Source organism: Janthinobacterium sp. GW821-FHT03C08 (assembly GCF_059420905.1).
Genome location: NZ_JBWKUP010000001.1, coordinates 1 through 114507 on the forward strand (window position 1 = coordinate 1; position 114507 = coordinate 114507).

At 64.2% G+C, this 114507-nt stretch carries 102 protein-coding genes, 1 tRNA gene and 1 other RNA gene (1 of these 104 only partly in view); 47 read left to right on the top strand and 57 right to left on the bottom strand.

Annotated elements, in window-relative coordinates; all coding sequences use genetic code 11:
• The first annotated feature begins 276 nt into the window (after positions 1–276).
• From AC07VL_RS00005 to AC07VL_RS00015, 3 genes are read left to right on the top strand one after another with little or no spacing between them, the layout of a single operon-like run.
• A complete protein-coding gene (locus tag AC07VL_RS00005) occupies positions 277–882 on the top strand; it encodes an NUDIX hydrolase (RefSeq protein WP_494804048.1) in 606 nt (201 codons plus the stop codon).
• 12 nt (positions 883–894) lie between these two features.
• Positions 895–1611: a leucyl/phenylalanyl-tRNA--protein transferase gene (gene aat, locus AC07VL_RS00010; RefSeq protein ID WP_494804049.1), complete on the top strand. Its 717-nt coding sequence runs from the start codon at positions 895–897 to the stop codon at positions 1609–1611.
• A gap of 60 nt (positions 1612–1671) precedes the next feature.
• Complete coding sequence (locus AC07VL_RS00015) at positions 1672–2394, top strand: arginyltransferase (RefSeq protein ID WP_494804050.1); 723 nt, start codon at positions 1672–1674, stop codon at positions 2392–2394.
• A 75-nt stretch (positions 2395–2469) separates the two neighbouring features.
• Here the strand turns inward: AC07VL_RS00015 and AC07VL_RS00020 are convergent, their stop codons facing one another.
• Positions 2470–5781 carry a S41 family peptidase gene (locus AC07VL_RS00020; RefSeq protein ID WP_494804051.1) on the bottom strand — a complete coding sequence of 1104 codons (3312 nt, stop codon included), beginning with the start codon at positions 5779–5781 and terminating at the stop codon, positions 2470–2472.
• 183 nt (positions 5782–5964) lie between these two features.
• On the opposite strand from AC07VL_RS00020, the gene AC07VL_RS00025 reads away from it, so the two are divergent.
• The 3 genes from AC07VL_RS00025 (at position 5965) to AC07VL_RS00035 (ending at position 10769) form a co-directional block, all read left to right on the top strand.
• Positions 5965–7014 carry a quinone-dependent dihydroorotate dehydrogenase gene (locus AC07VL_RS00025; RefSeq protein WP_494804052.1) on the top strand — a complete coding sequence of 350 codons (1050 nt, stop codon included), beginning with the start codon at positions 5965–5967 and terminating at the stop codon, positions 7012–7014.
• Entirely contained in the window at positions 7014–8060 is a 1047-nt protein-coding gene (locus AC07VL_RS00030) for an aldo/keto reductase (RefSeq protein ID WP_494804439.1), read from the top strand. The genes AC07VL_RS00025 and AC07VL_RS00030 overlap by 1 nt, the downstream gene beginning before the upstream one ends.
• Positions 8061–8357: 297 nt before the next feature.
• Positions 8358–10769, top strand: coding sequence for a TonB-dependent receptor plug domain-containing protein (locus tag AC07VL_RS00035; RefSeq protein ID WP_494804053.1), 2412 nt, complete (start codon positions 8358–8360; stop codon positions 10767–10769).
• 78 nt (positions 10770–10847) lie between these two features.
• Here AC07VL_RS00035 and AC07VL_RS00040 read toward each other — a convergent pair whose 3' ends face one another.
• Both AC07VL_RS00040 and AC07VL_RS00045 read right to left on the bottom strand, forming a co-directional pair.
• Positions 10848–11405: a PEP-CTERM sorting domain-containing protein gene (locus AC07VL_RS00040; protein ID WP_494804054.1), complete on the bottom strand. Its 558-nt coding sequence runs from the start codon at positions 11403–11405 to the stop codon at positions 10848–10850.
• A 260-nt stretch (positions 11406–11665) separates the two neighbouring features.
• The gene (locus AC07VL_RS00045) at positions 11666–12502 is read right to left on the bottom strand and encodes an aldo/keto reductase (RefSeq protein ID WP_494804055.1); all 837 of its coding nucleotides are present in this window, start codon (positions 12500–12502) and stop codon (positions 11666–11668) included.
• A gap of 111 nt (positions 12503–12613) precedes the next feature.
• On the opposite strand from AC07VL_RS00045, the gene AC07VL_RS00050 reads away from it, so the two are divergent.
• Entirely contained in the window at positions 12614–13225 is a 612-nt protein-coding gene (locus AC07VL_RS00050) for a DUF2185 domain-containing protein (RefSeq protein WP_494804056.1), read from the top strand.
• Positions 13222–13581, top strand: coding sequence for an MmcQ/YjbR family DNA-binding protein (locus tag AC07VL_RS00055; RefSeq protein WP_494804057.1), 360 nt, complete (start codon positions 13222–13224; stop codon positions 13579–13581). The genes AC07VL_RS00050 and AC07VL_RS00055 overlap by 4 nt, the downstream gene beginning before the upstream one ends.
• Here the strand turns inward: AC07VL_RS00055 and AC07VL_RS00060 are convergent.
• The 8 genes from AC07VL_RS00060 to AC07VL_RS00095 form a co-directional block, all read right to left on the bottom strand.
• Positions 13578–14510, bottom strand: coding sequence for a CysB family HTH-type transcriptional regulator (locus AC07VL_RS00060; RefSeq protein WP_494804058.1), 933 nt, complete (start codon positions 14508–14510; stop codon positions 13578–13580). The two genes, AC07VL_RS00055 and AC07VL_RS00060, sit on opposite strands and share 4 nt — an antisense overlap.
• Before the next feature lie 12 nt (positions 14511–14522).
• Positions 14523–15593: a sulfate/molybdate ABC transporter ATP-binding protein gene (locus AC07VL_RS00065; protein ID WP_494804059.1), complete on the bottom strand. Its 1071-nt coding sequence runs from the start codon at positions 15591–15593 to the stop codon at positions 14523–14525.
• A gap of 2 nt (positions 15594–15595) precedes the next feature.
• Positions 15596–16522, bottom strand: a complete 927-nt coding sequence (cysW, locus tag AC07VL_RS00070) for a sulfate ABC transporter permease subunit CysW (RefSeq protein ID WP_494804060.1) — start codon at positions 16520–16522, stop codon at positions 15596–15598.
• Positions 16522–17388: a sulfate ABC transporter permease subunit CysT gene (gene cysT, locus AC07VL_RS00075; protein WP_494804061.1), complete on the bottom strand. Its 867-nt coding sequence runs from the start codon at positions 17386–17388 to the stop codon at positions 16522–16524. Before cysT ends, cysW begins: the two co-directional genes overlap by 1 nt.
• A 175-nt stretch (positions 17389–17563) precedes the next feature.
• On the bottom strand, positions 17564–18202 hold the full coding sequence (locus AC07VL_RS00080) for a peroxiredoxin (RefSeq protein ID WP_290608117.1): 639 nt from the start codon (positions 18200–18202) through the stop codon (positions 17564–17566).
• Between the two features lie 51 nt (positions 18203–18253).
• The gene (locus AC07VL_RS00085; protein WP_494804062.1) at positions 18254–18820 is read right to left on the bottom strand and encodes an RBBP9/YdeN family alpha/beta hydrolase; all 567 of its coding nucleotides are present in this window, start codon (positions 18818–18820) and stop codon (positions 18254–18256) included.
• Between the two features lie 44 nt (positions 18821–18864).
• Positions 18865–19869 (bottom strand): sulfate ABC transporter substrate-binding protein, encoded by a 1005-nt coding sequence (locus AC07VL_RS00090; RefSeq protein ID WP_494804063.1) that lies wholly within the window; start codon positions 19867–19869, stop codon positions 18865–18867.
• Positions 19870–19999: 130 nt separating this feature from the next.
• Positions 20000–20383 carry a diacylglycerol kinase gene (locus AC07VL_RS00095; RefSeq protein WP_494804064.1) on the bottom strand — a complete coding sequence of 128 codons (384 nt, stop codon included), beginning with the start codon at positions 20381–20383 and terminating at the stop codon, positions 20000–20002.
• A gap of 154 nt (positions 20384–20537) precedes the next feature.
• Here AC07VL_RS00095 and AC07VL_RS00100 point away from each other — a divergent pair, with 154 nt between their 5' ends.
• Positions 20538–21317, top strand: a complete 780-nt coding sequence (locus AC07VL_RS00100) for an IclR family transcriptional regulator (RefSeq protein ID WP_034785179.1) — start codon at positions 20538–20540, stop codon at positions 21315–21317.
• 153 nt (positions 21318–21470) lie between these two features.
• Here the strand turns inward: AC07VL_RS00100 and pbpG are convergent, their stop codons facing one another.
• The 3 genes from pbpG to AC07VL_RS00115 form a co-directional block, all read right to left on the bottom strand.
• The gene (pbpG, locus tag AC07VL_RS00105) at positions 21471–22544 is read right to left on the bottom strand and encodes a D-alanyl-D-alanine endopeptidase (RefSeq protein ID WP_494804065.1); all 1074 of its coding nucleotides are present in this window, start codon (positions 22542–22544) and stop codon (positions 21471–21473) included.
• A 177-nt stretch (positions 22545–22721) separates the two neighbouring features.
• Entirely contained in the window at positions 22722–23441 is a 720-nt protein-coding gene (locus AC07VL_RS00110; RefSeq protein WP_494804066.1) for a nitroreductase, read from the bottom strand.
• 24 nt (positions 23442–23465) lie between these two features.
• Positions 23466–24383, bottom strand: coding sequence for a DMT family transporter (locus tag AC07VL_RS00115; protein WP_494804067.1), 918 nt, complete (start codon positions 24381–24383; stop codon positions 23466–23468).
• Positions 24384–24733: 350 nt separating this feature from the next.
• Between AC07VL_RS00115 and AC07VL_RS00120 the strand changes: the two genes are divergently transcribed.
• Positions 24734–25300 (top strand): phasin family protein, encoded by a 567-nt coding sequence (locus AC07VL_RS00120; RefSeq protein ID WP_494804068.1) that lies wholly within the window; start codon positions 24734–24736, stop codon positions 25298–25300.
• A gap of 124 nt (positions 25301–25424) precedes the next feature.
• Here AC07VL_RS00120 and AC07VL_RS00125 read toward each other — a convergent pair whose 3' ends face one another.
• From AC07VL_RS00125 to AC07VL_RS00155, 7 genes are all read right to left on the bottom strand, one after another.
• Entirely contained in the window at positions 25425–26144 is a 720-nt protein-coding gene (locus AC07VL_RS00125; protein ID WP_290608134.1) for an ABC transporter ATP-binding protein, read from the bottom strand.
• Positions 26141–26914, bottom strand: coding sequence for an ABC transporter ATP-binding protein (locus AC07VL_RS00130; protein ID WP_494804069.1), 774 nt, complete (start codon positions 26912–26914; stop codon positions 26141–26143). Before AC07VL_RS00130 ends, AC07VL_RS00125 begins: the two co-directional genes overlap by 4 nt.
• Positions 26915–26933: 19 nt before the next feature.
• Entirely contained in the window at positions 26934–28151 is a 1218-nt protein-coding gene (locus tag AC07VL_RS00135) for an ABC transporter permease subunit (RefSeq protein ID WP_494804070.1), read from the bottom strand.
• Positions 28152–28173: 22 nt separating this feature from the next.
• Complete coding sequence (locus AC07VL_RS00140; protein WP_290608140.1) at positions 28174–29103, bottom strand: branched-chain amino acid ABC transporter permease; 930 nt, start codon at positions 29101–29103, stop codon at positions 28174–28176.
• A gap of 301 nt (positions 29104–29404) precedes the next feature.
• Positions 29405–30352, bottom strand: a complete 948-nt coding sequence (gene ispH / locus AC07VL_RS00145; protein WP_494804071.1) for a 4-hydroxy-3-methylbut-2-enyl diphosphate reductase — start codon at positions 30350–30352, stop codon at positions 29405–29407.
• Between the two features lie 13 nt (positions 30353–30365).
• A complete protein-coding gene (locus AC07VL_RS00150) occupies positions 30366–30821 on the bottom strand; it encodes an FKBP-type peptidyl-prolyl cis-trans isomerase (RefSeq protein WP_034785165.1) in 456 nt (151 codons plus the stop codon).
• Positions 30822–30978: 157 nt separating this feature from the next.
• Positions 30979–32205, bottom strand: coding sequence for a hypothetical protein (locus AC07VL_RS00155; protein WP_494804072.1), 1227 nt, complete (start codon positions 32203–32205; stop codon positions 30979–30981).
• A 322-nt stretch (positions 32206–32527) separates the two neighbouring features.
• On the opposite strand from AC07VL_RS00155, the gene radC reads away from it, so the two are divergent.
• The 3 genes from radC (at position 32528) to rpmG (ending at position 33876) form a co-directional block, all read left to right on the top strand.
• Positions 32528–33202, top strand: a complete 675-nt coding sequence (gene radC, locus AC07VL_RS00160; RefSeq protein ID WP_494804073.1) for a RadC family protein — start codon at positions 32528–32530, stop codon at positions 33200–33202.
• Positions 33203–33449: 247 nt separating this feature from the next.
• Positions 33450–33686 carry a 50S ribosomal protein L28 gene (rpmB, locus tag AC07VL_RS00165; protein ID WP_010400928.1) on the top strand — a complete coding sequence of 79 codons (237 nt, stop codon included), beginning with the start codon at positions 33450–33452 and terminating at the stop codon, positions 33684–33686.
• A 22-nt stretch (positions 33687–33708) separates the two neighbouring features.
• On the top strand, positions 33709–33876 hold the full coding sequence (gene rpmG, locus AC07VL_RS00170; RefSeq protein WP_010400929.1) for a 50S ribosomal protein L33: 168 nt from the start codon (positions 33709–33711) through the stop codon (positions 33874–33876).
• Between the two features lie 138 nt (positions 33877–34014).
• On the opposite strand, the gene AC07VL_RS00175 is transcribed toward rpmG, so the two are convergent.
• The 5 genes from AC07VL_RS00175 to AC07VL_RS00195 all read right to left on the bottom strand — a co-directional run bounded on the left by AC07VL_RS00175 (position 34015) and on the right by AC07VL_RS00195 (position 39339).
• On the bottom strand, positions 34015–35184 hold the full coding sequence (locus AC07VL_RS00175) for a DesA family fatty acid desaturase (RefSeq protein WP_494804074.1): 1170 nt from the start codon (positions 35182–35184) through the stop codon (positions 34015–34017).
• 172 nt (positions 35185–35356) lie between these two features.
• Complete coding sequence (locus AC07VL_RS00180) at positions 35357–36715, bottom strand: mechanosensitive ion channel family protein (RefSeq protein ID WP_494804075.1); 1359 nt, start codon at positions 36713–36715, stop codon at positions 35357–35359.
• 119 nt (positions 36716–36834) lie between these two features.
• Positions 36835–38154 carry an RsmB/NOP family class I SAM-dependent RNA methyltransferase gene (locus AC07VL_RS00185; protein ID WP_494804076.1) on the bottom strand — a complete coding sequence of 440 codons (1320 nt, stop codon included), beginning with the start codon at positions 38152–38154 and terminating at the stop codon, positions 36835–36837.
• A gap of 21 nt (positions 38155–38175) precedes the next feature.
• Positions 38176–38784: a phosphoribosylglycinamide formyltransferase gene (purN, locus tag AC07VL_RS00190; protein WP_494804077.1), complete on the bottom strand. Its 609-nt coding sequence runs from the start codon at positions 38782–38784 to the stop codon at positions 38176–38178.
• Positions 38785–38940: 156 nt separating this feature from the next.
• Complete coding sequence (locus tag AC07VL_RS00195) at positions 38941–39339, bottom strand: barstar family protein (protein WP_086146799.1); 399 nt, start codon at positions 39337–39339, stop codon at positions 38941–38943.
• 401 nt (positions 39340–39740) lie between these two features.
• Between AC07VL_RS00195 and AC07VL_RS00200 the strand changes: the two genes are divergently transcribed.
• The 5 genes from AC07VL_RS00200 to AC07VL_RS00220 all read left to right on the top strand — a co-directional run bounded on the left by AC07VL_RS00200 (position 39741) and on the right by AC07VL_RS00220 (position 43652).
• The gene (locus AC07VL_RS00200) at positions 39741–40253 is read left to right on the top strand and encodes a glycine zipper 2TM domain-containing protein (RefSeq protein WP_076568209.1); all 513 of its coding nucleotides are present in this window, start codon (positions 39741–39743) and stop codon (positions 40251–40253) included.
• A gap of 165 nt (positions 40254–40418) precedes the next feature.
• On the top strand, positions 40419–41207 hold the full coding sequence (locus AC07VL_RS00205; protein ID WP_494804078.1) for a spermine/spermidine synthase domain-containing protein: 789 nt from the start codon (positions 40419–40421) through the stop codon (positions 41205–41207).
• A gap of 46 nt (positions 41208–41253) precedes the next feature.
• Entirely contained in the window at positions 41254–43005 is a 1752-nt protein-coding gene (locus AC07VL_RS00210; protein ID WP_494804079.1) for a GspE/PulE family protein, read from the top strand.
• Positions 43006–43073: 68 nt separating this feature from the next.
• Positions 43074–43149, top strand: a tRNA-Lys gene (locus AC07VL_RS00215).
• A 104-nt stretch (positions 43150–43253) separates the two neighbouring features.
• Complete coding sequence (locus AC07VL_RS00220; RefSeq protein ID WP_494804080.1) at positions 43254–43652, top strand: hypothetical protein; 399 nt, start codon at positions 43254–43256, stop codon at positions 43650–43652.
• Between the two features lie 3 nt (positions 43653–43655).
• On the opposite strand, the gene AC07VL_RS00225 is transcribed toward AC07VL_RS00220, so the two are convergent.
• On the bottom strand, positions 43656–44159 hold the full coding sequence (locus AC07VL_RS00225) for a hypothetical protein (protein ID WP_494804081.1): 504 nt from the start codon (positions 44157–44159) through the stop codon (positions 43656–43658).
• A 3-nt stretch (positions 44160–44162) separates the two neighbouring features.
• Complete coding sequence (locus tag AC07VL_RS00230) at positions 44163–45209, bottom strand: lysozyme inhibitor LprI family protein (protein ID WP_494804082.1); 1047 nt, start codon at positions 45207–45209, stop codon at positions 44163–44165.
• Positions 45210–45384: 175 nt separating this feature from the next.
• On the opposite strand from AC07VL_RS00230, the gene AC07VL_RS00235 reads away from it, so the two are divergent.
• Positions 45385–47532 carry a dipeptidyl-peptidase 5 gene (locus AC07VL_RS00235; RefSeq protein ID WP_494804083.1) on the top strand — a complete coding sequence of 716 codons (2148 nt, stop codon included), beginning with the start codon at positions 45385–45387 and terminating at the stop codon, positions 47530–47532.
• Between the two features lie 148 nt (positions 47533–47680).
• On the opposite strand, the gene AC07VL_RS00240 is transcribed toward AC07VL_RS00235, so the two are convergent.
• The 5 genes from AC07VL_RS00240 to AC07VL_RS00260 all read right to left on the bottom strand — a co-directional run bounded on the left by AC07VL_RS00240 (position 47681) and on the right by AC07VL_RS00260 (position 53378).
• Positions 47681–48973 carry an MFS transporter gene (locus AC07VL_RS00240; RefSeq protein WP_494804084.1) on the bottom strand — a complete coding sequence of 431 codons (1293 nt, stop codon included), beginning with the start codon at positions 48971–48973 and terminating at the stop codon, positions 47681–47683.
• 277 nt (positions 48974–49250) lie between these two features.
• Complete coding sequence (locus AC07VL_RS00245; RefSeq protein ID WP_494804085.1) at positions 49251–49982, bottom strand: BON domain-containing protein; 732 nt, start codon at positions 49980–49982, stop codon at positions 49251–49253.
• A 105-nt stretch (positions 49983–50087) separates the two neighbouring features.
• Positions 50088–50792 carry a hypothetical protein gene (locus tag AC07VL_RS00250; protein WP_494804086.1) on the bottom strand — a complete coding sequence of 235 codons (705 nt, stop codon included), beginning with the start codon at positions 50790–50792 and terminating at the stop codon, positions 50088–50090.
• Between the two features lie 151 nt (positions 50793–50943).
• On the bottom strand, positions 50944–52668 hold the full coding sequence (locus tag AC07VL_RS00255) for a dipeptidyl-peptidase 3 family protein (protein ID WP_494804087.1): 1725 nt from the start codon (positions 52666–52668) through the stop codon (positions 50944–50946).
• Positions 52669–52778: 110 nt separating this feature from the next.
• Positions 52779–53378: a short chain dehydrogenase gene (locus AC07VL_RS00260; RefSeq protein WP_494804088.1), complete on the bottom strand. Its 600-nt coding sequence runs from the start codon at positions 53376–53378 to the stop codon at positions 52779–52781.
• Between the two features lie 112 nt (positions 53379–53490).
• On the opposite strand from AC07VL_RS00260, the gene AC07VL_RS00265 reads away from it, so the two are divergent.
• A complete protein-coding gene (locus AC07VL_RS00265; protein WP_494804089.1) occupies positions 53491–54408 on the top strand; it encodes a LysR family transcriptional regulator in 918 nt (305 codons plus the stop codon).
• 9 nt (positions 54409–54417) lie between these two features.
• Here the strand turns inward: AC07VL_RS00265 and AC07VL_RS00270 are convergent, their stop codons facing one another.
• From AC07VL_RS00270 to AC07VL_RS00280, 3 genes are read right to left on the bottom strand one after another with little or no spacing between them, the layout of a single operon-like run.
• Positions 54418–55896: an efflux transporter outer membrane subunit gene (locus tag AC07VL_RS00270; protein WP_494804090.1), complete on the bottom strand. Its 1479-nt coding sequence runs from the start codon at positions 55894–55896 to the stop codon at positions 54418–54420.
• 50 nt (positions 55897–55946) lie between these two features.
• Entirely contained in the window at positions 55947–57545 is a 1599-nt protein-coding gene (locus AC07VL_RS00275) for a DHA2 family efflux MFS transporter permease subunit (protein WP_494804091.1), read from the bottom strand.
• Positions 57546–57551: 6 nt separating this feature from the next.
• A complete protein-coding gene (locus tag AC07VL_RS00280; protein ID WP_494804092.1) occupies positions 57552–58766 on the bottom strand; it encodes an HlyD family secretion protein in 1215 nt (404 codons plus the stop codon).
• A gap of 145 nt (positions 58767–58911) precedes the next feature.
• Between AC07VL_RS00280 and AC07VL_RS00285 the strand changes: the two genes are divergently transcribed.
• Positions 58912–59643 carry a TetR/AcrR family transcriptional regulator gene (locus AC07VL_RS00285; RefSeq protein WP_494804093.1) on the top strand — a complete coding sequence of 244 codons (732 nt, stop codon included), beginning with the start codon at positions 58912–58914 and terminating at the stop codon, positions 59641–59643.
• A gap of 6 nt (positions 59644–59649) precedes the next feature.
• On the opposite strand, the gene AC07VL_RS00290 is transcribed toward AC07VL_RS00285, so the two are convergent.
• The 4 genes from AC07VL_RS00290 to aceE form a co-directional block, all read right to left on the bottom strand.
• Entirely contained in the window at positions 59650–60834 is a 1185-nt protein-coding gene (locus tag AC07VL_RS00290) for a hypothetical protein (protein WP_494804094.1), read from the bottom strand.
• A 603-nt stretch (positions 60835–61437) separates the two neighbouring features.
• Positions 61438–63210, bottom strand: coding sequence for a dihydrolipoyl dehydrogenase (lpdA, locus tag AC07VL_RS00295; protein ID WP_494804095.1), 1773 nt, complete (start codon positions 63208–63210; stop codon positions 61438–61440).
• 10 nt (positions 63211–63220) lie between these two features.
• Positions 63221–64885, bottom strand: a complete 1665-nt coding sequence (aceF, locus tag AC07VL_RS00300; protein ID WP_494804096.1) for a dihydrolipoyllysine-residue acetyltransferase — start codon at positions 64883–64885, stop codon at positions 63221–63223.
• A 94-nt stretch (positions 64886–64979) separates the two neighbouring features.
• The gene (aceE, locus tag AC07VL_RS00305) at positions 64980–67676 is read right to left on the bottom strand and encodes a pyruvate dehydrogenase (acetyl-transferring), homodimeric type (protein ID WP_494804097.1); all 2697 of its coding nucleotides are present in this window, start codon (positions 67674–67676) and stop codon (positions 64980–64982) included.
• A 164-nt stretch (positions 67677–67840) separates the two neighbouring features.
• Between aceE and AC07VL_RS00310 the strand changes: the two genes are divergently transcribed.
• The 6 genes from AC07VL_RS00310 to AC07VL_RS00335 all read left to right on the top strand — a co-directional run bounded on the left by AC07VL_RS00310 (position 67841) and on the right by AC07VL_RS00335 (position 73711).
• Entirely contained in the window at positions 67841–68386 is a 546-nt protein-coding gene (locus tag AC07VL_RS00310; RefSeq protein ID WP_494804098.1) for a hypothetical protein, read from the top strand.
• A gap of 87 nt (positions 68387–68473) precedes the next feature.
• On the top strand, positions 68474–69319 hold the full coding sequence (gene folD, locus AC07VL_RS00315) for a bifunctional methylenetetrahydrofolate dehydrogenase/methenyltetrahydrofolate cyclohydrolase FolD (protein WP_494804099.1): 846 nt from the start codon (positions 68474–68476) through the stop codon (positions 69317–69319).
• A 47-nt stretch (positions 69320–69366) separates the two neighbouring features.
• Positions 69367–71436, top strand: a complete 2070-nt coding sequence (locus AC07VL_RS00320; RefSeq protein WP_494804100.1) for a M3 family metallopeptidase — start codon at positions 69367–69369, stop codon at positions 71434–71436.
• 8 nt (positions 71437–71444) lie between these two features.
• Positions 71445–71882 carry a DNA polymerase III subunit chi gene (locus AC07VL_RS00325; RefSeq protein ID WP_494804101.1) on the top strand — a complete coding sequence of 146 codons (438 nt, stop codon included), beginning with the start codon at positions 71445–71447 and terminating at the stop codon, positions 71880–71882.
• Positions 71879–72259 carry a DUF2486 family protein gene (locus AC07VL_RS00330; protein ID WP_494804102.1) on the top strand — a complete coding sequence of 127 codons (381 nt, stop codon included), beginning with the start codon at positions 71879–71881 and terminating at the stop codon, positions 72257–72259. Before AC07VL_RS00325 ends, AC07VL_RS00330 begins: the two co-directional genes overlap by 4 nt.
• 309 nt (positions 72260–72568) lie before the next feature.
• Complete coding sequence (locus tag AC07VL_RS00335) at positions 72569–73711, top strand: branched-chain amino acid ABC transporter substrate-binding protein (RefSeq protein ID WP_290601486.1); 1143 nt, start codon at positions 72569–72571, stop codon at positions 73709–73711.
• Here AC07VL_RS00335 and AC07VL_RS00340 read toward each other — a convergent pair.
• A complete protein-coding gene (locus AC07VL_RS00340; RefSeq protein WP_494804103.1) occupies positions 73704–74606 on the bottom strand; it encodes a LysR family transcriptional regulator in 903 nt (300 codons plus the stop codon). The genes AC07VL_RS00335 and AC07VL_RS00340 overlap by 8 nt on opposite strands.
• Positions 74607–74697: 91 nt before the next feature.
• On the opposite strand from AC07VL_RS00340, the gene AC07VL_RS00345 reads away from it, so the two are divergent.
• On the top strand, positions 74698–75717 hold the full coding sequence (locus AC07VL_RS00345; RefSeq protein ID WP_494804440.1) for an NAD-dependent epimerase/dehydratase family protein: 1020 nt from the start codon (positions 74698–74700) through the stop codon (positions 75715–75717).
• 29 nt (positions 75718–75746) lie between these two features.
• On the opposite strand, the gene AC07VL_RS00350 is transcribed toward AC07VL_RS00345, so the two are convergent.
• Both AC07VL_RS00350 and ilvD read right to left on the bottom strand, forming a co-directional pair.
• Entirely contained in the window at positions 75747–76058 is a 312-nt protein-coding gene (locus AC07VL_RS00350) for a c-type cytochrome (RefSeq protein WP_290601489.1), read from the bottom strand.
• Between the two features lie 220 nt (positions 76059–76278).
• Complete coding sequence (gene ilvD, locus AC07VL_RS00355) at positions 76279–78150, bottom strand: dihydroxy-acid dehydratase (protein WP_494804104.1); 1872 nt, start codon at positions 78148–78150, stop codon at positions 76279–76281.
• A 173-nt stretch (positions 78151–78323) separates the two neighbouring features.
• On the opposite strand from ilvD, the gene AC07VL_RS00360 reads away from it, so the two are divergent.
• Both AC07VL_RS00360 and lgt read left to right on the top strand, forming a co-directional pair.
• Positions 78324–79235 (top strand): LysR family transcriptional regulator, encoded by a 912-nt coding sequence (locus tag AC07VL_RS00360; protein ID WP_494804105.1) that lies wholly within the window; start codon positions 78324–78326, stop codon positions 79233–79235.
• Positions 79236–79314: 79 nt separating this feature from the next.
• Positions 79315–80139 (top strand): prolipoprotein diacylglyceryl transferase, encoded by an 825-nt coding sequence (gene lgt / locus AC07VL_RS00365; RefSeq protein ID WP_494804106.1) that lies wholly within the window; start codon positions 79315–79317, stop codon positions 80137–80139.
• A gap of 7 nt (positions 80140–80146) precedes the next feature.
• Here the strand turns inward: lgt and AC07VL_RS00370 are convergent, their stop codons facing one another.
• From AC07VL_RS00370 to AC07VL_RS00390, 5 genes are all read right to left on the bottom strand, one after another.
• On the bottom strand, positions 80147–80611 hold the full coding sequence (locus AC07VL_RS00370; RefSeq protein WP_494804107.1) for an EVE domain-containing protein: 465 nt from the start codon (positions 80609–80611) through the stop codon (positions 80147–80149).
• Between the two features lie 87 nt (positions 80612–80698).
• Positions 80699–80876, bottom strand: a non-coding RNA gene (gene ssrS, locus AC07VL_RS00375) — 6S RNA.
• 54 nt (positions 80877–80930) lie between these two features.
• A complete protein-coding gene (locus AC07VL_RS00380; RefSeq protein WP_071322260.1) occupies positions 80931–81242 on the bottom strand; it encodes a cell division protein ZapA in 312 nt (103 codons plus the stop codon).
• A complete protein-coding gene (locus AC07VL_RS00385) occupies positions 81242–81505 on the bottom strand; it encodes a DUF904 domain-containing protein (RefSeq protein WP_290601682.1) in 264 nt (87 codons plus the stop codon). The genes AC07VL_RS00380 and AC07VL_RS00385 overlap by 1 nt, the downstream gene beginning before the upstream one ends.
• A gap of 156 nt (positions 81506–81661) precedes the next feature.
• The gene (locus AC07VL_RS00390) at positions 81662–82408 is read right to left on the bottom strand and encodes a hypothetical protein (protein ID WP_494804108.1); all 747 of its coding nucleotides are present in this window, start codon (positions 82406–82408) and stop codon (positions 81662–81664) included.
• 534 nt (positions 82409–82942) lie between these two features.
• Between AC07VL_RS00390 and groES the strand changes: the two genes are divergently transcribed.
• From groES to AC07VL_RS00405, 3 genes are all read left to right on the top strand, one after another.
• The gene (groES, locus tag AC07VL_RS00395; protein ID WP_010400979.1) at positions 82943–83233 is read left to right on the top strand and encodes a co-chaperone GroES; all 291 of its coding nucleotides are present in this window, start codon (positions 82943–82945) and stop codon (positions 83231–83233) included.
• Positions 83234–83283: 50 nt separating this feature from the next.
• A complete protein-coding gene (gene groL, locus AC07VL_RS00400) occupies positions 83284–84933 on the top strand; it encodes a chaperonin GroEL (RefSeq protein ID WP_494804109.1) in 1650 nt (549 codons plus the stop codon).
• Positions 84934–85118: 185 nt separating this feature from the next.
• The gene (locus tag AC07VL_RS00405; protein ID WP_494804110.1) at positions 85119–85634 is read left to right on the top strand and encodes a hypothetical protein; all 516 of its coding nucleotides are present in this window, start codon (positions 85119–85121) and stop codon (positions 85632–85634) included.
• A gap of 6 nt (positions 85635–85640) precedes the next feature.
• Here AC07VL_RS00405 and AC07VL_RS00410 read toward each other — a convergent pair whose 3' ends face one another.
• Positions 85641–86885: an MFS transporter gene (locus AC07VL_RS00410; RefSeq protein ID WP_494804111.1), complete on the bottom strand. Its 1245-nt coding sequence runs from the start codon at positions 86883–86885 to the stop codon at positions 85641–85643.
• Complete coding sequence (locus AC07VL_RS00415) at positions 86882–87412, bottom strand: PadR family transcriptional regulator (protein WP_494804112.1); 531 nt, start codon at positions 87410–87412, stop codon at positions 86882–86884. Before AC07VL_RS00415 ends, AC07VL_RS00410 begins: the two co-directional genes overlap by 4 nt.
• Positions 87413–87511: 99 nt before the next feature.
• Here AC07VL_RS00415 and AC07VL_RS00420 point away from each other — a divergent pair, with 99 nt between their 5' ends.
• Both AC07VL_RS00420 and AC07VL_RS00425 read left to right on the top strand, forming a co-directional pair.
• Entirely contained in the window at positions 87512–88069 is a 558-nt protein-coding gene (locus AC07VL_RS00420; RefSeq protein WP_494804113.1) for a GNAT family N-acetyltransferase, read from the top strand.
• Positions 88070–88186: 117 nt separating this feature from the next.
• Positions 88187–89719, top strand: a complete 1533-nt coding sequence (locus AC07VL_RS00425) for a POT-type proton-dependent oligopeptide transporter (RefSeq protein ID WP_494804114.1) — start codon at positions 88187–88189, stop codon at positions 89717–89719.
• Between the two features lie 53 nt (positions 89720–89772).
• Here the strand turns inward: AC07VL_RS00425 and AC07VL_RS00430 are convergent, their stop codons facing one another.
• Positions 89773–91416: an alpha-D-glucose phosphate-specific phosphoglucomutase gene (locus AC07VL_RS00430; RefSeq protein ID WP_494804115.1), complete on the bottom strand. Its 1644-nt coding sequence runs from the start codon at positions 91414–91416 to the stop codon at positions 89773–89775.
• A gap of 122 nt (positions 91417–91538) precedes the next feature.
• On the opposite strand from AC07VL_RS00430, the gene AC07VL_RS00435 reads away from it, so the two are divergent.
• The 8 genes from AC07VL_RS00435 (at position 91539) to AC07VL_RS00470 (ending at position 100835) form a co-directional block, all read left to right on the top strand.
• On the top strand, positions 91539–92117 hold the full coding sequence (locus AC07VL_RS00435) for a sigma-70 family RNA polymerase sigma factor (protein WP_494804116.1): 579 nt from the start codon (positions 91539–91541) through the stop codon (positions 92115–92117).
• An 8-nt stretch (positions 92118–92125) separates the two neighbouring features.
• Positions 92126–93214 carry a FecR family protein gene (locus tag AC07VL_RS00440; RefSeq protein WP_494804117.1) on the top strand — a complete coding sequence of 363 codons (1089 nt, stop codon included), beginning with the start codon at positions 92126–92128 and terminating at the stop codon, positions 93212–93214.
• Positions 93215–93299: 85 nt separating this feature from the next.
• Complete coding sequence (locus AC07VL_RS00445; protein WP_494804118.1) at positions 93300–95723, top strand: TonB-dependent siderophore receptor; 2424 nt, start codon at positions 93300–93302, stop codon at positions 95721–95723.
• Positions 95724–96014: 291 nt separating this feature from the next.
• Positions 96015–98276, top strand: a complete 2262-nt coding sequence (locus AC07VL_RS00450; RefSeq protein ID WP_494804119.1) for a TonB-dependent siderophore receptor — start codon at positions 96015–96017, stop codon at positions 98274–98276.
• A 75-nt stretch (positions 98277–98351) separates the two neighbouring features.
• A complete protein-coding gene (locus AC07VL_RS00455; protein ID WP_494804120.1) occupies positions 98352–98495 on the top strand; it encodes a hypothetical protein in 144 nt (47 codons plus the stop codon).
• 2 nt (positions 98496–98497) lie between these two features.
• Positions 98498–98845: a DUF3649 domain-containing protein gene (locus AC07VL_RS00460; protein WP_494804121.1), complete on the top strand. Its 348-nt coding sequence runs from the start codon at positions 98498–98500 to the stop codon at positions 98843–98845.
• Complete coding sequence (locus tag AC07VL_RS00465) at positions 98842–100470, top strand: PepSY-associated TM helix domain-containing protein (RefSeq protein ID WP_494804122.1); 1629 nt, start codon at positions 98842–98844, stop codon at positions 100468–100470. Before AC07VL_RS00460 ends, AC07VL_RS00465 begins: the two co-directional genes overlap by 4 nt.
• On the top strand, positions 100470–100835 hold the full coding sequence (locus tag AC07VL_RS00470; RefSeq protein ID WP_494804441.1) for a DUF3325 domain-containing protein: 366 nt from the start codon (positions 100470–100472) through the stop codon (positions 100833–100835). Before AC07VL_RS00465 ends, AC07VL_RS00470 begins: the two co-directional genes overlap by 1 nt.
• Here AC07VL_RS00470 and AC07VL_RS00475 read toward each other — a convergent pair.
• The 6 genes from AC07VL_RS00475 to AC07VL_RS00500 all read right to left on the bottom strand — a co-directional run bounded on the left by AC07VL_RS00475 (position 100822) and on the right by AC07VL_RS00500 (position 108617).
• A complete protein-coding gene (locus tag AC07VL_RS00475; protein ID WP_494804123.1) occupies positions 100822–102630 on the bottom strand; it encodes a putative bifunctional diguanylate cyclase/phosphodiesterase in 1809 nt (602 codons plus the stop codon). The two genes, AC07VL_RS00470 and AC07VL_RS00475, sit on opposite strands and share 14 nt — an antisense overlap.
• Before the next feature lie 168 nt (positions 102631–102798).
• On the bottom strand, positions 102799–104427 hold the full coding sequence (locus AC07VL_RS00480; RefSeq protein ID WP_494804124.1) for a methyl-accepting chemotaxis protein: 1629 nt from the start codon (positions 104425–104427) through the stop codon (positions 102799–102801).
• A 226-nt stretch (positions 104428–104653) separates the two neighbouring features.
• Positions 104654–106123, bottom strand: a complete 1470-nt coding sequence (gene xylB, locus AC07VL_RS00485) for a xylulokinase (protein ID WP_494804125.1) — start codon at positions 106121–106123, stop codon at positions 104654–104656.
• 134 nt (positions 106124–106257) lie between these two features.
• The gene (locus tag AC07VL_RS00490) at positions 106258–106791 is read right to left on the bottom strand and encodes a GNAT family N-acetyltransferase (protein ID WP_494804126.1); all 534 of its coding nucleotides are present in this window, start codon (positions 106789–106791) and stop codon (positions 106258–106260) included.
• Positions 106788–107306 (bottom strand): GNAT family N-acetyltransferase, encoded by a 519-nt coding sequence (locus tag AC07VL_RS00495; RefSeq protein WP_494804127.1) that lies wholly within the window; start codon positions 107304–107306, stop codon positions 106788–106790. The genes AC07VL_RS00490 and AC07VL_RS00495 overlap by 4 nt, the downstream gene beginning before the upstream one ends.
• Before the next feature lie 36 nt (positions 107307–107342).
• Positions 107343–108617 carry an amidohydrolase family protein gene (locus tag AC07VL_RS00500; RefSeq protein WP_494804128.1) on the bottom strand — a complete coding sequence of 425 codons (1275 nt, stop codon included), beginning with the start codon at positions 108615–108617 and terminating at the stop codon, positions 107343–107345.
• A gap of 385 nt (positions 108618–109002) precedes the next feature.
• On the opposite strand from AC07VL_RS00500, the gene AC07VL_RS00505 reads away from it, so the two are divergent.
• The 4 genes from AC07VL_RS00505 to AC07VL_RS00520 all read left to right on the top strand — a co-directional run.
• Entirely contained in the window at positions 109003–109866 is an 864-nt protein-coding gene (locus tag AC07VL_RS00505) for a phasin family protein (RefSeq protein ID WP_494804129.1), read from the top strand.
• Between the two features lie 166 nt (positions 109867–110032).
• On the top strand, positions 110033–111784 hold the full coding sequence (locus tag AC07VL_RS00510) for an ABC transporter ATP-binding protein (RefSeq protein ID WP_494804130.1): 1752 nt from the start codon (positions 110033–110035) through the stop codon (positions 111782–111784).
• Positions 111774–113582, top strand: coding sequence for an ABC transporter ATP-binding protein (locus AC07VL_RS00515; protein WP_494804131.1), 1809 nt, complete (start codon positions 111774–111776; stop codon positions 113580–113582). The genes AC07VL_RS00510 and AC07VL_RS00515 overlap by 11 nt, the downstream gene beginning before the upstream one ends.
• A gap of 394 nt (positions 113583–113976) precedes the next feature.
• Positions 113977–114507 carry the 5' end (the start) of a tetratricopeptide repeat-containing diguanylate cyclase gene (locus tag AC07VL_RS00520; protein ID WP_494804442.1) on the top strand. The gene runs 1314 nt beyond the window's last position, so 531 of the gene's 1845 nt are visible here — the first part of the coding sequence; its start codon is at positions 113977–113979; its stop codon lies off the right edge, out of view.

The window sequence follows — 114507 nt, forward strand, 5'->3', positions numbered from 1 at the left end:
ACAGGATTTGAACCTGTGACCTTCGGGTTATGAGCCCGACGAGCTGCCAGACTGCTCCACCCCGCACAAGAATTATAAGGGCAAATGGGTGGCTTAGACAATAGCTATCTCAACTTCCAGTGCAATAGAGCCATTAAATTAAGTAGCACCTTAAAAACGTCGGCTCATTCCCGGCTGGCATTGTGTCCGCCCGTCACGCCACGGCGCATGCAATCGGTGTACAGTAAGCGTTACACTAGCGCCTTACCCGACACCATTCTTACCCTACGCCTGCCCATGAAATTCTGCTCCGAATGCGCCCATCCTGTCAGCCTGTCGATTCCGGAAGGCGACAACCGTCCGCGCTATGTGTGCGCCAACTGCGACGCCATCCATTACCAGAACCCGAAGATGGTGGTCGGCTCCATCCCCGTGTGGGAAGAGGATGGCCAGTTGCAGGTGCTGCTGTGCAAGCGGGCCATCGAGCCCCGCTACGGCTACTGGACCCTGCCGGCCGGCTTCATGGAAAACGATGAAACCACGTCAGACGCGGCCGAGCGCGAAACGGTGGAGGAAGCGGGCGCGCATATCGAGCTGGGTCCCCTGTTTTCGCTGCTCAACGTGCAGCGCGTGCACCAGGTGCACCTGTTCTACCTGGCGCGCCTGCGCGACCTCGATTTCGCGCCCGGCATCGAAAGCCTGGAAGTGCAGCTGTTTACGGAAGCGCAGATACCCTGGGACGACCTGGCCTTCCCCACCATCCGCGCCACCCTGGAACTGTTCTTCGCCGACCGCGTGAAAATCCGCGAAGGCGGCAGCTATGGCTTCCATACGGGCGACATCACGCGTCCGATGGCGCGCCCCGATGCCGCTGCCGATGCCGATGCCGAACACACTGCCTGAGCGCGCCGCCGCATGATTCCCTGGCTCGACATCCACACGCCGTTCCCCGACGTCTCGCGCGCCCTGACCGGCGAAGCGCCCGGCCTGCTGGCGGCCGGCGCCGACCTGTCGCCCGCGCGCCTGCTCGACGCCTACAAGCACGGCATCTTCCCCTGGTTTTCCGAGGGCCAGCCCATCCTGTGGTGGAGCACCGATCCGCGCATGGTGCTGATGACGGACCGCTTCAAGGTGTCCGACAGCCTGGCCAAGGCGATCCGCAAGGTCGAGCGCAGCGCCGCCACGGACGGGCGCTGGCAGCTGCGCTTCGACGGCGACTTCGAGGCCGTCATGCGCGCCTGCGCGGCGCCGCGCAAGGACGGCCCGGGCACGTGGATTTCGGACGAGATCATCGCCGGCTACACGGGCTTGCACGCGCTGGGCTACGCGCACTCGTCGGAATTGTGGCTGGACGGGGAACTGGTGGGCGGCGCCTACGGCGTGTCGATCGGGCGCATGTTCTATGGCGAATCGATGTTCGCCCGCGTCACGGATGGCTCGAAGATCGCGCTGGCGCACCTGGTGCGCTTTTTGCAGGCGCGCGGCGTGGCCATGATTGACTGCCAGCAAGAAACAAAACACCTGGCCTCGCTGGGCGCGGCGCCCATTTCGCGCGCGCGTTTCCTGGCCCACCTGCGCGTCGCCATTGAAGCAGCGCAAATCACCGACTGGCAGGCTGCAACCGCCGCCTAAAAAAGCTATGATATCTCCAGGCAGACTACCCTTGCCGCGGCCAGACCAGACAGGACCAGCATGACGCACCTGAACGAACTACCGTTTGCCACCCTGCAGTTCTACACGACGGCGCCCTACCCGTGTAGCTACCTGGACGACCGCCAGGCCCGCTCGCAGGTGGCCACGCCTTCGCACCTGATCAACAGCGACGTGTATTCGGAACTGGTGCGCAACGGCTTTCGCCGCAGCGGCATTTTTACCTACCGCCCGTATTGCGACGGCTGCCAGGCCTGCATCCCCGTGCGCGTCGTGACGCAATCGTTCACGCCCAACCGCAACCAGCGCCGCGCCTGGAACCGGCACGCCGACCTGCAGGCGGGCGTGGCCACCCTGTCCTTCCTCGACGAACACTACGAACTGTATCTGCGCTACCAGAGCACGCGCCACGCGGGCGGCGGCATGGACCAGGACAGCCGCGACCAGTACGCGCAATTCCTGCTGCAAAGCCGCGTCAACACGCGCCTGGTGGAATTCCGCGATCCGGACGGCACCCTGCGCATGGTCAGCATCATCGACGTGCTGGCCGACGGCCTGTCGTCCGTCTACACCTTCTTCGATCCGGACGTGGCGGGCGCCTCGTACGGCACCTACAACGTGCTGTGGCAGATCGCCCAGGCGCGGGAACTGGGCCTGCCCTACATCTACCTGGGCTACTGGATCGAACAAAGCCCGAAGATGGCGTATAAAATCAACTTCAAGCCGCTGGAAGCGCGCATCAAGGGGCAGTGGGTGGTGATGTAAATAAAACCCGACGGTGAAGGGCCGTGGTCGGCCCCTGAGGGTCCGACCACGGTCTTTGCAATGGGGTTTCCGTTCTTATTTACTCTTGTCCGGGAACGCCGGACGTGCAGGCCGCACGGGCGGATTCTTCGCCAGTTCGGCCTGGATCACTTCGATCGCCTTTTCCAGCTGCGGATCGCGGCCCGCGATGACGTCGGCCGGCGTTTGCTCGACTTCGATATCGGGCGCCACGCCTTCATTTTCCACACCCCAGCCGTTTTCGCGCGTCCAGAAGGCCAGGTTCGGCGCCGTGATGAAACCGCCGTCCATCAGCACGGGGAAGCCGAGGATGCCCACCAGGCCGCCCCACGTCGTCTTGCCGATCAGCGGACCCATGTTGTTCTTGCGGAACATCCACGGCAGCAGGTCGCCGCCCGAGCCGGCCGTCTCGTCGATCAGCATGGCGCGCGGCCCCTGGATCGAGGCGGACGGCGTCTTCATGTCGGCGCCGTAGCGCATGGTCCACCAGGCGATTTCCTTCTTCTGCAGGATCTCGATGTAGTAATCGGCCACGCTGCCGCCGCCATTGAAGCGCTCGTCGACGATGATGGCCTGCTTGTCCGCCTGCGGGAAGAAATAGCGCTTGAAGTAGGTGTGGCCCAGGCCCGCCGTATTGGGCACGTACACGTAGGCCACCTTGCCATTGGTGGCCGCATTGACCTTGCGCATATTGCCTTCGATCCAGTCGCGGTTGCGCAGGGCATCCTCGCTGGGCACGGGCACCACGGTAATGGTGCGCGCGCCCTTGCCGTCGGCCGACGGTCCCACGGTCAGGTCGATGGCCTTGCCGGCCGTGTTCTCGAAGGCGCTGTACAGGTTCGTCGGCGGCGCCAGCGGACGGCTGTCGACGGCCAGCAGGTATTCGCCCGCCTGCACGTTCAGACCCGGCTCCGTCAGCGGCGCGCGCAGTTCCGGGTTCCAGTTCAAGCCGCCGTACACTTTCTTGAAGCGGTAACGGCCGTTGCTCACCTCGTAATCGGCGCCCAGCAAGCCGCCCGGCACCTTCTTGGCATCGATGAAATCATCGCCGCCGCCGCCCCGGTGGTGGCCCACGGCCAGCTCGCTGCACATCCACTGGATCAGCCGGTTCAAGTCGGCGCGGCTGGACAGCTCGGGCAGGAAGACGGCGTACTTGTCGCGCATGGCCTTCCAGTCCACGCCGTGCATGCCCGGGTCATAGAAATAGTCGCGGTTGATGCGCCACACCTCGTTGAAAATCTGCGTCCACTCCGCGCGCGGGTCGGCCTTCACTTCGATGGCATCGACCTTGATCTTGCCTTCGCCGGGCGCCAGCAGCTTGCCCGTGGCGGACCCCATGGCCCAGTTATCCTTGTGGCGATACAACAGCTTCTTGCCATCGGCGGAAACGTCGAAGTCGTCCGCGTCGGCCACCACGGTTTCCGCCTTGCGTTCCTTCAGGTCGAAGCGCTGCAAGGCCTTCTTGCCATCGCTTTCGCGCAGCAGGAAGATCTGCCCGGCGGCGCCCGCCTCCAGCCGGGAGAACTGCGCGGCCGGCAGCGGCAGGTCGACGATGCGCGTGGCGATGCCGTCGAAGTCGATGTGGATGGGCGCCACGGGAGCCACCGTGACTTTCGGGTCGTCGCGCCCCGTCTTCGGATCGATCTTCGGCTCGCTCTTCGCTTCCGTTTCCGCCTTGGCCGTGTCTTTCCTGCTCTCCGCGCCGGCGGCCTTTTCCTCGTCGCTTTCCTTGATCAGGGGCGATGGCAGGTCGCGCCGCAGCACGGCCATCCACACCGTGCGCGTCACCAGGTTGTCCGTGTTCTGCTGCGAGAACCAGTTGTTGCTGGGGCCCGCATTCGTCGAGGCGAAGAAGTACAGGTATTTGCCGCTCTTGTCGAACACGGGCTGGGCCACGTCGGACAGTCCATCGGTGACGGGCATCGACTTGTTCTGCTCGATGGAATAGATGTAGGCGCTGCGCGTGTAGGTGGGCGAATTGAGCGTGTAGGCCAGCCAGCGCGAATCGGGCGCCCACGAGGCGCGCATGCTCTTGTCCACGCCATACATAGGTTCGGTAGCGACCTTCTGCACCTTACCCGTGCCGACGTCGATCACGTACAGGCTCCAGCCATTGTCCGCAAACGCGATCTTTTTGCTGTCGGGCGACCACACGGCGTTGTCATAGAAGCCGCTGCCATTGAGCTTGAACTTGCGCACCGCGCCCTTGCCGTCCTGGGAGCGCACATGCAGCTCGTACTCGCCCGATTCGTCCGAGAAGTACGCGACGGAGCGGCCATCGGGCGACCAGTTGGGCGAGCGCTCGTTGGCGCCCGGCGTCTGCGTCAGGTTGCGCACGTCGCCCTTGTCGGCGGGGATGGTGACGATCTCGCCGCGGTACTCGAACGCCACGCGGGCGCCCGATGGCGAGATCGAAGCGTCGCGGATGTATTTCGCATTCTTCACCCAGCGCGGACGCGACTGCCCCAGGTCGCTGGCCACGCCGATGGTCAGCTTGTGCGCCTGGCCGCTGGCGATGTCGAAAGCGTGCAGGTAGCCGGCCTGCTCGTAGACGATGGTGCCGTTCGCGGCCGACGCGTTGAGCACGGGGAAATCCTTGTGTTGCGTCAACTGGCGCACGGCTTTCGTCTTCACGTCGTAGGCAAACAGGTTGAACTCGCCGTTGCGGTCCGAGCGGAAGTACACGGTATCGCCCAGCCACATGGGGTCGACGTCGTTCGAGCGCGTGGCGGGCTGGGGGATCTTCTCGATGGATTTATTGGCGGAAGAGAACAGCCACAGCCAGGAATTGGTGCCGCCCCGGTAATGCTTCCACTGCTTGAAGGCGGGCATCAGCGGGTTGTAGGCGATGTGCTTGCCATCGGGCGAATACGTGGCGCGCGAGGCGTTCGGGATTTCCAGCTGGGTTTCCACGCCGCCCGCCACGGGCACCGTAAACAGCTTCTGGAAGCGGTTGTTGAAGGCGGCGCGGGGCGAGGTGAACATCACGGCCTGGCCGTCCGGCGTGAACGCTTGCGCCAGATCAACGCCAGGGTGGAAAGTCAGGCGGCGCGGCACGCCGCCCGCCGCCGCGATCACGTACACGTCGACATTGCCATCGATGTTCGCGCTATACGCGATCAGGCTGCCATCGGGCGAAAACACGGGATTGGACTTGTCGCCCAGGTCGGACGTCAGGCGCCGCGCGCCGCCGCCGTCCAGGTTGGACAGCCACAGGTCGCCCGCATAGATGAAGGCGATGTGGCGGCTGGAGACGGCCGGTTCGCTCAGCATGCGGGTGTCCGCGGTATTGGGCAGGGCCAGGGCCGGGTGGCTCAGCAGCAGTGCGCTGGCGGCCGCGATGGCGGTCAGGATGCGTGTCTTTTTCAATCGATGTCTCACTTATGATGTAAGGAAGCAGAGGATGTCAACAGTCGTGGTCGGACTCAATGTTGCTTGAGGCCAATGACAACTATACACCGGCGCCGTTGCGGAACACGGTAAAATACCGGCAATTACATAGCCGGCCGCCAGCCCTTCCCGGCGGCTTGCACACCTACTCAAAGCGCCCCCATGTCTGAAAAACTCCTGTACTCCCTCGCCCGCCCTCTGCTGTTTTCCATGGATGCCGAAGCGGCCCACCATTTCACCCTGCCCGCCCTGAAACGCGCCAGCGCGCTGGGCCTGACGAAGCTGGCCGGCAAGCCGGCGGCGGACCCGCGCACGGTGATGGGCATCACCTTCCCCAACCCGGTCGGCCTGGCCGCCGGCCTGGACAAGGATGGCGCCTACATCGACGCGCTGGCCGACCTGGGCTTCGGCTCCATCGAAGTGGGCACCGTCACGCCGCGCGCGCAGGCGGGCAATCCGCAACCGCGCATGTTCCGCCTGCCGCAGGCGCAGGGCATCATCAACCGCATGGGTTTTAACAATGGCGGCGTGGACGCGTTTGTCGCCAACGTGCAGGCGTCGAAGTTCTACCAGAACCGCGCCGGCGTGCTGGGCCTGAATATCGGCAAGAACGCCGACACGCCCATCGAACGGGCGGCCGACGACTACCTGCTGTGCCTGGAAAAAGTCTACCCCTACGCCAGCTATGTGACGGTAAACATCTCCTCGCCGAACACGAAGAACCTGCGCCAGCTGCAGGGCGCGTCCGAGCTCGACGCCCTGCTGTCGCAATTGAAGGAAGCGCAGGCGCGCCTGGCAGACAAGCACAAGCGCTACGTGCCGCTGGCCCTGAAGATCGCGCCGGACATGGATGGCGAACAGGTGAAAAGCATCGCCGACTCGCTCACGCGCCACCAGATCGACGGCGTCATCGCCACCAACACGACCCTGTCGCGCAGCGCCGTGGAAGGCATGCCGCATGGCGCCGAAGCGGGAGGATTGTCGGGCGCGCCCGTGTTCGAACTGTCGAACACGGTCATCCGCCTGCTGAAGGCGGAACTGGGCGACGCCCTGCCCATCATCGGCGTGGGCGGCATCATGCAGGGCAGCGATGCCGTGGCCAAGTTCGAGGCGGGGGCGCAGCTGGTGCAGCTGTACAGCGGCCTGATCTACGCCGGTCCCGCCCTGATCAAGGATTGCGCGCGCGCCCTGCGCGGCCGGCAAGCGCAATGATCGCCAGGGTCAAGCTGGGCAGCAGCAGCCTGGAAGTGAGCAAAATCTGCCTGGGCACCATGACCTTCGGCGAACAGAACAGCGAAGCCGAGGCGCACAGCCAGCTCGACTACGCGCTGGAGCGGGGCATCAACTTCATCGACACGGCGGAGATGTATCCCGTGATGGCCAGCGCGCAGACGCAGGGCAGCACGGAGCGCTACATTGGCAGCTGGCTGAAGAAAAGCGGCCGGCGCGGCGACATCGTGCTGGCCAGCAAGGTGGCCGGGCCGAACTCGCGCATGCACTGGATACGCAAGGGCAAGACGGACCACGACGCGGTCAACATCCGCGCCGCCGTCGAGGACAGCTTGCGCCGCTTGCAGACGGAGCACATTGACCTGTATCAGCTGCACTGGCCCAGCCGCAACCTGCCCATCTTCGGCGCCAGCGTGTACGACCCGCGCAAGGAGCACGCCTGCGTCGCCATCGAGGACACCCTGGCCGTGCTGGGCAAGCTGGTCGACGAGGGCAAGATCGGCCACATCGGCGTGTCGAACGAATCGTCGTGGGGCGTGTCCGAATGCGTCAAGCAGGCCGAGCTGAAAGGCTTGCCCCGCATCGCGTCCATCCAGAACCTGTACAACCTGACGGCGCGCCATTTCGAGACGAGCCTGCTCGACGAGACCTGCCACCGGGAAAATGTCAGCTTGCTCGCCTACAGCCCCCTGGCCTTCGGCCAGCTGACGGCGAAATACCTCGACGACCCGCAGGCCCAGGGCCGCCTGACGCGCTTCCCGGCCGGCTGGAGTCCCCGCTACGTGCGCCCCGCTACCGTCGAGGCGGCGCGGCAGTACGCGGCACTGGCGCGCGCGCACGGCATGACGCCGGCGCAACTGGCGCTGGCCTGGTGCTATACGCGCTGGTTCGTGGCCGCCACCATCATCGGCGCCACCAGCGTCGAGCAGCTGCGGCAGAATATCGACGCCCACGAGGTCCGCCTGTCGCCGGAACTGGTGGCGGCCGTCGACGCCATCCACGCCAGCCTGCCCAATCCGGGACAGTAGGCGGCGTATCCGCCGGGCGGGGCAAGGCACCGCCCGACGACCAACTCACACCCGCATAGTCGTATTTATACAACAACACGCAATTTACTGCAGTGCAGCATTGCGGCTTTGCCGTGCCCGGTCGTATGCTGGAAACGAGGCCATATGCGTTACGCGCGCCGTTTTGATGTGTATCAGATATTTATTGCATATCGATAGACAGAACTATTCGTAAGCACGCCGTTCGCCCGCTGCTAAGCTGTTTTCGTCAGCGGACCGCCATGGTCCGCGCCTACACTAACCGAAGAGATATTGTCGATGAGTTCAAGCACCGCCCGCTCCCAGATTTCCGCCCTCCCCGTGAAAACCGTCATCGCCGCCAGCCTGGTCGCCTGCTTCAGCCTGCCGATGCAGGCGCAAGCCCAGCAGGAATTGCCCGCCGAAGGCGAACTGCAATCGGTAGTGGTCACGGGCACTTTCGCCAAGAACCGCCGCACCATCGATTCCGAATCGCCGATCGACATCCTCACCTCGCGCGACCTGCAAAGCACGGGCTCGGGCGAGCTGGCCACCGTGCTGAGCCGCCTGCTGCCATCGCTCAACTTTGCCCGCGCCACGGGCGCCGACGCCAGCGACGCCGTGCGTCCGGCCCAGCTGCGCGGCCTGTCGCCCGACCAGACCCTGGTGCTGGTGAACGGCAAGCGCCGCTATACCTCGGCCGTCGTCAACGTCAACGGTTCGCTGGGCCGCGGCTCGGCGCCCGTCGACCTGAACGCCATCCCGCTGGCCGCCATCGACCACGTGGAAGTGCTGCGCGATGGCGCGGCGGCCCAGTACGGCTCCGACGCGATCGCCGGCGTGATCAACATCATCCTGAAAAAAGGCGCGGCCGGCGGCGACGTGGAAGTGGCCTATGCGCAAACGCAAGAGCATGACGGCAAGCAGAAAAGCATCAAGGGTTCGGCCGGCTTCAAGCTGGGCGACGACGGCTGGGTGCGCATCTCGGCGGAAGTGGCCGACCGCGACCCGACCAACCGCGCCGGCGCCGACTTCCGCAATCCCCTGGAACCGCGCTACGGCAAGGTCAACCAGCGCTACGGCGATGCGGAAAGCCAGCCGGCGACGCTGTTCCTCAACAGCGAATACCACATCAACGACAATGTCGACTGGTATGCCTTCGGCAACTACGGCAAGCGCGACACGTCGGCCGCCGCCACCTGGCGCACCGCCTACAATGGCACGGCGCTGCGCACGCCCGTGTACCCGGAAGGCTTCCTGCCGCTGCAAAACAGCACCCTGACGGACCAGTCCATCGTCACGGGCTTGCGCGGCGAAGCGGCCGGCTGGCGCTGGGATGCCAGCCTGAACTACGGCAGCAACAAGTTCGAGCTGGACCTGGACAACACGATCAACCTGTCGATCGGCACCCTGGGCGCGGACAGCCCCACGCATTTCTATGCCGGTTCGCTGAAAAACGAGCAGACCGTGTTCAACCTCGACGCGGCGCGCGAATTCCCTGTCGCCGCCTTCTCCGGTCCCCTGACCGTAGCCGTCGGCGCGGAAGCGCGCCGCGAGAAATACAGCATCGGCGCCGGCGATGAAGCATCGTACATCGGCAGCGGCTCGCAAGGCTTTGCCGGCTTCCGCCCTGCCAACGCGGGCAGCCATTCGCGCCACAATGAATCGATCTATGTGAACCTGGAAGCGGAAGTGACGCACCAGCTGTCCGGCGGCGTGGCCCTGCGCCATGAGCGCTACAGCGATTTCGGCAGCACCACGTCGGCCAAGGGTTCGGCGCGCTACGCCTTCACGGATGCGCTGTCCCTGCGCGGCACCATGTCGAGCGGTTTCCGCGCGCCATCGCTGGCGCAGCAGTACTACACCATCACCACCACCAACTTCCAGGTCATCAACGGCGTCAACACGCCGATCGAAACGGGCACCTTCGCCGTCAACACGCCGCAGGCGCGCGCCCTCGGCGCCCAGGACCTGAAGCCGGAAAAAGCCCGCAACTACAGCCTGGGCCTGCAATTCCAGCCGAACCGCAACTTCACCACCAGCGTCGACGCCTACCGCATCGACATCGACAACCGCATCCTGTTCTCGGCCAACCTGGCGCTGAACGACGCCCTGAAGGCCCAGCTGGCGGCGCAAGGCACGCCCGTGGGCGCGGCGCGCTACTTCACGAATGCCGTCGACACGCGCACGCAAGGCGTGGACATCGTCAGCACCTACCGCATCGATCTGCAGGACAAGGACCGCCTGGACTTCACCGTGGCCTACAATCACAACAAGAGTTCGGTGGAAAAAGTGGCCGACAACCCGGCCATCCTGACGGCCAACAACCTGAAGCTGATCGACCGCCAGACCATCGCGCGCGCCACCGTGGCGTCGCCGAAGGACAAGTTCAGCCTGGCCGCCGACTATGGCTTCGGCATCTGGAACGTGCACGGCCTGGTAACGCGCTACGGCAGCTTCACCGTGCCGCAAAACGATGTCAAGCTGGACCAGACGTATGACCCGCAGTGGGTGCTGGACGTGTCCGGCTCCGTCAAGCTGGGCAAGAACTGGCGCCTGGTGGCCGGCATCGACAATGTCACCAACCGCTACCCGGCGCAAGTGACGAGCGCAGGCAACCTGAACGTCGCCGGTACCCAGCCGTACAGCATCTTCGCGCCGAACGGCTTCAACGGCCGCTATTACTACGCCAAGGCTGGCTACAGCTGGTAAGCGGCAAGCCGCCTGCATGCAAAAAGCCCGGAGACGCGATGCGCCTCCGGGCTTTTTTTTCCTACCTGCGGCGCAGCGTCAGCCGCGGCGGCGGCGCGCCATGAAGCCCAGCATGCCCAGGCCCATCAGCAGCATGCCATAGGTGGCCGGTTCCGGCACGGCCGAGACGGAGCTGAAGGCGCGGAAATTGCTCAGGCCACGCGGCAAGTTGGCGATGCTGAAGAGCGTATTGGCGGCCACGGGGGTGTCCCAGTGGAACAGCAATTCGCCGCGGCCATAATGCACGGCCAGGTAATCAAAGCTGGAATTGACGGTGAAGGAACCGGACTTGCTGCTGGCCAGGTCGCCCTGGCTGGCAAACACGAGGGACCCGGTGCCGCTGGACGGCAGGCCGAACTGCGTATTGAGCAGGGTCGTGATGGCGGCCGCGCTTTGCGCGCCGGGCGGATTGGCGCCGTCATACACCCAGACGCTGGACGCCGCGACAGGGCCGTAGGTGACGCTGTTGCCGCCCACCGTGAAGCCGCTCTTGGCAGGATTGCTGATCTCCACCCAACTGGCCGCCTGGGCCAGCGGCGCCAGGCAAGCCGACACGCCGAGGCACAGTCCGAATACCGCATGTTTCGTCTTATTCATATATTTCCCCTTGATAACCATTCCAATAAAGCAATTATGTTATATTTTTTGTTATTTCTTTGCGACAGGACAAAAGATATCATCGAGGAAATTAAAATGCAATTAAAGAAACATCTTTTACCATTGGCATTTTCAATCGAACCCGGCCGTTTATCGGCCGGGCTGGCTATCACAGGGGCGCGGGAGCATGGCCCGCGCAGCCAGCCGCGCTGGCCAGCCCCCACGCCTGTTGCGAAATCACACAGGTAATCCTGCCGGGACTACAACTCGAGGTTGGTGTCGGGATCGCCGCCCTGCCGGTGCTCGCCGTCGAGCAGCGCCAGCGCCGCCAGGTCTTCCGTATCGAGCGCAAAATCGAAGATGGCCAGGTTTTGCCGCATGCGCGCCGGGTCCTGCGATTTCGGAATCGCCACCAGGCCATGCTGCACGTGCCAGCGCAGCAGGATTTGCGCGGCCGAGCGGCCGTGCTTGCCGGCCAGGCGCGCCACCGTGGCGTCCTGCAGCAAGGCGCCCCGTCCCAGCGGACTCCATGACTCGATGACGATGCCCTGCCGCGCATGCCAGGCGCGCAGCGCCGCCTGGGTGAAGTCCGGGTGCAGCTCGATCTGGTTGACGGCCGGCAACACGCCCGTCTCCGCCTGCAGGCGCTCGATGTGCGCGGGCTGGAAGTTCGATACGCCGATCGAGCGGATGCGTCCCTCCTCGCGCAGGCGGATGAAGGCGCGCCACGTGTCCACGTACAGGCCGCGCATGGGCAGCGGCCAGTGGATCAGGTACAGGTCGAGGTAATCCGTGCCCAGCGCGGCCATGGTGGCATCGAAGGCGCGCAGGGTGCTGTCGTAGCCGTGTTCGCTGCCGCGCAGCTTGCTGGTGATCGCCACCTCGCTGCGCGGCAGGCCGCTGGCGGCGATGCCGCGGCCCACGCCCGTTTCATTGCCATAGCGGGCCGCCGTGTCGATCAGGCGGTAGCCGCAGGCCAGCGCCGCCTGCACGGCCGCCTCGGCCTGCGCATCGTCCAGCGGCCAGGTGCCAAAGCCGATCTGCGCGATGCGCCGGCCATCGTTGAGGGGTAAATGGGGTATCGTTGCGTCCGTCATGCCTGTCCTTGATGAGAGAGAGGGAACGGCCATCATACGGCCTGCGCGCGCGGCGTGCTTTCAGGCGTGCGATCGGCTACCATGGGCTTTCTTTCCCGACGACGGATCACCATGCCCAGCTGGCACCTGGCCGACGCTGCCGAACTGGCAACGCGCCATCCCTACACCTTCTACAAATCGCCGCCCGCGGCCATCGCCCGGGTGCGCCCCGGCGACGTGGTCAAGCTGGTCTTCGCCTTCCACAGCGACGACCTGCAGGCGCCGGGCGCCGAGCGCATGTGGGTGCTGGTCGATACGGTGGAGGCCGGCGGCCAGTTCACGGGCAAGCTCGACAACACGCCCCGCCATATCCGGGATTTGCGGGCGCAGGACCCCATCGCCTTCGCGGCGCGCCACATCATCAACACGCAACACGACGAGGACGATAACCTCGTCAAGCGCTATGCGGGCCTGTGCTTCGTCACGAAGAGAGTACTGGAGGAGGGCGCGCCCGTCGGCTACCTGTACCGCGAGGAGCCGGACAACGCCGACGACAGCGGCTGGCGCTTCACGGCCAACGACGAAAGCGACGACTACATCAACGACAGCGCCAACGTGGTCCTCGTGTCGCTGGGCGCCGTGCTCAGCGTGGATGACCGTTTTATTGCGCTGCTGGACGCACCCGCCGGCGCGGCCTATGCCTTCGACCATAACACCCAACAATTCATGGCGGTTGACGAATGACAAGTGATGAACTGAAAGCCGCTTGCGCGGCCCTGCCCGGCGCGCAAGCCGTACTGTACGGCCCGCCGTCGAACATCCTCGTGTATGAAGTAGCCGGCAAGAAATTTGCCTATTTTAAAACCAGCATGCCCGAACAATGGCGCTTCAGCCTGCGCGCCAGCGCGGAGCGCTTCATCGAACTGACGGACATGCCGGGCGTCAAGCCGGCCCGCTACATGGGCCGCTTCCACTGGGTGACCATCGTCGACGTGGCGCGCTTCCCCGCCGATTACCTGACGGAACTGCTGCAGGATTCCCACGCGCGCGCCGTCGCCAGCCTGACGCGCGCGCAGCGGGCCGCGCTCGCGTCAGCCTAGAGCGAATCTTCGCCCGCCATGGCGCGGTCGATGTCTTCGCGCGTCAGGTCCGGCGCCAGCTGCAGGATGAATTCGTAGGCGTAGGCGCGCAGGTAGGCGCCGCGGCGCACGGCCAGGCGCGTCGTGTTGGTGGCGAACAGGTGCGACGCTTCCACGGCCCGCAGCCCCTTGTCGCGGCCATGATCAAACGCCATCGAGGCGACGATGCCCACGCCCAGGCCCAGCGCCACGTATTGCTTGATGACGTCCGAATCCATGGCCGTCAGGATGATGTCGGTGGCCACGCCCGCCTTGGCGAAGGCGTCGTCGATATGGCCGCGCCCCGTAAAACCCTTGTCATAGGTAATCAGCGGATATTTCGCCAGGTCTTCCAGGCGGATGGGCGAGTGCTCGAGCAGCGGGTGGCCGTCCGGCACGACGATCAGATGGCTCCAGCGGTAGCATGGGAACGACACGAGGTCGGGGAACTGGCTCAGGCCCTCCGTGGCGATGCCGATGTCGGTCTTGCCGGACAGCACCCATTCCGCGATATGTTCGGGCGCGCTTTGCTGTAGCGCAATGCGCACGTCAGGAAAGGCGGCGCGGAAGCTCTGCACCACTTTCGGCAAGGCATAGCGCGCCTGCGTGTGCGTGGCCGCCACGGACAAGGTGCCGCTGGTCTGACCGCTGTATTCGAGGCTGGCCTGCTGCAGGTTTTCCGCCTCGATCAAGAGGCGGTCGACGATCTTCAGGATGCCCTTGCCCGGCTCCGTCAAACCCGTCAACCGCTTGCCGTTGCGTTCGAAAATCACCACGCCCAGCTCGTCCTCGAGTTCGCGGATCTGCCGGCTCACGCCCGGCTGCGACGTGAACAGGGCGTTGGCCACTTCCGTCAGGTTATAGCCGCGGCGGGCCGCTTCGCGGATCGATCGCAGTTGTTGAAAGTTCATGGCTATCCTGTATTAAGTTCGGGTGGGTTCAACAAATACATGGAGGCGTTTCGGACGGACAACTAATGTCTCGCCCTCCTTCAGCTGCAGGTGGCTGAAGCGCTCGTTCGACATCACCGCTTCGATCAGTTCGCTGTTATCGACGCGCTGCAAGTCCAGCTGGGCCAGCGGGCCGATGGCATGCGCGCGGCTCAGCTTTACCACGATGCCTTCCGCGCCCTGCGTGTAGCGGTCGATTTCCAGGTCGTGCGGCCGCACATAGGCCGTGCCCTTGCTGTCGCTCACGCCCGCGTAGTCCGGCACCTCGAAGCTGGCGTCGCCCGTCGCCATCACGCCGTCATGCACGCGGCCATGGAACAGGTTGACGTTGCCCAGGAAACCGTAGACGAAGGGCGAGGCCGGGTGGTTGTAGACTTGCTCGGGGGAACCGAGTTGCTCGACGGTTCCCTTGTTCATCAGCACCACCTGGTCGGCCACTTCCAGCGCCTCTTCCTGGTCATGCGTGACAAAAATGCTGGTCACGTGCAGGTCGTCATGCAGGCGGCGCAGCCAGCGGCGCAATTCCTTGCGCACCTTGGCGTCGAGCGCGCCGAACGGTTCATCGAGCAGCAGCACGCGCGGTTCGACGGCCAGGGCGCGCGCCAGGGCGATGCGCTGGCGTTGTCCGCCCGACAGTTGCGGCGGATAGCGGTCGGCCAGCCAGTCCAGCTGCACCAGCTCCAGCAAATCTTTTACCTTGCGGCGAATCTGGTCTTCCGACGGGCGCTCGCTGTGCGATTTCACGCGCAGGCCAAACGCCACGTTCTCGAATACCGTCATGTGCTTGAACAGCGCATAGTGCTGGAACACGAAACCGACTTGCCGCTCGCGCACGTGGCGGTTCGACGCGTCTTCCGCGTCCAGCAGCACTTGGCCGCTGTCCGGGTGCTCGAGGCCGGCGATGATGCGCAGCAAGGTTGTCTTGCCGCAACCCGACGGACCCAGCAGGGCCGTCAGCTCGCCGGCGGGAAAGTCCAGCGAGATATTGTTCAGGGCGACGAAATCGCCGAAGCGCTTATTGATGTTTTTAACTGCGATGGTCATGATCAGTGCTCCGTGGAACGTAAGGCGGAATCGTCGGCGCTGCTTTCGTTCAAACGCCACTCAATGAAGGCTTTCAGGGCCAGGGTCACCAGTGCCAGCAAGGCCAGCAGGGAGGCGACGGCAAACGCGGCGGCGAAGTTGTACTCGTTGTACAGGATCTCCACCTGCAGCGGCATGGTGTTGGTTTCGCCGCGGATGTGGCCGGAGACCACGGACACGGCGCCGAACTCGCCCATGGCGCGGGCATTGCACAGGATCACGCCATACAGCAAGCCCCACTTGATGTTCGGCAAGGTGACTCTGCGGAAGGTGTTCCAGCCCGAGGCGCCCAGCACGATGGCGGCCTCTTCCTCTTCGCTGCCCTGCGACTGCATCAGGGGGATCAGTTCGCGCGCCACGAAGGGGAAGGTGATGAAGATGGTGGCCAGCACGATGCCGGGCACGGCAAACAGGATCTTGATGTCGTGCGCCTGCAGCCACGGGCCGAACCAGCCCTGGGCGCCGAACATCAGCACGTAAATCAGGCCGGAAATCACGGGCGAGACGGAAAACGGCAAGTCGATCAGGGTCAGCAAAATGCTCTTGCCGCGGAATTCGAACTTGGCGATGCACCAGGACGCGGCCACGCCGAATACGAGGTTCAGCGGCACGGCGATGGCGGCCGTGATCAGGGTCAACTTGATGGCGGAAATCGCGTCCGGGTCGATGATGGCGGCGATATACGCTTCCCAGCCCTTCTTGAACGCTTCCGCGAACACGGCCACCAGGGGCACGATGAGGAAGGCCGTCAGGAACAGCAGGGCGATGGTGATCAGGACCGTGCGCACCCACAATGGTTCGAGCACGACAGGACCGACATTCGGTTCGATGCGGCGCGCTTTTGGCAGCGCATCTTCCGCGTTGGCGACGGCAGTAATATGCGTACTCATTATTTCTTGCCCTTTCCGCGCGTCCACGCTTGCAGCAGGTTAATCGTCAACAGCAGCAGGAAAGACACCACCAGCATCACCACGGCGATGGCCGTGGCGCCTGCGTAATCGTATTGTTCCAGCTTGGTAATAATGAATAGCGGCGTGATTTCCGACACCATGGGCATATTGCCGGCGATAAAGATCACGGAACCGTACTCGCCCGTGGCACGGGCGAAGGCCAGCGCAAAGCCCGTCAGCAAGGAGGGCAAAATGGTGGGGAAGATCACGCGGGTAAATGTCTGCAGGGAATTGGCGCCCAGGCTGGCGGCCGCCTCTTCCAGTTCCTTTTCCGCGTCTTCCAGCACCGGTTGCACGGTGCGCACGACGAAGGGCAAGCCGATGAAGGTCAGCGCCACCACCACGCCCAGCGGCGTGAACGCCACCTTGATGCCCAGCACGCCTTCGATGAACTGGCCGAACCAGCCATTCGACGAATACAGGGCCGTCAGGGTGATGCCGGCCACGGCCGTGGGCAAGGCGAAGGGCAAGTCGACGAGCGCGTCGATGATGCGCTTGCCGGGGAACTTGTAGCGCACCAGCACCCACGCCAGGATGCCGCCGAACACCACGTTCAGCAGGGCGGCGATCAGCGAAGCGCCGAACGTCAGGCGGTACGACGCCATCACGCGGTCGGACGTGACGGCGTGGAAGAAGGCGTCCCATGTCATGGTGAAGGTTTTCAGGAACACCGACGACAGCGGAATGAGAACGATCAGGGCCAGGTAAAAGAGCGTGAAGCCCAGTGACAGCTTAAACCCCGGCATGACCCGAAACGGCGCGCCGCGCGCCTTGATCGGTGCTGCTGATGCTGATACTGCAGACATAGAAACCCCTTCTTATTACATTTTTGAGTTATAGGGTGCAATATTCACATGCAATCGTTATAAAAAGAACTAACCATTTCTCATTTGCTTAGATGGATTTTGCATACTTGGCGGCAGAATCTGCAGGCGAAAAAAAACGCACCGGCGAGGTGCGTTTTTATGAAAGTAGAAACTTTTATTTATTCGGCTGCGGCGTCAACCGGAGATATGGCTTTGCGGCCGTAAAGCCCTTCGGATATTTCTGCTGGATCACGTCCGGATCCTGCACGGTCAATGGAATGATGACGTCGTCGCCATCCTGCCAGTTGCCGGGCGTGGCCACGGTGTAGCCGTCCGTCAGCTGCAGGGCATCGATGACGCGCAGGATTTCATTGAAGTTGCGGCCGGTGCTCAGCGGATACGTGAGGATCAGGCGCACTTTCTTGTTCGGGTCGATGATGAAGACGGAGCGCACGGTGGCAGTGACGGACTGTTCCGGGTGGATCATGTCGTACAGCACGGACACTTTCTTGTCGACATCGGCGATGATGGGGAAGCCCACCACCGTGTTTTGCGTTTCCTCGATGTCCTTGATCCAGCTCTTGTGCGATTCGGCCGCATCGACGGACAGGGCGATGGCCTTCACGTTGCGCTTGTCGAATTCCGGCTTGAGCTTGGCCGTCAGGCCCAGTTCCGTCGTGCACACGGGCGTGAAGTCGGCCGGGTGGGAAAACAGCACCACCCAGGAATTGCCAGCCCACTCGTGGAACTTGAGCGGGCCGATGGAGCTGTCTTGTTCAAAATCGGGGGCGACATCGCCCAGGCGTAAGGTCATCGTGATCTCCTCATCAAATTGGGGTGATAGAACATAGTGCAGTGTAGTGTATCAAGCAGCCTGGCGGTGGCGGCGCTCCCCTTGCGCCAGATCAAACAGCGTCTGTAATTGGGCCTGGCCGTAAATCCAGTCGCCCAGGTTGGACTCCGCGTTGATATGGCCCAGGGCGCCGCCATCAATGTACTTGCAATTCCAGCGCCGCGCCCACTGCGTGGCGTGTTCGGCCGTCATCCACGGGTCCGTCTGGCTGGCGATCAGGATGCCGGGGCAAGGCAAGCGCTTCTGCGGCAAGGCTTGCGCCACGCCAAACTTGTCCGGGTCGGCCGGTCCCACCAGCAGCACGCCGGCCACGCCCTGCGGGTCGCGGGCCAGGCTGTGCGCCGTCGTCAAACAGCCAAAACTGTGGGCAACGATCAGGGTGGGACGGCTGTCCTGGCGCCGCACCCGGTCCAGGCGCGCCGACCAGGTGGCCAGGTCGGGAACGCTCCAGTCATCCTGCTCGACCCGCTCGAACTGCGGATACAGGCGCTGCCAGCGGCTCTGCCAATGCTCGGGTCCGCTGTTATGCAAGCCCGGCACGATCAGTACCCGGTAATCGGAAAAGCTGCGCAGCGCCATGATGGTTCCTTTTAGTAACGGTCTGGCAATCGTGCCATCCGGTATTACTTAGGTTGGTAGATCTGGTCGAAGATGCCGCCGTCGGCAAAGTGCGCCTTCTGTGCCGCCGTCCAGCCGCCCGCCACCTGTTCGATGGTGAACAGGTTGACCTTGGCGAACTGCGACGCGTATTTCTTCGCCGCCTTGTCCGTGGCCGGACGGTAGTAATTCTTGGCGATGATGTCTTGCGCTTCGTCCGTGTACAGGTAGTTCAGGTAAGCCTCGGCCACCTTGCGCGTGCCATGCTTGTCGGCAAACTTGTCGACGACGGCGACGGGCGGCTCGGCCAGGATGCTGACGGACGGCGTGATGATGTCAAACTTGGTCGGGCCCAGTTCCTTGACGGCCAGGTAGGCTTCGTTTTCCCAGGCGATCAGCACGTCGCCGATGCCCCGCTCGACGAAGGTGGTGGTGGCGCCGCGCGCGCCGGAATCGAGCACGGGCACGTTCTTGTACAGTTTGCCGAGGAAATCCTTGGCCTTCGCTTCGCTGCCGCCCGGCTGGCGCAGCGCGTAGCCCCACGCTGCCAGGTGGTTCCAGCGGGCGCCGCCCGAGGTTTTCGGGTTCGGCGTGATCACGGACACGCCCGACTTGATCAGGTCATTCCAGTCCTTGATGCCTTTCGGGTTGCCCTTGCGCACCAGGAAGACGATGGTCGAGGTGTAAGGCGAGCTGTTGTGCGTCAAGCGCTTTTGCCAGTCGGCCGCCAGCAGCTTGTGCTCGGCCAGGGCGTCGATGTCGTAGGCCAGGGCCAACGTCACCACATCGGCTTCCAGGCCGTCGATGACGGCGCGCGCCTGCTTGCCGGAACCGCCGTGCGATTGCTTGATCTTGACGTTGTCGCCCGTCTTGCCTTTCCATTCCTTGGCAAATGCCGTGTTCACATCCTGGTACAGCTCGCGCGTCGGGTCGTACGACACATTGAGCAGGGTGATATCGGCAGCCTGCGCCGTTTGCAGGAGGGCAAACGCGCTGATGGCGGCGGCAATGATGATTTTTTTCGACAGCATCTAAGATCCCCGTGTGGTTGAACTTTCAGAGCCACCAGATTACGGCGCCGCGGCCGCAAAGAGAACGAAGCGTTTCGCCGTTTGATATACATTTTTCGCATATGGACGGCGCGCAACGGGGATAAAGCAGTTAATAAAAGCGGTTGAACAGGACCACGGACCAGGTGGCGAAGGCCAGGATGCAGGTAAGCAGCACGGCGGCGCTGCCGAAGTCCTTGGCATTTTTCGACAGTGGATGGCGCTCCAGCGAGATGCGGTCGACCACGGCTTCCAGCGCCGAGTTGATGAGTTCGACGATCAGCACCAGCAGCAGCACGCCGATCAGCACGAGTTTTTCAAAGGCGGAGATGCGCAGCAGCAAGGCGATGACCGTGCCGACGACGAACAGGCCCAGTTCCTGGCGGAATGCGTGTTCATGGCGCCAGGCCGCCTTCAAGCCGTCCAGCGAGTAAAAAAAGGCAGCAAAAATGCGCTTCAGGCCGCTCTTGCTCTTGAATTCATTTACGGGTTGCATGGTTTTCCAGGGTGAGGCACGGGTGCAGTAAGGCCATTATGACGGCCGACATAGGGATTGTGACAATTTTTTCGCCGATTATCTCGGAACATTTCACTATTTTTTCACATCATGGTATAAAGATGCATGAATACTGCATTGCACCAAATCCATCATGAAAATTGAACCGGTCGCAGCTCCCAAGACGACGATCCAGGTGATCGAGCGCATGGTTGCCCTGCTCGATGCCCTGGCGAAATATTCTGACCCTGTCAGCCTGAAGGAATTGTCCAAGGTATCCGGGCTGCACCCCTCGACGGCACACCGCATCCTCAACGACATGGTGCTGACGCGCTTTGTCGACCGCATCGAACCGGGCACCTACCGCCTGGGCATGCGCCTGCTGGAACTGGGCAATGTGGTGAAAAGCCGCCTCAGCGTGCGCGAAGCGGCGCTGGATTTCATGCGCCAGCTGCACAAGAAAACCCAGCAGACCATCAACCTGTCCGTGCGCCAGGGCGACGAGATCGTCTACATCGACCGCGCCTTTTCCGAGCGCTCGGGCATGCAGGTGGTGCGCGCCATCGGCGGGCGCGGCCCGCTGCACCTGACGTCGACCGGTAAACTGTTCCTGTCCGTGGACGAGCCGAAGGCCATCCGCGCCTACGCCACGCGCACGGGCCTGGCCGGGCACAACAAGAATTCCATCACGGATCTGCAGAAACTCGAACGCGAGCTGAGCCTGGTGCGCGAACGCGGCTATGCGCGCGACAACGAGGAGCTGGAACTGGGCGTGCGCTGCATGGCCGCCGGCATCCGCGACGACTCAGGCAAGCTGATCGCGGGCCTGTCGATCTCGGCGCCGGCCGACCGCCTGCAGGATGAGTGGCTGGTGGACCTGGTGGAAACGGCGAACCAGATTTCCGTCACATTGGGTTATATCCCGCAAGACTGAGAACGCCTGACCAAACCTGCTGCGCGGCGCGCCTTGCGGCCTGCGATGCTCACTGGCTCGGCGCCCCCGCACGGAGTACGGTTGCGCTTCTTAGCCACAAATCACGACCGCTCGCAACGGTGTTGTCAGGCGTCGCGACGACAACTTTCTGCATTAACCACCAGGCAAGCTCATGTTGGATGGTTTCAAGGCTTCCAGCCACTTGCGCATGCGGCCCGCGTCGGCCGTACGCGACTGTTTCCCTTTGGAATCGAGGAAGACCATGATCACGGCCCGTCCTTCGATGACGGCCTGCATCATCAGGCAGCGTCCCGCCTCATTGATGAACCCCGTCTTCTGCAAGCCGATTTCCCAGCCCGGATTGGCCACCAGGTGATTCGTATTGCCGAACTGCATGGGCTGGCCGCTCGCTTCCACGATAGCTTTCGGGTCCGTCGAATACTGGCGCAGCAGCGGCTGCTGGAAGGCGGCCATGGCCAGCTTGCCCAGGTCGCGCGCGCTGGCCACGTTCATTTTCGACAGGCCGCTGGAATCGACGTAATGCGTATCCATCATGCCCAGCTGGCGCGCCTTGCTGTTCATGGCGTCGACGAAGGCGGGCAAGCCGCCCGGATAATTGCGGCCCAGGGCCGAGGCGGCGCGGTTTTCCGAGCTCATCAGGGCGATGTGCAGCATGTTGCCACGTGTTAATTGCGAGCCCACCTTCAGGCGCGAACTGCTGAACTTGGCGCGATCGACGTCGTCGTCCGTGATCGTCAGCACTTCATCCATGTCCTGGCGCGCTTCGACCACCACCAGGCCCGTCATCATCTTGGTGATGGAAGCGATGGGCAGGGCCACGTTGGAATTCTTTTCAAACAGCACTTCCGAATTGGCCTGGTCCAGCACCAGCGCCACGCTGGACTTGAGGTCGAGCGGATCGCGCGTCAGGTTCAGGCCCGCCAGGTCGCCCATGGTGGGCATAGGCGCGGCCATGGGTACGGCCACGCTGCTGACTTTCTGGTAGATGACCTTGCGCTTGCCGCGCACCATGACGACCCGGCGCACGGTCTTTTCGCGCGGCGCGGCCGTCGTGCCCTTGCGCAGCACGACTTTGACTTTCTTGGTTGTGTGTTTCTTGGAGGCTGAGGATTTGCCGTTTGCTTCCTTGGCGTGCACGGCCGCAGCCGGCGCCAGCGCAAACAGCAGGGAAGCCAGGACACCCAGCGCAAGTTTAAACTTAGCCATTCGATAATTCCCCGTGAAGCTGTTGCCTTATTGCAGTGTAGCGAAATGCAGAGTAATCGCAAGCCAATTTAACAGTTAGGACAGTATTTATTGCAGCAATGAAATACAAATCGTTGGTGGCGAGCAAACAAGCCCATCCTTGATTCCCTGTTTACTTGTGCAAATCGCTATAGATAACTAAGTGGCAATGAATTTAACAAAGCCGGCCAGCGGCTCGCGTTCCGTGCTCAGGCGGTTCTCGACCCTGTCCGGGTCGGCATGGCCGAGGGCCATGCCGCACACCACCATTTCGCTGGCGGGCAGGTCCAGTTCCTCGCGGATGATGTCATGGTAATGGATGAAGGCCGCCTGCGGGCAGGTGTCGAGTCCCCGCGCGCGCGCCGCCAGCATGATGTTCTGCAAGAACATGCCGTAGTCGAGCCAGGACCCCTGCTCCAGCACCCGTTCGATGGTGAAGATCAGGCCGACGGGCGCGTCGAAGAACTGGAAATTGCGCCCGTGCTGGGCCGCCATGCCGGCCGTGTCGCCCCGCTGCAGGCCCAGCAGCTGATACAGGTCCAGGCCGATCTTGCGGCGGCGCGCGATGAACGGCGCCGTCCACTGCCGCGGGTAATAGGTGTACGACGCCGTGCGGGCGGGCGCATCGGGCGCCGCCGGCGCCTCGTAGGCATCGAGGATGCGGCGCGACAGGCGCAACCGCGCCTCGCCCGACAGCACATACACTTTCCATGGCTGCATGTTGGCGCCCGAGGGCGCGCGCGCCGCCACTTCCAGGATGCGCGCGATGTCATCCTGCGCCACGGGCGTGGGCAAGAAGGCGCGGATAGAGCGGCGCGACAGGATGGCCGCATCGACGGCTTGCTGCGTCGACGGTGTTTCGAATGCTTGCTTGCTCACTACCCTGCTCTCCTGCTTGTTTCTTTATTTTTTAACCACGAACACCACGCCGACGACGGCCACCAGCATGCCGGCGATGCCCAGCATATTAAATGCTTCGCCAAACATCAGCCAGGCCATGACGGCCGTCGTGGGCGGCGTCAGGTACAGCAGGCCCGTCACTTTCGTGGCGTCGCTGCGGCGGATCAGGGCGAACAGCAGGAAGATGGCGCCGATGGACAGCACGAGCACCGACCACAGCAAGGCGCCGATGAAATTCGCCGTCCATTGCACATTGCTGAACTGCCAATCCAGGCCTTCGTAATACAGGGCGAACGGCAACACCACGACGATGGAGGCGGCAAACTGCACCACCGTGCCGGTGCGCAAGTCGAACTGGGGGCAGTGGCGTTTTTGATACATGGTGCCGGCCGTCATGGACAGCAGGGCAAACACGCACAGCAGCACGCTTTCCACCGTCAGGCCCACGAGGTTGATCTTCGCGTACACGACCAGGGCCACGCCCAGCAGGCCGAAAACCAGGCCCAGCCACTGGCGCGGCCGCACGGATTCGCCGATCAGCGGCGCGGCGCAGGCCGTCAGCACGGGCTGCATGCCGACGATGAGGGCACTCAAGCCCGCCGGCATGCCCAGCTTGATGGCGCACCAGACGCCGGCCAGGTAGCCGGCCTGCATCAGGATGCCGGCCACGGCGATCTGGCGGAACTGTCCCACGGGCCACGGCGCGCGCAACAACAGCACCAGCGGCAGCAGGATCACCAGCACGCCCAGGAAGCGCAGCAGCAGAAAGGTCAGCGGCGGCGCATATGGCAGGCCGAACTTGGCGACGATAAAACCTGTGCTCCATAACAACACGAAGAAAGCGGGCAAGGCCATCGGCGCCAGGGCGGCCAGGAAAGGAGCTTTGCCGCTGGCGCCAGCCGCGGCGGGAAGATTGGACATGGTATCAACTCGGGAAACGGGGTCGGCACCGGGGCGCTGCGCCAGTGCGGGAGGCAAAGTCTAGCATGCTGCGCCGCACCCGTCCCGAAAGGCGGGGAAATAACGGTTGAGGCTTAAACCATTAACACGCAGAAATCAAATATTTCTCTTTAGAAACAATGGTTTTTGATGCAAATCTATTCAATTGTTGCATCGCACAAGATTCGCTTGACTTCATTTTTTTTAACCGTAGAATAGGGTTTGTTGCGTTGCACAATTCTTGTTCAGCTTGAAAAATTTAGATTCACCTGCTTTCCCAAACGGTACACGCAGCATCAAATTAACCAGATTTCGATTTTTTGGAGATTTATATGTTTTCAATTCCTGAGCAGTTTTCGTCCGCTACCAAAGCCAACCTGGAAGCCCAATTCGCCCTGTTCTCGTCGCTGACGGGCAAGGCCTTCGAAGGCATCGAAAAGATCGTCGAACTGAACCTGACCGCTGCCAAGGCAACGCTGGAAGAATCGACGGCCGCCGCCAAGCAATTACTGTCGGCAAAAGACCCACAAGAATTCTTTTCGCTGAGCGCTGCGCAAGCCCAGCCTAGCGCCGAAAAAGCCATCGCCTACGGCCGTCACCTGGCAGCCATCACGTCGGGCACCCAGGCCGAGTTCAGCAAGGCAGCCGAGTCGCAAATCGCTGAAACCAACCGCAAGGTCATCTCGCTGGTGGAAGAAGTGACGAAGAACGCGCCAGCCGGCTCGGAAAACGCCGTCGCCATCCTGAAAACGGCCATCGGCAACGCCAATGCAGGCTACGAGCAATTCTCGAAAACCAGCAAGCAAGCCGTCGAAGCCATCGAAGCGAACCTGGCATCGGCCGTGAACCAGTTCACGCAAGCGGCTGAAAAAGTCGTGCCGCGCGCTGCCGCCAAGTAATTGCCAGCAAGGAGCGCCACGGCGCTCCCGTCTCACCAGCTCCTCCAGGCATCCATCCCGCTTCTCCCCCCACGGATGCCATTATGCCCCGGCCCAGCCGGGGCATTTTTTATGCGCGCTTGCTTTATTCGCCCAGATACGCCGCCTTCACGCGCGGATCGTCGAGCATGTCGGCCGCATTGCCGCCCATGGTCACCAGGCCGGAATCCATCACGTAGCCGCGGTGCGCCGCCTGCAGGGCCAGGCGGGCATTCTGCTCGACGAGCAGGATGGTGATGCCTTCGGACGACACCCTGCGGATGACCTCGAAGATCTTTTCCACCATGATGGGTGACAGGCCCATCGACGGCTCGTCGAGCAGCAGCAGCTTCGGGTGGCACATCAGGGCGCGCGCCATGGCCAGCATCTGCTGCTCGCCGCCCGACAGGGTGCCGGCCATCTGCGCCGCCCGCTCCTTCAGGCGGGGAAAGACGTCGAACCACTTGGCGATATCGTCCTCGACGCCCGCCTTGTCCGTGCGCGTGTAGGCGCCCATCATGAGGTTTTCACGGATCGACATGCGGGTAAACACGCCCCGCCCTTCCGGCACCATGGCCAGCTTCCGTTCCACCAGGTGGAACGATTTCGAGCCCTTCAGCGATTCGCCCAGGTAGCTGATCGTGCCGTCGACCTTGCATGCAGGCAAGGTGCCCGTGATGGCTTTCAACGTCGTCGTCTTGCCGGCGCCGTTCGCGCCGATCAGCGCGATCAGTTCGCCCTCGTTGACTTCCAGGTCGATGCCTTTTACCGCCTTGATGCCGCCGTAGGCCACGTGCAGGCCCGCCACCTTCAATACATTGCTCATGCGTGCGATCCCCCCAGGTAAGCCTCGATGACGGCCGGGTTTTGCTGTATTTCGGCCGGCAAGCCTTCGGCGATGCGCTTGCCATATTCGAGTACCGTGATGCGGTCGCACAGCCCCATCATCAGTTTCACGTCGTGCTCGATCAAGAGCACGGTCTTTCCTTCCGCCTTGATTTTCACCAGCAGCTCGCGCAGGGCCAGCTTTTCCGTCGCGTTCATGCCGGCCGCCGGCTCGTCCAGGGCCAGCAGGGTCGGGTCGGTGGCCAGCGCGCGGGCGATTTCCAGGCGCCGCTGGTCGCCATACGACAGGAAACGGGCCGTGCGGTTGGCGAACTGGGCAATGCCGACGAAATCGAGCAGTTCCATGGCGCGCCGGCGGATGGACGCCTCTTCCTCGCGCGCCGCCTTGTGGCGGAAGATGGCGCCGAACACGCCCTGGTGCGAGCGCACGTGGCGCCCCACCATGACGTTTTCCAGCGCCGTCATGTCGCCGAACAGCCGGATGTTCTGGAAAGTGCGGGCGATGCCCGCCTTGGCCACCTTGTGCGGCGCGGACGGCGAATACGGCTTGCCGGCCAGCTCGAAAGTGCCCGTGTCGGGCTGGTACAGGCCGGTGATGACATTGAAAAACGTCGTCTTGCCGGCGCCGTTCGGCCCGATCAAGCCGTAGATCTGGCCTTGCTTGATGGTAATGCCCACGTCGGTGAGCGCCTGCAGGCCGCCGAAACGCTTGTTCACGCCAGCGATATTGAGAATGATCTGTTCGCTCATGGTCTTCCTCGTCCTCAGGCTAGGCGGACACGACGCCGGTGGATTTGCCCGGCTGGTCGACGTCGTGGTCGGGCCGGTCTTCGTGCTTCGGTGCCGGCCACAAGCCGGCCGGACGGTTGAGCATGATCAACACCATGGCCAGGCCGTACAGCAGCTGGCGCAGCACTTCCGCCTCGATCACCACGTGGCCGAACAGCGCCTGCTGGGCCGGTTCGACCACGTGGCGCAGCACTTCCGGGATCGAGGCGAGGATGACGCCGCCGAGAATCACGCCGGGAATATGCCCGATGCCGCCCAGCACCACCATGGCCAGCACGGCGATCGATTCCGTCAGCGAGAACGATTCCGGCGAGACAAAGCCCTGGAAGGACGCGAACATGGCGCCGGCCACGCCGCCGAACGACGCGCCCATGGAAAAGGCCAGCAATTTCACGTTGCGTGTGTTGATGCCCATGGCCTTGGCGGCGATCTCGTCCTCGCGGATGGCCACCCAGGCGCGGCCCAGGCGCGAATGCTGCAGGCGCTTGGTGACGAACACAACAGCGATGCACAGGAAGAGGAACAAAAAGTAATACGCATTCACGGACGGCATGGAAAAGCCGCCCAGCATCACCGTGCTGTTGCTGCCCGCCTCGCCCGCCAGGTTGACGCCGAAGATGCGGATGGGGTCGATCAAATTGATGCCTTGCGGGCCATTCGTGAAGTTGATCGGATCGTTCAGATTGTTCATGAAGATGCGGATGATCTCGCCAAAGCCCAGGGTCACGATGGCGAGATAGTCGCCGCGCAGTTTGAGCGTGGGCGCGCCCAGCAGGGCGCCGAAAAATCCCGCCACGGCGGCGGCCAGGGGCACGATGGCCCAGATCGACAGATGGATGCCGTTTTCGCGGATTTCCGGCCCCATCAGGTGCACCAGGGACTCGCCCAGCGCGGGATACTGGTTCACCACGGATTCGAGCAGGATGGCGAACTGGGGCGACGCCAGCAGGGCCGTCAGGTAGGCGCCCACGGCATAGAAGGCGATGTAGCCCAGGTCGAGCAGGCCGGCGAAGCCGACGACGATGTTCAAGCCCAGGGCCAGCATGATGTACAGCAAGGCCATGTCGATGATGCGCACCCATGAATTGCCGAACTGCGCGGCAAAAAACGGGAACACCACCAGCAGCGCGGCCAGGCCCAGCATGCCGGCGTAGGCCTTGGTCGGATTTTTCTTAGCGTCGAAATCGAGTAGTGCCATGATTTAATCTCCCAGTATCACATCAGGCACGGTCGGCCACGCGTTCGCCCATGATGCCGGACGGGCGCAGGGTCAGCACGATGATCAGCACGACGAAGGCAAAGATATCCTGGTAGTGGCTGCCCAGGAAGCCGCCCGTGATGTCGCCGATGTAGCCGGCGCCCAGGCTCTCGATAATCCCCAACAAGATACCGCCCAGCATGGCGCCATAGATATTGCCGATGCCGCCCAGCACGGCCGCGCAGAACGCCTTCAGGCCGGGGATGGCGCCCATGGAAAACTGGATGGACGCATAGTTGGCCCCCCACATGACGCCGGCCACGGCCGCCAGCGCCGCGCCGATGGCGAAGGTGGCGACGATGACCTTGTCGGAATCGACGCCCATCAGGCCCGCCACGCGGGGGTTTTCCGCCGTGGCGCGCATGGCGCGGCCCATGCGGGTTTTTTCCACCAGCAAGACCAAGCCCCCCATGGACAGCGCGGCCAGGGCCAGCAGCAGCACTTGCGTCTGTGAAATGACGGCGCCGCCAATATTGATGGGGTCGGTCGACAGCAATTGGGGGAAAGGCAGGGGATTGCGCGTCCAGATCATCATGGCAAAGGTTTGCAGCAGGATGGACACGCCGATGGCGGTAATCAGGGGGGCGAGGCGGGGGGCGTTGCGCAGGCGGCGGTAGGCGACCCGCTCGATGAGGATGTTGACCAGGATACACACGGGAATGGCGCCGAGGATGGCCGTGGCCAGTTTCAAATAGCCGGGCCAGTCCGGCACGTAAATGCCCAGCAGCTTGAGGATGGTCAAGCCCACCATGGCGCCGATCATCAGCACGTCGCCGTGGGCGAAGTTGATCAGGTTCAAGACGCCGTACACCATCGTGTAACCGAGGGCCACCAAGGCATACATGCTGCCCAGCACCAGGCCGTTGATGATTTGCTGGATGAAGGTATCCATGGTCAGATTGCCCTATCAAATCTACATTGTCGGGAACAACTTCCGCCGGAACACATGCCGCTGATACAAAAACGGCACCGGAGGAAAAATTCCTGCAGTGCCATCCCTGGACCGTTCTCACCAGCATGGTGCACGCACTCAAAACGGGCGTGCCCCTGCTTAGTCATAACGACAACATATTCAAGCTTGAGGCAATCATAACGATCTTTTGCAAAAACTAAGCTTGGAATAAATCAATCATTTCCGAATTAAATTCGGTTTTGAGGTCACTATTTCATCGATACCCGGTCGCCCTACCGGCTCAGGCGACGTCTCGCTTGATGCCGTCGAGGCCTTTCGGCATCGGGAAGGTGACGGCTTCCTGCACGCCATCGAGCGGGCGCACGCTCTTCACGCCGCACTCTTTCAGGCGGTCGATGACGGCCTGCACCAGCACCTCGGGCGCCGAGGCGCCGGCCGTCACACCCACGCGCAGCTTGCCTTCCAGCCAGGCCGGGTCGATTTGCGAGGCATTGTCGACCATGTAGGCAGGCGTGCCCATCTTCTCGGCCACTTCGCGCAGGCGGTTCGAATTCGAGCTGTTCGGGCTGCCCACGACGATCACCAGTTCCACCTGCGGCGCCATGAATTTCACGGCTTCCTGGCGGTTGGTGGTGGCGTAGCAGATGTCGCCTTTTTTCGGTTCCGCGATGTTCGGATATTTCTGTTTCAGGGCCTCGATAATGTCGCGAGTGTCGTCAACTGACAACGTTGTCTGCGAGACATAGGCCACGCTGTCGGGATTGACGACCTGCAATTTCGCCACATCATCGAGCGTTTCCACCAGGTGCATGCCCATGTCGGCCTGGCCCATCGTGCCTTCCACCTCGGGGTGGCCATCGTGGCCGATCATGATGATCTCGCGCCCTTCGCGGCGCATCTTGCCCACTTCCATGTGCACCTTGGTGACGAGGGGGCAGGTGGCGTCAAAGATGCTCAGGCCGCGCGCTTCCGCCTCGGCGCGCACGGCTTTCGACACGCCATGGGCGGAAAACACGAGCGTATTGCCGGCCGGTACATCATCGAGGTCATCGATGAAGATGGCGCCCTTGTTGCGCAGGTCGGCCACCACGTAGGCGTTGTGGACGATTTCATGGCGCACGTAGATCGGCGCGCCAAATTGTTGCAAGGCGCGTTCGACGATTTCGATCGCGCGGTCGACGCCGGCGCAAAAACCGCGGGGCTGGGCCAGTAACAGTTCCTTATCCATCGCTACTCCTTCTTTACAGGACCGAGATGAGCTTGACTTCAAAGCGCAGCGGCTGGCCCGCCAGCGGATGATTGAAGTCGAACAGGGCCGAATCGTCGCGCATTTCGCGCAGCACGCCGGCAAAGCGGCCGCCGCCCGGGGCGGCGAAATCGACCAGGTCGCCGATCTTGTAGTCGGCGCCCGGCACGGAGTTTTCGTCCAGGGTGGCGCGCGAGACAGACTGCACCAGCTCGGGATTGCGCTCGCCGAAGCCTTCGCCGGCGGCCAGCTCGAAGGTCTGGTGCGTGCCTTCAGGCAAGCCCAGCAAACGCTGCTCGAGGAACGGCGCCAGCTGGCCCTGTCCCAGCATCAAGGTCGCGGGATTGCCGCTGAAGGTCGTGACAATATCAGTACCGTCAACAGTAGCAAGACGATAATGCAGGGTGAGGTAAGCCGCTTCGGTGACGACTGCTGGTTGCTCGTTGGACATAGTGAGTTTTCAAGTAGCTGATGCAAAACGATATTGTAAGCCACACTGGCCGCGCCTGCCCCATGGCATCGTCAAAGAACGGCGCGTGCGCACACAAGAAGGGGAAAAGGAAGCGGCAGGCGCGTCTGGGCGCCCGCCCGCAGGGATGGGATCAGGATCAGTTGGCGGCAGTCTCGGCCACGTTCGGCAGGCTGTCGAGCAAGGCGGCCACGTCCTGGCGCGTTTCGCTGGAAAAACCCATCTGCGCCGTCACGTTGATCTTGCTATCGGCATCCTGCGTGGCCGCGAAGCTGGCAATGCCCAGCGCGCGCTCGAACAGGATCACCTTCTTGCCGCTGTTCAAATCGGTGGCCGATATCTTGCCCAGCCCGCCTTCCTGCGAGACGAGGATAGGCCGTCCCGGCACATTGAACCAGTTAATGCGCCAGAAATAATGGCTCATATTGCGCGTGCCGTTCGCCTCGTAGGCGCTTTCAAACGAGTCCATCTGCGCGCACTTGGCAACAAAGTAATTTTTTTGCTTGCACGCACTCATCACCTGCACCTGCTTGCTTTCCAGCGAGATATTCACTGGCACCAGGCGGTTGTCCTGGATGTTGAGCAGCGCATAATCCTCTTTCTTGGTCATGCCCACGGTGGCGCCCAGCGACTGCACCGCGCTGAACAGGCCGGCCAGGGAGCCGCCGCCTTGCGTGCCGTTCGAGGTGGGTGTGCGTTCGAGCAGGATGTAGCCCGTATTGGCGATGTCACCATTTTGCAGGGCGGCAATAGAAAACGCTTCCGGCGCGATGATGTTCGTCGTGCCGTTGCCGGGGATATAGCGGAAGCCCGTGTTGTCGCGGGCGATCACGAAGCCGCGCGACGACGGGATCAGGCGGTAGCCATTGAACTTCTTGCCCGTCACCGTGGTGAGCTGCCACAAGGCCCCCTGCTTTTGCGCCGTGGCGATGGTGATCGGCTCGGCACTGGAGAGGGCGCGGCCGGTTTTCAGCACATACTCGCCCGGACTGGTTTCCGCCAGATATGTAAAATCGCCCGACTGGGCATCAAAACCGTAGCTCGTGATCTTGCCTTCCGGATCGATGTAACGCTGGCCATTGATGGCGAAGCCGTCGCGGAAGCGCTCGAACTGCACGCCGTGCGTCAGTACCGGAAACTGCTTGAACGCGGCGGCCAGGTCTGCATCGCTGCGTTGCGGCAGCGCCGTGGCCGGCGCCGCCTGCGGCGCCACGCCCTGCGCCTGCAAGGCACGCCCCATTTGCTGCTGTAACAACATATTCAGCACCTGCTTTTGCTGCTCGGGCGTCAGCGCATCCAGGTTTTGCGCCAGCACGGGCTGTGCAGACATCAAGGTGGCAAAGATCAGGGCGAGGCTTTTTTTCATGAGAGTCGATGGATGAGGAAGGTCAAGGTTGCAGCCCGACGGCACTGCCCGGCATGGCACCAACGGCAGTCACGCAAGCGTGGCCAAATTGGCAATGGGCATTATCATAAGTCATCCATGAGTAAATTGCCAATTGGAAATAAAACACGCTCCATGGCAACTTATACCTGGGCCGTGCCGGTGTGCCCGCGGCAGCGCGCCAGCCGATAGTTAGGTCCATATCAGTACCGCGCGCCGCGCCGTGGCGATAATGCAGTGTAAGGCGGGCGGTGACGGCGCCGGCCATGGCCTGCCCGCATGGCGCGGGACGAAGGAGTGCAGCATGGGTATCAAGGACTGGCCCGCCGGCGAGCGGCCGCGCGAACGCCTGATCGAGGATGGTGCGCAGTCGCTGTCGGACGCGGAATTGCTGGCCGTGTTCCTGCGCACTGGCGTGCGCGGCAAGAGCGCCGTGCAGCTGGCGCGCGATACGGTCGAACACTTCGGCTCCCTGCGCGGCCTGTTCGGCGCCAGTCTCGTGAGTTTTTCCGCCGTGCACGGCATGGGCAGCGCCAAGTTTGCCCAGCTGCAAGCGGTGATGGAACTTGCGCGGCGCGCCATCATCGAGGACTTGCAGGCAGGCCAGGCCCTCAATTCGCCGCACGCCGTGAAAGACTACCTGCGCCTGACCCTGGGCAATCTGGCGCATGAAGCGTTTCACGTGTTGTTTTTGGACGTCAAGAACCGCCTGATCACGACGCAGGAAATGTTTCGCGGCACCCTCACCCACACCAGCGTGTATCCGCGCGAAGTGGTGAAACAGGCGCTGCTGCACAACGCGGCCAGCGTCATGCTGGCCCATAACCACCCGTCCGGCACGCCCGAACCGAGCGAATCGGATTTATTGCTGACGCGCGCGCTGGTGCAAGCGTTGTCGCTGGTGGACGTGCGCATCCTCGACCATTTCGTCGTGGCCGGACGGCAAGTGCATTCCTTCGCGGAACACGGCCAGATCTAGGCCGGGACCGGCCTCACCGCAGTTAACCATGTGTAAACAAGGACATACGTGATGGCGCCGAGATGCTTATCTAACAGTAAACAGCGCTGCTTACCAGTGCCTTCCCCTATGAAGAAGGGGAAAAGTTAAATTGTTAAATTATTTCAATACAACATGACACAATTGTTTTTCGCAAGTCATTGATAAATCGGCTTATTTTGGATATACTCTCGTTTTTCCAATTTGGAATATCTTTAAGGAGTGCGCCATGGCACGTGTTTGCCAAGTCACTGGGAAGAAGCCGATGGTCGGCAACAATGTTTCCCATGCAAACAACAAAACCAAACGTCGTTTTTTGCCTAACTTGCAGAATCGTCGTATTTTTGTTGAATCTGAAAACCGCTGGGTCTCCCTGCGTTTGTCCAACGCCGGTCTGCGCGTCATCGATAAAGTCGGCATCGACGCCGTATTGGTCGATATGCGCGCTCGTGGCGAAAAAGTCTAATTAGCAGAATAAGGGAGCTATCATGGCAAAATCAGGCCGCGACAAAATCAAGTTAGAATCGACCGCCGGTACGGGTCACTTCTACACGACCACCAAAAACAAGCGTACGACGCCTGCGAAAATGGAGATCATGAAATTCGATCCTAAAGCACGCAAGCACGTAACGTACAAAGAAACCAAGATCAAGTAATTGATATTGTGTTCTGTAAAAAGAGCCGCTCCGATGAGCGGTTTTTTTTCGCCCTGATTTTCACCCCGCCGCTCTCCCCTTGTGCCGGGACGAAAAAAAGGCCCCGCATCGCGGAGCCCTGACTGGCAACTGCCCTGCTTAGGCGTAGCTGCGCAGGCGCAAGGAAAAGTCTTGCAGCGACTTGATGCCCGACGCTTCGGCGCGCGTGCACCAGTCTTGCAGCTTGTGCAGCAATTGCTCGCGCGTAAAGTGCGAACGTTCCCAGATGGCGCCCAGTTCCACGCGCATGTGGTGCATGGTTTCCAGTGCCTTGCTATGCTGGAACAATTCCGACAACTGCTCGTGGTGCGCATCGGCCAGCTTGCCCGGTTCGCGCTGCATCAGCTTGCGCGACGATTTCAGGAAGCGCTTTTCCAGCTCCGCCTTGTGCTTCAGGTGTTCCAGCTCTTCCTTCCAGGCATGCTTGATCGATTTCGCGTACTTGGCCATCACGTCGTAACGGTTGGCGATGACGGACTGCAAGGTCTCAAAGTCCGCTTCCATCTTGCCGTGCGAGAACTTCGGTGCCGGCGCCAGCTTTTTCACCTTGGCCAGGCCCAGCATTTCCAGGGCGCGGATGTACGCCCAGCCGATATCGATTTCGTACCATTTCGACGACAGCTTGGCCGAGGTCGCATAGGTATGGTGATTGTTGTGCAACTCTTCGCCACCGATCAGTATGCCGAAAGGAATGATGTTGGTGGCCGCGTCCGCGCAATCGTAGTTGCGATAGCCCCAGTAGTGACCGATGCCGTTGATGATGCCGGCCGCCGTAATCGGGATCCACATCATCTGCACGGCCCACACGGAAATGCCGATCACGCCGAACAGGATGAAATTGATGACGAACAGCGATACCACGCCCAGCCAGCTGTACTTGGTGTACAGGTTGCGCTCGATCCAGTCCGTCGGCGTGCCGTGGCCATATTTCGCCATGGTTTCCATGTTCTTTGATTCAGCGCGGTACAGCTCGGCACCTTCCCAGAAGACTTTCTTGATGCCGCGCGTCACGGGGCTGTGCGGATCTTCTTCCGTATCGCACTTGGCGTGATGCTTGCGGTGGATGGCGGCCCACTCCTTGGTGACCTGGCCCGTCGTCAGCCACAGCCAGAAACGGAAGAAATGGCTGGGAATCGCATGCAATTCCAGCGCCCGGTGCGCCTGGTGGCGGTGCAGGTAAATCGTGACGCTGGCGATGGTGATATGCGTGACCACCATGGTGTACAGGAAAACTTGCCATGCGGACAAATCGGTAATGCCAGTTGCCATGAACTGCAAAACGTCGTGTAAAACGGAACTCAATGTCATTACTACTACTCCAAGTGGACAGGGCATGCGCACGGTCGCTCCAGTCACCCTGGAGGTCCGGCAGAGTTAATTTTAGGCGTGATTGTACGCCCTAATGGGTGCGGTCAGGCAAAAACGGAGGCAGGCAGCGAGGTTAAGGCTGGGTGCCGGATGGCGCGGACTCACCCTCGGCGGCGCTGGCGAGCGGTGCCGGAGGCGTACCCACAATACGCAATTCGCGTTGCGGGAAAGGAACACTGACCTTGTGTTCCTGCAAGGTGCGCCAGATGGCGCGGTTCACGTTCGACTTCACGCCGCCCGTGCCGTTTTCCGGGTCCGCGATCCAGAAACCGATCTGCAGATCCAGGCCGTCGGCGCCGAAACGCACGAGCGTGGCCGATGGCGGCTTGCTTTGCGACACGCGCGGCACTCCGGCCGTGGCCGCTTCCAGCAAGGGGAAGATGGCATCGAGGTCCGTTTCGTAACCGACCGACACGGCCGTCGACAGCCAGACCATGCGATTCGTCAGCGACATGTTCTGCACGCCGCCGGAAATCAGCATTTCATTCGGCACGATGGATTCCACGCCATCGCCGCCCAGTAATACAGTATAGCGCGTATTGATCTGCGTCACCTTGCCCGTGAACTGGCCGACGGTGATCATGTCGCCGATGGTCAGGCTGCGGTCGAGCAGGATGATGAAGCCGGAGACAAAGTTGGCGGCAATCTTTTGCAGGCCAAAGCCCAGCGCCACGCCGAAGGCGCCGCCGAACACGGACAGCACCGTCAGGTCGATGCCCACCAGCGACAGGCTGACCAGCACGGACACGAGGATCAGCACGGCGCGGCCCATGCGCGACAGCACCACGCGCAGCGAGGTGTGCAAACCCTGCATTTTCATCAGGCGCTCGTCGAGCGAGGTGCCGGCCCACATGGCCAGCACCAGCAGCACGGCCACAGAAATAGCGGCTTGCAAGATGGCCGCGACGGACACCTTGTTGCGACCCAGCGGCACGACGATGCCTTCAAGGAAGGCATGCAATTCCGGCCACAGTCCCGTGATGTACAGGGCCATGCCGGCCCATACCACCACCGTGAAGATCTTTTCCAGCAGCAACATGGTGGGGCTGACCTCGCCATGACGGGCGAAGATGCGGCGCAGCACATAAAAGCCGAAGCGCACCAGGGCCATCGAGGTGCACAGGGGAATGGCAATGCTGAGCAGATTCACCGACTGGAACTTGGCCAGGAAGTGCTGCGCAATGCCCAGCAGCATGGCCGCCAGCACGGGCGTCAGGATGCGGATGAAACTGTCCGTGCGCTGCAGGGTCTCCGGGCTGGCCGGCGTGGCTGCCGCTTCGGCCCGCTTGTGCAGGAATTCGCGCAGCTGCCGCACCAGCAGCCAGCTCAGGGCCAGGCAGGCGACGATGGCCAGCGCCTGCCACAGGATGGCCGGTTGGCGGAAATCGTCGACAAAGTCGGTGATCAGGTTCAGCAGCGGGGTTTCAGTCATGGCGGAGGCGGTCCGGAAGGTGGGGCGGAGAGGTACGGATGGGGAATGATCCCGTGCCGCCAGGCGGGCTGGCGGCAGTGCGGCCGCCGCTGCGTGTTGCAGCGGCGGCCGTGACAGGCTTACTCGGCGGCTTCAGCGTCAACGTCGTCGGCCGGTTTTTCATCGGCGTAGACTTTTTTCGGCATGACCTTGCGCTCGAACACGGCGGCGAAGAAGCCGTCCGTCTGGTGCAAGTGCGGCAGCAACTTCAGGTAGTCGCCCATTTCCAGGTCGATCTTCTGCTCGGCCAGCACCTTGTGCATCGGCACCAGGCTGAAGTCGGGGTTGGCGGCCAGGAATTGCTCGGCGATCTGGTCGTTTTCTTCATTCAGGAAACTGCAGGTGGCGTACACCAGGCGGCCGCCGCCCTTGACCAGGCGCGCGGCGCCGGCCAGGATAGCTGCCTGCTTGGCCTGCAGTTCGACGATGGAATTGGGCTGCTGGCGCCATTTCACGTCGGGATTGCGGCGCAGGGTGCCCAGGCCGCTGCATGGGGCATCGACCAGCACGCGGTCGATCTTGCCGGCCAGGCGCTTGATCTTGGCATCGCGCTCATGCGCGATCTGCACCGGATGCACGTTCGACAGGCCGCTGCGGGCCATGCGCGGCTTGAGCTTGGCCAGACGCTTTTCCGACACGTCGAAGGCGTACAAGCGGCCCGTGTTGCGCATCAGCGCGCCCAGCGCCAGGGTCTTGCCGCCCGCGCCGGCACAGAAATCGACCACCATCTCGCCGCGCTTGGCGCCGACGATCTGCGACAGGATCTGGCTGCCTTCGTCCTGCACTTCGATGGCGCCGCTCTGGAACAAGGGCAGGTTTTGCAGCGAAGGCTTCTTGATCACGCGCAAGCCCAGCGGCGCGTAAGGCGTCGGCGTGCTGAGGATGGGCGCTTCGGCCAGGGCCAGCATCACGTCTTCGCGCGTGGCCTTGAGCGAATTGACGCGCAAGTCCAGCGGCGCCGGCGCGTTCAGCGCATCGGCCAGCTTCATGGTTTCCGCTTCGCCGAACTGGGCGATGAGCTTGTCGAACAGCCAGGTCGGCATGTTGGCGCGCATGTTCGCCGGCATCAGGCTGCGGTCGATCTGCGTGATGCGTTCCAGCCATTCCACTTCCTCTTCCGTCAGGCCGCCCAGCGAATCGGCGCCCACCGCTTCGGCCAGGCCGAGGATGGTCAAACGGCGCATGGTCGGGCCGCTGCCCGCTTCAGCGAAGTCCGTGAAGAACGATTTGTTGCGCAGCACGGCATAGATGCCTTCGGCGATGGCGCCCCGTTCGCGCGAACCGAGGCGCGGATGGTCGCGGAAATAGCGCGACAGGGTGGTATCGGCCGGGGCCGTGAAACGTAAAATTTCGCGCAATACTTCTTCAGCATTGGCAAGTATCGCTGGTGGCAATCTCATTGTTATTCTTCCTGTAATATTTTATTGAGGGTCCACGCGGACCTGGCCATGCTCGACCGACAGTTTATCGTCAATGAACAGGCGGATGGCGCGCGGGTAAAGCAGATGTTCCTGTACCAGCACGCGCGCCGATAAGCTGTCTTCCGTGTCGCCCGGCAAGACGGGGACTGTCGCGCTCGCCACGGCGGGGCCATGATCGAGCTCGGCAGTTACGAAATGCACGGTCGCGCCGTGTTCCGTCACGCCCGCCTCGAGCGCCTGGCGGTGCGTCGCCATGCCCGGGAACAGCGGCAGCAGCGACGGGTGGATATTGAGCATGCGCCCTGCGTAGTGTTCCACGAAGGGCGGCGTGAGGATGCGCATGAAACCGGCCAGCACGACCAGGTCGGGGGCAAAGCCGTCGATCACGGCTTGCAGCGCCGCATCGAACTGTTCGCGGCTGGCAAAATCCTTGTTGGCAACGACAGCGGTCGCTATCCCGTGTTCCGCAGCAAAAATCAGTCCCTGGGCATCGGCCCGGTTACTGATGACGGCGGCAATACGGGCAGGCCATTGCTCGGCTTGCGCCGCGCGCACGACCGCTTCCATGTTGCTGCCGCGTCCGGAAATGAGGATAACGATATTTTTCATAGCGCGCATTGTACCCGCTATGACGGTGCGAATCTAGAAAGGCCGGCATTATTGTTGCAGCGCACCATAGTGGCGCGGCGGTCGCGGCCACCAGAGCATGCGGCTCGCCACGCTGGCGCAGCGCTGATTTGACACTACCGCAAAGAGAGTAAGTATTTACTCGAACGAATAGAAGACGCGGAACGGGACTTTTTTCTCGGCCCAGTAGTCGGCCGCATCGCGGAACACGTCCAGCAGGATCTCGCGCGCTTCCTTGTCAAACTTTTGCGTATTGGGCAATTGCTCCAGCACCACCAGGAAGCCCGTCTGCGGACCGGCCTTGAACATGGTGTCCGTCAGGCACAGGCGCAGCGCATCGAAGTTCTTCGCCAGGTTTTTCGGAAACAGGAATGCTTCTGCAATAATGCCGATGACTTGTTGTTTGGTCTGCCCAGCGTTGCAATGCGCATATAAAAAGTGCTGCCCGAGACGGATCGCCTCGTCTTGTAATTCGGTCACGCGAAAGGCACGGATGGACTGGACAAGGTTGGGCGGCACGGTTAGTAACAAACTCATTTTTCCCTCAAATCGACCTGTTATGTATGGATTTTTTCTAGCTGCTCTTCTTATTGCATCCCCGCACGCGGGTCAATGCGCACGCGGTGATTCGATCTGTATCAACTTTTATGCGATTCAGTGCGATTTTATATAAGCCATACGCGTATTAGGGTAACGTGTTGTCCTGCATGAATCAACCCGAATATGATGTCAAACGCAAGATTTGTTACAAACCGCTGGTTTCAAGTCACTTCAACATCTTGTATCGATTGAAAGTGCATGTTACAGACTGTGGGGCAAGGGGCTTGGGCTGTTACATTTTGTTGCCACGCGAAACACAAGTATCGGCCCCGCGGGATTACTATAGCCCCAAGTTGTAAAAAATACCCTGAAAGATTCTCTACATAACGAGGTTAGAAATGAACTTGCAAGCCAAATTGATGATGTCAGCCCTTTGTATCGGTGCTTTGCCACTCGCCCAGGCCGCCGACTTTGAAGATTTCGGCAAGGTCGTGCGCGTCGTGCCGCAGGTGGAACAGATCAATCGTCCACGCCAGGAATGCCGTACGGAATACGTGCAGGTTCAGGCACCGCCGCAGCAGCGCAGCGCGGGCGGCTCCATCGTCGGCGGTATCGCCGGTGCCCTGCTGGGCAGCCAGGTGGGCGGCGGCAATGGCCGCACGGCTGCCGCGGCTGCCGGTGCGATCGCCGGTGCCGTCGTGGGCGACCGCGTCGACAACCAGAACAACTACCAGGGCGGCGTGCAGGAACAGGCCGTCAAGCAGTGCCGCCAGGTCGACCACTGGGAAAGCCGCAACACGGGCTACCAGGTCACCTACGACTACCGCGGCCGCAACTACACGAGCATCATGTCCTACGATCCGGGCGAACGCATCCGTCTGCGCGTGTCCATCGAGCCGGCTCAGCAGTAACGCCTGACACGAGCGGCTGCGCGTCGGCACAGGCGGCCAGCGACGCTACTGCCTGGCGTCGCGACACAGTAATTTAAAATGCCGGCCCCAGTCGTTCTCATGGGGCCGGCATTTTTTATGGCGCCCCGGCGCGGGCTATAATGCGGCACACTTTCAGGCCGCCTTATGCTTATCAAACGAAAATCCATCGAACAAGTCGAATCCTCGCGCCCCGCGCGCAAGCCCCGTTATGCCCCTGTCACCCTGTCGGAGATGGATGGCGTGCGCTATCTGCATTTCGGCACGGAATGGGTGCAGGGCGCCATGCGCATCCGCAAGCCGGACTGGCCGGAACTGGAATACGCGCAGCAGATGATGGCGTGGATGCTGTGGATCGAGCAGCCGCAGCGCCTCGCCCAGCTGGGCCTGGGCACGGCCGCGCTGACCAAGTTCTGCTACCGCCAGTTCCCGCAGGCGCAGGTGGAAGCCATCGAGCTGAACCCGTCCGTCATCGCCATCTGCGCCTCGATGTTCAAGCTGCCGCCCAATGACGAGCGCCTGCACGTGCGCGAAATGGATGCGCTCGACTACGTCAACGACGAAGCCAATCACGGCACCCTGGACGCCCTGCAGGTGGACCTGTACGACGCCACGGCGCGCGGTCCCGTGCTCGACAGCGCCGAATTCTATGCCGCCTGCTGCGCCTGCCTGGCACCGCACGGCATCATTACGGTGAACCTGTTCGGCGACCACCCCAGCTACGCAAAAAACATCAAGGCGATGAAGTTTGCGTTTGAACAGGTGATCTGCCTGCCGGAAGTGCATGATGGGAACGTGGTAGCGATCGCCTTCAAGAGCAAGGTGACGCTCGATGCCGAGGCGCAAGCCGCCCTGCTCGAGCGCGCCAAGCAGATCGTCGCCGACACCAAGCTGCCCGCCAAGAGCTGGGTCAAGGGCATCGTCAGCACCCTGTAAGCGCCGGCACGCCCACGCAGGCCGGTCGCCATGAAAGGCACCGGCTATGCCCGTCTCCCCTCCAGCCGACACGCCGCTGGCACTGCCGCAACTGCTGGCCTGGCTGCAGGAAGACGGCCTGCTCGACGCCGCGCAGGCGGACGCACTGCAGCGCCAGGCCGCCCTGCAGCCGATACCCGCCCTCCATCCGCTGTGCCATATTGCCCACGGCAGCCTCACGCTCGACGCCCTGTGCGCCTGGCTGGCGCAACGTGCCAGCCTGCCGTACATGCGCATCGATCCCCTGCACATCGATTTCAGCCAGGTAGCCGACGTGATGACGGCCGGCTATGCGGCCCGCTTCAACATCCTGCCCGTGGAGTGCACGCTTGACCGCATCGTCATCGCCACGGCCCAGCCGTATGCGCTGGCGTGGCAGGCGCAGCTGGGAAATCTTGCACCCCGCACGCTGCACCTGGCCATCGCCAATCCCGTGCACATCGCCGATGCCATCGCACAATTTTTCAGCCTCGCCAGTGCCGTCAAGGTGGCAAAACTGGCATCCACGCAAGACCTGGCGCTGCGCCAGAATGTCGAGCAGCTGGTGGAGCTGGGGCGCGGCAAGGCAAGCCTCGACGCCAACGACCAGCACGTCGTGCGCATCGTCGACTGGCTGTGGCAATACGCGTTTGCCCAGCGCGCCTCCGACATCCACCTGGAACCGAAGCGCGATGCGGGCCTGGTGCGCCTGCGCATCGACGGCATGCTGCACCAGGCCTACCACGTGCCGCCCGTGGTCCTGCTGGCCATGACAGCGCGCATCAAGTTGCTCGGGCGCATGGACGTGGTGGAAAAGCGCCGCCCGCAGGATGGCCGCATCAAGACGCGCAATGCGCAGGGCCAGGAAATCGAACTGCGCCTGTCGACCTTGCCCACGGCCTTCGGCGAAAAGCTCGTCATGCGCATCTTCGACCCGGAAGTCGCCATCCGCAGCCTAGCGGAGCTGGGCTTTCCGCCTGCCGATGCGCTGCGCTGGCAGCAACTGACGGCGCGCACGCACGGCATCGTGCTTGTGACGGGGCCCACCGGCTCGGGCAAGACCACCACCCTGTACAGCACCCTGAAGGCGCTGGCCGGCAGCAGCGTCAATGTGTGCACGGTGGAAGACCCCATCGAAATGGTGGAACCGGCCTTCAACCAGATGCAGGTGCAGACGCAGGCCGGCCTCGAACTGTCGTTCGCCGATGGCGTGCGGGCGCTGATGCGGCAGGACCCTGACATCATCATGGTGGGCGAGATCCGCGACCTGGCCACGGCCGAGATGGCCATCCAGGCGGCGCTGACGGGCCACCTGGTACTGTCGACCCTGCACACCAACGACGCCCCGTCTTCCGTCATGCGCCTGCTGGAACTGGGCGTGCCCGCCTACCTGCTGGAAGCGTGCCTGGCGGGCGTGCTGGCGCAGCGCCTGCTGCGCTGCCTGTGCCCCGACTGCAAGCGGCCGGACGGCGCGCCGGGCGAGGCGCAATGGCAGGACGTGGCCGGCGGCCAGCTGGCCCGGCCTGGCCAGGTCTATCGTCCCGTCGGCTGCCCGCAATGCCGGCACAGCGGCTACCGGGGCCGGGCCGGCATCTACGAACTGCTGGGCGTGACGGAGGCGTTCGCCCAGCTGATCCGCGCCGGCGCCGACGTGCACGCACTGCGCCGCCAGAGCCTCCTCGACGGCATGACGCCGCTGCGCCTCGCGGGCGCGCGCAAGGTCATCGACGGCACGACCAGCATCGAGGAAGTGCTCAAGCTCACGGCCGCCCTGCATTGAGGCATATTCATTTTCGTGCAGGAATGCTTTGCATTCTTTTTCAACTGATATATAATGCGGCCTCTTTCGGGTCGTTAGCTCAGCTGGTAGAGCAGCGGACTTTTAATCCGTTGGTCGCAGGTTCGAATCCCGCACGGCCTACCACGAATGCGCAGTACTAAAAAGCCAATCCTCCGGGATTGGCTTTTTTCGTTTCCGGCCCCCCCGGTTATACTGGCTCTTCATCCCGCCCGCCCTGAAAGCAACGCATGCAACTTGCCGCCGCCCTCCTCCTGGCCACCGCCGGCCTGTCCGCCCAGGCACAAACACCCATCGTGCTCGACGGCCAGTACAGCGTGCGCACGGATGAAATGAGCGTGCAGATCATCGGCGAGCGCGTCTGCTTCGCGCCCGACAAGGCGCAGTGGGGCCGCCTGCCCCGTCCGGCTGCCGCGCACGATGCGTGGTTCTGCTTTGCCAACGATGGCCAGGCGCGCCGCCTGCTGCGCGTGCCCGCGCGCCAGGCCGACAATTGCGGCTGGCAAGCACACGCCCGCATCGTCATCGATAGCTATCAAACCTATGGGGAACAGGGCGACGGCAACGACATGGCGCGCCTGGTCTCCGTCATCAAGGTGGCGCAGCCGAATGCCATCGCCTGCGAATAAACACTAGTCGAGTTCGTATTCGCGCAGATAGCGCCCGAACAGGTCGCCATCGGCCAGCGGACAGACAAAGCCCGCGCCCCAGTCGGCCAGCAGGAGCTGCTCCTTCAAGGGCAGCAGCAACAGTTGCGGCATGCCATCGCTGCACCACAGGTCGCACACGATGCCGCCCTCGTCCAGGCCGGCAAACAGGGTTTCCGTCGTGCCGGCGCCAAATGCCAGCACATTCTTGCATTCCACGCGGTAGCTGCTGTAGCCCGTATAGACGGCGCCATACGGCGGCAAGTCAGCGGCCAGCGCCAGGCGCAGCTGCTGCGCCGTGATGCCCAGCGCGGCCAGCGGCGACGGCGGCGCGGCGCGCACGTACATCTGCGTCCAGCCGGCGCCGCTGCGGTGCGCGTCGGCGAACGCTTCCTGCTCGCCCATCTGCGCCAGACAGTGCTGCAAATTATCCAGCGGCAAGAGTTCGATCTGGCAAAAATCATCTTCGTGGTAATAGGCCTCTCTCATGGCTCAGTTCCCCAGCAAATCTTGCAGTTGTGCATTGCGCCGCGCCGTCAGCAGGGCGGCCCACGTCTCGCCCGTCACGGATGGATAGCGCACGGCGCCAAAATTCATCCAGGCATCGCGGTACGCCAGCCACAGGCGCTGCGTGGCGCGGATGCCATCCTTGTCCACGGCGCCCGCATGGGTTTGCGCCGGCTTTTTCATGAGCTTGCCATAGATGGCGTTGAGCTCCTTGTCCAGCGCCGCCGCCTGTTCCTTGGACACGGGCGCAGGCAGCTTGCCCGCTTCGTACCCGCGCACATCCTGCGCCAGCAGGTCGAGTTCGGCCGTGCGGGCGGCGATGCTCAGGGCGGCGCGCGCCGTGCCGCTCAAATCCGTTTCATGGGCCCCGCGCGCATCGGCAAACTTGCTGGCCGCCGCCTGCAATTTTTGCAGCGCTGCCTGCGCCACGGCCGGCATGTCCGCACTGACTTTCTCCGTCGCCTGCGCGCGCACACGCTGTTTCTGGCGTGCATCGATGGCGCTGCACACGCCCATCATGTAGCCGCTCGTGATGTCGTCGCACAGGTCGATCAGGCCGCGCCCGCTGGCATTGATCTGTTGCAAGTGTTCGATGCGGCCCTGCATTTCGGCCGGCGCCGCGTCGATGCTGCACGCGTATTTCAGCGCCAGCAGCGGGTCCTTCTGCACGCCCTGCCCATTCTGGTACAGCATCATCAGTACGGCGCTGTTCTGCGTGGCCATCGCGCAATGACGCGCGGGACGCCAGTCGACCGGCTTGGGCGAGGACATACTCTTGGTATCGTAATACAGGTCCGTCGCCTGGCACTGCTGCATGGAAGCAACAGCCGAGGGCGCGGGCAGGTCGGCCGGCGGCGGTGCCGCATCCTTGGCCTTCAGGCAACTGGCATACCAGGCCGTGCTTTCCGCGTGACCCACGCCCATGGCGCTCGTATTCGGGTAGGGCGCGGGCGTGGCCGCGAAGCCGGGGGCGGCCAGCAGCGCGCCCGTCCCCAGCAAGAGCGTTTTCAATAAGGATAGACTAATTTTCATGGTGGGCCGGCGCCAGCGTGAGTAAAGCGGCAAGTTTAACTGATCAGGCATGGCCCACCCGCCCGCCAGGCGTGCGGCGGCCCGGTAAGTAACGGTTCATGGCCTTGGCAGCAGAGGAAACGATGGGCAATAATGTTGCTCGCAGTACTCTTTTTCAATTCTCCGGACCACGCCCATGACCTCACCCCGTCTTCGCCGTTCCCTCGGCTCGCTGCTGATCGCAGCGGCCTGCGCTTCGCTGGCCCACGCCGCCGATACGGCCGCCGCCGCACCTGTTGCCGCTACGCAAGCTGTCACCAAACACGCCATCACGCATGAAGACGTGTGGCTGATGAAACGCGTGGGCGCGCCCGTCGCCAGCCCGGACGGAAAGTGGGCCGTGTTTTCCGTTGTCGACAGCGCCTACGACAACAAGGACCAATGGTCGGACCTGTGGATCAAATCGCTGACCGACGACACCGCCGCACGCCGCCTGACCTATTCCAAGGGCGGCGAAGGCGCCGTAGCCTGGTCGCCGGACAGCCGCCAGCTCGTCTTCGTCGCCAAGCGCGACGGCGATGAGGCGGGCCAGATCTACCGTCTCGACGTGGCCAGCGGCGGCGAAGCGCAGCGCCTGACGTCGCTGACCCTCGGCGCGCGCACGCCGAAATGGAGCCCGGACGGCAAGCAGTTGCTCTTCATCAGCGACATCTATCCAGGCAACAAGACGGAAGCCGACGTCAAGCAGAGCGCGAAAGAGCGCAAGGAGCGCAAATACAGCGCCCGCTCGTATGAAACGACAGCGCCTCGCTATTTCGACAAATGGCTGACCGACAAGCAGGTGCGCCTGTTCGTCGTCGATGCCGAAACTGGCGCAGCCCCGCGCGACATCCTGTCGGGCACGCAACTGGCCGCCCTGCCGGGCTTTGGCGGCGGCCAGGGCGACGAGGGGCAATCGCTGGACGCCATCTGGACGCCCGATGGCAAGGCTGTCGTCTTCAACGCCGCCACCAACCGCGATGCGGCGCAGCGCGAAGCCGTCTACTCCCAGCTGTATCTGCTGCCCGTGGCCGGTGGCGAAGCGCAGCGCTTGACGCAGGACAAGTCCAGCTATGGCAGCCTGAAATTTTCTGCCGACGGCAAGACCCTGTTCGCCCTCAGCGACGCGCAGACGCCAGGCAAGGTGTATGACGTGAAACGCCTGGCCAGCTTTGCCTGGCCCATGAGCAGCCCGGCGCCGACCATCCTGACGGCCAAGCTGGACCGTTCAATTTCCCGCTACGTGCTGCCCGAAGGCGGCAAGCGCGTCATCTTCAGCTATGAATATGCGGGACTGGAAAAGCTGTACTCGATCGACGCCAGGGGCGGCGACGTGCGCGAGGAGCCATCCTTGCCGACGGGCAGCATCGGCTCGCTGAGCAGCGGTGGCAAGTCGCTCGTGGGCGTGTGGGAGTCGTCCATCAATCCGCCTGAAATCTATGCCTTCAACGGCAAGCAGCCGAAACGCCTGACGGCCTTCAACACGGAGAAAGCCAGCAAGATCGACTGGCAGGCGCCCGAGCATTTCTGGTTCACGACGGCCGATGGCCGCCAGATCCACAATATGCTCGTCAAGCCGGCAAACTTCGACCCGAACAAGAAATATCCGCTGTTTACCGTCATCCACGGCGGCGCGGCCAGCATGTGGCGCGACCAGTTCGTGCTGCGCTGGAACTATCATTTGCTGGCCAAGCCCGGCTATGTCGTGCTGCTGACGGACTACAAGGGTTCCACCGGCTACGGCGAGGAATTCGCGCGTTCCATCCAGTTCGACCCGCTGAAAGGCCCGGGCGACGAGATCAACCAGGGCGTCGACGAAGCCATCAAGAAATACCCGTTCATCGACAGCGCGAAACTGGCCGCCGGCGGCGCCAGCTATGGCGGCCACCTGGCCAACTGGCTGCAGGCGACCACCACGCGCTACAAGGCCATCGTCTCGCATGCGGGCGAAATGGACTTGATCATGCAGTGGGGCACCAGCGATGGCGGTTTCGGCCGTGAAACGAATGCAGGCGGCCCCGTCTGGTCGAACCTGCCCGTGTGGCGCGACCAAAGCCCCGTCATGCAAGCTGGCAACCACGAAAAAGGCACGGGTTTCACGACACCGATCCTGATCACCGTGGGCGAGCTCGACTACCGCGTGCCGGCCAACAATGCGCTCATGAACTTTGCCGTGCAGCAGCGCCTGAACGTGCCGGCCAAACTGCTGGTCTTCCCGGACGAAAACCACTGGATTTTGAAGGGCGAGAACAGCCGCTTCTTCTACAGCGAAGTAGAGGGCTGGCTCGCCAAATATCTCAAGTAAGAACACCACAGAACAGTCCATGGCGGCGTTGCATTGCCTGGTCGTACTATTCGTACTGCCTTCGGCAATGCGCCTTGCCCTGAACGTGTTCTGAGGCGTTCTTGGAACATGAAAAAGCCAGGCTCCGCCCATGCGGGCCTGGCTTTTTTCATGCGGGCTGGGCGGCGGGTGCGGCCGCCTTCTGGCGCCGGATCGCCAGCACCAGCAAGGCCGCCAGCAGGCAGGCGGTGCCGGCCGCGAACAGGGCCGGATTGTAGGTCAGCATCAGGGTGCGGATGCGGCCCGCGCCATACGCGGCCACGGCGGCGCCAAGCTGGTGGCCCGCGAAGATCCAGCCGAAGACCATGCCTGCCCGCTCCTTGCCGAAGGTGGCGCCCACCAGTTTGACGGTCGGCGGCACGGTGGCGATCCAGTCCAGGCCGTAGAACATGGCGAACAGGGACAGGCCGTACAGGGTGAATTCCGAGTACGGCAGCCAGAACAGCGACAGCCCCCGCAAGCCGTAATACCAGAACAGCAGCTTGCGGTTGTCATAGCGGTCCGACAGCCAGCCCGACAATATCGTGCCGAACAGGTCGAAGGCGCCCATCATGGCCAGCACGGAGGCGGCCGGCACGGCGGACAGGCCAGAGTCGCCGCACAGCGAGATGAAATGCGTCTGGATCAGGCCATTGGTGCTGAGGCCGCAGATGAAAAAGGTGCCGAACAGTATCCAGAAGGTACGGTTGGCCGCCACGCTGCGCAGGATCAAAAAAGGCGTGGCAAACGTCATCCTTGCCGCGGGAGGCACGCTCAAGGGCATGGCCGGGTCGGCGCCATACGGGCGCAAGGCCACGTCCTGCGGGCGGTTGCGCATGCACAGGAAGGCCAGCACGGCGACGATGGCGCAGCTGGCAAACACGGGCATGACGGCCGTGCGCCAGCCGTAGTGCTCGATCAGCCAGGCGCCCACGGGCAGGAACAGCAGCTGGCCCGTGGCCGAACTGGCCGTCAGCACGCCCACCACCAGGCCACGGTGCGTCTCGAACCAGCGGTTGGCCACCACGGCGCTCAGCACCAGCGCCGTCATGCCCGAGCCCAGGCCCAGCAGGATGCCCCACAAGGCCACCAGCTGCCAGAACTGCGTCATGCGCGTGGCCAGCAGCATGCCGGTGGCGATCAGCCCCAGGGCCACGCAAATGACGTTGCGCAAGCCGAAACGTTCCATGAGGATGGCGGCAAACGGCCCCATCAGCCCAAACAGCACGAAGCGCACGGCCAGGGCCGAGGAAATCTGTTCGGCATCCCAGCCGAACTCGCGGCTCAGCGGCTGCATCAGCGCCCCGGGCAAGCCCAGGGCGGCGGACGAGGTCAATGCAGTGAGGAAAGTGATGGCGACGATGATCCAGGCGAAGTGGATGCCGCGGCGCTCCAGCCATTGTGCGAAGGGATAGGAAAGCATGCTGTCCTCATGAGAAAAAGTGGATGCCGCCAGGCGGCCACGCCACGCGGATGGCGCAGCGGCTGCGGCGGGTTTTCCCCATGTTATATTATGATCGTCATTTATACAATCAAAAAAAACCGGCGCCACGTCGCGCGGCGCGGCGCCGGCCCCCGGTCCCGGTCCCGATCCCGGTCCCGGCTGCATCGTGTGTAAATCGGGGCCAGTCACGGCGTGATCGGCATGCGTCCCACCGGGACGCATGCCCCCCCCCCCCCGGCGGACCCGGCCCCATGGATTATTTCACCTTCAAGCCATTCTTCACGTCCGTCACGCCTTCCACGCCCCGCGCCAGGTCGCCCGCCTTCTTCACTTCAGTTTGCGATGGCACGAAACCGCTGAGCATGACGACGCCGTTCACCGTTTCCACATGCACATCGAGCGCTTTCAAGGTGGAATCCTTGACAAGGTCGGCCTTGATCTTGGTGGTGATGACGGAGTCGGACATGGCCGTCTTGGTGCTGCTGGCCGCATTGCGCGTCACGCAGGCGGCCTTGGCCGTCGCATCCATGGCATCGCAGTTTTCCTTCGTCGCGGCAGGCGGATTCTGCGCCACGTTGGTGCCGGCCCGCGCGCCCGTGTTCGCATCGGCCAGGGCAGCCGTTTTCGCCGCCTTGGCATCGTTCATGCACGTGGTTTTGTCGGCGCCCGTGCGGTCGCCGCACTTGGCCTTGGCCAGGTCGTACTCGGCATTGGCCACGTCCTTGCGCGCCTTAGACAGTTCGCGCGGCGTGTTGCGGTACTGGGCCACGGCATCCGAATCGGCCTTGGCGCGCGCCACCCTGGCTTCTTCCACGCAGACTTTCTTCGCGTTGCCGCTCTGGCTGTCGCAGGCGGCCTTGGCCTGCTTGTAATCGGCGGACGCCTTGTCCGTCAAGCTCTTGTACGAGGCATCCTGCGCATGCGCGGGCGTGGCGGCAAACAGGGCGCTGGCACTGGCGGCCAGCACGAGTGCGATCATTTTGTTCATGATGGTTCCTCTCTGGTTAGTTGATGCCCAGATTAGACCCCTGCCGGACGCAAAGCTCCGTGCGACAGCACACGCTGACCGGCCATCCATGGCGGAATTCATGGTTTATTTGTCGCTGCTCAAGCCCTGCCGCCACAATACTTGCGCCTGTTCAAATGGGGACCCAGGCCCATCGAACACCGCCCCATCGTCCGCCAGCGCCAGCCATGCCTGCGTGGCATGCGAGCCGCCCTGTGCCGCATCGCCGGCACGCACGCCGCGCATCCACGCCAGCACATCCTGGTACTGCCCGGGGTGGCGCCCATGCATCCACGCCAGCGCCACCAGGTCCGCATAGCCTTCCTCGCGGCGCGTTTCGCGCAGCTCCTGTTCCAGCTGTGCCAGCTTGCCCTGCTGCCGGCCCGACGGCTTGCCGGGCCGCTCGACAAAGCCGCGCGGCAAGGCATGCCAGTCGCCTTGCGCATAGCGCTGGCAATGCCCGATTTCATGCGCCGTCATCGCCTCGATCATGGCATCCTGGCGCGCGGGCGCCACGCCATGCAAGACACTCTGCGCCTGGGTATTGCCGCGCAGAGACAGCACCAGCTTGCAGCGCCCTGCGTCGTAGCCCAGCGCCAGCGGCACGGCGCCGGGCGCGTCCTGGGGCTGGACGATAATATCGATCGGCAAACCTTGCGCACGCGCAAACGCGACGACGGGCTGGCCCGCCTGCAGCCAGCGGCTTTCCAGGTCGGTCAGATTCGAGGCAGCCACGGCGGACAAAGGGGGCAGGACGATGAGCAAGCTCATCAATAAGAGCGGTTTCAGCATGGGATAGGCGGGAGGCAAGGACGGCAACCACTGCAGAGTAAGCGGTACGGATATTTCCACAAGGAAAAACAGGCAACTTTTCAGAAAAAAAGACGAAAAAAAACCGGTGCAAGGCACCGGCTTTTCACCTTGACAATCGCCAGGGCCGCGTTTATTTCTTCGCAGCTTGATCCAGCGCGCGCGCCGTGACGAATTCCGGACGGATATCGTTGGGCACGGCCTTCATCTTGTCGAGCGCCACCTGTACTTCAGGACGGATCACCACGTATTTCGTCATCAGGTCTTTCGCGCGCGCATAGTCGCCCGTCGCCTCGATGGTCAAAAATTCGCGGTCCAGGTCGATCACGGCCTGCTTGATCTTGCTGAAATCGACGCCGAACTTGCCGTCGCCCAGCGAGACAAAACCGCCCTTGTCGAGGATGTAGTTCATCTGGATGGCCATGCCACGCGCATGTGAATCCGTCAGGCCGAAATGCAGGGTGCGGAAGCCGGACGCAAGGAAGGTGTTGTACAGCTTGCGCTCGGCCGCCTCGCCCTGGCCCAGGGTGTCGTTGAGCTGCCCCTTGTCCATCATGTAGCGCAACGCGAACAGGCCCGTGATGTCGGCCTTGGCTTCCTCGATGGTGGAATACGCTTCCTTCAAGTCCTGGCGCGGCGTCGATGCCTTGCCGTCGACGGTGGTCGCGTGCGGGCCCAGGCCGTGCATGATTTCATGCGCCAGGATGTGCGTAAAGAAGGAATTGAAATCGACGTCCTGCTGCGCCTCGGGCGTGAGCACCAGCTTCGAGATCGGCGTCAGGGTGGCCTTGAACTTGGCTTCCTGCACGTTTTTCAGCATCACGCGCTTGGAGCCGCGCGCGCTGATGATGCGCTCGTCATTCGGCAAGTTGTAGGCGGCCGTCTGCACGGCCATGTTGCCGTCGCCGGCGCCATACACCTGGTTGACCACCACCATGGGCGCCAGCGCACCCACTTTCGGGTTGCGGTACCGGGCGTCGAGCGGCAGGTTGTCTTCCAGCTCCTGCATGTGCTTGGCGAAGAAGTTCAGCTTCTGCGTCTCGGCCTGGTCGCGGATGTTCACGTAGGCTTCGAACGCGGCCTTGTAGCCGAACAGTTCATCGTTGTACGTTTCATACGGGCCGATGGTGATGTCGACGGGCGCATCGAGGTCCATCCAGGCGAAATCGGAAGGCAGATAGTCGTTGTCGAGGAAAGCCTTGGCGCGCAGGGTGAGGAATTTCTTCAGCGATGCGTTGTCCGTGGCGGCCGCCGCCTCGTCGAGCAGTTTCGCCAATTGCTTCAGCTCCACCTTGTATTCGTCCGAATACTTGACGGTCTGATATTTCCCATCCTTGCCCGCGCGGATGGTCGTGAAGAACCATTGCGCCTGCTGCTTGTCTTCCGGCGACAAGCCATTCATCCACGCTTCCACGCTGGACTTGGTGGCGCCCTGCGGGTAGAAATTGCCCGCTTCCGGCTTGTGCGCGGGAATGGCGATGCCGGCGTAGCTGGCCGGCATGAAGGAGGCGTGGGCGTCGAGCACCGACCATGGCCCCTTGTTGATCCAGAAATAATTCAGACGGGCCTGGCCCAGGGCCGACTTGTCCTTCTTCAAGGCTGCCCACAGCGCTTCGTTGCCGGACCAGCGCTGGCGCAATTGCAGCACGTCGACCAGCTTGGCCGCTTCGACCAGCTTGGCGATGGCCTGGCGGTCGCCCGCGGACAGGTGGGTGGTATCGGCCGTCAGCGCGACGGGCGCATAGCGGGCGCTCATGGCCGTCAATTGGGCGGCGGTGGCCGGCGTGGCGGCCTGTGGCGCGGCGCAGGCGCTGCCGACGGCGGCGGCCATCAGCAGGGGAATCAGGATGTTTTTCATGGGGCCTCGGTTGTGGTTCACAGCAAGCAAGCGCCCCGCGCCATCACGGCGCGGCCGCTTCCTTGTTCAGCCTGCGATTGTCCCACCTGCCCCATGGCATGGCAAGCGGCTTACCAGACCTTGTATACCTGTCCCGTCTGCGCCCCTTCCACGCTGCGGCTATAGGCCAGCGCCACCCTGCTGGCGGCGACCGGCTCGAAGCCGTAGAAAAACGGGCCGTACGCTGCCAGCGATTCTTCCAGCACGGTCGGGCTGACGACATTGATGCGCACGCCGCGCTGCAATTCGATGGCGGCGCCCCGCACGAAGCCTTCCACGGCCGCATTCGTCATGCTGGCGGCCGCGCCGAAGCGGATAGGCTGCTCGGCCACGATGCCGCTGGTGAGCGTGATCGAGCCGCCGTCGTTCAGGTATTCCTGCGCCACCAGGGCCACGTTGACCTGGCCCATGAGTTTGCTCTCCAGGCCGACCTGGAACTGCTCGGGCGTGAACTCGGCCAGGGGGCCGAAATGCAGCTTGCCGGCCGTGACGACGACGGCATCGACCTTGCCGATACGCTTGAACAGGGCGCGCACCTGCGCGATGTCGCCCATGTCAGCCTGGTGCGTGCCGCTGCGGCTACCCACTTCGATGATTTCATGGCGTTGCGCCAGTTGGGCGGCGACGGCCGTGCCGATGGTGCCGCTGGCGCCGATGATGACGATTTTCATGCTGCTTCCTTGTGTGGGTTGAACGATGGAGCCAGTATGCGCCGCTTCCAAAAAGGAATAAATACGCTAGAATTTACAAGATTACTAATCTACAGTTTGCAATCGGGATGCCATGGATAAATTGCGCAGCATGGAGATTTTTGTCGCCGTCGTCGATGCGGGCAGTTTCACGGCCGCCGCCGAGGCGTTCCGGATTTCGCCCGTGATGGTGGGCAAGCACATCAAATACCTGGAAGAGCGGCTGGGCGCGCGGCTGCTGGCGCGCACCACGCGGCGGCAAAGCCTGACGGAAATCGGCCAGCAGTATGCGGAACAGTGCCGCCAGATCCTGGCCAGCATCCATGCGGCGGAACGGGGGGCGGAAGCCATGCGCGCGGCGCCGCGCGGCAAGCTGAAAATCACGGCGCCCGTGTCCTTCGGCAGCGAGTGCATCGCGCCGCTGATGGCCGACTACCTCGATGCGTATCCGGAAGTGAGCCTGGAATTGAACCTGAACGACAGGACGGTGGACCTGGTGGAAGAAGGGTTTGACGCGGCCATCCGCATCGGCAAGCTGGAGGATTCCGCCATGGTGGCGCGCGTGCTGCGGCCGTATGCGATGGTGATCTGCGCCGCGCCCGCCTACCTGGCCAGACACGGCACGCCGCGCACGCCGGCCGACCTGGCCCACCACGAATGCCTGGACTTCATGCAATGGACGCGCCACGTGCGCTGGCGCCTGGCCAGGAGCGGCGACGACGATGGCAGCCCCGTGCGCGAAAGCCGCTTCCGCTCGAACAATGGCCAGGCGCTGCGCGTGGCGGCCCTGCACGGCTTCGGCATCGTCATGCAGGCAGAGATCCTGATGGCTGGCGATATCGCCGCCGGCAGGCTGGTGCCGCTGCTGGCCGACTACGTGCCGGCGCCGCGCCCCATGCACCTCGTGTATGCGCGCGACCGCCAGCCCACGCCGAAGCTGACGACCTTCATCGATTTTCTGCTGGAACGCTACGGGCCGGCGGCGACACCGCCACCGGCCACGCTCACGTAATCGTCGTACTTAGTTGGCCTTTGCTGCGGGTGCCGACGCCAGCTTGGCCAGCTCGCCGTCCGGCTGCCAGCCGGCACCCAGCGAGCGGGCCACGGCGACCGTCGCCAGCAGGCGCTGGGTCTTGATCTGCGCGGCGGCGCGGTCCGCTGCCAGGGAACTGCGCTGCGCATCGGTGACGTCCAGGTAGGTCGAGATGCCCCGCTCGTAACGCGTGCGCGCCACCAGGTAGGCGCGCGCGGCGGCCGCCTGCGACAGCGCCTGGGCATCGCCCTGCAACTGGCGCTGCTCCACGTCGGACAAGGCGTCTTCCACTTCGCGCAAGGCCGTCAGCAGCTTCGTTTCGTGGTTCGCCAAGGCTTCCGCATAGCGCGCCTTGCTCAAGTCCAGGTTGGCCTGGTTGCGGCCACCGTCGAAGATGGGCAGGGACAGGGCCAGCGGGCCAAAGCTGAACTGGCGCGAGCCGCCCTGCGCCAGGTCGCGCAGCTTTTCCGAGGCGTAGCCGAAATTGCCCGTCAATTGCAGCGAGGGATAGAACGCGCCTTCGGCCACGCCCACCTGCGCGTTCGCCACGCGCAGGTTCGCCACGCTGGAGACAAGGTCCGGGCGGTGCGCCAGCAGGCTGGCGGGCAGGCCGACGGGGATGCTGGGCGGCAGCGGCAGGCTGGAAGGCTCGGCGGCCACCGGCAATTGCAGCGCCGACGGCGGCTTGCCCGTCAGGGTGGCCAGGCTGTTTTCCAGCTGGTTGCGCTGGCGCTTGACTTCGTGCAGGTCGGCCTGGGCGTTCGACAGCTCGACTTTCGCGCGCGCCAGGTCCAGCTCATTCGTCAGCCCTGCATTGAAGCGCGCCTCGACCAGGTCGGCCGATTCGCGGCGCGTATCGAGCGCGCCGTTCAGGATGGCCATTTCCGCATCCAGCCCGCGCAGCTGCCAGTAATTGCTGGCCACTTGCGCCGACAGCATCAGCAGCACGCCGTCGCGGTCCGCCTGCGCCGCCAGCGCCTGCGAGTCGGCCGCTTCGACCAGGCGTTTCACGCGGCCCAGCAAGTCCACTTCGTACGACATCGAGGCGCCGATGGAAAAATTGTTGCCGCTGATGGAGCGGTTGCCCAGGGCCAGGCCCTGCGAAGTGTTGGCCGAGGTGCGCGAGTTCGAGATGCCCGTGCTGGCGTCGACGCGCGGACCCTGGTTGGCGCGCGCCGTGCTGCTTTGCGCCAGCGCCTGCAGCAGGCGCTCGCCCGCCGCCTTCACGCTGGGGTTGTCCTGCAGCGCGCTTTGCTCGAGGCGGTCCAGGGTGGCGTCGCCGTAGATGCTCCACCACTGTTTCGGCAACTGCGCGGCATCCGCGGCAGCGGCGCCGTGGCGGAACGATGCGTTGTCGATGCCGGCCACGTTGGCCGGTGCCGTGAAATCCTGGCCCACGGTGCCGCAGGCGGAGAGCGCCACGGCCAGGGAAGCGGCCAGCGCGATTTTCGTCAATACTGTTTGCATGATGATTACCTTCTTGTTCTTGAGGTGCTGCACGTGCGGACTGTGCGCGGTCAATGACCGCCGCCACCGCCGCCGGGGGCTTTGAGTTTGTCGGCCAGCCACAGGGGCACGATGCAGGCCAGCAGGATGGCGCCGATGAGGAAGAAGCCATCGTTGTAGGCCATCACATACGCTTCGCGGCGCACGATGCCGTCGATCGCCTGCAAGGCCTGGTTGCCGGCCGTGACGGCGTCATAGCCCTTGGCCATGAACGAGGACGTCAGCTGGTCGATGCGCAGCTGCGTGGCGCTGGAATACGCATTGATCGCTTCACCCAGGCGCTGCGAGTGGAAGTGCTCGCGCGTGCTCAGGGCCGTGGCCAGCAGGGCGATGCCGATGGAGCCGCCCAGGTTGCGCGTCATGTTGAACAAGCTCGAGGCGGACGGCATGTCCTTCGGCGCGATGCCCTTCATGGCGAAGTTCGACAGGGTCAGCATGACGAAGGGCTGGCCCAGCGCGCGCACCACCTGCGACCACAGCAGCTGGTCGTAGCCGGTGGAGGCGTCCATGTAGGCATTCATCATGCACGAACCGCCGAACAGCAGCAGGCCGAACGAGCACAGGATGCGGTTGTCCACCTTTGATGACAGCTTGGCCACGAAGGGCATGATGAACAACTGCGGCAAGCCCACCCACATGATGACTTCACCGATCTGCATCGGCGAATAGCCGGCGATCTGGCCCAGGAACAGGGGCAGCAAAAAGGCCGAACCATACAGGCCCATGCCCGTCACGGCCGACAGCACGGTGGCAACCAGAAAGTTACGCTGGCCGTACAGGGCCAGGTTGACGAAGGGCTCGGCGCGCGTGGCGCTGGTGACGACCCAGCCCAGGATGCCCACCAGGGCCAGCGCGGCGAAGGTGATGATGAAGCCCGAGTCGAACCAGTCCTTCGAGTTGCCCTCTTCCAGGAAGATGGTCAGGCAGCCCAGGCCCAGGGCCATGAAGAAGATGCCCAGCCAGTCGGCCTTCCAGAACATCTCGAGCTTCATCGGCTCCTTGTCCAGGCCATAGATCATGCCGACGATCAGCAGCACGCCCGGCACCCAGTTGATGTAGAAGATAGACGGCCAGCCATACAGCTCGGACAGGTAGCCGCCCAGGGTCGGGCCCATGGCCGGCGCCAGGGTAGCCGTCAGGCCGAAGATGGCCATGCCGACGGCGCGCTTCGACGGCGGCAGCTTGAGCATCACCAGGGTAAAGGCCATGGGGATCAGGGCGCCCCCCGTAAACCCTTGCAGCATGCGGAAGACGATCATGCTTTCCAGGTTCCAGGCCGTGCCGCACAAGGTGGAGAACAGCAGGAAGAAAGCGGTGGTGCCGATCATGTAGGTGCGCAGTCCGAACACGCGCGCCAGCAGCGCGGTGAGGGGAATGACGATAATTTCCGCCACCAGGTAGGCCGTGGAAATCCACGAACCCTCTTCCTGGGTGGCCGACAGCGAGCCAAGGATATCCTTGAGCGAGGAGTTGGTGATCTGGATGTCGAGCACCGCCATGAAGGCGCCCAGCATGCCGGCAGCGACCGCCAGCCAGGTGCGCCCGGAGACTTTCTCGCTGATCACGGGAAACGCCGGCGTTGCCGCCGGTGTGGTGGAAGGGCTGCTCATGGAAGCTTAGCGAGCGGCAGTCTGCGCGGCTGGAACAGCTGGCGCGGCGGCGTGGCGCGGAGCCTTGTCCTGTGCCTGGGCCGACTCGGGCTGGTTGATTTCCACTTCGGCGATCACCGACATGCCCGGCACCAGGCGGCCATTCATGGCCTTGATGTCTTCCGGCTGGAAGACGATTTTCACGGGCACGCGCTGGACGATCTTGGTGAAGTTGCCGGTGGCGTTATCGGCCGGCAGCAGGGCGAACTGCGCGCCCGATGCAGGAGCGAAGCTGTCCACGGTACCCACCAGTTTCTTGCCCGGCATGGCGTCGATGCTCACGTGCACGCTCTGGCCGCGATGCAGGTCGGCCAGCTGCGTTTCCTTGAAGTTGGCGGTGACCCAGACGTTGTCCTGCACGATGGCCGTCAATTGCTGGCCAGGCTGCACGCGCATGCCCGTTTCCACGTTGCGCTTGCCGATGCGGCCGGCGACGGGCGCCAGGATGCGGTTGTACTGCAGTTGCTGTTCCGCGTCCTTCAACTGCACGCGCAGCACGGCCACTTGCGCCTTGGCCACGTCGCGCGCGGCTTGCGCGGCGCCGATCTGCGCCTTGGCTGCGGAGGCGCTGTCGCGGCGGGCGGCCAGGTCGGCCACGGCGCTCGAGCGGGCCGCGTTGGCCGCGTCCAGTTCCGCCTTCGAGACGGCTTTCATCTGGCTCGTGTACAGCTGGCCATAACGCTCCGCATCCTGTTTCGCGCGCAGCAGCTGCGCATCGGCCTGCGCCACTTGCGCCTGGGCGGCGCTGGCCTGCGCCTGTACTTGGGCGATCTGGGCGTCCGCCTGCAGCACTTGCTGCTCGGCGCTGGCGATCTGCGCGGCGATCTGCTCGGTTTTCACGCGCTGGTCGAACGGGTCGAGTTCGGCGATCACGTCGCCCTCATTCACGATTTGATTGTCGTCAATGAACACCTTGGTGACGACGCCGGAAATGCGCGCCGAGACGGGATGCACGTGACCGGCAACATAGGCGTTTTCCGTTTCCACGAAATAGTGGCTGCGGTACCACATGCGCGCACCGGCGCCCAGGGCGACGAGGACGATCAGGCCGGCGATGATTTTCACGCGGTTGTTCGGTGCGGCGGAGCTGGCAGGTGCGGCGGGCGTGGACGGTGCGGCCGGGGCCGCGGGAGGGACGGCGCTAAGCACTTTTTGTTCTGCTTGGCCAGGCTGGTTCGACATACTGCGCTCCGAAAATGAAATGATATCTGTTCATTATTGGACAAAGAAAAGCCAAAGTCAAGAAATGAAACGATTGCATTTCATTTTAATTTGCACTACAGTGTGAGCCATCACTCACCTTCCAACCTGTAAAGAGACCCCGACCATGCCCGATCCCGGCCTCAGCGACACCATGCCGACCGATAACCATGCCGACAACGGCACCGACAGCACCCAGGAACTGAGCTGCTGCGGCAAGGCGGCCGGCCGCCCGCGCGCGGCCGACATGGAGGCCCGCATGGAAAACCTGCTGCACACGGCCGGCTGCCTGTTTCTGGAAAAAGGGTATGGAAAAGTCAGCCTGGAAATGATCGCCCGGGAAGCCCATGTGGCCGTGCGCACGATCTATGTGAAATTTGGCGGCAAGTCCGGCCTGTTCAATGCCGTGGTGGAACAGCGCCGTTCCGCGTATTTCTCCACCATGCCGGCGCTGGAGACGGACATGCGCCCGCTGGCCACCATCCTGGGCGAATTCGGCTTGCTGTTCGTGCAACTGGTGACCATGCCGGCCGCCATCCGCCTGAACCGCATGGTGGTGGCCGAAGCGGCCACGCACCCGGATCTGGCGGAAACGTTCTACAAGGTGGGACCGGGGCAGACGCGCGAGTTGCTGACCCGCTTCTTCAGCCGGCCCGACATCGCGCCGCTGTTTCGCGCCGAGCTGCCGGCGTCCATGCTGGCGCTGCACCTGCTCAATTGCCTGCTCGGCGATCAGATGTCGCGCCTGCTGTTCCCGCCGCCGGCACAACCGGACGTGGCGCAACTGCGCGTCAAGGTGGCGGCCGGTCTCGATCTGTTCCTGCGCGGCACCCTGCGCCAGCCGCCATCGGCCGGCTAGGACGCATCAGCCAGGGCGGCTGCAGTCCTGCGGCATGGGTGCCGGCGCCGGCGCCGTTTCGCCGCGCTCGCCACCGAGGCCCAATGCGCGCAGGAATGGCTGGGCCGCCGACGCGCCATCAAAACTCAGTGAGGACTCACTGCCGTCGTAACGGTCGGGAGCATAGCGCATCAGGTCGAACGAGGTTTCAAAGCGCTGCGCCAGGAAATAGGTGCGGAAATAATCGAAGGCAAACGCCACCTGGCCATCGGCCTGCAGCAGCAAGCCATGGCGGTACAGGGGCGCCAGCCAGTCCGCGACCGGCAAGCCCCAGCCTTTCACGGCGCAATAATCACTGGTAAAACGTTCGAGCTGCGCCTGCTCCATGAACAGGGTCTTGGCTTCGAACATGACGAACGCCAGTTCGATGAGGAATTCCCGCGCATCGGCCGCGCCGCCAGTGGCAAGCCGCGGCGGCGCCCCCGCCCTGCCCAGCAAGCCATCGAAATAGACAGGCTCACCCGCCAGTTGCGGCAACAGGGTGGCGAACACATATTCCGCATCCATCTGCCCCGTTTCCTGGCCATTTGGCGTGTACAGCACCGACAGGGCAAAGTTCCTGCTGACTTCATCGAATTCGCGCAAGGCCACCGTCCACTGAGTGGCCGGCGCATCGCCATCGGCCGCTGCGGCGCCGAACTCCAGCACGGCATACGCGGCCATCTGGCCATGTGCACCGTACAGGCTGCCAGGATTGCTTTTGAACAAAATTCCCAGCGACTTCATCAGCGAACTGGCGTCGCCCGTATGCTGGTGGCCATGGAAGACGGCGTGGATATTCTTGTAGCGCGCGCGCTGCTCCGCGCCCGCGTGCTCATCGGCGGCAAAGAAGCTGAAGCCGGCGCTGCCCAGCGTCGCGCCGGCAACACCCTGCACGCGGCTGCCCGGCACCAGGTAGAAACGCGCGCCGGGTACGCTGGCGGCCTGCAGCAACGGACGCAAAAAGTATTCGTAGACGTAGACTGGCGTCGTCTCGGCGCAGGCATCGGCTGCCACCAGCTGGCCCGTGAAGAAAATCGCATCGATCTGCCTGCCCGTTGCCAGAATGGCAGCCACATCCTGATACAAGGCGTGCAGCCGCACGGCCTGCTCTTGCTCATCCGCCCGGCGCAAGCGGACATCGGAGATATGGAGGGCGGTAAATTTTTTCATTGTTGCAAAACTTTCACAGTACAGCCGAACTTGACCGGACACTGGCAACGTTCAGGGAAAAATCACACCCCGGGTCAAGCGTGAGCGAAACATGGTTACAGACCTCCATTCTGCCACTTTTTCCATGCGGCAATACTCACCAATTTTCACATGACACCGCCGCGCCACGTTTTACTATCCTGAAGGCAAGGAAAACGAAAAAAACCGCGAACGCGTCCACGTTTTTTGTACTGAAAGTTAATTTCTTGTCAGCGAACAGCGCTTGCGCGGCGGCGGCAAGTCCGTGCACACGCCTTCGTACCACTTCGGCCGTGCTTTTGCCAACCTGCCGATCGATTCACCCAGGGTTGGGTGCGGGTGGCGGCAGATGCCAATAAAACCCCCGCGATCGCTCGCGGGTTTTTAAGTGTGACAAGATACGGCTACAACATCAGCGCTTGGCGGTGGCGGCAAGTCCGTGCACACGCCTTCGTACACTTCGGCCGTGCTTTTGCCAACCTGCCGATCGATTCACCCAGGGTTGGGTGCGGGTGGCGGCAGATGCCAATAAAAAACCCGCGATCGCTCGCGGGTTTTTAAGTGTGACAAGATACGGCTACAACATCAGCGCTTGCGCGGTGGCGGCAAGTCCGTGCACACGCCTTCGTACACTTCGGCGGCCATGCCGATCGACTCGCCCAGGGTCGGGTGAGGATGGATGGTCTTGCCGATATCGGTGCCGTCGCAGCCCATTTCGATGGCCAGGGCGATTTCGCCGATCATGTCGCCCGCATGCGTGCCGACGATGGTGCCGCCGATGATGCGGTGCGTTTCCGCGTCGAACAGCAGCTTGGTGAAGCCTTCGGCGCGGCCGTTGGCCACGGCGCGACCGGAAGCGGCCCACGGGAAGTGGCCCTTCTCGACCTTGATGCCCTTGGCTTTCGCCTCGTCTTCCGTGATGCCGGCCCATGCCACTTCCGGGTCCGTGTAGGCGACCGACGGGATCACCTTGACGTCGAAGTGCGACTTCTGGCCGGCGGCCGCTTCGGCGGCCACGTGGGCTTCATGCACGGCCTTGTGCGCCAGCATCGGCTGGCCCACCAGGTCGCCGATGGCGAAAATGTTGGGCACGTTGGTGCGCATCTGGCTGTCGACGTTGATGAAGCCGCGGTCCGTCACTTGCACGCCGGCCTTGTCGGCGGCGATCTTCTTGCCGTTCGGACTGCGGCCCACGGCGACGAGCACCAGGTCGTAGACTTGCGGCGCCGGTGCCGTGGCACCCGCTTCGGCCGCTTCGAACGTGACCTTGATGCCTTCCGGCAGCGCTTCCACCGCGACCGTCTTGGTCTTGGTCATGATGTTGTCGAAGCGTTTTTCATTGAACTTCTGCCACACCTTGACGGCGTCGCGGTCCGCGCCCTGCATCAGGCCATCCATCATTTCGACCACGTCGATGCGCGCGCCGAAGGTCGAGTAGACAGTCGCCATTTCCAGGCCGATGATGCCGCCGCCGATGACCAGCATGCGTTTCGGGATCTGGCGCAATTCCAGCGCGCCCGTCGAATCGACGATGCGCGGGTCTTCCGGCACGAAGGGCAGCTTCACCACGGACGAACCGGCCGCGATGATGGCCTGCTTGAACTGCACGACTTTTTTCGAGCCGTCGCCAGCCGTCACTTCGATGTGGTTCGCGCTGAGGAACTGGCCCACGCCGGTGACGACTTGCGTCTTGCGCGCCTTGGCCATGCCGGCCAGGCCGCCCGTCATGTTCGAGATGACGCCTTCCTTGTACTTGCGTACCTGGTCGATATCAATGGTCGGCTTGGCAAACGTCACGCCCGTATTCGACATGTGCGCCGTTTCGTCGATGACGGAAGCGACGTGCAGCAGCGCCTTCGACGGGATGCAGCCCACGTTCAGGCACACGCCGCCCAGGGTGGCATAACGTTCGACGATGACCGTCGACATGCCCAGGTCGGCCGCGCGGAACGCCGCCGAATAGCCGCCAGGACCGCCGCCCAGCACCATCATGTCGACGTCGATGTCGACCTGGCCGCTGTAATTGCCGGCCGGGATGGCGGCGACAGGTGCCGCCGGGGCCGCAGCCGGAGCTGCAACTGGTGCAGGAGCGGCCGCAGGAGCGACAGCGGCCGCGCCTTCGGCTGCTTCCACCACCAGCAGCGCGCTGCCTTCGGCGATCTTGTCGCCAACCTTGACTTTCAATTCCTTGACGACGCCGGCGTGGGTCGATGGAATCTCCATGCTGGCCTTGTCCGATTCGACCGTGATTAGGGACTGGTCCACCTTGATGGTGTCGCCCACCTTGACCATCAGTTCGATGACTTCGACTTCCTTGAAGTCGCCGATATTCGGTACTTTTACCTCTACTGTGCTCATCAATCGCTCCTTACAGCAGAATTTTGCGCATGTCGGCCAGGACTTCGCCGAGGTACACGGAGAATCGCGCACCCATCGCGCCATCGACCACGCGGTGGTCGTACGACAGCGACGTGCCCATCATCAAACGCGGCTGGAAGGCCTTGCCATCCCATACCGGCTTGATCGAGGCTTTCGACAAGCCCAGGATGGCCACTTCCGGCGCATTGACGATAGGCGTGAAGTGCGTGCCGCCGATGCCGCCCAGGGACGAGATCGTGAAGCTGGCGCCCTGCATGTCGGCCGGTTTCAGCTTGCCTTCGCGCGCCTGCAGCGACAGTTCCGTCATTTCGCGGGCGATCTGCGAAACCGACTTCTGGTCCGCGCCCTTGATCACGGGGACCACCAGGCCATTCGGCGTGTCGGCCGCGAAGCCGATGTTGTAGTACTGCTTGAGAATCAGGTTCTCGCCCTTGGCATCCAGGGAAGCGTTAAACGCGGGGAACTTCTTCAGCGCGGCGACGGAAGCCTTGATCACAAAGGCGAGCATGGTCAGCTTGGCCGCATCCTTGTTCTTCGCATTGGCCGCGTTGGTGTCGACGCGGAACGCTTCCAGGTCCGTCACGTCCGCTTCGTCGAACTGCGTGACGTGCGGGATCATGACCCAGTTGCGGTGCAAATTCGGACCCGAGATTTTCTTGATGCGCGACAGCGGCAGCAATTCGGTCGCGCCGAACTTGCTGAAGTCCAGCGACGGCCATGGCAGCAAGTCCAGGCCCACGCCGGAACCGCCTTTGGCAGCGGCTGGCGCATTTGGCGCGGCGACGGCGCCCGACATCACGCCCTTGACGAAGTTCTGCACGTCTTCCTGGGTGATGCGGCCCTTCGGACCGGAACCGCCAACCAGCGCCAGTTCCACGCCCAGTTCGCGCGCGAACTTGCGGATCGATGGCGACGCGTGCGCCAGCTTGCCATTCACGGCAGGGGCGGCGGCAGGTGCCGGGGCAGCCGCGGCGACCGGCGCCGAAGCGACGGCGGCGGCAGGTGCGGCGGCAGCTTGCGCTGGCGCGGCGTCTGGGGCGGCAGCGGCAGGAGCGGCAGCGCCACCGGTCGTTTCCACGACCAGCACCAGCGAGCCCTTGGCGACCTTGTCGCCGACCTTGACCTTCAATTCCTTGACGACACCGGCGTGGCTCGATGGGATTTCCATGCTGGCCTTGTCCGATTCGACCGTCAGCAGCGACTGGTCGACCTTGATCGTGTCGCCCACCTTGACCATCAGTTCGATGACTTCGACTTCCTTGAAGTCGCCGATGTCGGGCACGGTCACGTCGACCAGGGCCGGCGCGCCGGCAGGGGCGGCGGGTGCCGGTGCGGCCGCGGGGGCGGCGGCAGGCGCAGGTGCTGCAGCGGCTGGTGCCGGTGCGGCCGCAGGGGCAGCCGTGGCCGACGCGTCGTCCGCCACTTCCAGCAGCAGGACCAGCGAGCCTTCGGCGATCTTGTCGCCCACGTTGACCTTCAATTCCTTGACGACACCGGCGTGGCTCGATGGAATTTCCATGCTGGCCTTGTCCGATTCGACGGTGATGAGGGACTGGTCGACCTTGACCGTGTCGCCTGGCTTGACCATCAGTTCAATGATCTCGACTTCCTTGAAATCGCCGATATCCGGGACTTTGACTTCCACAATGCTCATAGCTTGCTCCGTTATTTTATTTGTCAGATGGACCCGCACACACGCCAGGGCGGCACTTTCGCACCGCCCTGGCATCATCGGGTCCGCACAACGATTACTGGGTCACCGGATTCGGTTTGTTCGCGTCGATGCCGTACTTGGCGATCGCCTGCTCCACCACCGACACGTCGATCTTGCCTTCGTCAGCCAGCGATTTGAGCGCGGCGACGGTGACATAATAACGGTTCACTTCGAAGAACTCGCGCAGCTTGGCGCGGCTGTCCGAGCGGCCAAAGCCATCGGTGCCCAGCACTTTATAAGTGCGGCCCTTCGGCATGAAGGCGCGGATCTGTTCTGCAAACGCGCGCATGTAGTCGGTCGTGGCGACGATCGGGCCGTCGGTATCTTTCAACAGCGACGTCACGTAAGGCACGCGCTGCTCTTTCGACGGGTTGACCATGTTCCAGCGTTCCGCATCCTGGCCATCGCGGGCCACCAGGGTCAGCGACGGCGCCGACCACACGTCCGCAGCCACGCCCCAGTCGTTTTCCAGCAGTTCGGCAGCGAAGATCGATTCACGCAGGATGGTGCCGCAACCGATCAGCTGTACGCGCAGCTTGGCGTCAGCCTTGCCTTCCTGCAGCTTGTACATGCCTTTCAGGATGCCTTCTTCCTGGCCTGGCTTGATGCCTGGCTGGGCGTAGTTTTCGTTCATGATCGTGATGTAGTAGAACACATCTTCCTGGTTGGCGATCATGCGGCGCAGGCCGTCCTGGATGATGACGGCGACTTCATGGCTGAAGGTCGGATCGTACGGCATGCAGGTCGGGATGGTCGCGGCGAAGATATGGCTGTGGCCATCTTCGTGCTGCAAGCCTTCGCCGTTCAGGGTCGTGCGGCCAGCCGTGCCGCCCATCAGGAAGCCGCGGGCGCGCATGTCGGCCGAAGCCCATACCTGGTCGCCGATGCGCTGGAAGCCGAACATCGAGTAGAAGGTGTAGAACGGGATCATGATGCGGTCGTTGGTCGAGTACGACGTCGCCGCGGCGATCCACGAGCTCATGCCGCCCGCTTCGTTGATGCCTTCCTGCAGGATCTGGCCGGCCTTGTCTTCGCGGTAGTACATGACCTGGTCCTTGTCGACCGGCTCGTACAACTGGCCTTTCGGGTTGTAGATGCCGATCTGGCGGAACAGGCCTTCCATGCCGAAGGTACGCGATTCATCGACCAGGATAGGCACGACGCGCTGGCCCAGGTTCGGGTCTTTCAGCAGGGTCGAGATGACGCGCACGAAAGCTTGCGTGGTCGAGATTTCACGGCCTTCAGGCGTCGCTTCCAGCACGTTCTTGAAGGCGTCCAGCGCAGGCACGGGCAGGGTTTCTTCCGCTTTCTGGCGGCGCTGCGGCAGGTAGCCGCCCAGGGCCTTGCGGCGCTCGTGCAGGTAGATCATTTCCGGCGCGTCGTCGGCAGGCTTGAAGAACGGGATATCGGCCAGCTTGTCGTCCGGGATCGGCAGCGAGAAGCGGTCGCGCATTTCGCGGATGGCCTCGTCGTCCAGTTTTTTCGTCTGGTGCGCCGTGTTGCGCGCTTCGCCCGACTTGCCCATGCCGTAGCCCTTGATGGTTTTCACCAGCAGGACGGTAGGCTGGCCCTTGTGTTCCTGGGCGATCTTGAAGGCCGCGTGGATCTTGTGCGGATCGTGGCCGCCACGGGTCAGGCGCCAGATGTCGTCGTCCGTCATGTTGGCAACCATTTCCAGCAGCTTCGGATGCTTGCCGAAGAAGTGCTTGCGCACGTAGGCGCCATCCTTGGCCTTGTAGTTCTGGTATTCGCCGTCGACGGTGTCCATCATCACTTGCTGCAGGATGCCATCCTTGTCCTGTGCCAGCAGGGCGTCCCAGCCCGGGCCCCAGATGACCTTGACGACGTTCCAGCCGGCGCCGCGGAATTCGCCTTCCAGTTCCTGGATGATCTTGGTGTTGCCGCGCACGGGGCCGTCCAGGCGCTGCAGGTTGCAGTTGACCACGATGACCAGGTTGTCGAGCATGTCGCGCGCGGCCAGGCCGATCGCGCCCAGCGATTCCGGCTCGTCCATCTCGCCGTCGCCGCAGAAGGCCCAGACCTTGCGGTTGTCGGTCTTGGCGATGCCGCGTGCGTGCAGGTATTTCAGGAAACGCGCCTGGTAGATCGCCATGTGCGGGCCCAGGCCCATCGACACGGTCGGGAACTGCCAGAAGTCAGGCATCAGCTTCGGATGCGGGTACGAGGACAGGCCCTTGCCGTCGACTTCCTTGCGGAAGTTCAGCATTTGCTCTTCCGTCAGGCGGCCTTCGAGGAAGGCGCGCGCGTAGACGCCGGGCGAGGAGTGGCCCTGGATGTACAGCAGGTCGCCGCCGTGGTCGGCCGTCGGCGCGTGCCAGAAGTGGTTGAAGCCGATGCCCAGCATGTTCGCCAGCGAGGCGAACGAGGACAGGTGGCCGCCCAGGTCGCCGTCGGCGCGGTTGGCCTTGACCACCATGGCCATGGCGTTCCAGCGCATCCACGAGCGCAGGCGCTCTTCGTATTCCAGGTTGCCGGGGCAGTGTGCTTCTTGTTTGGTGGGGATGGTATTGACGTAGGCGGTGGTGCTGGAGAACGGGATCTGGGCGCCGCGGCGGCGGGCCAGGTCCACCAGGCGCTCCATCAGGTAGTGCGCGCGTTCCGGACCTTCATTTTCCAGCACGGCTTCGAGCGCGTCCAGCCACTCCTTGGTTTCCTGCATATCCGGGTCGGTGCCGATCTGTGTCGTTACCTGGTTCAGTTGAGCTGACATCTGTTGAGTCTCCTTTGTGAGCGCCCCACCCCGATTTTCCGGATCGCTGTCGGACGGTATTTCGCTGATTATTTACTATTAAGTCGGTTTAGTGTGGGGATTCTAACAGCGTATTTAGTATTTTTCAAATTACGATATAGCATTTCATATCATGAAATCGCCCTATGAAATTTATGCTGCACTGCCGCAAATTCTGCCTGGAAATTAGGGTGAGCAGAGTGGCAAATAGCGGCGAAACCGGAAAACTTGCATGCCCTGGCCGCCCCTGCTCTACGAGCACATCAGCAAACCGAATTAAAACCCCAGTCGTCCGCACAGGCATATCGGGCCAAGCGGGCCTGAAAAATGTCGAGGGCAAGGCGCGGCGACGCAGACAGTACGCCAGTACGGCAAGGAGCTGCAACGCCGCCATCGGCATTTTCTCAGGCTCGCGTCTCCGGCCCGCTTTTATGCCGGGCCAGACGGGCCTGAAAAATGTCAAGGGCAAGGCGCGGCGACACAGACAGTACGCCAGTACGGCAAGGCGCTGCAACGCCGCCATCGGCATTTTCTCAGGCCCGCGTCTCCGGCCCGCTTTTATGCCGGGCCAGGCGGGCCTGAAAAATGTCAAGGGCAAGGCGCGGCGACACAGACAGTACGCCAGTACGGCAAGGAGCTGCAACGCCGCCATCGGCATTTTCTCAGGCCCGCGTCTCTGGCCCGCTTTTTAACATAACGGCTTGGCGCCAAAACCGCCCCTTTGCGCCGCCCGGCTTTATAATCTGTCTTTTCCTTCCCACACAGCCCCCCCCCCTACCATGCCAGCACAACTGATCGACGGAATCGCCCTCTCCCAAAAACTGCGCAGCGAGATCGCCACGCGCGCCGCCGCCCTCACGGCCAAGGGCACCCAGCCCGGCCTGGCCGTGATCCTCGTCGGCGAAGACCCGGCCAGCCAGGTCTATGTCCGCAACAAGGTCAAGGCTTGCGGCGACGTGGGTTTCCACTCCGTGCTGGAAAAATATGAAGCGGACCTGTCCGAAGCGGACTTGCTGGCACGCATCGCCAGCCTGAACACGGATCCCGCCATCCACGGCATCCTCGTGCAGATGCCCCTGCCCAAGCACATCAACCCGCACAAGGTCATCGAAGCGATCGCCACGACGAAAGACGTGGACGGCTATTCCGTCCTGAGCGCCGGCGAACTGATGACAGGCTTGCCCGGCTTCCGCCCATGCACGCCATATGGCTGCATGAAGCTGATCGAAAGCACGGGCGTGGACTTGCGCGGCAAGCACGCCGTCGTCATCGGCCGCAGCAACACCGTCGGCAAGCCGATGGCCCTGCTGCTCTTGCAAGCAAACGCTACCGTCACCATCTGCCATAGTGCAACCCCGGATCTGGGCCTGTACACGCGCCAGGCGGACGTGGTCGTGGCCGCCGTCGGCCGCCGCAACACCCTGACGGCCGACATGGTCAAGCCAGGCGCCATCGTCATCGACGTGGGCATGAACCGCGACGATGACGGCAAGCTGTGCGGCGACGTGGACTTTGCCAGCGTGAAAGAAATCGCGTCGCACATCACCCCTGTGCCGGGTGGCGTGGGGCCGATGACGATCACCATGTTGCTCATGAATACCGTCGAGGCCGCAGAGCGCGTGTAACAAAACCAGGGCGGCATGACCGCCCCTTTTAATATATGGAACTGACGATGACCACCAACCCCCTGCTTGATTTTTCCGGCCTGCCACGCTTCGACGCGATCACGCACGAGCACGTCACGCCCGCCATCGATACCCTGCTGGAGCAGGCGCGCGCCACGGTGGCGCGCCTCGAAGCGCCCATGGAAGAAGTGAGCTGGGACAATTTCGTCACGCCCCTGGACCAGATAGACGAAACCCTGGGCCGCGCCTGGAGCATCGTCAACCATCTGAACAGCGTGGTCGACACGCCCGAGCTGCGCGCCGCCTACAATACAAACGAATCCAAATTGACGGAATTCTGGACCAAACTGGAGCAGAATACGATCCTCTTCGGCAAATACAAACAGCTTCAGGCCGGCGCCGGCTTTGCCAGCCTGTCGCCCGCGCGCCGGCGCATCGTCGACAATGCCGTGCGCGACTTCCGCCTGGGCGGCGCCGAGTTACCCGAGGACAAGAAAGAGCGCTTTGGCGCCATCCAAGAAGAACACGCGGCCGTCTCGACGCGTTTTTCCGAAAACGTGCTCGACGCCACCAATGACTATAAATTGCTGGTCGAGAACGAAGCCGAGCTCGTCGGCTTGCCCGACGACGTGAAGGCCGCCGCGCGCGCCGCTGCCGAGAAAGCGGGCAAGCCAGGCTATGAATTCTCGCTGCACTTCCCCTCGTATTACCCGATCCTGCAGTTTGCCGACAACCGCGCCCTGCGCGCAACCATCTACCGCGCCAACGCCACCAAGGCGTCGGACCAGGGCGATGTCTTCAGCAAGAAGGACGAGTGGGACAATACGCAGAACATCGTCACCCTGTTGCGCCTGCGCGACGAAGAGGCAAAGCTGCTGGGTTACGCCAATTTCGCCGAAGTCTCGCTCGTCTCCAAGATGGCCACCTCGCCCGCGCAAGTCATCGCCTTCCTGGAAGACCTGGCCAAGCGCGCGCGCCCGTTCGCCGAAAAGGACCTTGCCGAGCTGAAACAATTCGCCAAGGAAGAACTGGGCCTGGACGAGCTGCAGGCGTGGGACGTGCCGTATGCCTCCGAAAAGCTGCAGGAGCGCCGCTACGCGTTCTCGGCCCAGGAAGTGAAGCAATATTTCCCTGAGCATAAGGTGATCGATGGCCTGTTCCGCCAGATCCAGAACCTGTTCGCGGTCGAGATCAAACTGGATACGGCGCCCGTCTGGCATCCGGACGTGCGCTTCTACCGCATCGAGCGCGACGGCCAGCTGGTGGGCCAGTTCTACCTGGACCTGTATGCGCGCGCGGGAAAAAGCGGCGGCGCCTGGATGGACGACGCGCGGGGCCGCCGCGCCGACGCCAGCCACGTGCAGACGCCGATCGCTTATCTGACGTGCAACTTCACGCCGCCGGCCGTGGTCGATGGCCAGGCCCAGCCGGCCCTGTTTACCCACGATGAAGTCATTACCCTGTTCCACGAGTTCGGCCATGGCTTGCACCACATGCTGACGGTGGTCGACGAACTGGGCGTGTCGGGCATCGCCGGCGTCGAATGGGATGCCGTCGAACTGCCGTCGCAATTCATGGAAAATTTCTGCTGGGAATGGGAAGTGCTCGAACACATGACGGCCCATGCCGTCACGGGCGAGCCGCTGCCGCGCGCGCTGTACGACAAGATGCTGGCTGCCAAGAATTTCCAGTCCGGTCTGCAAACCCTGCGCCAGGTGGAGTTCTCCCTGCTCGACATGCATCTGCACTATGACTACGACGCGGCGTCGGGCCAGAGCGTGCAGCAGCTGATCGACGGCGTGCGCGCCAAGTTCGCGCTGATCATCCCGCCCGCCTTCAACCGCTTCCAGAATTCCTTCGGGCATATCTTCTCCGGCGGCTACGCGGCCGGCTACTACAGCTACAAATGGGCCGAGGTGCTGTCCGCCGACGCCTATGCAGCCTTCGAGGAAGCCCGTGCACTGGGACCGGCCGCCACCACGGCGGCGGGCAAGCGTTACCTGGAGGAAATCCTGTCCGTCGGCGGCTCGCGCCCCGCGCTCGAATCGTTCACGGCCTTCCGCGGCCGCGAGCCGTCCATCGACGCCCTGCTGCGCCACAGCGGCATGGCCGCCTGAGGAATGACATGACGCGCGTCGACTTTCATACCAATGTGCCGGACAAGCTGGCCTACGCCTGCCGCCTGGCGCGCAAGGCGTATATGGCCGGCAACAAGGTCGTCGTACTGGCGCAAGATGGCGCCCAGCTTGACGCCCTGAATGGGGCCATGTGGACCATTTCCGCCACGGATTTCCTGCCCCACGTGCCGGCCGGCGACCCGCTGGCGGCGCAAACGCCCATCATCCTGACGGACGACGCGGCGGCCGAGTTGCCGCACCATGACATCCTTGTCAACCTGTCCCATCTGCCGCCAGACAATTACGCGCAATTCCAGCGCGTCTTCGAGATCGTCTCCATGGATGAGCAGGACGCCCAGGCGGGCCGCCAGCGCTTCCTGCACTACCGCCAGCAAAACGTGCAGCCGACCCACTTCGTGGCGGGCAATTCAGCGGGCAAGCCATGAGCCAGCTGCCGTTCGACCAGGGCATCCCCCTGCTGACGGAAGTGCTGCTGGGGCCGGATGTGCCGGAGGCGGCGCCCGTCGCGCCAGCTGCCGCCCCGGCTGCCGTCGAGGAAGCACCGGCGTTGCCGCCGGGCGTGGTGCAACCGGACTGGGACGCCATCGAAGCACGCCTGACCCAGCGCATCCTGCACCAGGTGCAGGGCAAGATCGACCACCTGCTGGAAGAGCGCATCGCCCACGTGCTGCAGACGGCCCTGCAGAATGCCCTGATCGGCATGCGCGGCGCCCTGCGCGAAGACTTGCAGCAATCGCTGGAACAGATCGTGGCGCATGCCGTCAGCCATGAACTGGGACATCTGCATCCGCCAGCACAGTAATCAAGCCACTTTTACCCCTGGCAACGAATTACCGGGGTCGGCCCCTGAGGGTCCGGCCCCGGTCCTTGCCGCTGGCTTAATGCCAGCATTCCTACACCCTTCCCCCTCCCAACGCCATTCTTTGGTGCGCGCGCGCCTGCGAAATCGGTGCATCGCGCCTCACTTTGGTGATTGTTGCGACAAAATGCAAAAAGCCCGAAATGCGGCTTTGCGCCGCCTGTTTTTTGTTGTACCTTTCCTCACACGTACCGCCATTCGAAGCGGTTTTTCACGAGACGCCGCCGTATCTTTATCCATTGGAGAATGTTTATGCTGCTCAAGACCAAAATCCTTCCTCTCGCCGTCGCCCTCGCCTTTGCCGGCCATGCGGGTGCGCAGGAAATCATCAAGATAGGCCATGTCGCCCCGGTCTCTGGCGCCAGCTCCCACCTTGGCAAGGATAACGAGAACGCGGCCAAGATGGCCATCGAGGACTTGAACGCCAAGGGCTTCAAGATCGACGGCAAGCCCGTGAAATTCGTGCTGGTGCCGGAAGACGACGCGGCCGACCCCAAACAGGGCACGGCCGTGGCGCAAAAGCTCGTCGATGCCAAGGTCAACGGCGTCGTCGGCCACCTGAACTCGGGCACGACGATTCCCGCCTCGCGCATTTATTTCAATGCGGGCATTCCGCAGATTTCGCCGGCCGCCACCAACCCCACCTACACGCAGCAAAAATTCAACACGGCCTTCCGCGTCGTGGCTAATGACAACAAGCTGGGGGGAACGTTGGGCGCGTATGCCGTCGGCAAGCTGCAGGCGAAGAAAATCGCCGTCATCGACGACCGCACGGCCTACGGCCAGGGCGTGGCGGAACAGTTCGTCAAGGGCGCGAAGAAAGCCTCGCCATCCGTGCAAATCGTCGGCAAGGAATTTACCAATGCCAATGCGACCGACTTCAATGCCATTTTGACCAGCATCAAGTCGAAAAATCCCGACCTGATCTTCTTCGGCGGCATGGATTCCGTGGGCGGCCCCATGCTGCGCCAGATGAAGGCGCTGGGCATCAAGGCCAAGTTCATGGGCGGCGACGGCCTGTGCACGGAACCGCTGGGCCAGTTGGCCGGCGACGCCGTGGGCGAAGACATGGTCACCTGCGCGGAAGCGGGCGGCGTGACGGGCGCGCAGCAGAAAGGCATGGATGATTTCCGCGCCCGCTACAAGCAGAAATACAATATGGAAGTGCAGCTGTACGCGCCCTACGTCTACGATGCCGTGATGACCATGGCCACCGCCATGGCCGACGCCAAATCGTCGAAACCGTCCGTCTACCTGCCTTATCTGGCCAAGGTGCACTACCAGGGTGTGACGGGTCCGATCTCGTTCGATGCCAACGGCGACATCAAGGATGGCGCGCTGACCCTGTTTACCTATCGTGGCGGCAAGAAGACCAAGATGGAAGTGGTCAAATAAGCGGCTGGCTGGCAACGTAATCGCGTAATCCTTCGACCAGCGCGTCGAAGGTGGCGCGGCAGCGCAGGCTGCCGCGCAAATCCTCATGCATGGTGACCCACGTCTCCATCGGCAGCGAAAACGCCTGCGGCAGCACGCGCCGCAGGGCCGGATCGCGCGCCGCCAGGCCAGACTGGCACACGCCGATGCCGGCGCCCGCGCGGATCAGGGCCAGTTGCGCCAGGTCGCTATTGCAGCGCCAGGCGAAATTTTCCCGCGTAAATCCCTGGAAAGCCGTCCCCGCATTGCGCACGAAGGGACTCGCCTCGTCGTAGCCGATGACGGCGTGGCGCGCCATGCCGTCCAGGTCCAGCGGCGTGCCATGGCGCGCCAGGTAATCGGCGTGCGCGTGCAGGCCCAGTTCGATATTGCCCACCTTGCGCGCCACCAGCTGCTCCTGGCGGGGCCGCAGCATGCGCACGGCGATGTCCGCCTCGCGGCGCAGCAAATCCTGCACCTTGTTGCTCAACACCAATTCCACGACCAGTCCCGGGTGGCGCTCGCGCAGGCGGGCCAGGATCGCCGGCAGCACCTCCACGCCCACCGCCTCGCTGGCCGAGATGCGCACCACGCCGACGACACCCTGCCCCTGGGCGCTGGCTGCACGCTGCATCAGGGCCGCCGTATGCTCCATCGCTTCCGCATGGGGACGCAGCGCCAGGGCCACTTCCGTGGGCAGCAAGCCCAGCTGTGAACGCGTGAACAGGGTCACGCCCAGCGCCTGTTCCAGCGCGGCGACGTGCCGGCCGACAGTGGGCTGCGTGATGGCCAGCGCGCGGGCGGCGCCGGACAGCGAACCGTGCTGCAGCACGGCCAGCAAGGAGCGGTAGTATTCCCAGGCGATGGCGGTAGTCATACATAAATGTATAGCCTGTGGGCGATGTTCGTCAATTCCCAACTAGCCTTGCGCGGCAGATACTGCAGTCATCAACCACAGGGAGGACATGATGGACAACACGAAATCGGTATTGGTACTGGGCGCCACGGGCGGCATCGGCGGCGAGATGGTGCGCCAGCTCCTGGCGGCGGGCTGGCAGGTACGCGCCCTGACGCGGGGCGAGATGCCCTCGCCACGGAGCGATCACATCGAGTGGCTGCGCGGCGATGCGCTGTCGCGCGCGGACGTGCTGGCGGCCGCCAAGGGCTGCGCCGTCATCGTGCACGCCGTCAACCCGCCCGGCTACCGGAACTGGGGCCAGCTGGTGCTGCCCATGCTGGACAACACCATCGCCGCGGCCATCGCCGAGGGCGCCACCGTCGTGCTGCCGGGCACCGTGTACAACTATGGCCCCGACGCCTTCCCCGCAGCGGGGCACTTACTTGCGGAAGACGCGCCGCAGCGCCCGCTGACGCGCAAGGGCGCCATCCGCGTGGAACTGGAAGCACGGCTGGAGCGGGCCAGCACGCAGGGCGCGCGCGTCATCATCGTGCGCGCGGGCGACTTCTTCGGCCCCCGCGCCGGCAATAACTGGCTCTCGCAAGGCCTCGTGAAACCGGGACAGCCCGTGCGCAGCGTGCTGTACCCGGGCGCCCCCGGCATCGGCCACCAGTGGTCCTACCTGCCCGACGTGGCGCGCACCATGCTGCAATTGCTGGCCGTGCGCCGCACCTTGCCGCCGTTTGCGCGCTTTCACATGGCCGGCCACTGGGATCACGACGGCCGCCAGATGACGGGCGCCATCGTCCGCGTGGTGGAGCAGGCGACGGGCGCCCGGCCCGCGCTCAAGTATTTCCCGTGGTGGCTGGTGGCCCTGGCGTCGCCGTTCGTGACGACCATGCGCGAAATGCGCGAGATGCGCTACCTGTGGCAAACGCCCTTGTCCATGGACAATACGCAGCTGCTGGCCGTGCTGGGCCAGGAACCGCACACGCCGCTCGACGAGGCGGTGCGGGCGACATTGGCGGGCATGGGCAATCTGCAAACGGCGGCAGGCAAAAAAAACGCGCCGGGATTGCCGGCGCGCTGATTGCGGTACTGCGGGTCTGTCGGCACAGATTATTTCTGTGCCAGCACCCATTTGACCAGGGTATGGGCTTCCGCCTCGCTCACCTGCGGGTTCGCTGGCATCGGGATCGCACCCCAGGTGCCGGAACCGCCCTTCATGACTTTCGCCGCCAGCTTGGCTTCCGCGTCTTTCTGACCGGCGTACTTGGCAGCGACGTCCTTGAACGCCGGGCCCACCAGTTTCGTGCTTACTGCGTGGCAAGCCATGCAATTCTTGGCTTTTGCCAGGTCCGGATTGGCCAACGCCGCTTGCGAGGCCAGAGCCGACACGGCCAATACACTCACCAACATAAAACGTTTCATTGTCTTTTCTCCAAAGTTACTTCCTGCGGCATTTTACTGTGTTTCCGCAGATGCACCACGAGCCCAGATCAAGCGTTTCAATGTAGTAACGCAATGTGGTCAGAAGGCATACCTATTCTGCCCCATCTGCGCGCGCATGACCATGTTGTTTGTAAGGCGATGTAACGCCAGGCGGCCCCGCGCAGTCAAACGGGGCCGGCCGTCGTACTTATGCAACAAATCAGCGTTTCTGCTTCTTCAGCTGGGAGAGATCGCGCACCGCGCCGCGGTCAGCCGACGTCGTCAGCGCCGCATACGCCTGCAGCGCCTGCGACACGTAGCGCTCGCGGTTGACGGGCAGCCAGGCCGCGTCGCCCTTCGCTTCCATGGCGGCGCGGCGCGCGGCCAGCTCGGCATCCGTGACGCGCAGCTTGATGGTGCGCGCGGGGATGTCGATGTCGATGAAGTCGCCCTCTTCCACCAGGCCGATGGCGCCGCCTTCGGCCGCTTCCGGCGAGGCGTGGCCGATCACCAGGCCCGAGGAGCCGCCCGAGAAGCGCCCGTCCGTGAACAGCGCGCAGGCCTTGCCCAGGCCCTTCGACTTGATGTACGAGGTCGGATACAGCATTTCCTGCATGCCGGGACCGCCTTTCGGGCCTTCGTAGCGGATGATGACGACGTCGCCTTCATGCACGGTATCGGCCAAAATCGCTTCCACAGCGGAATCCTGGCTTTCGAACACGCGCGCCTTGCCCGAGAATTTCAGGATGCTTTCATCCACGCCGGCCGTCTTGACGATGCAGCCCTTTTCCGCCAGGTTACCGTACAGGACGGCCAGGCCGCCATCCTGCGAATAGGCGTGGGCCTTGTCGCGGATGCAGCCCGTGCTGCGGTCCGTGTCGACGGCAGCGAAGCGCTCGGACTGCGAGAACGCCGTCTGCGTCGGCACGCCGCCCGGCGCGGCGCGGAACAGTTCATGCACGGCCGGATCGTCCGTGCACTTGATGTCGTTTTGCGCGATGGCGTCGGCCAGGGTCGGCGCGTGGATCGTCGGCAAAGTCGTGTCGAGCAGGCCGGCGCGCGCCAGTTCGCCCAAAATTCCCACGATGCCGCCGGCGCGGTGCACGTCTTCGATATGGTATTTGTCCGTCATCGGCGCCACCTTGCACAGGCAAGGCACCTTGCGCGAGATGCGGTCGATGTCGGCCATCGTGAATTCCACTTCCGCCTCGTGGGCGGCGGCCAGCAAGTGCAGCACGGTATTCGTCGAGCCGCCCATGGAGACGTCGAGCGCCATGGCGTTTTCAAACGCGGCCTTGGTGGCGATGGAACGGGGCAGCACGGTGTAATCGTCCTGCTCGTAGTGGCGCTTGGCCAGTTCCACGATCAAACGGCCCGCGCGCAGGAACAGCTGCTGGCGGTCCGAGTGCGTGGCCAGAATCGTGCCGTTGCCGGGCAGGGCCAGGCCCAGCGCTTCCGTCAGGCAGTTCATCGAGTTGGCCGTAAACATGCCGGAGCAGGAACCGCAGGTCGGGCAGGCCGAGCGTTCGATTTCCGCCACGTCGGCGTCGGACACCGTGCTGTCGCCCGCCTTGATCATGGCGTCGACCAAATCCAGCTTGATGATCTTCTGCGCGCCGTTGACCACCTTGACGACCTTGCCCGCTTCCATCGGCCCGCCGGAGATGAAGACGACGGGGATGTTGATGCGCATGGCGGCCATCAGCATGCCCGGCGTGATCTTGTCGCAGTTCGAGATGCAGACCATGGCGTCTGCGCAGTGGGCGTTGACCATGTATTCAACGGAGTCGGCGATCAGGTCGCGCGAGGGCAGCGAATACAGCATGCCGCCGTGGCCCATGGCGATGCCGTCATCGACGGCGATGGTGTTGAATTCCTTGGCCACGCCGCCCGCCTTTTCGATTTCACGCGCCACCATCTGCCCCAGGTCCTTCAGGTGCACGTGGCCGGGCACGAACTGGGTGAACGAGTTGACGACGGCGATGATCGGCTTGTCGAAATCGCCATCCTTCATGCCGGTGGCGCGCCACAGGGCGCGGGCGCCAGCCATGTTACGGCCGTGGGTGGTGGTGCGGGAGCGGTATTGCGGCATGATGGGGTCCTTCCAAGGATGATTGATGCCTGGCTGCGCGGGTTTGCAACAAAACCCTGCGTGCAGTGGGGGTACGCCAGATTGCCTTGCGCGCGCGCCACTGTCAAATATATGATGCACGTGTCTGTGATTCATTTTGCATATCACAGCAATCAATCAGCATGGAAACGCCTATGCATCTTGAATTGCGCCAGCTGCGCTATTTCGTCACCGTCGCCGAGGAACTGCACTTCGGCCGCGCCGCCGCGCGCCTGCACATGACGCAGCCGCCCCTGTCGCAGACCATCATGGCCCTGGAAGAACTGCTGGGCGCCCCCCTGTTCCTGCGCACGCGGCGCGAAGTGCAGCTGACGCCGGCAGGCACGGCCCTGCTGCCCGAGGCGCGCCGCCTGCTGGCCCAGGCGCAGGACTTGCCCGCGCTGGTGCAGCGGGCCGCACAGGGCGAGGCGGGACGTTTGAGCCTGGCGTTTGTCTCCTCGGCCGACTACAGCGTGCTGCCGCCCCTGCTGCGCGCTTACCAGACGGCCTATCCGCAGGTGCAGATCCAGTTGCAGGAGGCCACCTCCGACCTGCAGCTCGATGAATTGCTGGCCGGGCGCACGGATGCGGGCCTGCTGATCCCGCCCCTGCCCGAGAAGGCGAAGGGGGAACTCGACTACCTGCCCGTGCTGGCCGAGCCGCTGGTGCTGGCCGCGCCGTCCGGCCTCGACGTATTGACCACGCCGGGCCCCGTGCGGCTGCGCGACGTGCCGCCCCTGCCCCTGATCCTCTTCCCGCGCGCCATCTCGCCCGCCCTGCACGACGCGATACTGGGCGTCTTCCGCGCGGCCGGCATCACACCGCAGATCGGCCAGGAAGCCATCCAGATGCAGACCATCGTCAGCCTCGTCTCGGCTGGCATGGGCATCGCGCTTGTGCCACAATCGGTATCGAATCTGATGCGCCCGGGCGTAGAATACAGGCCGCTGCAGGACGCCACCCCGCTGGTGGAAACGGGCCTGGCCTGGCGCCGCGACAATCCGTCGGCCGTGCTGCAAGGCTTTCTGGCGCTGCTGCGCCAGCAGATAAGCGATGCTGGTCAATAAATTAAGTGGCCGCTAAGGCAAAAAAGCGCTGGCGCCCCCATACTACGCAACCTTGGCTTTAAATAAAGAAAGAAACTCCATGCTGATACACCCGATGCCCAATCCGATAGCCATCCAGATCGGCCCGCTCGCCGTGCACTGGTACGGCCTGATGTACGTGCTGGCCTTTGCCCTGTTCATTATCCTGGGCCGGGTGCGCATCAAGCAGCCGCATATCGCCAGGCTGGGCTGGCAGAAGGAGGATCTCGACGACATGCTGTTCTACGGCATGCTGGGCGTGGTGATCGGCGGACGCCTGGGCGAAGTGCTGTTCTACCGTCCCGAATATTTCATGCACAATCCGCTCGAGATCTTCATGGTCTGGCATGGCGGCATGTCCTTCCATGGCGGCTTCCTCGGCGTCATCCTGGCCATGTACCTGTGGAGCCGCAAGGCGGGCCGCAACCTGTTCGACGTGCTCGACTTCATCGCGCCACTGGTGCCGCTCGGCTACGCAGCCGGCCGCCTGGGCAACTTCATCAATGCCGAACTGCCGGGCCGCATCGCGCCGGAAACCCTGCCGTGGGCCATGCAATGGCCGGGCATTCCGTATCCCGTGCACCCGTCGCCCATCTACCAGATGCTGGTCGATGGCATTTTGGTATTCATCATCCTGTGGCTGTATGCGCGCAAGCAGCGCCCCCGCATGGCCGTGGGCGCCATGTTCACCCTGCTGTACGGCTGCGCGCGCTTCTTCACGGAATACTTCCGCACGCCGGACTGGGAAGTCGTGTGGCTGGGCGTGCCGATCACGTCGGGCCAGATGCTGTCCCTGCCGATGATCGTGGGCGCCATCGTGCTGCTCGTGTGGGCGTACAAGAGCCAGGTGATGGGCACGCCGCCCACCAAGGCGCGCGCGGCCTGAAGGGCGATCAGCCCAGTAGTTTGCTTGTAATCACTTTCCATTGCGCCGGCGTCACCGGCGTGATGGACAGCCGGCTGCCCTTCTTGAGCAGCAGCATGTCTTCCAGTTCCGGCATCTGGCGCATCTCGGACAGGGGCAGCAGCGCCGTCTTCTTCACGCCCCGCACGTCGACGCTGATCCAGCGCGGCTGCTCAGGCGTGGCCTTCGGGTCGAAATACTTTCCCCCCTCTTCAAACTGGCTGTGATCGGGATACGCCGTGCTGGCCACTTCGGCCACGCCCGCCACGCCCGGCTGCGGGCAGCTGGAGTGGTAGAACAGCACGCCGTCGCCCACCTGCATGCCATCGCGCATGAAGTTGCGCGCCTGGTAGTTGCGCACGCCAAACCACGGCAGGGTGTGCCCGGGCGCGGCCATCAGGTCGTCGATGCTCACTTCATCGGGTTCCGATTTCATCAGCCAGTACTGTGTCATTGCATTCCCCAGGTCAGATAGTCAAAGCGACAGGCGTAAAAAAACGGCTGCGCATGCTGATGCTGCAACCGTTTTTTGTACTGCAAATTGGGCCCCGCCTGTGCCGCTATGCCGGCATCCCGAACCAAACGGTTCAAGGTGGTCACGTTAGTTCAATTTCGGGTTCGTCGAACGAGCGACGCTCACTCCCATCAAACAAAATTCGCAACCGATGCGCATAAATGGTTCAAGGAATATATGGCAATCGCGAACACCGCAGGGTAGACGCAAGTTTACTCCTTAGTCCGCGCATCGCAAAGACAAATCGTACCGTGCCCGCCTAAAAAAGGTTTTCCTGGGGCGTCAATGCGCTGTCCAGGACGGTGTGCATGGCCGAGATTTTCTGCTTCACTTCCAGGATGGTCAATTCCGACAGCGGCCCTTGCGGCGACTTCACGGAGAGAAACTCTGCCGCCACGCCCAGGGCGGCCAGCACGGCGATGCGGTCATTGCCCTTGACCTTGCCCGCGTCGCGGATGGCTTTCATCTTGCTGTCGAGATAGATCGCCGCTTCGCGCAGCGCGCGCTCTTCGCCATCGCGGCACACCATGCTGTAGGCCTGGCCCATGATATTGACATCGACACGCGGCATTACGCTTCCTTCCCGTTCTCGGCACTGTAGGCACCGGCTTCCGAGGCGGCTTGCTCCAGGCCAGCCTGCACCAGTTCCGGGATTTTTTCCAGCAAGGCTTCCACCCGCTCCTGCGCCTCGCGCATGCGCTGCACGTACTGCGCATTGTCGGCGGACAGCGCGGCATTGTCCTTGCGCAATTGCGCGTTTTCACGACGCAGCGCATGGGTCATTTCGGCCAGCAGGCCTATTTTGTCGGATAATTCGTTGAATTCGGAAATCATCCCGCCACTATAGGGCGGACGCTCCATGGGCGTCAATCGAATCACGCCGCTGTCACACATATTTACATCAATGCAGGGCAGTTGGCGGACAATACACACTTTTTCCGGCGCTTTTCGCCAAGTGCGCGCATCTGCCGGCGCCGCGATGGCAGCGTGTTACTCGTCGACGTAATCGGGTTCGATATCCAGTCCGCCATAGCGGTTTTCGCAAGAACGGCGCACCAGCGTCTGTTGTCCGCCCTTGCCGTCAAGCACCATCGTCAAGTCGCGGCAAGTCTGGCGGTAGCTGCCAGGCTTGGCGTCCGTCCCCGAGGGCGTCAGGCGCACTGCCAGCGGCGCCGCATTGCCCAGTCCCTTGTTGCTCCACTGGCGGCTCTTGCCATCCTCTTCATCCTTCAGGGTGCGCACGGCCGCCTTCAGCAGCGCGGCCCGCTCCTGCGCATTCAGCGCGGCCACCGTCACGTCCGACAGGAAGGGCGGATACGCGACGGGCGCCGCGTCCTTGCCCTGCACATCCCACTTGCCGCTGCTCTGCGAGCAGGTGCGCCGGCTCAGGTCCTGCGTTTTACCGGCCGCCGTGACGACGAATTTCAGGTCGCGGCACATGTGCGCCTTCAGGCTGTGCTCCGTCATGCCGGAATTGCTGAAGTTATACGTGACCTTCACCAGCACGCCGCTGTCGCCGCCGTTGTCCCACAGGTGCGCTTCCTGGTCGTCATCGTCCTTGTTGAGGTCATTGAACAGGTCGTTCAGCAGCATTTCCTTTTCCAGCGGCGTCAGGGCCGCGACCGTGATCTCGTCGGCGATGGTGCGGGGTTGCGCGGCGGCATTGCCCAGCAGGGCGAAGCCGAGGGTGCAGGCGGCCAGCAGGCGCGGCGCGGAAACGTGGAACAGGGAAGGCATGGCGTTCTTTCTAACGGATAAGGGGATAAGGCGATGTTTGATATGCAATTACAATCATCTTATCAAATTCCATAGCAAAACTCCGTTACCCTTGCGTACAGGAACAGCCCCCTGCCGGCAAGCATGCTAGAGTCAGGTTTACTGCTGACGCCCGGGGACAAGGCTTGTCACAGCGCAAACCTTGTGCGAATGCAGGCTGCACAGTTCTTCCAAGCTTATGTTCCCTTCGAATAAGCCCTTGAAGTTGCCCCCTACCGTCCCTATAATTAGCACTCGTTAGTAGAGAGTGCTAACAAACTCTTTCGTAGCAATCCTCAGGAAATGATGGTGCTTGTCAGGCAACAGCAGGGAACGCTACGCGGCGGGCGACGCCGCGATGCACCACTGCCTGGCGCCAGCGGGCGCACGATGACCGGGGGTTTGCTTGACCGTTGCGGGCCGTTTTCAACGGCGGCCATTGAAAGCACGCCTGGCGCTGTGCCAGGCATGTCTTCATTCAGCAACACTTATCCATTGAACTTTAAGGAGTTTTGTATGAATCTGCGCCCATTGAACGATCGCGTCATCGTCAAACGCCTCGACCAGGAAACCAAGACTGCGTCCGGCCTCATCATTCCTGATGCAGCTGCTGAAAAACCGGATCAAGGCGAAGTCCTTGCCGTAGGCAATGGCAAGATTCTCGACGACGGCAAAGTCCGTCCTCTGGATGTCAAAGTGGGCGACCGCGTCCTGTTCGGCAAGTACGCTGGCCAAACCGTCAAGGTTGACGGCGATGAGCTGCTGGTCATGCGCGAAGAAGACATCATGGCGATCGTCGTCAAGTAATTGTTTCCACGTTTTAGATAACTCATTCCGAAATTTCTGGAGAATTGAACATGGCAGCTAAAGAAGTAGTATTCGGCGACGCAGCGCGCGCCAAGATGGTCGAAGGCGTCAATATCCTCGCCAACGCAGTCAAAGTCACCCTGGGCCCGAAAGGCCGCAACGTGGTCCTGGAGCGCTCGTTCGGCGCCCCTACCGTCACCAAGGATGGTGTATCGGTAGCGAAAGAAGTTGAACTCAAAGACAAGCTCATGAACATGGGCGCGCAAATGGTCAAGGAAGTTGCTTCCCGCACCAGCGACAACGCCGGCGACGGCACCACCACCGCCACCGTGCTGGCACAAGCCATCGTGCGCGAAGGCATGAAGTTCGTTGCCGCCGGCATGAACCCGATGGACCTGAAGCGCGGTATCGACAAGGCCGTTGCCGCCACCGTGGAAGAACTGGCGAAAATCGCCCGTCCTTGCACCACCACCAAGGAAATCGCCCAGGTTGGCGCGATCTCGGCGAACTCGGACTACTCGATCGGCGAGCGTATCGCTGAAGCGATGGAAAAAGTCGGCAAGGAAGGCGTCATCACCGTTGAAGACGGCAAGTCGCTGAACGACGAGCTGGACATCGTGGAAGGCATGCAGTTCGACCGCGGCTACCTGTCGCCTTACTTCATCAACAACCAAGAGAAGCAAGTTGCCGTTCTGGACAGCCCATTCGTGCTGCTGTGCGACAAGAAAATCTCGAACATCCGTGACCTGCTGCCGGTACTGGAACAAGTCGCGAAAGCCGGCCGTCCACTGCTGATCATCGCCGAAGACATCGAAGGCGAAGCGCTGGCGACCCTGGTGGTGAACAACATCCGCGGCATCCTGAAAACCTGCGCAGTGAAAGCACCAGGCTTCGGCGACCGCCGCAAAGCCATGCTGGAAGACATCGCTGTCCTGACGGGCGGCCAGGTGATCGCTGAAGAAGTCGGCCTGACCCTGGAAAAAGTGACCCTGGCCGAACTGGGCCAGGCAAAGCGCATCGAAGTGGGCAAGGAAAACACCATCGTCATCGATGGCGCCGGCGAAGCTGCCTCGATCGAAGCACGCGTGAAACAAGTGCGTGTCCAGATCGAAGAAGCGACCTCGGACTACGACCGTGAAAAACTGCAAGAGCGCGTGGCCAAACTGGCTGGCGGCGTTGCCGTGATCAAGGTTGGCGCAGCCACCGAAGTCGAAATGAAAGAGAAAAAAGCCCGCGTTGAAGATGCACTGCACGCTACCCGCGCTGCCGTGGAAGAAGGCATCGTGCCAGGCGGCGGCGTAGCCCTGCTGCGCGCACGCGCCAACATCGCGATCAAGGGCGACAATCCTGACCAGGACGCCGGCATCAAGATCGTCCTGCGCGCCATGGAAGAGCCACTGCGCATGATCGTGCAAAACGCTGGCGAAGAAGCGTCGGTCGTCGTGGCAGCCGTACTGGCCGGCTCCGGCAACTACGGCTACAACGCTGCCAACGGCACGTATGGCGACATGGTGGAAATGGGCGTCCTGGACCCAGCCAAAGTGACCCGTTCGGCGCTGCAAAACGCCGCTTCGATCGCTTCGCTGATGCTGACGACCGACTGCATGGTCTGCGAAATCGCTGACGACAAGGCAGCCGGCGGCATGGGCGGCGGCATGGGTGGTATGGGCGGCATGGGCGGCATGGACGGCATGATGTAATGTCCTGCGGCCAGTCGCGCAGGCGACGGCGCACCTGGCCGCATACGCCGGGACAGGGCTGGCAGGCCAAAAGCTGCCAGCGCCTTCCCGGCGGCCCCGAAAGCCACCTTCCACGGAAGGTGGCTTTTTTTCGTCTTACTTTTCAGCAATTCCAACGATTGCCCGCCTGCCCGTTTTGCTTTAGCATGGCCGCCATCGTCCACCCTTCCGAAACACCCCATACCATGCCGCCACGCGCCTCTTCCTCCAAAACCGCCATCATCGCCGGCATCCTGGCCGGCTTGCTGGCCGCCGGGCTCGGCGCCTTCTACCTGTATCAGCAGCCCGCCCGGCACGGCGGCAGCGCCCCGGCGGCGAGCAACGGCACGGCCGCCGAGGCAGCCAGCGCGCGCGCCGTCGATGCGCTGATGGCTTTGCCGGAGATCAAGGCCTGGTCGGCGCACATCGAAAAAGCCTCGGGTGGCCGCGCCCATGGCGCCGTGATGGAAACGGCGCCGGAGACGCGCCTCGTCGATGGCGCCGCCTACTATCAGCTGAGCTTTTTTGAAAGCACGCCGGATGCGGCCCACCGCTGGGAAAGCTTCGTCGTCACGCCCGACGGCAAGCGCATCCTCGTCGACGACGTCGTCAGCGGCGAACTGCTGAGCCTGGAGCGCTGGCGCCAGGACAGCGCCCCCATGCAGCGCATCGCCACGCAGTAATTCCCCCTACGCCGGCGCCCCCTGCGGCGCCGCGCCGCGCACGCGCGCCACCCACCACACCGTCAGCAGGGACAAGCCCGCCGCCAGCCAGCCATTCATGCCATAGCCGCTGATGTGACCAGCCGCGTCCGTTTGCAGGGTCAGTCCGCCCAGCCACGCACCCAGACCATTGCCCAGGCTTTGCAGGGCCGAATTGGCGCTGAGGAAAGCGCCCCGCTTGCGCGGCTCCGGTATCGTCGTCAGCAGCGCCTGCAGCGGGATGGTGCGGCCCGACACGAGCACCATGAACAGGGAAAACGCCAGCATCAGCGCCCACAGCGGCAGCTGGGGCAGGTGCGTGACCAGCAGCATGGGTACGATGGAAGCGAGGGCCACCCAGCGGTACACCTGCCGCTTGCCGGCGCGGTCCGCCCAGCGCCCGATGCGCCTGGCCGTCAACAGGGTGGCGCAGCCGCCCGCCAGGTAGACCCAGGTCACGTCGGCCGGCGCCAGGCCCATATTGCCCACCAGCACAGGTGAAATGAAGGGGATCAGCAGCATGCCCGCCGTCATGTTCACCACCGACAAGATGAAGGCGTCCAGGTGGCGCCGCTCCTGGAACAGGGCCAGCAGGTTCGGCAGCACCTGGCGCAGCGGCGTGGCAGCGGCGCCCATGTGCGCCGTCAGCGAGGGCAGCACGCGCGCGGCGCCGAACCAGATCAGGAACGACAGCAGCACCAGCAGGTAGAACGGCGAGGCCCAGCCGAAATGCGCGGCCAGCACCACGCCGATGGGCACGCCGCCCACGGCCGCCATGGCAAACGAGGTCATGACGACGCCGGTGGCCGCGCCGCGCCGCTCGGCGGGAATCACGTCGCCGATGATGGCCATGACGATGGCGCCCAGCACCCCGCCTGTCAGCCCGGCAAAGGCGCGCGACCACAGCAGCACGTGGAAGTTCGGCGCCAGCGCGCAGGCCAGGTTCGACACGGTAAACAGGCAGAACATGGTCAGCAGCAGCTTCTTGCGGTCGAAGCGGTCGACATACGTGGCCGCCAGCAGGCCGGACAGGCCCGCGCACCACGCATACGCGGAAACGGCGCCCGACACGGCGGCCGGGCCGATGCCAAACGCCTGCATCAGCTGCGGCGCCAGCGGCATCATCACCATGAAATCCATGATGACGGTAAATTGCGTGAGCGCAAGCAGCCACAGCATCGCCCGTTCGCGCGCCGGCGTCAGCATGGGCGCTGCTGCTGGCAGGGGCGTCATGCCAGCGCCTCGATGTCGGCGCGCGCCTGGCGCAGGATGGCGCGGATGGCGTCCAGGCGGACGGCGTCCGGCTCGCCTGCGCGCCCGCGCGCGATCACCACGGCCTTCAGCTCGTGCATGAGCTGGCGCAGGTCGTCGCCCGCCTCCCCCGGCGTGCCCACCCTGGCGGCGATGGCATCGACGTAGGCGCGGTTCGCGTCCAGGAAGGCCAGCCCCTCGGGCGTGATGCTGTGCAGCTTCTTCGTGCCGTCGAGGCTGACGGCCACGTAGCCCTGCCCCACGAGGCCGTGCATCAGCGGATAGATGGCGCCGGGACTGGGCGCGTACGCGCCGCCGGCGCGCTGGCCGATGGACTTGATGATGTCGTAGCCATGGCGCGGCTTGTCGGCGATCAGTTGCAGCACCAGATAGCGCAAGGTGCCCGCATCGAACATTTTCGGCCCGCGGGTGCCGGGCGAGCCCGGCGTATCGCCCTGGGCGTGGGCTGCCGCGCGCACCGGGCGCGCGCCGTGCAGGAGGGAAAGCATGATGAGTCCTAAGATATATCGCAATAAGATATATCTTATGATCGAAAACAGTCCAATGCAAGGTTTACTTTCCGGCATCGAAGCCCGATACTCGCCAGCATGCCCGCCACCACCATCCGCCCCCTCGCCCCCGACGACGCTGCCGCCTACCGCGCCCTGCGCCTGGCCGGCATCGCCGAACTGCCGGCGGCGTTCTGCACCACGCATGCGGCGGAAAGCGCCGTGCCCCTGGCACAGATGGCCCAGCGCCTGCGGGCCGCTCCGCACCAAATAATATTTGGCACTTTCGATGGAGCGCAACTGACCGGCATCGCCGGCCTGCGCCGCGAAGCGATCGCCGTCGTGCACGACAAGGCCAGCCTGTGGGGCGTGTACGTGGCGCCGTCCGCGCGCGGCCATGGCGCGGGGCGGCAACTGGTGCAGGCCGCCATCGCGCACGCCTGCGCCATCCCCGAGCTGGCCCGCGTGCGGCTCGCCGTGGCGCCGGACAACCATGCGGCGCTGTCCCTGTATCTGGGCTGCGGTTTCGTGCTGGCCGGCGAGGCCGCGTCCGGCGGCCTGCTGCAACTGCAGTTGACGTTGCCGCGCCCTGCCATCGCAGGACCACGAAATGATGTCTTTATGAAAATCAATACCTTACAAGTCCTTGCGAAATAGCCAGGGGACCGTTTTTTCTGTTGCAAGCAAGCGCAACAGGCCTTAGCATCGCGGCTTACAAAAAATACTTGGGGAGAGCCAATGTCATCGGCCGAGACACACACCGCCACGGGTAAAATGCCCCGGCAAATACCGTACATCATCGCCAACGAAGGCTGCGAACGCTTCAGCTTTTACGGCATGCGCAACATCCTGACGCCTTTCCTCATCAGCACCCTGCTGCTGATGATCCCGATCGACCAGCGCACGGGCGAAGCCAAGCACGTGTTCCACACCTTCGTCATCGGCGTGTATTTCTTCCCGCTGCTGGGCGGCTGGCTGGCCGACCGCTTCTTTGGCAAGTACAACACCATCTTCTGGCTCAGCCTCGTGTATTGCGCCGGCCATGCCTGCCTGGCCATCTTTGAAAACAGCGTCAACGGCTTCTATTTCGGCCTGTTCCTGATCGCCTTCGGCTCAGGTGGCATCAAGCCCCTGGTGGCCTCGTTCGTCGGCGACCAGTTCGACCAGACCAACAAGCACAAGGCCAAGCTGGTGTTCGACCTGTTCTACTGGATCATCAACTTCGGCTCCTTCTTCGCCTCGCTGCTGATGCCGATGTTCCTGCGCGATTACGGCCCGTCGATCGCCTTCGGCATCCCCGGCGTCATGATGCTGGCCGCCACCATCGTCTTCTGGATGGGCGCCAAGAAATACGTGCACGTGCCGCCGGCACCGCCGAATCCCGATTCGTTCACCCGCGTGGCCCGCACCGCCCTGCTGGCCCGCGTCGATGGCGGTTCGCGTCCCGGCCTGTACATGGCGTATGTCGGCGTGATCGGCGCCCTGTATGCGTTCTACAGCATTCCCGAATGGGGCTTCGTGATTTCCGCGTGTACAGCGCTGGTCCTGCTGCTGGCCTTCGGCAGCATCGGCACGGCCATGCAGCTGGAACGCGCGCGCGGCATCCACCCGGACGAAGCAGTCGAAGGCGTGCGCGCCGTGCTGCGCATCCTCGTCATCTTCGCCCTCGTCACGCCGTTCTTCTCGCTGTTCGACCAGAAGGCCTCGACGTGGATCGTGCAGGCCAACACCATGGAAAAACCGAGCTGGTTCCTGCCGGCGCAGATGCAGGCGCTGAACCCGATGCTGGTGATGCTCCTGATCCCGTTCAACAACCTGGTGCTGTACCCGATGCTCAACCGCTTCGGCCTGGAAGCGACGGCCCTGCGCCGCATGACGGCCGGCATCGGCTTTTCCTCGCTGGCGTGGATCGTCATCGGCCTCTTGCAACTGGCGCTCGACAGCGGCAACGCCGTCTCCATCATGTGGCAGATCCTGCCGTACGCCCTGCTGACATTCGGCGAAGTGCTGGTCTCGGCCACGGGCCTGGAGTTTGCGTACAGCCAGGCGCCCGTCTCGATGAAGGGCGCCATCATGAGCTTCTGGAACCTGTCGACCACGGTGGGCAACCTGTGGGTGCTGATCGTCAACCGCAGCGTCATGAACGAAGGCGTGATCGGCAAGATCGCCGAAAGCGGCATCAGCGTGACGGCCTTCCAGATGTTCTTCTTCGCCGCCTTCGCCGCCGTCGCCATGCTGGCCTTCGGCCTGTATGCGAAACGCTACAAAATGGTCGACAACTACCGCAAGACGGCCGTGCCGGCATAAGCGTGATGCCGGTTTGATCTGACGCAAAAAGGGCGCCCCCGGGCGCCCTTTTTTTACGTCGTCACGCTCGGCGCGTCGCGCCCCGTGCGCTCGCGTATCTGCGCCACCTGCTCGGCCACGGCGATCAGTCCCGCCAGCGCTTCCTGGGTCGGGATCGCGTGTTGCGCGACATCGGCTTCGTAGCGCTCCAGGTACAGGCGCAGGGTGGCGCCCTGCGTGCCAGTGCCGGACAGGCGCAGCACGATGCGCGCGCCGTCCGTCATGATGATGCGGATGCCCTGCTGCGTCGCCACGGAACCGTCGACGGGGTCCGTGTAGCTGAAATCGTCCGCCAGCGCCACCGTGTAGCCGTCGAACTGCCGGCCCGGCAAGCCGGCCAGCTGGCCGCGCACGGCTTCCATCAACTGCTGCGCGCCGGCGCTGTCGATGTCTTCGTAGTCGTGGCGCGAGTAGTAATTGCGTCCGTACGTGGCCCAGTGCGCGCGCACGATGGCTTCCACCGATTGTTTTTTCGCCGCCAGCAGGTTCAGCCAGAACAGCACGGCCCATACGCCATCCTTTTCGCGCACATGGTTCGAGCCCGTGCCGTAGCTCTCTTCGCCGCACAGCGTGGCCATGTCCGCGTCGAGCAGGGTGCCGAAGAATTTCCAGCCCGTCGGCGTCTCGTAGCACGGGATGCCCAGCGCGCTGGCGACCCGGTCGGCCGCGCCCGAGGTGGGCATGGAACGGGCGATGCCCTTCAAGCCCCCACGGTAGCCGGGCGCCACGCCGGCGTTGGCGGCCAGGATGGCCAGGCTGTCCGACGGCGTGACGTCGAAACGCCGGCCGACAATCATGTTGCGGTCGCCGTCGCCGTCCGAGGCGGCGCCAAAATCGGGGGCCTCATTGTCACCATCTCCGGCTGCCATGATGGCGATCAATTCCTGCGCATTGACGGGGTTCGGGTCCGGATGGCCGCCGCCGAAGTCTTCCAGGGGCACGCCGTTGATGACGCTGCCCTTCGGGGCGCCCAGCATGCCCTCCAGGATGGCCGTCGCGTACGGGCCGGAGACGGCGTGCATGCCGTCAAAGCAGATGCGCAGGCCGCCCGCGAACAGGGCGCGGATGGCGTCGAAATCGAACAGCTGCTGCATCAGTTCCGCATAGTCGGCCACGGAGTCGATGACTTCGACCGTCATCTGCTCGATGCGCACGGCTCCCAGGGTGTCGAGGTCGATGTCCGCCGCGTCGCTGATGCGGTATTCGCTGATCGTTTGCGTGCGCGCAAACATGGCTTCCGTGACCTTCTCGGGCGCCGGGCCGCCATTGGCGATGTTGTACTTGATGCCGAAATCGCCATCGGGACCGCCCGGATTATGGCTGGCCGACAGGATGATGCCGCCGCTGGCGCCATGCTTGCGGATCACGCAGCTGACGGCCGGCGTCGACAGGATGCCGCCCTGCCCCAGCAGCACGCGCGCGTAGCCGTGCGCGGCCGCCATGCGCAGCACCGTCTGGATCGCCGCGCGGTTGTAATAGCGGCCATCGCCGCCCAGCACCAGGGTCTGGCCGCGGCAGTCGCCCACGGTATCGAAGACGCTCTGCACGAAATTTTCCAGGTACTGCGGTTCGCTGAACACGCCCACCTTCTTGCGCAGGCCGGAAGTCCCAGGCTGCTGGCCGGCCATCGGCGCCGTGTTGATTATTTGAATAGCCATCTTGCCTCCACATTAACCCCTCATGGTAACGCATGCCGCCGGGGGGACAAAGCGTTGTCCCCCTGCCACGGTGCGGTAAACCGCTTAAGGTGCCGGCCCACAGTGGCCCGCCATATAATATAATGAGAATCATTCTCATATGTGGCCGGCCTGGCGACACCTACCTCAAGACATCGGACGCCGTGGTTGCACGCTACTACCAAGAACTGCTCAATTTCTGCTGGCGCGGCTTGCGCAACCGCGAGACTGCCCTGGACCTGGTGCAGGAAAGCTACGTGCGCGTGCTCGGCGTGCAGGCCCGTTCCGGAGCGGGCGAACAGACCGTGCGCGAGCCGCGCGCGCTGCTGTACCACACGGCGCGCAACCTGATGATCGACAAACACCGCCGCGCCGCCCTGCGCCAGTACGACGCGCTCGACGCCCTGCCCGAGGCCGCGCATCCGGCCGCGCCGCAGCACCTGCAGCCGGAACAGGCACTGGAAAACAGCCAGGACTGGCAAGCCTGCGTGGCCGCCATCGACGCCCTGCCTCCCCGCTGCCGCGATGCCTTCGTGCTGCACGTGTTCGAGGAATTGCCGCACGCGCAGATCGCCGCGCGCATGGGCATTTCCGTGAGCATGGTGGAAAAGCATATCGCGCGCGGCATGCTCAGTTGCCAGGCGCAGTTGCTGCAGTTGCATTCTTTGCGGGAAGCCACATAATGGCGCCCATGAACAGCCGCCCGCCCCGCCACGATTTCGGCCCCTGCGCCCAGGAGCAGGCGGACTTGCGCGAACACGCCGCCTTTGCCGACGCGCAAGATGGCGTGGCGCTGGCGGCCGCCACCTGGTTCAGCTGGCGCGGCAACCTCGATGCGGTGCAGCAAGCCGAATTTGCCGCCTGGCTGGCGGCCGATGCGCGTCACGCCCAAGAGTACGCGCAGCTCAAAGACACGCACCGCGCGGCGCGGCGGATTCCCGCCCAGGTCGCCGCGCGCTGGACGGTGCCCCCTGCGCCAGCACAAGCGCCCCGCCGCCCGTTTCTGCGCTCCCTGCTGCCATATGCGGCGGCCGCCATGCTGGCACTGTGCGTGGGCGCGGGCGGCTACCAGTGGTGGCAGCACCCCGTGTTCAGCCAGGCGTATGCCACGCAGCGGGGCCAGCGCCTGGCCGTGTCGCTGCCCGACGGCAGCACGGTGCAGCTCGACACATCCACGCAATTGCACGTCACCCTGTACCGCCAGCGCCGCGAAGTGCGCCTGGCGCACGGCGAGGCGCTGTTCCAGGTGCAATCGCAGCAGGGCCTGCCCTTCGACGTGCGGAGCGGCCCCCTGACGGTGACGGTGGTGGGAACGCAATTTTCCGTGCGCAACACCCTGGCGCACGACGGCCAGCTGCGCGTGGCCGTGCAGCATGGGCACGTGCGCGTGGCGGGCGCGGCGCAGGACCGGGTCGACCTGCGGGCCGGCCAGGGCGTCAGCAGCGATGCCGGCGGCCGCCTGTCCGCCGTCGCCAGCCTGGCCCCGGGCAGCGTGGCGCCCTGGCGCGCAGGCCGGGTCACCTTCGACAACGTGCCCCTGGGCGCGGCGCTGGCCGAATTCGAGCGCTATGGCGACACGGGCCTCGTCGTGCGCGATCCTGCCGTGGCGCGCCTGCGCATCGGCGGCAGCTTCAGCCTGGCCCAGCTGGACCGCTTCGCCGCCGCCCTGCCGCAGCTGCTGCCCGTGCACGTCGTGCGCGATGGTGCCGTCAGCAACATCCGCATGGCGCCCAAGGCCCCCGCGCAAGGGCCGGCCATGCAACTGCAACAAAATAAATAAAAATATCGCATGCGCAGGTGTGGGTTTTATCTGCTGCCGCGTCTACCACGTTAATCGACAACAAATTAACCTGGAGAAACGCACCATGTGGTCCCCCCGCTTCAAGCTGACACCCGCCCCTCTCGCCCTGGCCGCCATGCTGGCGCTGGGCACGACCACCGTGGCGCAGGCACAAGCCTCGCCCCCGATCAAACTGGCCATCGCCGCCCAGCCGCTGGGCCAGGCCCTGAATGAACTGGCGCGGCAAGCCAATCTGCAACTGCTGTTCGCTCCCGACCTCGTGGCCGGCAAGACGGCGCCCGCCGTCAGCGGCACGCTGAGCGTGCGCGACGGCCTGGAGCGCCTGCTGGCCGGCAGCGGCCTGCAGGCATCCATCGATGGCAATGCCGTCATCATCAAGGCGGCGCCCAGGGTCTCGGGCGAGACGGCCACCCTGTCGGAAATCACCGTGACGGCCAATGGCGAGCGCACGGCCACCAGCGACGGCACGGGCGCCTACACTACGCCCGCCGTGACACTGGCGGGTGTGGAACGTTCATTGCGCGAAACGCCGCAATCCGTATCCGTCGTCACGCGCCAGCAGATGGATGACAAGAATTTGTTCACCCTGGACCAGGTGCTGGAACAGAGCACGGGCCTGACGCGCATGAACCGCAGCTTCGGCTCGCACGAATTCCTCGCGCGCGGCAACGCCCTGTCCTACCTGGTCGACGGCATGCCCGGCATTTCCGACAATGCCACGGGCTGGCTGATCCCGGACATGGCCGTGTATGACCGCGTGGAAATCCTGCGCGGCTCGGCCGGCCTGATCGTCGGCGCCGGCACGCCGGGCGGCGTGGCCAACCTGGTGCGCAAGCGCCCGCGCGCGGAAGCCCATGCGGACGTCACCGCCACCGTGGGCAGCTGGAAGCAGCGCCGCGTGGAGCTCGATGCGGGCACGCCCCTGAACGCGGCCGGCACGGTGCGCGGCCGCGCCCTCGTGGCCTACGAAGACCGCGGCTACTTTTATGATGCGGCGCACAGCCGCATGCCCCTGTTCTACGGCATCGTCGAGGCGGACCTGGACGCCGCCACCACCGTGCGCGCGGGCGCGCGCCGCCAGCACACGGTGACGGATGGCTACTGGCTGTTCGGCCTGCCCCGCTACAGCAATGGCGCCACCTTGCCGATCCGCCGTTCGACCTCGCTGGCGCAGGACTGGAACCGCCACGACGCCACCATCGGCGAACTGTTCGCCGACCTGGAGCACCGCTTCGGCGGCGACTGGAAGGCCAGGGTCGCCCTCAACCGCACCTATGGCAATTTCGACCAGCAGGCGGCCATCGTGCGCGGCAGCATCGATCCCGTCACGCAAACGGGCGCGCGCCTGTACAGCATCAATTACCGCAAGCAGGATATCGTCACCACGGGCATCGACGCCAACGTGGGCGGCAGCTTCGGTGCCTGGGGCGGCAGGCATGAAGTGCTGCTGGGACTGAACGCCTCGCGCGCCCTCACGGATGACCACGCGGCCTCGACCTCGCCCGGCCTGCCCTTCGACGTCTTTCATCCCAACAATACGCTGCTGCCCCGCCCGACGCGCCCAGCCTGGGACTCGCTGCCGCAGCTGAACGAACAGCATTACGGCGCCTACGCCAGCACGCGCTGGGAACTCCATCCGGCGCTGCACCTGCTGCTGGGCGGCCGCCTGAGCTGGTTCGACAAGCAGACCACGGGCAGGCTGCCCACCGACCCCGTCAGCCGCTACAAGGAGAGCGGCGAATTCACGCCGTATGCGGGCCTGGTGCAGGACCTGGGCCGGCAGTGGTCCGTGTACGGCAGCTACGCCAGCATCTTCCAGCCGCAGAGCCTGTACTACACCCTGGGCGGACAGCCGCTGAAACCCGTCGTTGGCGACACCTATGAGGCGGGCGTGAAGGGCGAGCTGTACGACGGCCGCCTGAACGTGGCGCTGGCCGCCTTCCGCATCAACAAGCGCGACACGGCCATCTACGACGAGGCCAGCAACGACGATTGCCTGAAGTGGGACGTGACGGGCAGCTGCTACCGCAATGGCCGGCCGCTGCGCAGCACGGGCATTGACGCGGACGCCAGCGGCGAAGTGTTGCCCGGTTGGCAGCTGTCATCCGGCTACACCTACAACATCGCGCGCGGCGAGGCGGGCGAGACCCCGCCCACCGTCACGCCCAGGCATATGCTGCGCGTGTCGACCAGCTATCGCCTGCCCGGCGCGTGGAACCACTGGACCATCGGCGGCGGCGTCTCGGCGCAAAGCGGCTACCTGTACCAGGCGGACGACAACCCGGACGTGAGCTTCCGCAATGGCGGACGCACCGTCTGGGACGCGCGCGCCGCCTACATCTTCAACCGCAACTGGAGCGCCAGCCTCAGCATCGCCAACCTGACGGACAAGACCTACTGGGCCGCCACGGGCGAGCTGCGTCGCGGCAATTACTTTGGCGAGCCGCGCAACATCATCCTCACCCTGCGCTACACGCCGTCCCTGTAAGCGCCTTCCCGACAGCAGCACGCGCCACGGCCGCCGCATGCTTGCGGCGGCCGTGCTCGTTTACAGCCGCAGCGCATCCCTGCCCGGCACCGCACTCTTGCATGTCTCACAACTCAGCACTATAATAAGAATAGTTCTCATTCACATTTAGGCCTTCCAAGGTCTGCACGCCGTCCCCGGCCCGTGCACGGCTGAATGACACGCTGCGCCAGCCAGGCAAGCACGCCAAGCAAGCTCCCCCCACAAAAAGCCTGTCGCACGACGGCAGGTACACGAGAAGAAGGATGCTTCATGGCACGAACACGTTCGCTGGCCGGCACCGCCGCCGCCACGATTTCCCCCGCCCTCCCCGCATGCCGCGTGCGGCCGCTGGCCGCCGCCGTCCGGTCCGCCCTGCTGGCGACGGCGCTGGGCGCCGGCGCGGCCCTGGCCGCCGACGCCCCGGCCAATCCCGAGGTGGCCACCTTGAGCGAGATTAAGGTGCTGGGCCAGCAAGACAAGGCATCGACGGAAAACACGGGTTCCTACACGACGAAAGAGATGGCCACGGCCACGCGCATGGGCCTGTCGATCCGCGAAACGCCGCAATCGATTTCCGTGGTCACTCGCCAGCGCATGGACGACATGGGCTTGAACAGCCTGGCCGAAGTGCTGGTGCAGTCGACGGGCGTGACGGTGCAGGAAAACGACAGCGAACGCACCAATTTCTCCGCGCGCGGCTTTTCCATCGGCAATTATCAGATCGACGGCGTGGCCGTCAATTCGGGCAGCAATGCGCTGTTCGACACGGCCATCTATGACCGCATCGAAATCGTGCGCGGCGCCACGGGCCTGGTCAGCGGCAATGGCGACCCGTCGGCCACCATCAACATGCTGCACAAGCGCCCGGGCAAGGAATTTTCCGCCGCGGCCGGCCTGACCGTCGGTTCCTGGAGCAAGGTCCGCCTCGAAGGCGACGTCAGCGCGCCACTCAATGCCGACGGCAGCATCCGCGGACGCGTCGTCGTGGCGGACCAGAACCGCCATTCCCACCTCGACCTGTACCAGGAGCGCAAGCTGGTGGGCGCCGTCATCGTCGAGGCGGACCTGACGCCGGCCACCTTGCTGACGGCCGGCATCGACTACCAGAAGAACACGCCGAAAGGCACGAGCTGGGGCACCACGCCCCTGTTCTTCTCGGATGGCACCCTGGCCCACATGCCCCGCTCGTTCAACATGGCGGCCAGGTGGAGCAGTTGGGAGCGCACGTTCGAAAACAAATACGTCTACCTCGAACATCGCTTCGCCAACGACTGGAAGGTCAAGGCCGCGTATGGCCGCCTGGACAGTTCCTCGAACGGCAAGCTGTTCTACGGCGGCAGCGGCTACCCGAACCGCGACGGCTCCGGCCTGGGCGTGTGGAGCAGCGCCTTCCCCTACGATGAAAAGCAGGACAACTTCGACCTGTCGGCCAACGGCACCTTCCCCCTGTTCGGCCGCCGGCATGACCTGGTGATCGGCGCCAACGGCTGGAAGCGCGTCGGCACGACGAATGAAACGCAGTTCGAGGACCCGCTGCCCTTCGCCACCGCCATTCCCGACTTCCGCCACTGGACGGGCGACGTGCCCGAGCCGGCCATGCTGCGCACGGGCGCGCGCGACGTCGCCACCACCAAGCAGTCGGGCGCCTTCATCGCCACGCGCATCAACGTGACGGACAAGCTGAAGGTGCTGGCCGGCGCGCGCGTCTCGAGGTGGGAAACGTATAACGACCGCTACGACACCCAGGGCCGTTTTGCGCAGCGCAGCTCGGCCTACAAGACGGACGATGTGGTCACGCCGTATGCGGGCGTGGTGCTGGACGTGAGCAAGAGCACCTCGCTGTACGCCAGCTACACGGACCTGTTCAAGCCGCAGAATCTGAAGGACAAGAACAACGCCTTCCTCGACCCGATCACGGGCAGCAACGTGGAAGCGGGCGTGAAGAGCGAATTCCTCGACGGCGCCGTCAATGCCTCGTTCGCCATGTATGAGGCGAAGCAGGACAACCTCGGCGAGGAAGATCCCTCCGTGCCCCTGACCTTCTTGCTGCCGGACGGCAGCCGTCCGTATGTCTCGACGGGCAAGGGCACGAAAAGCCGCGGCTACGAAGCGGAAGTATCGGGCAGCCCGCTGGCGGGCTGGCAGTTGTTCGGCGGCTTTACGCACGGCACCTCGAAGACGGGCAAGGGCGTGCTGACCAACACCATCCAGCCAAGCAACATGCTGCGCGTCTCGACCACCTACCGCCTGCCCGGCCAGTGGCAAAACCTCACTGTCGGCGGCGGCGTGAACTGGCAGAACGAAATCTGGACGACGGCCACCCTGCCGGACAAGACGAAGACGCGGGTCAGCCAGGGCAGCTACGCACTGGCCAACCTGATGGCGCGCTACCAGATCAGCCCGAAACTGTCGGCCAGCCTGAATATCAACAACCTGTTCGACAAGACGTATTTCCGCCGCGTGGGTTTCTATAACGGCGGCTATTACGGCGAACCGCGCAGCGTGGCGCTGAACCTGCGTTACCAGCACTGATGCACCGTGCCGGCCGCCATCTTCGGGAGCGCGGCCGTTTTGACTGTTTGACATAAAAAATACCAGGGATACACCATGCACATCACCTCCATCGCGCGCCGCGGCGCCCTCGCCGCCGCCCTGCCGGGCGCCGCTACCGTGTGCGGCACCGCCGGCGCGCACCAGATCTGCCTGCAGCAGGACGGCCAGGCCCTGCCGCCCAGCAAGGACCGCGACTGACCATGCAAGCGCCTGCCCCTCCCGCTACCGCTGAAAAAGCGCCGCGCCTGCGCCTGTCCGCCGGCGCGCTCTACCGCCTCGGCGTGGCCTCGCGCAGCGTGGCCGCCATCGTCGGCGGCTACGTGCTGGCCGCGCTGCTCACCATGCTGCTGTCGGTCAGCCTGCCCATGGCCCGTTCCGAAGCCGTCATGACGGCCACCCTGCTGTCGTTTGCCATCTACACCTGCGTGGTGATGTGGGTCTTCGCCACGCGCAGCGCCCTGCGCGCCTGGCTGGGCCTCGCGATCCCCGCCGCCGTCATCGCCGCCATCCTGCAGTCGATGGACGCACTTTCCTGGAGTCTCGCATGAAAGAAGGTTTCCGCCAGTCGATGGCATGGCTGCACACCTGGTCCGGACTGCTCGTCTGCTGGATCCTGCTGCTGGTGTTTTGCGCCGGTACGGCCAGCTACTACCGCAATGAAATCACCCTGTGGATGCAGCCCGAACTGCATGGCGCCGCCGCCAGCGACGTGACGACGGAGGCTGCGGCCACGGTCGCGCAAGCGGCCATGGAAGCACGGGCCGAGGGCGCCACGCGCTGGTTCATCAGCCTGCCCGGCGAGCGCAATCCCGCGCTGCAGCTGGGCTGGAGCAAGCCCGCGCAGCCGGGCGAAAAGAAGCGCGGCCGCCGCGGCAATTTCCATAGCGAGGCGGCCGACCCGGCCACGGGCGAAGTGCTGTCCAAGCCGCGCGACACGCGGGGCGGCGAATTCCTCTATCGCCTGCATTTCGACCTGCACTACATGTCCGCCATCTGGGGCCGCTGGATCGTGGGCTTCTGCGCCATGTTCATGTTCGTCTCCATCATCAGCGGCATCGTCACGCACAAGCGCATCTTCAAGGACCTGTTCACCTTCCGTCCGAAGAAGGGCCAGCGCTCGTGGCTGGACGCGCACAACGTGACGGCCGTGCTGGCCCTGCCCTACCACATGATGATCACCTACACGGGCCTCGTCACCCTGATGTTCCTGTACATGCCGTCCGGCGCCACGGCTGCCTACAAGGGCGACCAGGATGCCTTCTTCGCCGAAGCCTTCCCGGGCCGCTCGGACGAGCGCAAGGCGGCCGGCGTGGCCGCGCCCCTGACGCCCCTGGCGCCCCTCGTGCGCCAGGCGGAGCAGCACTGGGGCGGCGGCAAGGTCGAGCGCATCTCCGTGAATCATCCGGGCGACGCCAACGCCAGCGTGACCCTGTCGCGCGCGGCCGGGCGCAACATCTCGTCGAAGCAGCCGTCGATGGAATTCGATGGCGTCACGGGCAAGCTGCTGGCCACCGATGGCGAAGCGCTGCCCGGCGCGGCCGCCACGCATGGCGTGATGTATGGCTTGCACATCGCCCGCTTCGGCGGGCCGCTGCTGCGCGCCCTGTTCTTCCTCTCCGGCCTGGCCGGATGCGCCATGGTGGCCACGGGCGCCCTGCTGTGGGCCGTCAAGACGCGCCAGAAGCAGGCCAAGGCGCTGGCCGCCGGCAAGCGCCCCAGCTTCGGCCTGCGCCTGGTGGAAGCGCTCAACATCGGCGCCATCGCCGGCATCCCGATCGCCTTCGGCGCCTACTTCTGGGCCAACCGCCTGCTGTCGGTGACGATGGAAGACCGGCCGAAGGAGGAAATCGCCTGCTTCTTCGGCGCCTGGGCGCTGGCCGCCATCATCGCCCAGCTGCGCCCGTCGCGCGCCATGTGGCGCATGCAGCTGGGCGTCGGCGCGTTCATGCTGGCATCCCTGCCCGTGCTGAACGTCTTCACCACCGCATCGCACCTGGGCGTGACCCTGTTCCTGGGCCGCGGCCCCTTGGCGGTGGCCGCCTTCGACCTGGTGGTGCTGGTGCTGGGCCTGGGCCTCGCGTATGCGGCGTTCAAATTGAAACCGCTGCCCGTGAAAGCGGCCAAGGCCGCACCCGCCGCCAAGCCGGCGCCGACGACGATGGAGGCCGCGTGATGGAGCTGCTGGCGAATTTTCTCGTCCTCGCCCTGTGCTACGCGGGCCTGTCCGCGCTGTGCCTGGCCATGGACCGCCACTACGCCGACCTGCACGGACGCGGCGCCGAACCGCCCGCGCCCCTGCGCCGCCGCCTGCAGTGGACGGGGTCGCTGGCGCTGGCGGCGGCCCTGGCCTGGGCCATGCACATCGCCGGCGGCTATGGCCTCGTCTACTGGATCGGCAGCCTGACGGGCTGCGGCTTGCTGCTCATCTGGCTGCTGCCCTATGCGCCGCATCACGCCATGCGCCTGGCGCGCGTCATCGGCGCCGCGGCCGTGCTGGCCGCCGTCGTGCTGGCGGTGCTATCCCTCAGGCCGGGCTAGCCGACTTGAGCAGCGCCTCGACGCCCTCGGGCGCCATGGCGCGGCCCAGGAAATAGCCGAACGCCTCGTCGCAGCCCATCTCGGCCAGCAGTTCCAGCTGCTCGCCGTTTTCCACGCCGCCGGCGACGGTGCGCAGTCCCAGCGTGTGCGCCATGGCCACGATGGCGCGCACCATGGCGCCGTCGCCGCCCGGCTTGCCCAGGTCATCGACGAAGCATTTCTCGATCTTCACCGCATCCGTGGGAAAGCGCTTCAGGTAGTTCAGCGACGCGTCGCCCGTGCCGAAATCGCTGATGGCGATGGCGATGCCCAGCTGGCGGAACTGGCGCATGATCAGTTCGCAGTTCTGGTTGCGGTCGATGAGGATGGCGGCGGCGATTTCCAGTTCGATGCAGCGGCCGGGCACGCCGGCCGCCTCCAGCGCGGCGGCGAAATTGCGCACGATGTCGCGCTGATAGAACTGGCGCGCCGACAGGCTGACGGAGACGGTCAGCGGCTGGCCCTGCGCGATCCAGCTGCGCGCCTGCTCCACGGCCGTGGCCAGCACCCAGGCGCCCACCGGCAGGATCAGGGCGCTCTCTTCCAGCACCGGCAAAAAATCGAGCGGCATCATCAGGCCCAGTTCCGGGTGCTTCCAGCGCAGCAGCGCCTTCACGCCCGTGATGCTGCGCGTCTGCAGGTCCACGCGCGGCTGGTAGTACAGCACGAACTCGTTGCGCTCGAGCGCATGGCGCAGCGCCGTCTCGAGGATGGTGCGCGAGTACGACTGCGTCTGCATGCGCGGCGCGTAGCGCTGGCAAGTGCCGGGGGCATGGCGCTTGGCCGCATACATGGCCAGGTCGGCCTTTTCGATCAGCGCATTGACGTCGTCGTCATCGTCCGGATACAGGGCCACGCCCACGCTGGCCGCCACAGCCAGGCTGTATTCGCCGATGACGAAGGGGGCGGCGATGGCGCCGACGATCTTCTCGGCCACCCGCTCGGCATCCTGCGCCGTGCGCAGTTCCGTCAGCAGGATGATGAATTCGTCGCCGCCCTGGCGCGCCACCGTGTCGACCTTGCGCACGCACTGCTGCACCCGGCGCGCGAACTCCGTCAGCACCTGGTCGCCCACGTCGTGCCCCAGGCTGTCGTTGATGGACTTGAAGCGGTCGATGTCGACGAACAGCACCGCCAGCAGGCCCTGGTGGCGGCGCGCATACGCGATGCCGTGCTCGAAGCGGATCTGGAAATGCAGCCGGTTCGGCAAGCCCGTCAAGCCGTCGTGGTGGGCGATGAATTCCAGCTGCTGCTCGGCGCGCCGGCGCGCCGACACGTCGTGCAGCAGCAGCACGGCACCGCCCTGCGCCAGCGGCGCGCAGCTGTACTGCACGTCGATGCGCTTGCCGTCGAGGTGGCGCAGCAGCACGGCGCCGCGCGCCACTTCCAGCACTTCCTGCTGCGCCACGCAGTCGCGCACCTGGCGCGCCGCGTCGATGGGCGTGCCGTCGTGGAACAGGGGCAGCAGCTGCGTCACGGGCTGCCCCAGGCCCTCCTCGGCCAGCAGGCCGCCCATGGCGCTGGCGCGGGGATTGAGGTACTCCACCACGCCATCCCGGTCGGTGCCGATGACGGCCGCCGGCAGCGCGTGCAGCAGCGCCAGCGTATCGGCCATGACCTGCGCCTGCGCCGCCTGCCGCACCACGCCCGTCGCATGGCGCATGCGCCACGCGCGCGCCGCCTGCCACTGGCAAGCCAGCAGCACGCTGAGCACCACGGACAGGCACAGGCACAGCGCCAGCAGCAGCGCCGTCATGCGTCACCCGGCAGGCGGAGGGTACGGTACATGGTTTTCCTTTGCAACGCGCGCCATGCGGCCGGGCGCAGATCCATGCGGAAAGGAAATAGTATAAGAATTCGGGCCGTTTTTTTGCCTGATCGGACGCCGCTTGACTGGCATCAAGCGGCGCGGGGCAGGTCCGCGTCAGGTCAGCGACAGGGTCCGGGCCAGGACGGCGCCCGCCGGCGCTCCCATGCCTGGCGTGCCATGCAGCTTGAAGATGCTGACGGCGTCGGCCAGGCTGGCCGCCTGCTGCTGCAGGGCGTCGGCGGCAGCGGCGGCCTGCTCCACCAGGGCCGCGTTCTGCTGCGTCACGCCATCCATCTGGCTGATGGCGATGCTGATCTGCTCGATGCCGTCGCGCTGTTCCACGCTGGCCACGGCGATCTCGCCGATGATGGCATTCACGCGCTGCACGCTACCCACCACGTCCTCCATCGTGCGCCCCGCCTGGCCGGCCAGCACGCTGCCCTCTTCCACCGTGCGCACGGATTCGCCGATCAGCTGCTTGATTTCCATGGCCGCTGCGCTGGAGCGGTGCGCCAGGTTGCGCACCTCGCTGGCGACGACGGCGAAGCCGCGTCCCTGCTCGCCCGCACGCGCCGCTTCCACGGCCGCATTCAGGGCCAGGATGTTGGTCTGGAAGGCGATGCCGTCGATGACGCCGATGATGTCGACGATGCGCTTCGACGAGGCATTGATATGGCTCATGATCTGCACCACCTGCGCCACGGCTTCGCCGCCGCGCTGCGCCACCTCCGACGCGCCGCCGGCCAGCTGGCGCGCCTGGTCCGCGTTGTCGTTATTCTGCCGCACGGTGGAGGTCAGCTCGATCATCGAGGCGGCCGTCTCTTCCAGCGAACTGGCCTGCTCCTCCGTGCGCGAGGACAGGTCCATGTTGCCGCTGGCGATTTCACCGGACGCCGTGGCGATGGCGTCCGTGCCGGCGCGCACCCGCCCCACGATGGCGGCCAGGTTGCCGCTCATGGCTTTCAGGGCGCGCAGCAGGTCGCCGATCTCGTCGCGGCTGCCATCGGCCACCACGGCGCGCAAGTCCCCCGCCGCCACCTGCTGGGCGATGCCGACGGCCGCGCCGAGCGGCACGGTGATGCTGCGGACCAGCCACCAGACGGTGACCGCCCCCACCACCAGCGTCACCAGCACGGTGGCCAGCATGGCGATGCTGGCGCTGCGGTGCGCGGCCGCGTCCTGTTCCTTCATCTGCGCCATCAGGGCGTGCGACTGCTTGCCGATGGCCGCGACGATGGCGTCGATCTGGCGCGTCGGCTCGCGGTCGATGCCCTTGACCAGCGCATCGACGGCCTGGGCGCTGTCGGCCCTCGCGCCGTCGTACTTTTGCAGCGCCGCCAGGTAGCTCACGCCCAGCGCATCGTGCGCCTGCACGGCCTGCGCCACGGGCGCCGTGTCCAGGCCCAGCGCGGCCATCATCGCCTGCAGGCTGGTCAATTCCTTGCGCGTCTGCGCGCCGCTGGCGACGAACGCTTCGCGGTAGCGCTGGAAGGCAGCCGCATCGCCGCCGCGCAGCAGGATGTTTTTCCACTCCTGCACCTGGATCTTGAATTCCACCTGTGCGCTGCGCGCCGCGTCGACGGCTTCCGTCAGGGCGACGGAGCGCTGCATGGCTTCGTTGCCGCGCGCGCTGGCCGCGTCGAGCGCGCTCCAGCCGCGCGCGCCGACGAAGACCAGCGCAAGGAAGAAGAAGGCGCCCAACAGACCCAGGCGGACGGAGATTTTCAGATTCGCAAGTTGCATGTGTTTCTCCCGGCGGCAAGAACAGGATGGCAACAAAGGTGGCGCCAAAACTATCCAATTCTCACCAAATACAGAAATCATGCGGCGCGCCCCGTGAAAAACCAAGCAGCGCTTTCGCTAGAGAAACACTTTCAACATAGAAACAACAAATTACACGAGAAGATTGACTGTCTGGCCATATTGCCGCACCTGCAGCATGGTCAGGCAGTCAAGCTTGCCGGCGGCGTCAGCGGGCGGACGCGGCCGCGAACTCCTCGCGCAGCAGCGGATACAGGCGCCGGTAGCGCGCCAGGCGCTCGTCCAGCACGGTGCCGGCCCGTGGCGCGATGGCTTCCTGCACGGCCGGACGCGTGCACACCTGCGCGGGCGGCAAGCCCGTCACCGCCATCTGCGCCAGGCGCGCCGCACCCAGGGTGCCGCCGGCCACGCCGTGGTCGTGCCGCAGCACGTGCAAGCCCGACGCATCCGCGCACAGCTGCGCCCAGAAGCGGCTGCGTGAACCGCCGCCCACGAACGACGCTTCCTGCAAGCGCGTGCCGGCGCTGCGCAGGGCCGCATTGCCGTCGGCCATGGCAAAGGCCACGCCTTCCATCACGCTGTAGGCCAGTTCCGCGCGCCCGTGCTCCGTCGACAGGCCGAAGAACACGCCGCGCGCCGCAGCGTCGTTGTGCGGCGTGCGCTCGCCGCTCAAATACGGCAAAAAGATGGGCGCCGTGCGCGCCTCGACGTTTTCCGCCAGTTTCACCAGTTCTCCGATGTCGGGCGACTGCGTCAGCTGCGCCACCCAGGCAAGGCTGGACGCGGCGCTGAGGATCACGCTCATCTGGTGCCAGCGTCCGGGCAGGCAATGGCAGAACGCATGCACGCCCTGGCCCGGATTGGGCGCGAAGCCATCGCTGCCCGCGAACAGCACGCCGGATGTGCCCAGCGACAGCAGGCCGGCGCCCGGCTCCACCACGCCCAGGCCCACGGCGGCGGCCGCGTTGTCGCCCGCGCCGCCGGCCAGCAGCACCGCGTGCGCGATGCCCCACTCCCGGCACAGGGCCGGGCGCACCTGCGCGGCGGCGGCGCTGCCCTCCACCAGGCGCGGCATGTGCCCGCGCGCGAGGCCGGTGGCGGCCAGCATGCGCTCGGACCAGTCGCGCCTGGCCACGTCCAGCCACAGGGTGCCGGAAGCGTCGGACATGTCGGAGACATATTCTCCCGTCAGGCGCAGGGCCACGTAATCCTTGGGCAGCAGGACCTTGGCCGTGGCGCGGAACAGCGACGGCTCGTATTTTTGCAGCCACAGCAGCTTGGGCGCCGTGAAACCGGGCATGGCCTGGTTGCCCGTGATGAGGCGCGACGCGGGTTCCAGCGCCTCGAGTTCCGCGCATTCGGCCGCCGCGCGCGTGTCGTTCCACAGGATGGCCGGGCGTAGCACGCGCTGCTGCGCATCGAGCAGGGTGGCGCCATGCATCTGGCCCGACAGCGCGATGCCGCGCAAGCCGGAAAACGCCTGCGGCTGGGCGCTGCGCAGCGCCGCGATGACCGCCAGGGTCGCCCGCCACCAGTCTTCGGGGTCCTGCTCCGACCAGCCGGCGTGGGGGCTGGAGACGCACAGGCTCACGCCGCTGCTGGCGAGGATGGTTTGCGCGTCGTCCGTCAGGATGGCCTTGACTTCCGACGTGCCGATATCGATACCGAGATAAGTCACGCTGCTTCCCCGCAAAAAGATGGCCGCACAGGCTGGCGCGGCGGACAGCCTGCATGGTAATCGGCGCGCGCCGGGCCGGGCGCGCATTTCTCCATACTTTTCCCGGTTTTCACGATACGCGCCAGCCAGCGCCTTCAGCCATGCTGGCGGAAGTCGCGCCGGTAGACATTCGTCTCCTTGCCGTCCGGCAGCCGGCGCGTGAAGCGCTCGAAGCGCAATCCCAGCTTGTTGAGCAGATTGATCGACGCCTGGTTCTGCTGCGACGTGATGCCGTACAGGGTGGGCAGGCGCAGTCCGTGCTGCGCATGCTGCACGATGGCGGCGGCCGCCTCGTAGGCATAGCCCTGGCCCCAGTGGGCTGGACGCAGGGCATAGCCGATATCGGGGCCGGGCAGGCTGTCGCGGCGCACCAGGCCGCCCATGCCCACGGGCGCGCCGTCGCTGCGCCGCTCGATGATGTACAGGGAATAGCCATGCTCGCGGAACTGCGCCATGGGGCCCGTTTCCAGCGCCGCGCGGGCCGCCTCCACGGTGTGCAGATTGCGCTGGCCGATGTTGACGATCCACGACGGGTCGTTGACCAGTTCCAGGTAGAAGGCCGCGTCGTCGGGCGTGACGGTGCGCAGACGCAGGCGCGGCGTCTCGCAGATGGTGACGGCGGCGCTCATGCGGGCCACTGCATCGGGTCGCTGAGCAACTGGTACATCACGTAGGCGTCCACATAGCCCAGCTGCGCGTGGCGGTAGGCCAGCGGCAGGGTAGCGACCACGCTGAAACCGAGCTTCTTCCACAGGGTGACGGCGGCCAGGTTGGTGCTGACGACGAAGTTGAACTGCATCGCAAGGAAACCCGCGCGGCGCGCCTCCTCCATGCAGTGCACGCCCAGCATGCGGCCCACGCCCACGCCCTGCGCGGCGGGATCGACCATGAACGAGGCATTGGCCACGTGCGATCCATGGCCAGGCTGGTTCGCCACCAGCTTGTACATGCCCAGCAGGCGCTCCGCGCCCATCGTGGCGACAAAACTCTGCACGCCGGGGCCGAACCAGTAGGCGCGGCAGTCTTCGCGCGTGGCGTCGGCAGGGAAGGTGTAAGTGTCGCCAGCGGCGACCAGCGTGTGGAAGATCGGCCACATGGCGTCGAAATCGGCTTCGTTGGCCGGGCGGATATCAATTTCTTTCAAGGCGGTGCTCCCGATAACAAGTGATGGCCGATTGTATCAGCGCCCCAGGCGGAAGTTCACACTCTCGGGCCGCCCCGGCAAGTGCAGGCGCGATTGCGCGCGCGGCGCCTCGCTGACGATTTTCCCGCGCCGCAGCACCAGGCGCCGCGCCGCGCGCAGGCGCAGCGCTTCCACGGTGCTGCCGCAATCGAGGAGCAGCAAGTCCGCGTGGCAGCCGGGCGCGATACCGTAGCCGTCCAGGCCCAGGATGCGCGCCGGCGTCTCCGTGACGGCGAGGAAGCACTCGTGCATGGCCTGCTGGCCCGTCATCTGCGCCACGTGCAGTCCCATGTGCGCCACTTCCAGCATGTCGCCCGAGCCCAGGCTGTACCACGGGTCCATCACGCAGTCGTGGCCGAAGGCGACGGGGATGCCGGCGGCCAGCATCTCGGGCACGCGCGTCATGCCGCGCCGCTTCGGATACGTGTCGTGGCGGCCCTGCAGGGTGATGTTGATGAGCGGGTTGGCAATGGCCGCCACGCCCGCCTCGCGGATCAGCGGCAGCAGCTTGCTCACATAATAATTGTCCATCGAATGCATGGACGTCAGGTGCGAGCCCGTCACCCTGCCCTGCATGCCGAGGCGCTGCGCGTGAAACGCCAGGGTTTCGATGTGGCGCGACAGCGGGTCGTCCGATTCGTCGCAATGCATGTCCACCATCAGGCCCCGCTCGCAGGCGAATTCGCACAGCAGGCGCACGGATTCGGCGCCGTCAAACATGGTGCGCTCGAAATGCGGGATGCCGCCCACCACGTCGACGCCCATGGCGATCGCGCGTTTTAAATTGTCGAAGGCGCCGGGACTGCGCAGGATGCCGTCCTGGGGAAAGGCCACCAGTTGCAGGTCGAGGTAGGGCGCCACCTGGCGTTTCACGTCGAGCAGCGCTTCGACGGCCAGCAGGCGCGGGTCGCAGATATCCACGTGCGAGCGGATGGCCAGCAAGCCGCGCGCCACGGCCCAGTCGCAATACTGCAGGGCGCGGTCCACCAGCGCCTGCTGCGTCAGCTGCGGCTTCAGCTCGCCCCACAGGGCTATGCCTTCGAGCAAGGTGCCGGAGGCGTTCACGCGCGGCAAACCGTAGCTGAGCGTGGCATCCATGTGGAAGTGCGCGTCGACGAAGGGCGGCGTGACGAGGTCGCCAGCCGCATCGATCTCCCGCGCGCCCGTCACGGGCAAGGCGGGGCCGACGGCGGCGATGCGGCCGCCCTCGATGGCGATATCGGTGGCGCGGCGGCCGTCGGGCAGGCTGGCATTGCGGATGACCAGGTCCATGAAAACACTCCTAAGGTGGTGAATGGTGAGCGAACGGACAGGTTCTAGCGGCGATTTCCTCGTGCAACGTCTTTGCTGCAGTGCAAGAATATGGCGACTGGCAATTGCATGGCCATAGAATCGCCATGCATGCCTTGCGCGCGCGCAAACGTCGTGCAGACAGCGGCAGGCTGATGAATACAGCAGCCACAGGGGGCACGCCCTTGAGAAAAATAACTTTCAACCAACTCGAATCACCGCTAGAATATTCATATTGCGTTGCATCATAATCAGGCTATCATCGGCTATTCAGCGCGCTACCTACTTTACAAAACGCGGCCAACTCTGGTTTTCGGGATTTTGCAGAGCGTTTTGCCAGCATTTTAATCCGTATAAAGGAGTAAATATGTTTCCAATTCCTGAACAATTTTCCAGCGCCGCGAAATCGCAACTGGAAAACCAGCTGCAAATCTTCAGCAATCTCACCAGCAAGGTCTTTGAAAGCGCCGAGAAAATCATTGCCCTGAACCTGAATGCCGGCAAGGCCGCCCTGTCGCACACGGCGGAAACGGCGCAGCAACTGCTGGCGACGCAGGACCCGCGCGACTTCCTCAGCTACAGCACCAGCCAGGCGCAACCGAATATCGAGAGCGTGCTGGCCTACAGCCGCCAGCTGTTCGGCATCGCCTCGAGCACCCAGGCCGAATTGCTGGCCTCGGCCAAGGCCCGCCTGGAGGAGGCCGCTCCCGCCGTCCCTGCCGCCGTCCCGGCCGTCGCCAAGCCTGCGCTGGCCATCGTCGCGCCAGTGTCCCAGCCGGCTGCCGCACCGGCGGCACCGCTGCCGCTGGCCGCCACGCTGCCGATCGCCGCCTCGGCTCCCGCCGCCGCCGAGCCTGCGCCAGCCAAGGCCAAGGAAGCGGCCAAGCCTGCCGCCAAGGCCGCGCCTGCCCCTGCGCCTGCTCCAGCAGCCCCCGCCAGGGCCGCCGACAAGCCAGCCGCAAAAGCGGCAGATGGCAAACCCGCCGTCAAAGCGGCGGAAAGCAAGCCGGCGGCGAAAGCGGAAGCGGCCAAGCCCGCGCCAGCGAAAGCCGCCGCACCGGCAGCGGCCCCCGCCAAGCCCGCCGCCAAGTCTTTCCCCGCGAGCAAAACGGTGGCCAAACCGGCCAGCACCGCCAGCAAGTCCGTGGCCGCAGTCAAGCCAGCAGCCAAGGGCACGCCATCGAAACAGCTCGACATGCTGGGCGGCGGCAAGGGCAGCGGCCGCAAGTAAGCGCCACGCCGCACGTCCAGGCAGCACAACAACGGGCTACGGCCCGTTTTTTGCGTGTCCGTCCGCAGCGCGCTTTCCTGCCTTGTTGTATCCTACGCGTACTTTCCGTGCGCGTGCCCCTCCTTCCGCCCCGCGACACCCCATTACAAAAAACAAAAAGGTAACCATGAGTTTATCGAGGCTCATCGCCGGCTTCGTGCGTCAGCATTGGCCGGCGTATGCCGCCGCCGCCGTCATGCTGACGGGCGTGGCAACATTGACCGTTTGGATCCCGCGCCGCGTGGGCGCCATCATCGACGCGCTGGCCGCGCACCGCATGACGGGGTCCGAACTGTGGCTGGAACTGCTCACCCTGCTCGCCGTCGGCGTCGTCATCTACTTCCTGCGCGTGGGCTGGCGCATCACCCTGTTCAAGGCCGCCTACCAGCTGGGCGTGATGCTGCGCACGCGCTTCTACACGCGCATGTCGCAGCAGGGCGCGTCGTTTTATCAGCACCAGCGCACGGGCGACCTGATGGCGCTGGCGACGAACGACATCGACGCCATCGAAATGGCCGCCGGCGAAGCCATGCTGGCCGGCTTCGACGGCACCTTGACCCTGCTGATGGTGCTGGGCATCATGCTGCTGGGCGTGGACTGGCGCCTGGCCTGCATCGCCCTCCTGCCCTTCCCCCTGATGGGACTGGCCTTCTGGCGCATCTCCAGCCATATCCACACTGCGTCGACGGATTCATTGAAACGCTTTGCGGCGCTGAACGACCACGTGCAAGAGTCCTTGTCGGGCGTGCGCACCCTGCGCGCGCTGGGCCTGGAAGAGCGCAGCAGCAAGCAGTTTTCCACCCTGGCCGGCCACGCGGCCCACGCCAGCCTGACGGCGCAGCGCTGGGAAGCGGCATACGAACCGGCCGTCGGCCTGACCCTGACGGCCGCCACGGCGCTGACCCTGGGCCTGGGCGGCTACCTCGTGTGGCAAGAGCAGCTGACCATCGGCGCGCTGACGAGCTTTTCCATGTACCTGGGCCAGCTGATCTGGCCCATGTTCGCCGCCGGCTGGGTACTCTCGCTGATCGAGCGGGGCCGCGCCGCCTGGCAGCGCCTGCAGCCGATGTTAGATGCGCCGCTGGCCATCGACGACCATGGCACCATCGCCACGCTCACGCCCGGCCCCCTGCAATTGCAGGACATCGGCTTTGCGTACGCGGGCCAGACGGCGCCCGCGCTGTCCGGCATCTCGCTGCGCCTGCTGCCGGGCCAGACCCTGGGGCTCGTCGGTCCGACGGGCAGCGGCAAGTCGACCCTGCTGCGCGTGCTGCTGCGCCAGGTGACGCCGCAATCGGGCACGGCCACGTGGAACGGCCAGCCGCTGGCCGCCTACACCCTGCATGCGCTGCGCGCGGCCATCAGCTGGGTGCCGCAGGAATCGTTCCTGTTTTCCGCCACCATCGCCGACAATATCGCCCTGGCCCGCCCCGGCGCCACGCGCGAGGAAGTGGAACGGGCGGCGCAACTGGCCGACATCCATGCGGACATCCTGCAATTCCCCGACGGCTACCAGACGCACGTGGGCGAGAAAGGCATCACCCTGTCGGGCGGCCAGCGCCAGCGCGTGGCCATTGCCCGGGCCCTGCTGGCCGACAACGGCCTGCTGCTGCTCGACGACGCGCTGTCGGCCGTCGACACGGGCACGGAAACGCGCATCCTGCAGCACCTGGAAGAGCTGCGCGCGCGCCGCCCCGAGCGCAGCGCCATCATCGCCAGCCACCGCCTGAGCGCCGTCGTGAATGCCGACCTGATCCTGGTGCTGCGCGATGGCCACGTGACGGAAACGGGCGACCACGAGACCCTGATGCAGCGCGACGGCTGGTATGCCAGCCAGTGGCGCTATCAACAACTGGAGGCCAGCCTCGATGCCATCTAAGAACGACCAAGCCGCCACCGCCACGCCATCCGTGCGCCGCCAGGCCGCGCAAGCCATCGGCCTGCTGCGCCGCGCCGCCGCGCCCGACCTGCGCCACCTGTACTGGGCCACGTTCTGGCTGATCCTCGCCGCCGGCCTGGAAGTGACGGGCCCGATCCTCGGCAAGGCCCTGATCGACCAGCACCTGCTGCCGCGCCACCTGGACTGGACACGCATGTCATTGCTGCTGGGCGGCTGCCTGCTGACGGGCTGGGTCGCGTCCGGCCTGCGCTACCTGCAGCTGGTGCGCCTGTCCGGCCTGGCCATGCGCTCGGTGCAGCGCCTGCGCGAAACCGTCTACCAGCACGTGCTGCGCCTGCCGATGGCCTTCTTCGACCGCGCCATCACGGGCCAGCTGGTCAGCCGCGTCACCAACGACACGGAAGCCGTCAAATCGCTGTACGTGCAGGTGCTGTTCGTCATCCTCGACAGCTCCATCGTCCTCGTCGGCACCATGGCCGCCATGGCCTTCCTCGACTGGCGGCTGATGCTGATCGTGCTGGCCCTGCTGCCGGCCGTGCTGCTCATCGTCTTTTTGTACCAGCGCTGGAGCGCGCCGGCCGTCACGCGCGCGCGCGCCCTGCGCAGCGAAATCAACGGGCAGATCGCCGAATCGATAGGCGGCATGAGCGTGCTGCAGGCGAACAACGCGGAAAAGCGCTTCGGCGCCCGTTTCACGGGCATCAACCAGGACCACTACACGGCGCGCATGCAGGAATTGCGCGCCAACGCCTGGCTGCTGCGCCCCGCGCTCGACATGCTCAACATCGTGCTGCTGGCCGTCGTCATCTTCAGCTTCGGCCGGCGCGACATGGGCGCCGTGGAAGTGGGCGTGCTGTATGCGTTCATCAGCTACATCGCGCGCGTGATCGAACCCTTGATCCAGATCACCATGCAGTTCAGCCAGCTGCAGCAGTCGGTGGTGGCGACGGCCCGCGTCTCGGCCCTGCTGGATGAAGCGCAGGCGCTGGAACACGCGCAGGGAAGAGAAGCACCGGCGCTGCGGCAGGCGCACACAGGGGGCGACGCGCCCGCCGTGGACATCGCCCGCCTGACCTTCGCCTACGTGGAAAACCAGCCCGTGCTGCACGACCTGTCGCTGACCATTCCGCAGGGAGCCTTCTTCGGCATCGTCGGCCACACGGGCAGCGGCAAGTCGACTTTGCTGTCCCTGCTGCTGCGCTTCTATCCCGTCACGCAAGGCCGCATCGCCATCAACGGCGTGGCCCTCGACAGCATCGACAACGAGCATTTCCGCGCCGACGTGGGCCTGGTGCCGCAAGACCCCTTCCTGCTGGCCGCCTCGGCGCGCGAGAACATCGACATGGGCCGCGGCTACACGCAGCAGCAGATCGAGACGGCGGCGCGCGCCGCGCATGCGCACGACTTCATCGCCGCGCTGGAACACGGCTACGACACGCCGCTGGGCGAAGGCGGCTCGCGCCTGTCGTCGGGGCAGAAGCAGCTAATCGCCATTGCCCGCGCGCTGGCCGGCCAGCCGCGCATCCTGCTGCTCGACGAAGCGACGTCGCGCATCGATAGCCAGACGGAGCAGATCGTGCAGACGGCGCTCAATGAGTTGCGCGGCAAGGTGACCATCATCGCCATCGCGCACCGCCTGTCGACCATCCGCGACGCGGACCGGATCATCGTGCTCAACCATGGCCGCATCACGGAAGCGGGACCGCACGAGGAACTGATGCAGATCGACGGCGGCCTGTACCAGCGCCTGTACCTGCTGCAGCAGCTGGCGCAGTAATGCCGTTTTGTCAATGCCCGTAGTGTGCACTTTCACACATTTCTGTAGTGCGCGTGATATTTCTTGATTGCAACAGAATATAATCTTTGCAGACAAGCAGGGTCATTGCGGGAGCGGGAAGTTGGCAGGCAGAGAGAAACGGGCATCATGGCGGAAGGCACACTGGCTGCTGGCACTGGCGTGCCTGCTGCCGCCTGTTGCCGGCGCCGAGGAACTGTCTCTGCTGCAACAGATCGATGCCGTGCGCGAGGATGGCCGCTTCGTGCCGGAACGCGCCCTGCTGCGCCTGCAGGAAATGGAAACGCAGGCGCGCGGCGCGCCGCTGCCCGTGCGCACGGAATTCCTCACCCAGCTCAGCAACGCCCGCATGCGCCTGGGGCAGAACGACATCGCCATGCAGCTGGCCGAGGAAGTGATCGCTTACGCCCGCCAGAACAATAACGACGTGGCGCTGGCCAAGGGCACGCTCTGCAAGGCCTACATCACCTTTGCCCTGAACGAGCGCCGCGCCTCGCACCTGCTGGCCTTTGAAGCGGAGCGCATCGCCAACCGCACGGACGACCTGCCCGTGCGCGTGCAGGCGACCATCAGCGCGGGGCAGTCGTGGGCCGAGGAAGGCAACTTCCCGTTTGCGCTGGCCAAGCTGCAGGCGGCCGTCGACCTGGCCCGCCAGAGCAACTCCCCCGCCAGCCTGGCGCCCGCCCTGAATGCCCTGACCCAGCTGTACACGCAGATGCGCGAATACGAGCAGGGCTTCAAGACACTGGACGAATTGCTGGCTGTCTCCGCCACCCTGGGATCGCCCGGGCGCATGGCGCAGGCCAAGAACACGGAATACGGGCTGGCGCTCGACGCGCAGCAGCCGCAGCGGGGCCAGCGCGCCCTGCTGGCGGCCCTTGCTCTGGAACGCCAGCTGGGCGCGAAG

Coding starts and splice junctions, on each gene's coding strand:
- AC07VL_RS00005 (WP_494804048.1), top strand. CDS start 277: ATGAAATTCTGCTCCGAATGCGCCCATCCTGTCAGCCTGTCGATTCCG.
- aat (WP_494804049.1), top strand. CDS start 895: ATGATTCCCTGGCTCGACATCCACACGCCGTTCCCCGACGTCTCGCGC.
- AC07VL_RS00015 (WP_494804050.1), top strand. CDS start 1,672: ATGACGCACCTGAACGAACTACCGTTTGCCACCCTGCAGTTCTACACG.
- AC07VL_RS00025 (WP_494804052.1), top strand. CDS start 5,965: ATGTCTGAAAAACTCCTGTACTCCCTCGCCCGCCCTCTGCTGTTTTCC.
- AC07VL_RS00035 (WP_494804053.1), top strand. CDS start 8,358: ATGAGTTCAAGCACCGCCCGCTCCCAGATTTCCGCCCTCCCCGTGAAA.
- AC07VL_RS00040 (WP_494804054.1), bottom strand. CDS start 11,405: ATGAATAAGACGAAACATGCGGTATTCGGACTGTGCCTCGGCGTGTCG.
- AC07VL_RS00045 (WP_494804055.1), bottom strand. CDS start 12,502: ATGACGGACGCAACGATACCCCATTTACCCCTCAACGATGGCCGGCGC.
- AC07VL_RS00050 (WP_494804056.1), top strand. CDS start 12,614: ATGCCCAGCTGGCACCTGGCCGACGCTGCCGAACTGGCAACGCGCCAT.
- AC07VL_RS00055 (WP_494804057.1), top strand. CDS start 13,222: ATGACAAGTGATGAACTGAAAGCCGCTTGCGCGGCCCTGCCCGGCGCG.
- AC07VL_RS00060 (WP_494804058.1), bottom strand. CDS start 14,510: ATGAACTTTCAACAACTGCGATCGATCCGCGAAGCGGCCCGCCGCGGC.
- AC07VL_RS00065 (WP_494804059.1), bottom strand. CDS start 15,593: ATGACCATCGCAGTTAAAAACATCAATAAGCGCTTCGGCGATTTCGTC.
- cysW (WP_494804060.1), bottom strand. CDS start 16,522: ATGAGTACGCATATTACTGCCGTCGCCAACGCGGAAGATGCGCTGCCA.
- cysT (WP_494804061.1), bottom strand. CDS start 17,388: ATGTCTGCAGTATCAGCATCAGCAGCACCGATCAAGGCGCGCGGCGCG.
- AC07VL_RS00080 (WP_290608117.1), bottom strand. CDS start 18,202: ATGACCTTACGCCTGGGCGATGTCGCCCCCGATTTTGAACAAGACAGC.
- AC07VL_RS00085 (WP_494804062.1), bottom strand. CDS start 18,820: ATGGCGCTGCGCAGCTTTTCCGATTACCGGGTACTGATCGTGCCGGGC.
- AC07VL_RS00090 (WP_494804063.1), bottom strand. CDS start 19,869: ATGCTGTCGAAAAAAATCATCATTGCCGCCGCCATCAGCGCGTTTGCC.
- AC07VL_RS00095 (WP_494804064.1), bottom strand. CDS start 20,383: ATGCAACCCGTAAATGAATTCAAGAGCAAGAGCGGCCTGAAGCGCATT.
- AC07VL_RS00100 (WP_034785179.1), top strand. CDS start 20,538: ATGAAAATTGAACCGGTCGCAGCTCCCAAGACGACGATCCAGGTGATC.
- pbpG (WP_494804065.1), bottom strand. CDS start 22,544: ATGGCTAAGTTTAAACTTGCGCTGGGTGTCCTGGCTTCCCTGCTGTTT.
- AC07VL_RS00115 (WP_494804067.1), bottom strand. CDS start 24,383: ATGTCCAATCTTCCCGCCGCGGCTGGCGCCAGCGGCAAAGCTCCTTTC.
- AC07VL_RS00120 (WP_494804068.1), top strand. CDS start 24,734: ATGTTTTCAATTCCTGAGCAGTTTTCGTCCGCTACCAAAGCCAACCTG.
- AC07VL_RS00125 (WP_290608134.1), bottom strand. CDS start 26,144: ATGAGCAATGTATTGAAGGTGGCGGGCCTGCACGTGGCCTACGGCGGC.
- AC07VL_RS00130 (WP_494804069.1), bottom strand. CDS start 26,914: ATGAGCGAACAGATCATTCTCAATATCGCTGGCGTGAACAAGCGTTTC.
- AC07VL_RS00135 (WP_494804070.1), bottom strand. CDS start 28,151: ATGGCACTACTCGATTTCGACGCTAAGAAAAATCCGACCAAGGCCTAC.
- AC07VL_RS00140 (WP_290608140.1), bottom strand. CDS start 29,103: ATGGATACCTTCATCCAGCAAATCATCAACGGCCTGGTGCTGGGCAGC.
- ispH (WP_494804071.1), bottom strand. CDS start 30,352: ATGGATAAGGAACTGTTACTGGCCCAGCCCCGCGGTTTTTGCGCCGGC.
- AC07VL_RS00150 (WP_034785165.1), bottom strand. CDS start 30,821: ATGTCCAACGAGCAACCAGCAGTCGTCACCGAAGCGGCTTACCTCACC.
- AC07VL_RS00155 (WP_494804072.1), bottom strand. CDS start 32,205: ATGAAAAAAAGCCTCGCCCTGATCTTTGCCACCTTGATGTCTGCACAG.
- radC (WP_494804073.1), top strand. CDS start 32,528: ATGGGTATCAAGGACTGGCCCGCCGGCGAGCGGCCGCGCGAACGCCTG.
- rpmB (WP_010400928.1), top strand. CDS start 33,450: ATGGCACGTGTTTGCCAAGTCACTGGGAAGAAGCCGATGGTCGGCAAC.
- rpmG (WP_010400929.1), top strand. CDS start 33,709: ATGGCAAAATCAGGCCGCGACAAAATCAAGTTAGAATCGACCGCCGGT.
- AC07VL_RS00175 (WP_494804074.1), bottom strand. CDS start 35,184: ATGGCAACTGGCATTACCGATTTGTCCGCATGGCAAGTTTTCCTGTAC.
- AC07VL_RS00180 (WP_494804075.1), bottom strand. CDS start 36,715: ATGACTGAAACCCCGCTGCTGAACCTGATCACCGACTTTGTCGACGAT.
- AC07VL_RS00185 (WP_494804076.1), bottom strand. CDS start 38,154: ATGAGATTGCCACCAGCGATACTTGCCAATGCTGAAGAAGTATTGCGC.
- purN (WP_494804077.1), bottom strand. CDS start 38,784: ATGAAAAATATCGTTATCCTCATTTCCGGACGCGGCAGCAACATGGAA.
- AC07VL_RS00195 (WP_086146799.1), bottom strand. CDS start 39,339: ATGAGTTTGTTACTAACCGTGCCGCCCAACCTTGTCCAGTCCATCCGT.
- AC07VL_RS00200 (WP_076568209.1), top strand. CDS start 39,741: ATGAACTTGCAAGCCAAATTGATGATGTCAGCCCTTTGTATCGGTGCT.
- AC07VL_RS00205 (WP_494804078.1), top strand. CDS start 40,419: ATGCTTATCAAACGAAAATCCATCGAACAAGTCGAATCCTCGCGCCCC.
- AC07VL_RS00210 (WP_494804079.1), top strand. CDS start 41,254: ATGCCCGTCTCCCCTCCAGCCGACACGCCGCTGGCACTGCCGCAACTG.
- AC07VL_RS00220 (WP_494804080.1), top strand. CDS start 43,254: ATGCAACTTGCCGCCGCCCTCCTCCTGGCCACCGCCGGCCTGTCCGCC.
- AC07VL_RS00225 (WP_494804081.1), bottom strand. CDS start 44,159: ATGAGAGAGGCCTATTACCACGAAGATGATTTTTGCCAGATCGAACTC.
- AC07VL_RS00230 (WP_494804082.1), bottom strand. CDS start 45,209: ATGAAAATTAGTCTATCCTTATTGAAAACGCTCTTGCTGGGGACGGGC.
- AC07VL_RS00235 (WP_494804083.1), top strand. CDS start 45,385: ATGACCTCACCCCGTCTTCGCCGTTCCCTCGGCTCGCTGCTGATCGCA.
- AC07VL_RS00240 (WP_494804084.1), bottom strand. CDS start 48,973: ATGCTTTCCTATCCCTTCGCACAATGGCTGGAGCGCCGCGGCATCCAC.
- AC07VL_RS00245 (WP_494804085.1), bottom strand. CDS start 49,982: ATGAACAAAATGATCGCACTCGTGCTGGCCGCCAGTGCCAGCGCCCTG.
- AC07VL_RS00250 (WP_494804086.1), bottom strand. CDS start 50,792: ATGCTGAAACCGCTCTTATTGATGAGCTTGCTCATCGTCCTGCCCCCT.
- AC07VL_RS00255 (WP_494804087.1), bottom strand. CDS start 52,668: ATGAAAAACATCCTGATTCCCCTGCTGATGGCCGCCGCCGTCGGCAGC.
- AC07VL_RS00260 (WP_494804088.1), bottom strand. CDS start 53,378: ATGAAAATCGTCATCATCGGCGCCAGCGGCACCATCGGCACGGCCGTC.
- AC07VL_RS00265 (WP_494804089.1), top strand. CDS start 53,491: ATGGATAAATTGCGCAGCATGGAGATTTTTGTCGCCGTCGTCGATGCG.
- AC07VL_RS00270 (WP_494804090.1), bottom strand. CDS start 55,896: ATGCAAACAGTATTGACGAAAATCGCGCTGGCCGCTTCCCTGGCCGTG.
- AC07VL_RS00275 (WP_494804091.1), bottom strand. CDS start 57,545: ATGAGCAGCCCTTCCACCACACCGGCGGCAACGCCGGCGTTTCCCGTG.
- AC07VL_RS00280 (WP_494804092.1), bottom strand. CDS start 58,766: ATGTCGAACCAGCCTGGCCAAGCAGAACAAAAAGTGCTTAGCGCCGTC.
- AC07VL_RS00285 (WP_494804093.1), top strand. CDS start 58,912: ATGCCCGATCCCGGCCTCAGCGACACCATGCCGACCGATAACCATGCC.
- AC07VL_RS00290 (WP_494804094.1), bottom strand. CDS start 60,834: ATGAAAAAATTTACCGCCCTCCATATCTCCGATGTCCGCTTGCGCCGG.
- lpdA (WP_494804095.1), bottom strand. CDS start 63,210: ATGAGCACAGTAGAGGTAAAAGTACCGAATATCGGCGACTTCAAGGAA.
- aceF (WP_494804096.1), bottom strand. CDS start 64,885: ATGAGCATTGTGGAAGTCAAAGTCCCGGATATCGGCGATTTCAAGGAA.
- aceE (WP_494804097.1), bottom strand. CDS start 67,676: ATGTCAGCTCAACTGAACCAGGTAACGACACAGATCGGCACCGACCCG.
- AC07VL_RS00310 (WP_494804098.1), top strand. CDS start 67,841: ATGAAATTTATGCTGCACTGCCGCAAATTCTGCCTGGAAATTAGGGTG.
- folD (WP_494804099.1), top strand. CDS start 68,474: ATGCCAGCACAACTGATCGACGGAATCGCCCTCTCCCAAAAACTGCGC.
- AC07VL_RS00320 (WP_494804100.1), top strand. CDS start 69,367: ATGACCACCAACCCCCTGCTTGATTTTTCCGGCCTGCCACGCTTCGAC.
- AC07VL_RS00325 (WP_494804101.1), top strand. CDS start 71,445: ATGACGCGCGTCGACTTTCATACCAATGTGCCGGACAAGCTGGCCTAC.
- AC07VL_RS00330 (WP_494804102.1), top strand. CDS start 71,879: ATGAGCCAGCTGCCGTTCGACCAGGGCATCCCCCTGCTGACGGAAGTG.
- AC07VL_RS00335 (WP_290601486.1), top strand. CDS start 72,569: ATGCTGCTCAAGACCAAAATCCTTCCTCTCGCCGTCGCCCTCGCCTTT.
- AC07VL_RS00340 (WP_494804103.1), bottom strand. CDS start 74,606: ATGACTACCGCCATCGCCTGGGAATACTACCGCTCCTTGCTGGCCGTG.
- AC07VL_RS00345 (WP_494804440.1), top strand. CDS start 74,698: ATGGACAACACGAAATCGGTATTGGTACTGGGCGCCACGGGCGGCATC.
- AC07VL_RS00350 (WP_290601489.1), bottom strand. CDS start 76,058: ATGAAACGTTTTATGTTGGTGAGTGTATTGGCCGTGTCGGCTCTGGCC.
- ilvD (WP_494804104.1), bottom strand. CDS start 78,150: ATGCCGCAATACCGCTCCCGCACCACCACCCACGGCCGTAACATGGCT.
- AC07VL_RS00360 (WP_494804105.1), top strand. CDS start 78,324: ATGCATCTTGAATTGCGCCAGCTGCGCTATTTCGTCACCGTCGCCGAG.
- lgt (WP_494804106.1), top strand. CDS start 79,315: ATGCTGATACACCCGATGCCCAATCCGATAGCCATCCAGATCGGCCCG.
- AC07VL_RS00370 (WP_494804107.1), bottom strand. CDS start 80,611: ATGACACAGTACTGGCTGATGAAATCGGAACCCGATGAAGTGAGCATC.
- AC07VL_RS00380 (WP_071322260.1), bottom strand. CDS start 81,242: ATGCCGCGTGTCGATGTCAATATCATGGGCCAGGCCTACAGCATGGTG.
- AC07VL_RS00385 (WP_290601682.1), bottom strand. CDS start 81,505: ATGATTTCCGAATTCAACGAATTATCCGACAAAATAGGCCTGCTGGCC.
- AC07VL_RS00390 (WP_494804108.1), bottom strand. CDS start 82,408: ATGCCTTCCCTGTTCCACGTTTCCGCGCCGCGCCTGCTGGCCGCCTGC.
- groES (WP_010400979.1), top strand. CDS start 82,943: ATGAATCTGCGCCCATTGAACGATCGCGTCATCGTCAAACGCCTCGAC.
- groL (WP_494804109.1), top strand. CDS start 83,284: ATGGCAGCTAAAGAAGTAGTATTCGGCGACGCAGCGCGCGCCAAGATG.
- AC07VL_RS00405 (WP_494804110.1), top strand. CDS start 85,119: ATGGCCGCCATCGTCCACCCTTCCGAAACACCCCATACCATGCCGCCA.
- AC07VL_RS00410 (WP_494804111.1), bottom strand. CDS start 86,885: ATGACGCCCCTGCCAGCAGCAGCGCCCATGCTGACGCCGGCGCGCGAA.
- AC07VL_RS00415 (WP_494804112.1), bottom strand. CDS start 87,412: ATGCTTTCCCTCCTGCACGGCGCGCGCCCGGTGCGCGCGGCAGCCCAC.
- AC07VL_RS00420 (WP_494804113.1), top strand. CDS start 87,512: ATGCCCGCCACCACCATCCGCCCCCTCGCCCCCGACGACGCTGCCGCC.
- AC07VL_RS00425 (WP_494804114.1), top strand. CDS start 88,187: ATGCCCCGGCAAATACCGTACATCATCGCCAACGAAGGCTGCGAACGC.
- AC07VL_RS00430 (WP_494804115.1), bottom strand. CDS start 91,416: ATGGCTATTCAAATAATCAACACGGCGCCGATGGCCGGCCAGCAGCCT.
- AC07VL_RS00435 (WP_494804116.1), top strand. CDS start 91,539: ATGAGAATCATTCTCATATGTGGCCGGCCTGGCGACACCTACCTCAAG.
- AC07VL_RS00440 (WP_494804117.1), top strand. CDS start 92,126: ATGAACAGCCGCCCGCCCCGCCACGATTTCGGCCCCTGCGCCCAGGAG.
- AC07VL_RS00445 (WP_494804118.1), top strand. CDS start 93,300: ATGTGGTCCCCCCGCTTCAAGCTGACACCCGCCCCTCTCGCCCTGGCC.
- AC07VL_RS00450 (WP_494804119.1), top strand. CDS start 96,015: ATGGCACGAACACGTTCGCTGGCCGGCACCGCCGCCGCCACGATTTCC.
- AC07VL_RS00455 (WP_494804120.1), top strand. CDS start 98,352: ATGCACATCACCTCCATCGCGCGCCGCGGCGCCCTCGCCGCCGCCCTG.
- AC07VL_RS00460 (WP_494804121.1), top strand. CDS start 98,498: ATGCAAGCGCCTGCCCCTCCCGCTACCGCTGAAAAAGCGCCGCGCCTG.
- AC07VL_RS00465 (WP_494804122.1), top strand. CDS start 98,842: ATGAAAGAAGGTTTCCGCCAGTCGATGGCATGGCTGCACACCTGGTCC.
- AC07VL_RS00470 (WP_494804441.1), top strand. CDS start 100,470: ATGGAGCTGCTGGCGAATTTTCTCGTCCTCGCCCTGTGCTACGCGGGC.
- AC07VL_RS00475 (WP_494804123.1), bottom strand. CDS start 102,630: ATGACGGCGCTGCTGCTGGCGCTGTGCCTGTGCCTGTCCGTGGTGCTC.
- AC07VL_RS00480 (WP_494804124.1), bottom strand. CDS start 104,427: ATGCAACTTGCGAATCTGAAAATCTCCGTCCGCCTGGGTCTGTTGGGC.
- AC07VL_RS00490 (WP_494804126.1), bottom strand. CDS start 106,791: ATGAGCGCCGCCGTCACCATCTGCGAGACGCCGCGCCTGCGTCTGCGC.
- AC07VL_RS00500 (WP_494804128.1), bottom strand. CDS start 108,617: ATGGACCTGGTCATCCGCAATGCCAGCCTGCCCGACGGCCGCCGCGCC.
- AC07VL_RS00505 (WP_494804129.1), top strand. CDS start 109,003: ATGTTTCCAATTCCTGAACAATTTTCCAGCGCCGCGAAATCGCAACTG.
- AC07VL_RS00510 (WP_494804130.1), top strand. CDS start 110,033: ATGAGTTTATCGAGGCTCATCGCCGGCTTCGTGCGTCAGCATTGGCCG.
- AC07VL_RS00515 (WP_494804131.1), top strand. CDS start 111,774: ATGCCATCTAAGAACGACCAAGCCGCCACCGCCACGCCATCCGTGCGC.